Origin of the sequence: Pedobacter africanus (assembly GCF_040548825.1) — a bacterium.
Lineage (GTDB): Bacteria > Bacteroidota > Bacteroidia > Sphingobacteriales > Sphingobacteriaceae > Pedobacter > Pedobacter africanus_A.
This window is the reverse complement of sequence record NZ_JBEPSL010000001.1, coordinates 1,614,557-1,729,899: the sequence shown is the minus strand read 5'-3', so window position 1 is coordinate 1,729,899 and position 115,343 is coordinate 1,614,557. Positions and strand designations below refer to the sequence as shown.

Sequence of the window (115,343 nt, the reverse complement as noted above, 5' to 3'; positions counted from 1 at the left end):
TGCCAGCTATCAGGATAGATGGACTCCCGAAAACACCAACACTACCATGCACAGACCGGGTGGACAGTACGGATACAATTATTCAACAAGAATTGTGGAGGATGGGTCTTTCCTGAGGCTTAAAACTGCTGCTTTGGGCTATACTTTACCTAAAAGTGCTCTTAAGCAGCTTAAAATAAAGAGTTTAAGGCTCTATGCATCCGCGCAGAACCTGTATACCTGGACCAACTATACGGGAATAGATCCGGAGGTGAATGTAAAACGTACAGCGCTGACACCAGGTTTTGACTACTCGGCATATCCACGGGCCAGGACCATCACTTTTGGGGCCAACTTATCCTTTTAATTATAAGATTATTACAACTGATTAAACAACAGGACATGAAAAAAATAATTCTTTTAAGTTTTTTGGCAATCATTTGCTCATCAACAGGCTGTAAGAAATTTTTAGATAAAGTACCTTCAACGTTCGTATCTCCGGTAAACTATTTTAACACAGAAAAAGAAGTAAATACTGCATTGAATGGCGTATACGACGTTTTAGGAAAAGAGCAGGTTTATGGCGGTCAGCTGCCCATTCGGCATGCGCCCAGCACAGATGAATCTTTCTTTTCTTATGCTTCATTTCCAACCGGACCATTTTATTATAATTTTGGCGCAGACGACGCCACCATCAGGGTTTTATGGCAATACATGTACGACGGTATAGAACGGGCCAATGTGTTGCTGGCTAACCTGGACAAAGCGACTATGGATGATGGAAAACGATCTGTAGTAAAAGGTGAAGCCCTGTTTCTACGCGCTTTCTATTATTTCATCCTGGTGCAAAACTGGGGCGGGGTACCGTTAAAACTTAATCCTACCACGTCGATAAATGAAGTGAACACCCCGAGAAATACCATTAAGGAGGTTTACGACCAGATTTTAAAAGACATGACAGAGGCTGAAGGAAGAGTGCTTAAAATCTCTCAGATCGGTTTCGGTGGCAGGGTGTCTAAATCGGCTGTTCGTGGTATCCTGGCCCGGGTGTGTTTAACGATGGCCGGTTATCCGCTGAAAGACGCCTCCAAATTTAAAGATGCGGCAGAATGGGCTGCCAAGGTTAATGAATTTGGAGAACATTCGCTAAATCCCGACTACAGCCAGGTTTTCATCAACCTTTGTAAAGACCAGTATGACATTAAGGAAAGTATTTTTGAAGCCGAGGAGTTTGGAACGAACAACGACGCCGTGAGAGAAGGCGGCAGGATAGGCAATGAAAATGGCGTACGGTGTGCGGCTACCGATGCAGCCGTAATTGCTTCTGTAGGTTATGCCTATGGCTTTGTCAGTACGACAAGAAAGCTGTACACTTCTTACGAATTTAGTGCCGTTGATGTATCTAAAAGAGATTTGAGAAGGGATTGGGCCATCTCTACCTATACTTTAAATGCCTCTGGTGTGAAAGCAAACATTGGCGCTACAAACATCTACGCCAGGAATTGCGCAAAATGGCGCAGGGAATACGAACTGCTTTCTCCAAAAAACAAAAATTATACACCAACCAATTTTCAGATACTGCGATATGCCGATGTTTTACTGATGCAGGCAGAAGCTGAAAACGAGCTGAACAATGGACCTAATGCTATTGCCGTAAATGCGTTGAATGAAGTAAGGAGACGTGGTTATGGAAAATTACTGCCAGGCGCAACGAACCCGGCAAATGCTGATTATCCCGGAGCAATCTCCTTAGGTAAAGCTGCTTTTTTAAAGGTTATCCAGGATGAGAGGGCCCGAGAGCTTTGTTTTGAAGGGCTCCGCAAATACGACCTGATCAGATGGGGAATTTTTGTGAATACCATGCAGGAAGTGGCTACGGAGTTTACAACCTATGCCTCAATGACGACAACCATTTACAAAAATGCCAGAGATGCGGCACAAAGGGTGACGGCAACGCACTTGTTGTACCCGATACCTATTCTTGAAATGTCGCTCAATAAGGCCATGGTACAAAACGATGGTTATTAGAATTACTATTACATAAACAGTTAGCAATGAATAAAATATTTATATTACCCGTATTGTTACTTATATTAATGGGGTGTAACAAAAAGGAAGTAGTGGCACCAGATTTTAAGGTGAGCACGGAAAACGATAAAACCGCATTTAAAGTCGACGAGCAGATCAATTTCAATTTCTCCGGCAACCCCAATTACATTACTTTTTATTCAGGAGAAGACGGCCGTATGTATGAGTTCAGGGAGCGTATAACCGCAGGGGCAAGAACAGACATTGGGGTACCGCTGCAGAACATGACCACTCAGTTGCTTACCTACTCGTACAGTTATGCCAAGGCAGGTACTTTTAAGGCAACTTTTGTGGTAAGCAATACAAACGTATACGGTTCAATTAGTGATGTTAAAGAAATAGTTCTCACAATAGTACCCTAGTGGCCTGAAGATAGCGCTGAAAAGCGCTATCTTGGCTTTATTAAAAACCTTATAAATTTCTGATGAAAAAAGTGTTGCTACCCTTTTTTGTATGCATAAGTATGGCTGTTTCGGCACAGCAATCCTGTCCTGTAATTCCACTGCCGGCCGATTTTAAGGCTATTGCGGGGAACTTTGAACTTTCGGAACGCAGCACCATAGTATTTGATCAACCCAGTCTGGGGCCGCTTGCTCATCATTTGCAAAAGGAGTTGCTTAAACATAAGAACCTGAGCCTCAGCATCGGACAAAAAAAGAGCGCTTCGACAATTTTATTGAAAATCAGTACAAAAAAAACAGCCGGAATTGAAGCTTATGCATTGGATATGAAACCAGAAGCCATTACCATAAGTGCTTATGATCACAATGGCTTGTTCAATGGCATCAGTACTTTTTTGCAGCTGGCAAGGCAATCGGCAACTTTATCGCTATCCTGCTGGAAAATAACGGATTCTCCCAAATATGCATGGAGAGGTATGATGCTGGATGAGTCGAGATATTTCTTTGGAAAGGAAAAAGTGAAGCAACTGCTCGATTGGATGGCTTTTTATAAGTTAAATAGGTTTCATTGGCACCTGACAGATCAACCCGGCTGGCGCATCGATATCAAAAAATATCCTAAACTGGCTTTGATAGGTGGCATAGGCAATTATTTTAATCCATTTGCACCTGCAAAGTATTACAGTCAGGACGAGATCAACGAAATTGTACAGTATGCTGCAGAGCGGTACATTCAGGTAATTCCGGAAATTGATATGCCTGGCCACGCTACAGCCGCAAACATGGCTTATCCGGAGTATAGTGGTGGTGGATCGGAAAAACACCCTGATTTTACCTTCAACCCGGGAAAAGAAGCAACTTATCAATACCTCACTAACATCCTTAAAGAAACGGATGTACTCTTTCCTTCCCAAATGATTCATATTGGTGGTGATGAAGTCGCATTTGGAAACAAAAAATGGAATACTGATCCTGATGTACAACATTTGATGAAAATCCACGGGCTAAAGGACCTGAAAGCGGTTGAGCATTATTTTATCAAAAGAATGGCAGACTCCATCGCCAAAATGAACAATCAAATGCTGGCATGGGATGAAGTAGCAGAAGCTGAACTTCAACCAAAGAACACCATTGTTTTCTGGTGGAGGCATGATCGGCCCAACACGCTTAAAACAGCGTTGAACAATGGCTATGGGGTTGTGTTGTGCCCAAGGATTCCTTTGTACTTTGATTTTGTACAAGATGCAGGTGATGTTTCGGGCAGGAGGTGGTCCGCTGGTGAATACAGTCCGATTGAAAAGGTCTATGCTTTTTCTCATAGGCAAATGGCTGAAACGGCTGAACATGAACAACAGATTATGGGTATCCAGGCTAATTTGTGGACAGAAACGGTGAACAGCAATCAGCGATTGGATTATCTGCTGTTCCCAAGAATAAGCGCCCTTGCAGAAGCCGCCTGGACACCAGATGGTAAAAAGGACTTCAGCGATTTTCAGTTAAGATTAAAAAATCACCTTGAGCAGTTTAAAGCCGCAGGCATTTATTATTATAACAATAAAAAGACTAATCCAGAGCCAATTCCGAAAAAGGTATCCGTTTCTTACCTGGATTAATCTATAATGCTTCATCATATTGCCGTCTAAACCTTATCTTTAGCGCTGATTATTCACCGCTATTAAAGAAGAAGATGAGCAATAGCCAGTTGGCTTTACGATCTGTTAACGTAACAAGATATGTAACCCCCTTAAGAGAGGGAGGGTCTATGCCTGCCATCGCAGAGGCAGATGATGGCTTCTTATATGTATTGAAGTTTAGAGGGGCCGGTCAGGGCCTCAAAGCTCTTATTGCAGAAATTATTGGCGGAGAAATTGCCAGGAAACTGGGATTTAAGGTGCCTGAAATTGTTTTTGCAACACTTGACGAAGCCTTTGGCAGAACTGAACCTGACGAAGAGATCCAAGACCTGCTGAGGGCAAGCGAAGGATTAAACCTTGCTTTGCACTATCTTTCGGGTGCCATTACATTTGATGCAGTAGTTACCACTGTTGATGCCAGAACAGCTTCCCAGATTGTATGGCTGGATTGTTTGCTGATGAATATGGATCGCACCGCCAGAAATACAAATATGCTGATTTGGCATAAAGAGCTCTGGTTAATTGATCATGGGGCATCACTCTATTTCCATCATTCCTGGCAAAACTGGGAAGAACAGGCCCTGCGTCCGTTCGTACTGATAAAAGACCATGTAATGTTGTCCCGCGCTGAAGAGCTTGAAGCAGTTGACCGGGAGTTTCGAACGCTCCTTAGTCCGGAACTTATCCGGTCCATTGTAGCGCTGATTCCGGAGGAGTGGCTGAAGGACGATGCGTTTGAAACAACACAGGCCCACCGGAAAGCATACGAGCAGTTTTTAATAACGAGGACAGCCCATTCAGAAATTTTTGTAAAGGAAGCACAAAATGCAAGAAAAGTACTTATTTGAGTATGCCGTCATTCGCGTTGTGCCAAGGGTTGAACGTGAAGAGTTTATAAATGTAGGCGTGGTGGTTTTTTGCTCGAAGCAGAAGTTTCTGAATGTGATGTTTAAGCTGGATGGGCCACGTTTAAACGCATTTTGTCCTGAACTGGACATTTCAGCATTGAAAGAAAATCTGGAGTCATTTGAAAGAATTTGCAGAGGGGGAAATGGTTCAGGAGCAATTGGCAGCCTGGACTTGCCGTCCAGGTTCAGATGGTTAACCGCTGTAAGAAGTACTGTTCTGCAAACCTCCAGACCACATCCGGGCTTTTGTGATGATCCGGCCGAAACATTAAAAAAATTATACCATCAATTGGTTTGCTAGATAAAATGACAGAAAAGGTAATATTGGTTGACGAAAATGATCTTGAAATCGGAACGATGGAAAAGATGGAAGCACACCTCACAGGTAGCCTGCATAGGGCATTCTCTGTATTTATTTTTAACAGCAAAGGTCAGCTGCTGCTCCAGCAGCGTGCAGCGAATAAATACCATTCTGGCAGCAAATGGACAAATACCTGCTGCAGTCACCCCAGAAAAGGCGAGGAGACCATGGTTGCTGCCAAACGAAGATTGCAGGAGGAAATGGGGCTGACATGTGAACTCAGCTATGGCTTTAATTTTATTTATAAGGCTGAATTATTAAATGGCATTTCAGAACATGAATATGATCATGTATTTTTTGGGATCAGCGACCAGCATCCCGTACCTGACCCGGCTGAAGTGGCCTCTTTTAAATATATTGATACTGAATCCCTTAAATTGGATTTAAAAGAAAATGCGGAGATTTATACAGAATGGTTAAAAATCTGCTTTGAACAGGTACTGGAAACTTATCCTAAAATTATTGGAAATATATAAAAACAATGGCTATTTTGTTTTTATGTTTATCCATTCTTATATTAATTTCTAACCCTAAGAAAACTCTTTATGATTATCGAACCTAGAATGCGTGGGTTTATATGCCTTACAGCACATCCAAAAGGATGTGAACAAAATGTAATCAACCAGATCGAATATGTGAAATCCGAAGGTGCTATTGAAGGACCTAAAAAAGTGTTGGTTATTGGTGCCTCTACGGGATTTGGTCTTGCCTCCAGGATCACAAGTGCATTTGGATCGGGTGCTGCCACCATTGGTGTTTTTTTTGAAAAACCACCTGCACCAGGAAAGACCGCTTCACCAGGCTGGTACAATACTGCTGCTTTTGAAAAGCAGGCCATTAACGCCGGATTGTATGCCAAAAGTATAAATGGCGATGCCTTTTCGGATGAGATTAAACAAAAAACACTTGAACTCATAAAAAAAGACCTTGGGCAGGTTGACCTGGTGATTTATAGTCTGGCCTCGCCAAAAAGGACCCACCCTAAAACAGGAGTGGTGTATAGTTCTGTATTGAAACCTATCGGTGATTCTATTTTCAGTAACAAAACAGTCGATTTTCATACCGGCATCGTCTCAGAAGTATCTATAGTTCCGGCCAACGAAGAAGAAATCGAAAATACAGTGGCTGTAATGGGGGGAGAAGACTGGGAGATGTGGATCAATGAACTGAAAGGAGCAGGTTTACTGGCTGAAGGTGCAGAAACAGTCGCCTATTCTTACATTGGTCCTGCGGTAACAGAGCCTGTATACAGGAAAGGAACCATTGGCCGTGCAAAAGATCACCTGGAAGCTACAGCCTTCAGCATCACCAACAGCTTAAAAGACATTGGCGGAAAAGCTTTTGTTTCTGTAAATAAAGCACTGGTTACCCAGGCCAGTTCAGCTATTCCAGTAATTCCATTATATATATCATTGCTGTATAAGGTCATGAAGCAAAAAGGTATTCATGAAGGCTGTATAGAACAAATGCAACGTTTATTTGCAGAAAGACTGTATAGTGGGATTGAAATACCTGTTGATCAGGAAGGACGTATTCGCATCGACGATTGGGAAATGCGCGATGACGTTCAGACAGAAGTAGCCAGGCTTTGGGCCGAAGCTACAGATGAAAGCTTACCTTTAATTGGTGATTTGCCGGGTTATAAACACGATTTCCTGAATTTGTTTGGTTTTGATGTTGCAGGTGTTGACTACGGAAAAGAAACCGATGAAATGGTAGAGATACGAGGACTGGTATAAGGTAACTGAAGTATTATGGGCTTAAGGAAACTCTGGAAGAAACTGAAGAAAGGGAAAGCACAAAAATACGGTTGGTCCGGTAATTATCAGTCTTGGTCTGATGTATTGAAAAATGCCAATGGTTATGATGCTGGTGTTATTCTTGAAATAACCAAAAATGCATTATTGAAAGTAAAAAGCGGTGAGGCAGTCTACGAAAGGGATTCTGTACTTTTTGATAAAAAGGAATATCCCTTTCCATTGTTGTCTTTTCTTCTCCACAGTGCTCTTTATAAACGAAGACCACTTCATATACTGGATTTTGGAGGTTCACTTGGTAGCACTTATTATCAGGTCCGGGAATTTCTGACACCTGAAGTATGTTCAACCTGGAGTGTAGTAGAGCAGGAACATTATGTAGCTGCCGGCAACACTCATTTTCAGGACCAGCAATTAAAGTTTTACAGCTCGATTGAAGCCTGTATGCAGGATCAGCAAATTGATTTTGTTTTACTTTCCAGTTCAGTTCAGTACCTCGAACAGCCACATGCCTTTCTTGATAAACTGACGGCTTATAATTTTGAATTTATTCTTTTTGACAGGACCGCTTTTCACCATGGAGGTAATGACCGGCTGACTTTACAAGTCGTGCCTCCTGAAATTTATCCTGCATCTTATCCTTCCTGGTTCTTTAACCAGGAAGGATTTCTTAATCACTTCTCTGATCAATACCAGCTTATAGCCGATTTCTCATCCTATGTAGCAGGCGAGCCCATTCTTTATATCGACAACCAGCCGGTAGCATACAGCAAGGGCTTTTATTTGAAACTTAAAAAATAGGCCAGAATTTATACCCTATAGCAAGGTTTTTCTTCTTTTTGGCACTTTCTTCGTGTATCTTTTACACTTTAAATCCTTGATAATAAATGTATTTCGATGGTGATGGATTCAAAGTAATGTAATAATTTAGCGACACTTAAGACAAGAACCAAATGAACATTAAGAAAGTACTTATTGCCAATCGGGGCGAAATTGCCATCCGTATTGAGCGCGCCTGTAGTGAGCTGAACATTCAGACAGTCGCGGTTTACACCTATGAGGACCGTTATTCTCTGCATCGTTATAAAGCCGATGAGGCCTATCAGATTGGAGAAGACCATGAACCCCTGAAGCCCTATCTGGATATGAGCGCCATCATTGAAATGGCCAAATATAGCGGAGCTGATGCCATTCATCCTGGCTATGGATTTTTATCTGAAAATGAAGAATTTGCAAAAAGGTGTGCGCAAAATGGCATTGTATTTATTGGTCCCAGACCAGATGTAATGCGTGCCCTTGGTGATAAGGTAACTGCTAAAACGGTGGCGAAAGCTGCAGGTTTACCTATTATTGAAAGTAATGAACTGGAACTGAAGACAATTGAAACGGCTTTGAATGAAGCACATCGGATCGGTTATCCCCTGATGATCAAAGCCGCCTCTGGTGGAGGTGGAAGAGGGATGCGCATTGTAAGAAACGATGAACAACTGGAAAAAGGTTTTTCAGAAGCCAGGAGTGAAGCAAAAAACGCCTTTGGAGATGACACCATATTTCTTGAAAAGTTTATCGACCGTCCGCGCCATATTGAAGTCCAGATCGTAGCCGACAGTTACGGTGAAGTTGTCCATCTGTACGAACGCGATTGTTCGGTGCAACGTCGTTTTCAAAAGGTCGTAGAGGTAGCTCCATCGTTAAATCTAAATCAGCAAACCAGAGATCAGCTTTATCACTATGCTACTTCCATTGCAAAGGCAGTACAGTACAATAATGTTGGAACGGTCGAATTTCTTATAGACCAGGAAGAGCACATTTATTTTATAGAGGTAAACCCAAGGATACAGGTTGAACATACCGTTACAGAGATGATTACTGGTATCGACCTGATCAAAACCCAATTATTTATTGCTGATGGTCATCGCCTTTCAGATCCTGAAATTGGCCTGCCCAATCAGCAGGGCATCATGTGCAACGGTTTTGCCATGCAATGCAGGATTACAACTGAAGATCCTGCAAATGACTTCAAACCTGATTATGGAACACTCATCACTTACAGGAACGCCACAGGCTTTGGCATCAGATTAGATGAGGGTAGTACTTATCCAGGTATGAAAATCAGCCCTTTCTTCGACTCTATGCTTGTTAAAGTAAGTACAAGCGGGGCTACCCTGGAAGATGCCGCCAGAAAAATGAATCGGGCGCTAAGGGAGTTCAGGATCAGGGGAGTTAAAAACAATGTACAGTTTCTGGAGAACCTGATCAACCACCCCACCTTTGTGCAGGGAAAGGCTACCGTCAATTTCATACAGGAACACCCTGAACTTTTTGAATCTAAAAAACGGCTTGACAGAGGTACACGGATTCTGACCTACTTAGGTGAGGTCTCTGTAAATGGAAATCCGGATGTACGGTTTGTGGACGAAAATAAAAGGCTGGAAAAACCGGAGGTACCTGCTTTCGATCATTATAGTGCTTATCCAAAAGGCACAAAGGACCTTTTAACCGAACTCGGGCCGGATGGTTTTTCCAAATGGCTTAAAGCGGAAAAGAAAATACAATATACCGATACCACATTAAGGGATGCACATCAATCCCTTTTGGCGACGCGCATGCGCACCTATGATATGCTTAAGGTGGCAGAAGGTTTTGCCAAACACCACCCTCAAACCTTTAGTATGGAGGCCTGGGGCGGAGCTACATTTGATGTTTGTCTGCGGTTTTTACTTGAAGATCCATGGAGGCGCCTGGAGAAATTAAGGGCTGCCATGCCGAATATATTGATTCAGATGCTAATCAGAGGGTGTAACGGTGTAGGCTATGCGGCATATCCCGACAATCTGATTGAATCTTTCGTTGAAAAAAGCTGGGAAAAGGGAGTAGATATTTTCAGGATATTCGATTCCCTGAACTGGATGGAGAATATTGCCCCATGTATTGAAATGGTGCGCAAGAAGACGCAGGGGCTTGCAGAAGGCGCATTGTGTTATACAGGTGATATCCTCGACCCTAAACGCAGCAAATATAGCCTGGATTACTATTTAAGGCTTGCAAAAGATCTGGAAAATGCGGGAAGCCACATACTTGGTGTTAAAGACATGTCTGGTCTGCTCAAGCCTTATGCAGCCAAACTATTGATAGAAGCCTTAAAAGATACCGTAAAAATCCCTATCCATTTACATACACACGATACATCTTCTTTGCAGCCAGCAACTTACCTGATGGCAATTGAGGCGGGAGTTGATGTAGTCGATTGTGCTTTAGGAGCCTTATCAGGTACTACTTCCCAACCTAACTTCAACGCAATTGTAGAGATGATGCGTTTTCACGAGCGGGAAAACCCATATGATCAAAAATCGTTAAATGCGTATTCCAATTATTGGGAGGCCGTAAGGGAGTACTATTATCCTTTCGAATCTGGTTTAAAGGCAAGCTCTGCAGAAGTTTTTGAGCATGAAATCCCTGGGGGGCAATACTCCAATCTAAAGCCGCAGGCAATAGCGCTTGGTTTAGGAGATCAGTTTGAACTGATTAAGCAAAGGTATGCCGATGTAAATCAGCTTTTCGGAGATATTGTTAAAGTTACCCCCAGTTCTAAAGTGGTGGGCGACCTGGCGCAGTTTATGGTGGCAAACCAGATCACCCCCGAAGATATTTTCACCAGGGGAGAGCAGCTTTCCTTTCCCGAGTCTGTAGTTTCCTTTTTTATGGGGGAAATCGGTCAGCCTGAAGGAGGCTTCCCGAAAGAATTACAGCGAATTTTATTGAAAGGTAAAACTCCATTTACCGACAGGCCAAACAAACATTTACAACCGCTAGACCTGGATCAGGAGTTTGACGACTTTAAAAAGGAGTTTGGCGACGATCTGAGTTATACCATGTACCTGGCCTATAAATTCTATCCCAAAGTTACGGCTGATGCCATCAAGACATTTAGACTATATGGTGATGTATCCGTTATACCAACCCGTTATTTCTTTTATGGAATGAAGCCAGGTGAAGAAACGACTATAGAAATTGCAAAGGGAAAAACATTGTTGATTCGTTTACTTTCTATAGGACCGGCAGATGACAATGGCATGCGAACGGTATTCTTTAAACTGAATGGGCAGACCCGGAACATTGAAATCCAGGATAAATCGATAAAAGTAGTAAAACCCGAAAACCGTAAAATAGAAAAAGATAACAACAGTCATATTGGCTCGCCGCTACAGGGCTTGTTGTCTAAAGTATTTGTCAAAGCAGGGGACCAGGTGAAAAAGAATCAACCCTTGTTTATGATAGAGGCGATGAAAATGGAATCAAATATTTCTGCCATAACCGATGGGGTTGTTAAATCCATTATACTCACAGCCGGAACTATGGTGAATACTGACGATTTGGTTTTAGAATTGGCTGAGTAAGCAGGAGTCTTGGAAATGGCTGTTAAGGAATCTGCTTTTTCAGCCATTTCACAAGCTCAACAGCCCCATTATAATTTTCGTATTCTGCCGGAATCCTTGTACCATCTATGTACTCGTTATACAACCATGGATCTCCAACTGCAAACACAGTACCTTTGCCATACCGGCAGGTGGCCATGATGATATCTTCTCCTTCCTTGATAAGGGGCATAGCTGGTTTTTCTGTTTGTAGTACAGATAATTCTTTCAGGTAAAATTTCCTGGAGCCAGTAAACACTTCATTTCCGGAAGGAACGTTTACAGCTCCTATTTCAATCTTTCCGTCTCTCACCATATTCCTGCTTTTATTGGTAAAAGTAATGCCGAATTTCTTGGACAAATCATTCAGCTGTACCAGGGTATTGTTACTGCTGTCATTGGCAAAAATTACCAGAACACCGCCTTTTTTCACCCAATTTACTATAGCATTGATATCATTGGTCGCTATAAGATTTGGAGCCGGACTTTCCTTTTGATTGTCGGGATCAACAATGATGTAGATCGAAGCTTCCTTAAGATTTTCAGCTCTGGGAGTCATATCCAGGCTTTTTATCGCCAATCCTTCTTTGGTAAAAATGTCCCCCAACATTGAAAAGCCATTTAACGTTTTGTCTTCCCAGGTGTAATGAAACCTGATTTCTTTACCAGATTTGTCTTTCTTTAGCTCATGATTAAAATAATTATCGAGCAGCACTGTTTTTTGCTGGGCACATACAGCCGACAAGTTAAAAAGGCAGCACAAAACAAACAACGTAGTGTTTTTTATAGATTTATCCATAGCTAAATCTATAAAACAAAAGCCAAAAAATGATAAGTATCAGCATTAATGACAAAATAGTTTATAAAATCGCTAAAAAACATAAATAAAACCATTTATAACGATAACGATTGCGTAAATATTTTCGAAACAAGGCTGTTTTTACTAGTATTTATTATGTACAATTGTTCATACGAGCCAGGTAAAGAATTTTTGATATGCATAGGTATTGGAAGGATTTATATATATTCAGAACCTGAAGGCTATTGTTAGATAGATTAACAAAATTTTATTAAAATATATTTTAGACAAAACCAAGTATAATGAAAGAGACCAAAATGGGGAACTACAGGTGGACCATCTGTGCACTATTGTTTTTTGCAACAACTGTTAATTATCTTGATCGGCAGGTTCTGAGCTTATTAAAGCCGCATTTAGAAGAGATTTTCGGCTGGACCAATAGTGACTACGCAGATATTGCCGCCGTTTTCCAGTTTACTTATGCAATATCTATGCTCTTTGCCGGAAGAATAATAGACAAACTGGGAACGAAAAAAGGATACGCCTGGGCAATTGTAATTTGGTCTATCGGTGCAATTATTCATGCCTTGGCTATTCCTTTGGGCGAGGGAATTGCTACTGTACTGGGTTTTGTGGGTATAGGTGCAATATCTGTTTCTATGGCGGGATTCATGTTCTCGAGAGCAGTATTGGGCTTTGGTGAGTCTGGTAACTTTCCAGCGGCAATTAAAGCTACAGCAGAGTACTTCCCAAAAAAAGAAAGATCGTTTGCTACCGGTATATTCAATTCAGGCTCAAACGTGGGTGCCATCCTGGCACCCTTAACCGTACCGTTTATTGCTAAGCACTGGGGTTGGGAAGCTGCTTTCCTACTAATCGGTGCAGTTGGTTTCTTATGGCTGATCTTCTGGCTTAAACTGTATGAAAGACCGGAAAAACAGAACCGTCTTTCGGCTGAAGAGCTTGCTTATATCAATAGTGATGAAGCGGAAAATGAAGCTCCATTAAAGGAAGGTGTTGCTGCTGAAGCAAAAGTAGCCTGGTTTAAATTATTGGCCTATAAACAAACCTGGGCATTTACCATCGGTAAATTTATGACTGATGGTGTCTGGTGGTTTTTCCTTTTCTGGCTACCAGCATACCTGAAAGACCAGTATGGTATGATAGATACACAGGTGATGATTCCTTTGGCTGTTTTGTATAGCATGACCATGTTTGGTAGTATAGGCGGCGGATGGTTTCCAATGTATTTCATCAAGAGAGGATATGAGGCCTATGACGGGCGTATGCGGGCAATGCTCCTTATTGCCTTGTTTCCACTTGTTGTGCTTGCGGCACAGCCGCTTGGGCACATTACTTTCTGGATTCCCGTAATTTTAATAGGTATAGGAGCTTCGGCCCATCAGGCCTGGTCGGCCAATATTTTCACAACGGTTTCTGATATGTTCCCTAAAAAAGCAGTAGGATCAGTTGTCGGCATTGGAGGAATGGCAGGAGGTATCGGAGGTGTATTGATTACAAAGCTGGGAGGCTATTTATTTGATAAATATAAAGCACTGGGGCACATAGAAACAGGGTATACCATTATGTTTACCATCTGTGCTGTTGCTTATCTGGTAGCCTGGGCAATTATGAGAACATTGGTACCTAAATACAAACCAATTTCAGATTTATAACCTATAACCAAAAATTAATATTTAGCTAATGTTTCCAGAAAATCAGCTCGATTCAATCTTCGTAGAAGAAGACCAGATCCCTGAAGAATTTAAACTATCAGAAGAAGTACACCAGCGCGAGTACCTTAGCAATGGCGAAATGCACACCTGGGATGGTGAAGTACATGAGGTACTGTCTCCGGTTTGTATCAGAACCGAAAATGGCCTGCAAAGAAAATTAATAGGTACTTATCCTTTATGCAGTGAAAAAGAGGCCGATGCAGCGCTGCAGGCTGCTGTTAAAGCCTACGATAACGGACGCGGGGAATGGCCTACAATGAGCGTCGCGGACCGAATTTATTGTGTCGAGCAGTTTACCCATAAAATTATTGAAAAAAAGGCGGTAGTTGTGAAACTCCTGATGTGGGAAATAGGTAAATCCTATGCCGATTCAGTGAAAGAGTTTGACCGTACTGTGGAGTATATTTATGCTACTATTGATGCATTAAAAGATCTGGACAGGCAGTCTTCCAAGTTCAGTATCGAACAAGGCATAGTGGCGCAGATCAGGCGCTCGCCCTTAGGTGTAGTCTTGTGTATGGGGCCATTCAACTACCCATTGAATGAAACCTTTACTACCTTAATCCCAGCGTTGATCATGGGAAACACCTTATTGTTTAAACCGCCTAAACATGGTACTTTACTTCACTATCCTTTATTGGAAGCCTTTAGAGATTGTTTTCCAAAAGGTGTGGTAAATACCATTTATGGACGGGGCAATAAAATTATACCAGACCTTATGAAATCCGGTCAGGTTAATGTATTGACATTGATCGGTTCCAGCAAAGTTGCAAACGAACTTAAAAAGCTTCATCCAAAGGTAAACCGGTTACGGGCTATTCTTGGTTTGGACGCCAAAAATGCAGCAATAATTACTTCAAAAGCTGATGTAAAACTAGCCGTACAGGAAACAGTGCTTGGGGCTTTGTCTTTCAACGGACAAAGATGTACAGCGCTAAAGATCATTTTTATTCATCGCAGCCTGGCAGATGGGTTCTTACAAGAGCTATCAGCGGAAGTCGCTAAACTCAAAATTGGCATGCCATGGGAGCAAGGTGTGGCTTTAACCCCCTTACCAGAACCTCATAAACCAGCTTATCTTAAAGAATGTATAGCTGATGCTTTGGCTAACGGGGCCAGGGTGGTGAATGAGCATGGCGGAGAAAGTTGCGCATCATTTGTTTACCCGGCCATAGTTTATCCGGTAAACAAAAGTATGAAGCTCTATACTGAGGAGCAATTTGGACCAGTGATCCCTGTCGTTCCTTTTGATGATCTGGAAGAGCCTATACAATACCTGATAGACTCTACCCACGGACAACAGGTAAGTATTTTCAGCAATGATAATGAAGAAGTTGCTGCCCTTATTGACCCACTGGTTAATCAGGTAAGCAGGGTTAATATAAATTGCCAGTGCCAGCGTGGCCCAGATGTTTTCCCCTTTACAGGAAGAAAAGACAGTGCTGAGGGTACACTTTCGGTAGTCGACGCCCTAAGGTCTTTCTCTATCAGATCCCTGGTTGCAACAAAACTGAACGACAGCAATAAACATTTAATTAATGAAATAGTAGATAGCAACAGTTCAAATTTCCTGAGTACGAAGTACTTGTTCTAAACAACTGTTCAAAATTTCAGACGCTATTAAACATCTTATGTTGTTTAATAGCGTTTTTTACTCCTCACCGTCCTCCAGATAGTCTTCCTCATTTCTGACAGGCGGTTGTTCAGCTTTGAAAAATGCGTAAACAATTGAGATCAGAAAAACTGCATTGATAAAGATGTGAGGGAGGCTGCTAAAACCTGAGCTGGTTTCCAGCAATTTATCCAGCAATACACCTACAGATATTACGATTAAGAAAGCAAACACTAAAGCCGCTGCTTTTCTATGAGGGGAATACCTTATCAGCATATGAATTACATAAATGGTAAGTATAATACCGAAAATGAACATGATATACCAGAATATATCGCTGGCAGTAAGTTCGGTCCACAGGCTTTGTTTGGTGTATTGAAACCGGTTAAACTGGGATGTGGCAAATTTGGCCAGAATCAGATAGCTTAATGCCCAAAAGACATAAAAACCAATAACGATACCTAACCAATGAAGAAGAAGCTTAAATTTAGATGTGTACATATGTCTGTAAATTAAACATTTGTACTCAAATTTAACTACAAATATTAAATATTCAAAGCCTTTTTAGTTAGAATTAATACCTGCAGGATATTTTAGAAAAATAGTGTTGCCAAATAAAACTTGATAAGATTTTGTCAGCAGATTTTCTTAACATTGCTATCACCTAATCTAACCAAATGGAAAATAAGCTTATACATCACTTACTATGGGAACGCTTACGTGGAGGTGATCATGATGCTTTTTTTGATCTGTACCGGGAACTCTACTACGACCTTGTAAATTTCGGTATAAGAGTTTGTGGTGACGCTGAAACATCGGGAGAGGCTACTGATCAGGTATTCATTACAATTTGGGAGAAGCATGCACAGCTAAACAGGGTAGAACATGTTGGTGCATATTTGCGTACTTTTTTGAAACGAAAGATATTGCGCCTGCTGGAACGTAAGAAAAAGATAGATGATGCCCTGGCGAATGCTGGGGCTGAGGGCGAGTGGATGGAAATGTCTTATGAAGAGTTTATCGTCAAAGTGCAGACAGATGAGCTTGTCAGGTTCAAACTTAAAAGTGCCTTACAGAAACTAACTTACAGGCAGAAACAATTAATTCATCTGAAGTTCTTTGACGGTTTGAGCTATGAGCAGATCGCAAATCAAACCCAGCAAAGCGTTAAAACTGCCTACAATACCGTCTATGATGCTTTAAAAGTCCTTAGAAAGGAGCTTAAAGCATAAATCTATTTTACAGGCTCTACACCATTTAATTGGCCATTTAAAGACAGGTCAAAAAAAAATATAAAATTTCTTTAGGAAAAAGATCATTTTTTTGGCACTGGTATTATAAAAGCCAAATATTATGATAGATCGTAGTCTTTTCAATATTGAAGACTTCCTTGTTGACAATACATTTCAGTTATATTGTGCCGGTAAAGACAAGCTTTGCATTGCCTATTGGGAAGATTACATTAAAGCTCATCCGGAACAGGAGGCCACCATTAATGAGGCTAAACGCTTATATATCATTTTAAGTGGTCAAAAGAAGCCTTTAAATCAGCAGCTGGACTTACTAAAAAACGATGTTAAGCCCGAAGTTGAGGAAAATACAGTTCCGCTAAGAAGAACTTATACCTGGTTAAAAATTGCTGCTGTGTTGTTGTTTGTTTCTGGTCTGGTGCTGGTGTATAGGGCAAACCTAGTCCAGGAAAAGTTTATACCCAATCTGGTAACCAATTATCATACTAATGGTGCAGAACGTAAAAAAATAACCTTGCCGGACGGGACTGTTATTCTGTTAAATGCCAAAAGTTCGATCAGATTAAATAAGAAATTCAATATTGATAACCGTGAGGTTACGCTTGTGGGGGAAGCTTATTTTGATGTTACCCATGATAAGAACAGACCTTTCAAAGTGCTTACGTCAGACTTCAATATCAACGTGTTGGGGACTATATTTAACGTAAAAGCCTATCCCGACGAACCGACATCGGAAGCGGTTTTAATTAAAGGGGTTATTGTAATGGAAGGGGCCGGCAGCAATGGAAATTCAATCACCTTAAAGCCTAGTCAAAAAGTTACATTTTACAAAAACCTGCCGGAACCCCCTGCAATCAAGCCAATGAAGGCCCAGGTAAAACATCCTGAAATCACGATAAACAGCTATACGAAAAAAAGCGACAGTACGGTTGTAGAAATGGCCTGGACACAAAACCGCCTGGAGATTCAGGACCAGAGTTTTATGGAACTTAAAAAAACGCTGGAAAGGTGGTATAATGTAGAAATAACATTCAAAAATAAAGAAATAGAAAAATATCAATTTACAGCAACATTCCAGGACGAGAGTTTAACAGAAGTATTGTATGCACTTCAATGTGCAGAATTTTTTAAATATGAAATAAAAGGAAACCAGGTGATCATATCAAAATAAAAAAGAGGGGTGATGTTGACGCACCACCCCTTTAATTTTTTGATATAAAGCAATGGCAGATTTATGCGCAAACAGATTCCTGCCAAATACTAAAGCAACCAAAAAAACAAAAATATGATTAATTCTTACTTAGTGCAAGAGTACCTTAATTATAAGGTGCTCCTAAAATTCATTGTCATAATGAAATTAACGTGTGTCTTCATTTTTTTTACCTGCCTCAATGTATCGGCTTCGGTCTTTTCACAGCAAAAGGTCTCCTTGGATGTGAAGCGGACCAAGCTAAGTAAAGTGTTAAAAATTATCGAAGAGCAAAGCGGTTACCACTTTGTATACAGTTCGGCAAATGTACCGGTAAACAAAGATTATACGCTATCTGTAAAAGATACACCCGTTGCAGATATTCTTTCCACTATATTTTACAACACAAACCTGAAGTACTCCATTTCTGAGGGAGGGCTGATCGTAATCAGCCGAAAAAAAGATGTAAAAATTAGTGGTACGGTAAAGGACAATACAGGCGCTCCTTTACCCGGCGCTTCCATACGTGTGAAAGGCTCAGCTTCAGGAACCTCCACGGATATCAATGGAAGGTTTGCTATTTCGGTTCCGGAAAATGCGGTTCTTGTCATTTCCTTTGCAGGATTTCAAAGTAAGGAGGTCAATACCGAAAATAAAACCAACATAGAGGTTGTGCTTCTGGAGGATACTAAATTGCTCAGTGAAGTGGTGGTGACGGCCCTTGGCATAAAAAAGGAACGGAGGGCTTTAGGATACTCTGTTTCACAAATACAGGGCGAGACACTCACCCAGGCGAGGGAAAATAACGTAGCCAATTCACTGGTAGGCAAGGTTGCGGGTTTAGATGTAAGTGCTACAGCTGGTGGTGTTGGGGCAGCAACAAGCATAACAATCCGGGGTGTATCCAGTCTGAGTCAAACGAATCAGCCGCTATATGTCATTAATGGTATGCCGATGGAAAACAAACCTGTTGGTTTAAACAATAGCAATCCAAATGGAAATAAAGGCAGTCAGTGGGACAATGCACCCGATCTCGGTGATGCTATCGGAAATTTAAATCCGGACGATATAGAAAGCGTATCTGTGTTGAAAGGAGCAGCCGCCTCCGCCTTATATGGTTCAAGGGCCAAAGCCGGAGTAATACTCATTACTACAAAAAGTGGAAAAGGAACAAGTATAGACTTTAACAGCAATTATGTTGTTGAACAGGTAATGGATAGAACCAACTGGCAATATGTTTACGGACAAGGTGCCAACGGTGTTAAACCAACCAGTGCAAGTTCCGCCTCCGATGTTGGCGGCTCCAGCTGGGGCGGTAAATTGGATGGTAGCAATGTGGTTCAATTTGATGGGGTTTCCAGGCCATATATTGCGCAAAAGGACAACATTAAAAACTTTTATAGAGACGGAAGTACCTGGTCCAATACCCTGGCGCTAAATAAGAGTTTTGATGGCGGTTCTTTGAGGTTCTCTGCCAACGACGTAAATAACAATTCTATTGTCCCTAATTCAGGCCTGAACAGGCAGTCCTTCAACCTGGTGGGAACATTTGAACCAATTAAACGCTTAACCATAGATGCACGTGCCAATTACATTCTTGAACAAGCCAAAAACAGGCCTATGGTTTCAGATGGTGCCGGAAACGCCAATTACAATGTGATCTTTTTACCAACCAGCGTCAATGTAAATGATCTTAAACCATGGAAGGATGCGGATGGTAATGAGATTGTATACAACAAAGGGAATGTATACGCTACCAACCCCTGGTTTGCTGCAAATGAGTTTGTAAATAACACCAAAAGAAACCGGCTAATCAGTTCATTTAATGCAAAATATACATTTGACAATGGTTTTTTCATGCAGGGACGGGCAGGAATGGATTCCTATACAGATGGCTACAAAAATGTGGTTCCCTCCGGAACTGCCTATTATGTAGCAGGAAAAATAGCTGAACAAAAAACCAAGTTTACGGATTTGAATGCAGATATACTTATAGGTAAGTCATTTAAAATTCAGGATGATTTTACCGTTACTCCTAATATAGGGGCAAGCTATAGAAACACAAAAATTGATCAGACAACAAATAACGGTACCGATTTTGCGGTGTTTGGTGTTTATAATATTCTTAATGCTGCTAATAAATCTGTAGGTGTTATAGAAACTGAGTCTGAAACTCAGTCGACATACGGAACACTGGAAATTGCCTACCGGGATATTCTTTATTTAACAGGTAGTGGACGGTCCGACTGGTTTTCAACACTGGCTACGCCAGGAAAAGACAATAAACCATACGTATTTTATCCTTCCGTAAGCGGATCATTTGTATTTTCAGAGCTACTGCAATCAAGACTGCTAAGCTTTGGTAAATTGCGAGCCGGCTATGCTGTAGTAGGTCAGGCTACCGATCCATACCAAACAGCGCTTACTTATGCGTTCAGAAGCGAAACATTAAACGGAAAACCGCTTGGAATAATTAGTAATCTTGATATTCCTAATTCAGCACTTAAAGGCTCAAAGGCATCTGAATTTGAAATCGGTACCGAACTAAGATTTTTTAATGACCGCTTAAACCTGGATCTAACCTGGTATAAAAAGCACTCGAAAGACGAAATATCTGTAGTTACAACTTCCAGTACTACAGGCTATAATGGAGCGGTGCTAAACTCTGGCGAAATTGAAAATAAAGGTTTTGAAGCTTTAATTTCAGGCGTGGTAATTAAAAACAACAATTTTAGCTGGACATCATCCCTGAATGGCAGCTACAATGACAATACTGTGCTAAAATTGGCCGAAGGCGTGTCATCCCAATTAATAGCCACATCACGGACGGGTAACGGTTTTCTTCACAATATCCCCGGTAAATCAGCAGGACAGGTAATGGCTTACGACTATAAATATGATGCAAATGGCCAGGTTGAAAAAGAAGCAAATGGAGCCCCTAAAAAAGGTGACTTAAAAGCACACGGCTCGGCCTATAACAAATGGTTTGCAGGTTGGAATAATGAATTCAGTTATAAAGGAATAAATCTCTCTTTTTTAATTGATGGGAAATGGGGAGGTAAACTCTTCTCAGCAACAGACTACTATGGCTACCGTTTTGGGCTGCACCAAGGAACAGTTGCCGATAGGGAATCACTAGGCGCAACGGCGGCCGATTATTACCTGAGCTTTGTTGATAATGTTTCAACAACCTTTGTACAGGATGCCAGTTTCATCAAGTTCAGACAACTAACCCTTGGTTATAACTTTCCTGCAAAAATGTTCAACAATAAGATTAAAAGCTTAAATCTTAGTCTTGTTGGCAGAAACTTGTTTATCCTGATGAAAAAAACAGACAATATAGATCCTGAGTCAAGTTATAATGCAACCTTTCCTGGGCTCGAGCTGGGTGGGGTACCACCTGCCAGAACATTTGGCCTTAACCTTAGTGTCAAGTTTTAATTATTTAAAAATAGAGAAAGATGAAAACCAGCATATTAAAAAAATACAACCTTATCTTACTTATTAGCATTTTAGCTACGGTGAGTTGTACAAAAGATTTCAAAGAAATTAATACCAATCCTGTTGCCTACGGACCAACGAATTTTAATCCGAATTATACTTTAACATCCGCACAATTGAATTATACAGGTAGTATAGACTTTGCCTATGATACCTGGCGGGCAAACCTGATTTATTCAGCAACGATGATGCAGGGACTTTCCAGTGTAATCAGCTATTGGGCAGGCGATAAATACAAACTGGATGCAAACTATACTGCTGCTTACTGGGGCAACAATGCCGTTGGTGCTTACATAGAACAGGTAAGATTGATTGTTGATGTAGTGGAATCTACAAAAGGAAAATCAAAATACAACAATGTGCATCAGGTTGCCCGCTTATGGAAGGCCCTAATTTTTGCACGCCTGACAGATTTGTATGGCGATGTTCCTTATTCGGAAGCAGGAGTGGGGTACTACTCAGGAGTTTTAACACCCAAATATGACAAACAGCAAGCCATTTATACGGATCTTTTAAAGGAAGTAGAAGAAGCTACAAATGCATTGGATGCAAGTGGTGATAAAGTGACCGGAGATGTCATTTACAATGGCAGTATCGACAAATGGAAACGCTTTGGTGGCACCTTACTATTGCGGTTAGCTATGCGTCTGGTAAAGATTGACGAGAATACCGCCAAATCATACGCACAAAAAGCGGTAGGAAAAACAATGATCAATAATGAAGACAATGCATTTGTTACACACGATATATCGGGCGGTAGAGTAACCCAAAACAGGAACAGCCAGGTACTAAACGGTGACGGAGGTTCTGAACACTATCATGTAAAATGGTCTAAAACATTTATAGATATGTTAAAAGCAACTAACGATCCACGTCTGGGAAAAGTTGCGGTTACACAACTGTTTCTCACAGAATCTCCTAAAACGCAAAATTCCGCCTTTGTCACAACTCCAGCAAGTCAGAAAGGAATGCCTAATGGCAAAGACCTTAGTGGAATCGCCGGCAGGGACATCAGACAAGATCCTTCTTATACTTCTTTCCCTGACTATTCTTCTCCACATCCTGCCATGATCAAAAAAAATGGGGTCACTTTCATACTGACATATGCAGAAAGTGAATTCCTTTTGGCCGAAGCTGCCCAAAGATGGGGGATAGCGGGATCTGCAGCCAGTCATTACAGTGAGGGATTGAAGAAGGCGATAACCTTCCTCGGACAATACGATGCTGCATTGGCCATTACAGAGGGTACCGCAGAAATTTATGCAAATTCAAATCCATACAATGCAGCAAATGGTTTGCAAATGATCAACAATCAATACTGGTTGCACACCTGTACAATGCTGGATTTCTATGAAACGTGGAGCAACTGGCGCAGAACAGGTTTCCCTAACCTGGTTCCGGTTGTATACCCTGGTAATGCAACCAATGGCACCATTCCGCGTCGTTTCCCTTACCCTTCAGATGAAGCAGCAAAAAATGGCGTCAATTATAAAGAAGCCGCTGCCGCAGTACCAGGCGGAGATAATTTAACGGGTAGGGTCTGGTGGGATAAACCCTAAGCTACAGTATATTAATAAACGCACAAGAATGCTAATAAGGTCTTTCGGTTAAACGGAAGGCCTTTTGTTTTATACCAATGTATCGCTCATAAGTTCCTGTTCAAGTTTCAGGTATTGTTTTAGTAAGGTAATCTGGTTCAGTGCCCTGTTAAAATTATGCAGTTCATATTTCGCCCCGTAGTAAATGTCATTTTGCAGATAGTCTGTCAAAAACCGGATCGCCTGCATATATATAATAAATTTACCTGAATAGGCAAAACATTGACGTTCGTCATCCGTTAAAACACTTTTCATTTCTTCCATATAACCATTATAAATGGCTGTAAAGAAGTCTTTTCTGATCAAAATTTTATTAAAGTCGGTTTCCTCTTCACTGGCTGCACTCAAATAAGTCCGCATCATGTCACCTACATCACTGATAAAATAACCAGGCATAACGGTATCTAAATCAATCACACATAGTCCTTTATAATCCTGATCAAACAGTATGTTACTAATTTTGGTATCGTGATGTATTACCCTTAATGGAATGTTTTTATTATTCAGGATACGTCTGAAAGTATCTACAATGTACTGATGTTCAATGATAAAAGAAATACAATCTGCTGCTTTCTCCAATCTTTCACCACTTGCGTGTTTACAGGCTTCAAGGAATTGATCATATCGCAGTATCAGGTTGTGAAAATTTGGAATAGTAATGTTCAGTTGTGCTGCATCAAAATCATTGAGTAGTTTTGAAAATTTTCCGAATTGCCGCGCGGCTTCGTATGCTTCTTCTTTTGCAGAAAGGGTATTTACTGAGTTCGACCCTTCAACAAATGGGAAAAGTCTGAAATAGCCATTATCATTAATGATCAATGATTCACCATTTTCAGCCTTAACGGGAGATACGAATAAATATTCAGGCTGGGTCTCATTTAAATATGCTTTAAGCAGATTCAGGTTCTCATCAATATCAGCCGGTTTTTTAAACACATCGCTGTTTACTTTTTGCAGAATATATTTTTTATTATAGGAGTTTACCATCCAGGTATGATTGATCAATCCATCTCCAAATGGTTGAACAGTTGTAGTTATCGGATCCAGACCGTAGCGGCTTAAAATATTCTCGAACATGGTTTAGTATATTGATTGATGTACCAAACATAGATATTTAACCAGCCAAAAAGACGTGCAAACGTTTGCGCAAAATTACTTGCGATGGCTTAATATCAATTCCGATTCCACAACAATATTAAAATATGCCTGTTCAGTCCCGGTTTCATTTCTTGGTTTGTTAATAAGGTCAATTAATATGTCAGCGGCTTTTTTGCCTTGCTTATATGGGAATTGCTCAACCGAAGCTATAGGGGTATGGTCAACATAGTTGATAATCGGAAGATTTGCATAGCTCACAAAGTCAATATCCTGAAGCAGAAGTGATTTAGCATAACGCATTGCGAATAGTGCTACATAGTCGTTAAACGTAACAATTGCAGTAGGCTTTCGCCTGTGGTTTAATAAGATATCCATTACCTCAATCGTTCCCTCTTCTGATAAATCACAGCTAACAACTAAAGAAGGATCAAATTTGAGGCGATTGGCTATCATCGCCCTGATATAACCTTCTTTTCTTTCATGACTGGCAACCAGTGTATTCGGGCCGTTGATCATTCCAATACTTCGATGTCCTTTTTTTAATAGAAAGTTCAGGGCCTCGAAAGTGCCGGTTTCAAGGTTAGATGAAACATAATGTATATCTTTAATGGGGGGTATGCGGTCAAAAAATACTACCGGTATATTCAATTTCCTGAAAATGTCAAAATGTTCGTAGGTGCTGGTTGTTTTTGAAACCGACACTAGTAAGCCATCAACACGTTGGCTCTTCATTTTTTCGACGAGCAACTTTTCTCTAGCAGCATCATCATGCGATTGCGCCAGTAATACTGTGTAGTTTCTTTTGTATGCGATGTCTTCAATTCCGCTTATAGCAGCAGAAAAAAAAGATTCAGACAATTCAGGTAAAATAACACCTATCACAAAAGATTTGCCATGCAGAAATTGAATGGCTTTTTGATTAGGTTCATAATTAAGCTCTTCCGCAAGTTTCTTGACACGCATCTTTGTTGTCAAACCAATGCTTGAATGATCATTTAGGGCCCTTGACACTGTTGAAACTGAAACCTTGAGTATCTTTGCTATTTCCTTAATGGTTGTTGGTTTGTCAGACATCATATCCAAATATTGGAATAAAAATAACAATTTCATCATAAAAACTGCATCTGATAAAATTGGCTACTATGTTAAAGCAAAATTCACGCAAACGATTGCCAGCTAAACCAGATTAATTATGCAGATTTCAAACAGGTTTGCTGCCCGGATAAATTACCACAATAATTGACCTTTAGGCTATACATTACCCGATAAACCATGAAGATCAAAATATCAAACGTTTGCGTTCTTTTTTAAATTATTTCTTTGTGCACTTAGCTGTACAGTTGTATAACTTGGATAAAATATTCTTAAAATTGACAAAATAGTACTGACGCACCCAGCGCAAAACTTTTTAAATGAACTAAAACAACTATGAACAGAAGAGAATTTGTTAAAAACAGTAGCATTACAGCAGCAGCGGCAACCGTGTTACCAAGCAGTTCCTTGTTTGCTGCTGCAGCAGCAGATAAAGTCAAAGTAGCCATGATAGGGGTAGGCTTACGTGGACAAAACCATTTGAGCCTTTTACTAAAAAGAGCTGATGTAGAACTTGTTGCGATATGCGATATTGATGAACGTATGCTCAACTCTGCCAAAACGATAATTAATAAAAGCGGTAAACCGATGCCCAAGATATTTACCGGATACGATTACGCCTGGAAAAAACTTCTGGAAACTAAAGGGTTGCAGACAGTGGTAATAGCTACACCCTGGGAGTGGCATAAGGAGATGATCATAAAATCTTTGGAGGCCGGACTTAAATATGTGGCTACAGAAGTCATGCTCGGGATTACTTTACAGGATCATTGGGATGTTGTACAAGCTGCCGAAAAACACAACGCACATGTAATGATGCTTGAAAATGTTTGCTACCGTCGCGATGTACTTGCAGCACTGAATATGGTAAGGGAAGGCGTGTTTGGAGAAATCGTTCATTTGCAGGGTGGCTATCAGCATGACCTGAGAGAAGTTAAATTTAACGATGGTGTTAAAGCTTATGGCGGTGGAGTTGAATTTAATGAAAAGGGATTTTCAGAAGCACGCTGGAGAACTAACCATTCGGTGCATAGAAACGGCGACCTCTATCCAACCCACGGAATTGGCCCTGTAGCCAACTGCATTAATATCAATCGTGGAAACAAATTCTTAAAACTCAACTCTTTTGCAACGAAGTCAAGGGGTCTGCACAACTATATAGTTGCAAACGGGGGTGAAAACCATCCAAATTCAAAAGTAAATTTTCGTTTAGGTGATATCGTGACCACAACAATTGATTGTGCCAATGGTGAGACCATCATTTTACAACACGATACAAACCTGCCAAGACCTTATTCGTTAGGCTTCAGGGTCCAGGGAACCAAGGGCCTGTGGATGGATCTGAATAAAAGTATATACGTGGAAGGCGTCAGCAAACCACACCAATGGGATAATCAAAACAGCTGGATGGAAAAATACGATCACCCGCTGTGGAAAAAATATGGTGATGACGCACAAGGCGCCGGACACGGTGGTATGGATTTCTTTGTGATACATGCCTTCATTGAATCTGTAAAACGCAATGTGCCAACTCCACTGGATGTTTATGACGCAGCAGCATGGAGTGCCATTACCCCTTTAAGCGAGCAGTCTATTGAGCTGGGTAACGAAACGATCGATTTTCCTGACTTTACAAGCGGCAAATGGATGTCAAGGAAGCCTGTATTCGCGCTGAACGACGATTATTAAGTTTTAATATAGGATATAAAAGCCTTGTAATTCTTGATTGCAAGGCTTTTTGCGTTAAAATCGAAATCAACAGAACTGTTAACATTAACTTAACATTGAATATGCATATTTGCATATGTTTATAAATATTCTGGCTATAGCCTTCGTCTTATTTGCCCTATATGCTGCTTTTAAAATGGATACTGTTTTACAAGGTGTCCTGTTTATCCTTGCCATATGTGTTGTTTGCGGGATATTATACCTGTTTATTTCGTTTCCGGGGCTCTCCGGACTATCAGTTGCCATTATAATGGCCGCATTCATTTTCAGACAGAATAAAAAATAGCCACCTGAATCTGTCCTTATTCCTGCCCAATTACTGAACGATTACCACCAAGGCTGGTTAGTTGAATTATTGGTTTTTCTTTCCAAATATCGAAAGACAAGATAAATTTTTAATTACCAATAAATCATTTCAATAATTTGTTTCATAATATTATAAATATATTACAATATTTTATTAAATAATTCTTAAATTTATTATACAGGAATATTCACAGATATACATTGTAGGCTATGAAAACTTTAGGTGAAAAATTTAGAATTTTGCGTCAGAAAAAAGGGGTTAACCAAAAAGCTATGGCAGATTTATTGGAGATATCTATCCCGGCGTATTCAAAACTTGAAACTGGCATTACAGATCCAAACTTCAGCAGGATAAATCAGATCGCTGAAGTTCATAACTTATCTTTAAGACAATTTTTAGATATAGGTGAGGAGGGGGTGAGCGAGCAGGAGCAGGTGATCACACAATTAAAAGAGAAAATAAGTCAATTGGAAAATTCTGTAATCAAGCTGCAAAGTAAACTTATTGAGCTTTACGACAGAGACGATCAAAAGAAGTGAGAAAAACAACCAATCTTACGCTCTGGCTGAAATCTCACTTCTTATAAATATTATTTTCGGTTAACCATCCGGATCAGTAACTGACAACGTTCGGTTAACCAGTTGTAATCCCTTGCCTGCTCAGGTTGCAGAAATAACTTGGAACCAAAACCTAAAGCAGTTACACCTGCATTCAACCAGCTGTCAATATTTTCTTTGTTCACGTCCACACCACCGGTGGGCATAAATTTAAGATTAGGGAACAATGGTTTAATTGCCTTTAAAAAACCCACGCCTAAAGTATCACCTGGAAAAAGTTTCACCAAAGGAGCACCAAGTTCTTCAGCAAAGTTAATTTCAGTAGGCGTCATACATCCGGGTATCCACAGCACATTGTGTGCAGCCGTAACCGATGCCAGATCTGCTTTAACAATTGGGCTCACAATAAAATCTGCTCCAAGATTAATGTACGTTTCTGCCTGTGCTACAGTTTTTATTGTACCTATTCCAAGTTTCATATCTTTAAGGTGTTCATTTCTGTAAGACAGCAGCGCCTTAAAGTTCTCTGGTGCATTTTGCCCCCTGTTTGTAAACTCAAAAACACGGATGCCGCCGGCATAACTTGCTTTTAATACTTCAATACAGGTCTGTGCATCTTCATTATAATAAACCGGTATGACCGGATAAGCCTGGATCACGCTTAAAGGATTTGTTTCTGTGTTCATCAGTACGTATTATTTTTTTGATAAAATTCATTGTTTTAAAATGGACTATATAGTGCCATCGCCAAAATCTCCCTTAACAAAGAGCTTTTTATAACCGGATGAGGTGGCTTTGTCTATGATCTCCTGTCCGTTTGTGCTGCTGCTTAGGCCATAAATTAAACCAGCCATAAATGCGTCGCCGCTTCCAATCCTGTCTACCACTTCATTGGTCTCCAATACGGCCGATCTGTAATTGCCTTCTGCGCTGTGATAGGTACCATAAAAGAGGTTATGCTTAGGGTTATCCATGAACCTGAAAGTATAAGCAATGTGCTTACATTGAGGAAAAGCAGCAAATACAGCTTTGGCCGAAGCATTGGCATGTACAGTATAAGTATCTACAGTGGTTTGACGGTTTAGATCTTCGTCGACAGGGATACCCAGCATTTTATTAACCGCCCAGATATTTCCCATAATAACATCGCAGTATTGTACCAGCTCAGGCATTACCGCTATCGGCTGTTTGCCATAATCCCAAAGCCTGCTCCTGTAGTTCAGGTCCACAGATATTTTTAGGCCCTTTTTTCTTGCAGCTTGCAAAGCCTCTTTACAAACAGCCGCCATATTTTCATTCAAAGCAGGGGTAAGTGCTGTCCAGTGAAACCAGGTATGACCTTCCAACACCTCGTCCCAGTTGATTACCCCGGGCAACAATGTACTAAATGAAGAATATTTTCTGTCATAAACCACTTCTCCGCTTGTCAGTCCATTTGCAGAAAGCAAAAAATACAAGCCCATACGGCTGCCCTGTAATACAGTTTTATTTGTATTAACCCCCAAATCGGCGAGCGATTGAAGGGCATTTGCAGCAAGCGCATTCTCTGGCACACAACTCACGTAAGCACATGGAATGCCCCATTGACCCAATGAAGCAGAAACGTTTGCCTCCGATCCGCCGGGAAATAAAGAAACAGTGTGGTTCTTAGAAATAAATTGGTCCTCAGTGGAACTAAACCTTAACAGTAATTCCCCAAATACCAATATGTTTTCTTGATTTAGCATAAATTAAAAGATTTGAGATTGCAATAATACAGGTTCTCATTATGAAATAGAAGTAAACTATTTTATTTAATAAATTTCAAACGATTTCGTAAATATTTAATGGTCATTCTGATTGCCGGAGCTTAAAATTCATTAACATTGGTAGAATAATTTAACCGTTTAAATCAAGAATATGAAGAGCAGAGATCTGTTTTCATTAGAAAATAAGGTAATTGTGGTTACAGGCGCCACGGGAGTGCTGGGCGAATCATTTGCACTGGCCATTGCCGAAGCAGGGGCAAAGGTGGCCATCTTAGGCCGGAATGAAGAAAAAGCAAATCAAAGGGTAAAGGCAATTACAGAAAGTGGAGGAGAGGCAATAGCCGTGATTACGGACGTACTGGACGAAACCGCACTCATCGCCGCAAAGAATCAAATACTGAGTACATGGGGTACCATCGATGGATTGGTGAATGCTGCAGGAGGGAATATCCCAGGCGCTACCATTGCTCCGGACCAGAACATCTTTGACATTAAGGTAAGCGACACCCAGAAAGCAGTGGAACTTAACCTTTTCGGAACCGTATATCCCACACATGTATTCGGTCGTGTCATTGCCGAAAAAGGAAAAGGTTCCATTGTAAATATTTCTTCTCTGGCAGCACAACGCCCTTTAACCCGCGTACTGGGGTATACCATGGGAAAAAATGCCATTGAAGGCTATACAAAATGGATGGCTGTAGAACTTGCCCAAAGATATGGAGACAAAGTCAGGGTAAACGCCCTTGCACCAGGTGTGTTTTTAACCGAACAGAACAGATCGCTCTTAACCAACGCCGATGGCAGCTTTACCGATCGTGCGCAGCGTTTTGTCAATCATACACCTTTTGGCCGTCTGGGAAATCCCCAGGAGTTAAATGGCACGCTAATCTACCTGTTAAGCGACGCATCAGCATTTGTAAACGGTGAGACTATATTGGTCGATGGCGGTTTCAATGCCTACAGTGGCGTATAATCTGATTATTAAAATAACCAAATAAGATGAATACAGTAAATCATAAATTATTACAAACCTGGCGCTGGTATGGACCGTCAGATCCCGTTAGCTTGCAGGATGTAAAACAGGCCGGGGCCACCGGGATTGTTACAGCCTTACATCACGTGCCCCATGGTGAAGTCTGGCCATTGGAAGATATCATAGAAAGAAAATCCATTATTGAAGCAGCCGGACTGCATTGGGCAGTGGTAGAAAGCGTACCTGTACACGAAGCCATCAAAACCCGCAGAAGCGATGCCGATCATTATATAGAAAATTACAGGACTACATTGAAGAACCTGGCCCAATGTGGCATTAAGACGGTTTGTTATAACTTTATGCCGGTACTCGACTGGACACGTACACAGCTCGACCTGGTAATGGAAGACGGCTCAAAAGCCCTGTATTTCAACTGGCTGGATCTTGCCGTTTTCGACCTGTTCATTCTGAAAAGGGAAGGTGCCGATGCCGATTATACGGAAAGCATCCGGAACAGGGCAAAAGATCGTTATGCTTCCATGAATACAGATCAGCTGAATGAATTGAAAGTGAATGTGCTGATGGGAATCCCTAACGAAAAAGAAATTGAATTGGAAGCCTTACGTGCCAGTATAGAAGAGTACAAGTCTATCGGAATAGAGGGGCTGAAAAAGAACCTTGCCTATTTTTTAAACGGGATAGCCGAGGTGTGTGAGGAAACAGGTGTAAATATGACCATTCACCCCGACGATCCTCCATATGCAATACTGGGGCTGCCGCGAATTGCAAGTACAAAAGAAGATCTGATCAGTATCCTTAAAAGCGTAGACAAACCATTTAATGGCATTTGTTATTGCACAGGTTCCTTAGGGGCAGGGGTATCAAATAACCTTAAAGAGATATTTGAAGCCGTAAAAGAACGGGTATATTTCCTTCACCTGCGTAACGTAACTAAAGATGAAGAAGGCAATTTCTACGAAGCCGATCACCTGGGCGGTGATGTAAATATGTATGAAATCATGAAGGCTATTGTTGCAGAAAATGCCCGGAGGGCAAAACCTATGCCTTTCAGGCCAGACCATGGTCACCAGATGCTGGATGATTTAAGTAAGGTTACCAATCCGGGATACTCCGCAATAGGAAGGTTGCGCGGACTCGCAGAGCTGCGCGGACTTGAGCTGGGGATTACAGGTAATTATTAAACTATCACTAAATTTTAGACTGTGATGAGGCCCTTACTTTAATATTTGTAGGCAACATCACAGTCTCAAAGCCTTCATCAAGCCTTTTTCCTTCAATCATAGCGATCAATTTTTCCGCGGCAAACTGGCCGATCTCAAAAGCCGGTTGATGTACCGTACTCAAAGGTGGGTTCATCGCATCGGCAAGCTCCGTATTTGTAAATCCTATTAAGGCAACATCTTCCGGGATTTTATAGCCCATTTTATTCAGGAGCATCAAACACCTCGTGCTGATCTGATCTGTTGCTGTAAAAATTGCATCCGGTCTGTCTTTTAGCCCCATATAATATTTAATGGCCTGTTCCAGATCTTCATTTAGTTTATTGGTGTCCGTATAATTACAGGAACGCAACAGCTCTGGCCGATACTTAATCCCGCTATCTGCCAGGGCCTGTTTATAGCCATTCAAACGATCTGTGGCAATGCTCAATATGGTATTCGTATTTAAATGGGCAATGTCTTTATAGCCATTATCAATCAGGTGCCTGGTTGCGTCGTATGCCCCCTTAAAATTATCCGCACCAACCTTATGTGTGTTGATCTGATCAACAAGCCTGTCAAAAAGTACAATCGGCAAACCGGCATCCTGCAAGGAAACCAGGTAACTGAAATTAATGGTTTCATAAGCAGGGGAGATCAGAATCCCATCTACTCCGCCAGCATACAGCAGCTCTATACATGCACTTTCCTGCTTTTCCGACTCCTTGCTCTGCATAATGATAATCTGGTAGGATTTTTCAGTACTGGCCTTATGGATGCCATCGAGCATCTGCGCAATGACATTGTTGTCAAGTGAACATACCACAACGCCTATCGACCTGCTTTTACCTTCCTTTAAACCTTTTGCCATTCTATTGGGAGAATAATGATGCTTTTTAGCATAATCCAAAACCTTTTGTTTGGTTTCTGCACCAATTTCATGGCTATCATTTAATGCTTTAGAGATTGTAGAAATAGATAAATTTAGCGCTTTGGCAATATCTCTTAATGTGACGCTGTTGTTCATACGCATTCCTAGTTAATAGAAATACAAATTTGCAATTATAAACCCATAAACTCCTACTGTTAATTTTTTTCTTGATCATAAAGATTTAAAATATTGAATATCTGCATGTTAAATAGATCATGGATAGAAGTTGACAAATGAATGATACGGACTTTGATAAGTGTTCATAAATTTGCTTAACGGTGTTAGATTATTTATACATCTTAATTAAATGTAATGGGAAGTAAAGAACGTATACAAAGGCTTAAAGAAGACACGAGGACAAATATCCTCGATGCTGCCTTAAAGATCGTTAAAGAAGAGGGCTGGCAGGCATTAAGCATGAGAAAAATTGCAGATAAGATTGAATATACTGCACCCATCATATACGAGTATTTTCATAATAAAGATGGAATACTCCTTGAACTTACAAGGCAGGGGTATGTTATTTTAGGTAAAAAAGTCAAAGCAGCAAAAAAAGCCCGGGAGCACACTGCAGACCAGCTTGAAGCCATGTGGATTGCCTATTGGAACTTTGCTTTTAAATACAAAGAATTTTATCAGCTCATGTATGGTGTAGATATGGTCTGTTGTGATCAAAAGAAATCAATGCCAGAAATTGAATTTTTAGACAATCTCTTTTTTGATACCATTAAAGATCTGATGAAAGGTGAAAGTCCTGAAGAAAACAGGGTGTGCAGAAAGTACTATACCTTCTGGTCAATTGTGCATGGGTTAATCTCCATAAACCTGGTCAACAAAGGAAGAGATGAAGCAATGAATCAGCATATATTAAAAGATGCTTTAAAAGGAATTATAAAATACATCAATGATTAAAAAGCAGATCAGGGGCTTTTAATACTAAAGCCTTTTTTTGTTAACATCTACTTAACACCGTTAAATTACTTATACACGTTATATCATAAACTTTTAAACTAAATGACATGAAATATAAATTCTCTTACCCTCAATCACTTAACACTGTTAAATTACCTAATATCGTTATGAAAACAACCGCTTTACTTTTAGCTACAATGCTTATATACGCCTGTTCAGGCAACAAGCCGCAGGCTACAGCACCTCCGGTACCAGGATTGCCTGTATCTACAGTCAGTCAAAGCTCCGAAACTACCTTTCTCGAATATCCTGCCGCCATTCAGGGGGCTGCTGATCTCGAAATAAGGCCTCAGGTTGCAGGTGCACTCGACAAGGTATTCATCAACGAAGGCCAATATGTAGCTGCCGGACAGCCTTTATTTAAAATCAATGAACTGCCGTTTCGTGAGGCATTAAATACAGCTAAGGCAAGCCTCAGTGCCGCAGAAGCCGCAATATTGAACGCACAACTGGAGGTCGACAAATTAATTCCGCTTGTTCAGAACAAAGTGGTTTCCGATGTGCAGCTGAAAACTGCAAAAGCGACGCTTCAGATTGCAAAAGCAAACGCTGCACAGGCCAAAGCAGGGGTTGCAGCAGCTCAAATCAACCTTGCCTATACAATCATCAAAGCGCCCGTTAGTGGCTATATCGGCTTATTGCCTAAAAAACAGGGAAGCTTAGTGTCTCCTTCAGATACTGCGCCTTTAACCCAACTGTCTGATGTTCACGAAGTACGTGTATATTTCTCCTTAGGCGAGGATGATTTTATCGACTTCAATACCAAATACAGCGGTAAAACACTCACAGAGCGGATTAAAAATGTACCTGGTGTCGCGCTTGTGCTAGCCGATCAATCCGTTTATCCTCAGGAAGGAAAAATTGACATGGTAGACGGGCAGTTTGATAAACAAACCGGGGCAATTACCTTGAGGGCAAGCTTTCCAAATGCTCAGGGACTGTTACGTTCTGGAAATACTGGTAAAATACGCATCAGTATGGAACACAAAAATGCCTTGATCGTACCGCAATCGGCCACCGTTGAAATGCAGGACAAAATATTTGTATTTACGGTAGCAGACAGCAATAAAGTGAAAAAAATGCCCATCTCAATTATGGGCAAAAGCGGTACAAATTACCTGGTTAAAGAGGGGGTAAAAAGCGGGGACCAGATTGTGTTGAGCGGACTTGACCGTCTGCAGGAAGGTCAGGAGATCCGTCCGGAAAAACCAGCAAATAAAGTTGCCAGATTAAATTAACCAATAAAACTCAATACAATGTTTAAAATATTCATACAGCGTCCCGTACTAGCCACAGTGATTTCCATTTTACTGGTTATCCTCGGCGTACTGGGCTTAACTAAACTGCCTCTGCAACAATTTCCGGATATCGCACCACCATCTGTGTTGGTAACAGCAGTATATCCGGGTGCCAATGCCGAAACTGTGCTGAGGTCGGTAGCCCCATCTCTTGAAGAATCCATCAATGGGGTCGAAAACATGAGCTACATGAGCTCAACAGCAAGTAACGATGGTTCGCTTGCCATAACGGTTTACTTTAAGCTGGGCACAGATCCCGATCAGGCAGCGGTAAACGTGCAGAACAGGGTAGCGCAGGCCACCAGTCAGCTCCCTGCCGAAGTCGTACAACAGGGTATCATTACAGCCAAACAACAAAACAGCTTTATTATGGCTATCGGTATGTATACAGAGGATGAAAGCAAATACGATCAGACATTTGTAGCCAACTATGCCCAGATCAACATCATACCGGAAATAAAAAGGATTCCTGGTGTGGGTGCCGCAAGTATATTTGGCGGTGTCAAAGACTACTCCATGCGCGTTTGGCTTAATCCTACCCAGATGTCGGCCTATAAGGTGACACCCAATGAAATCATGGCCGCCATTCAGGATAAAAGTCTCGAGGCTGCCCCAGGCAGATTTGGAGAAAAGAGCAAAGAAGTATTTGAATATGTAATCAAATACAAAGGTAAATTATCCAAACCAGAGGAATACGAAAATATAGCCATACGTGCCAACTCAGATGGCTCTATATTACGGCTTAAAGATGTGGCCAGAATCGAATTTGGTGCTTATTCTTATTCCAGTCTTACCCGCCTGAATGGAAAAAAGGGGATAGTAATAGGCGTTATTCAATTGGCGGGTACCAATGCCAATGAAATTCAGGTCTCCATCAATAAGCTTATGGAGAAGGCTGCGAAAGACTTCCCTGATGGTATCAAGCAAAACATCTTTTACAGTACCAAAGTAGCACTCGATCAATCCATAGAACAGGTGCAGCACACACTGATCGAAGCATTTATACTGGTTTTTATTGTTGTATTCATATTCCTGCAAGACTTCAGATCTACACTGATCCCAGCAATTGCGGTACCGGTAGCCATATTGGGCACCTTCTTCTTCATGCAGCTGTTCGGATTCTCTATTAACCTCTTAACACTCTTTGCATTGGTACTTGCCATTGGTATTGTGGTCGACGATGCCATCGTGGTGGTAGAAGCCGTTCATGCCAAAATGGAACACAAACGGCTCTCACCTAAAGCGGCTACCACAGAAGCCATGCATGAAATCACGGGGGCAATTGTATCCATTACGCTGGTAATGGCCGCTGTATTTCTTCCTGTTGGTTTTATGGAAGGTTCAACCGGCGTATTCTACAGACAGTTCGCGTTTACTATGGCTATTGCAATTGTGATTTCAGCTGTCAATGCCTTAACTTTAAGTCCCGCCCTGGCTGCACTTTTCTTAAAGGACACTCACGCAAATGAAGGCCCCATAATTGCAAAAACCGGATTTAAAGAAAGATTTTTTACCGGTTTTAACAGAAGTTTCAACTCGCTTACCAACAGATACCTGGGAGGGCTCAAATTCCTGATCAGGAATAAGTGGGTCAGTCTTGGTGGACTGGCAATCATTACACTGGGAACCATCTGGATGGTAAAAACAACACCATCAGGCTTCATCCCTACAGAAGATCAAGGCTTTATCGCAATTGCTGTTTCAACACCTTCCGGAACTTCGCTGGATGGGACTTCAAAAGTAATGGCACAGGCCGAAACGGAACTGAAAGCTTTGCAGTCCTCAGGTTTTGTGACCTCCCTTCCAGGTTTTAACCTGCTCACGAATTCAACGAGCCCTTCTGCTGCCGTGGTTTTCGTGTTGCTGAAACCAACCAAAGAAAGAGGCGATGTAAAAGACATCAATGCCATCATGGATGTGGTTCGGGGCAAGCTGGCCGGCATTACGGGAGGTAGTTTCTTTGTGTTTAGTTTCCCTACCGTTCCCGGCTTCAGTAATGTGGAAGCACTGGACCTGGTACTCCAGGATAAAACAGGAGGAAAACTCGACAGGTTCAGCGGTATTGCCAATAACTTTATCGGAGAATTAATGAAACGCAAAGAAATCGCCGTTGCTTTTACCAGCTTTAAAGCAGATTACCCGCAATTACAACTGGAGGTGAACGACGAAAAGGCCGATCAGCTTGGGGTAAGTGTTAAGGACATTCTCCAAACTATGCAAACCTATTTTGGTAGTGCCCAGGCTTCCGATTTTAACCGCTTTGGAAAATACTACAGGGTGGTAGTCCAGGCCGATGTGAACGACAGGGCAGACCCATCTTCAATTGATAAAGTATTTGTTAAGAACAGAGCAGGTGAAATGGTTCCTATCAAAACGCTAGTAAAATTAACACGTGTGTATGGTTCAGAAACAGCATCACGCTATAACCTGTTCAATTCCATACAGGTAAATGCAATCCCTAAACCTGGGTTCAGTTCAGGTGATGCAATCAAGGCGATAGAAGAGGTGGCAACCCAGCAGCTACCGGCCGGCTATGCCTATGAATTCTCTGGCCAGACAAGGGAAGAGATTTCATCTGGCGGACAATCTGTGGTTATCTTTATGTTATGTCTGCTGTTTATATATTTCCTGTTAGCTGCTCAATACGAGAGTTATATCCTTCCACTGGCTGTGATACTTTCTATTCCTACCGGTATATTCGGGGTATTTGTAGCCATAGGTTTAACCGGAATTGAAAACAACATTTATGTTCAGGTGGCTTTGATCATGCTCATCGGCCTACTTGCCAAAAATGCAATTCTTATTGTTGAATTTGCTGTACAGCGAAGAAGGGCAGGCCAGACACTGATTGCAGCCGCTCTGGAAGCTGCCAAATTGAGGTTAAGGCCAATTATTATGACTTCTCTGGCCTTCGTTGTTGGTTTATTTCCAATGAGTATAGCTACTGGTCCTTCAGCACAGGGTAACCATTCCATTAGTATCGGTGCTGCCGGAGGGATGCTTTCCGGTGTAGTATTGGGCTTGTTCATCATTCCTGTCTTGTTTGTCGTATTCCAGTACCTGCAGGAAAAAGTAAAGGGAAAACAAGACACAGCTGGTTCAGATCATCAGCCCGTAGCTGTAAAGGTAGAGTCAGATATTATTTATTCTTAAAACATATAAAACATGAAACCATATCTCAATGTATTGGCACCATTACTAGTCGTACTGCTGCTTAATGCATGTAAAGTATCAAAAGACGTCCAGTTACCTAAAACGGCTGTTCCTGAAAATTTCAGAGATGCAAAAGATGCTGACTCAGCAAGTATAGCAACACGCGCAATTCGTGATTTTTTTACAGAACCGGAATTACAACGTCTTGTTGATACCGCACTGGTTAAAAACTACGACCTTCAGCTTGCGCTGAAGAACATTGAATCCGCACAGCAGTTATTTAAACAAGCAAAGTCAGGCAATATACCACAGTTAAACCTTCAGGTTACAGCCAGTTCAAGCAGACCATCAGACAATAGTGTTAACGGACTTAGTACCAGTGAATTTCTAAAAACATCACATATCGAAGATTTCAATGCAAACCTTGGCTTAAGCTGGGAAGCAGATATCTGGGGTAAAATAAAAGGGCGGAAACAGGCGGCATTGGCCACCTATCTCCAGACTGAAGAAGCCAGAAAAGCGATTCAGACCAGGTTGGTGGCCAACGTTGCCCAGGGCTATTACAGATTGCTGATGATGGATGCGCAACTGGACATCGCTAAAAAGAACCTTGCATTAAACGACAGCACATTAAATATCATCACCATGCAGTTTAATGCCGGACAGGTGACTTCACTGGCCATACAGCAGGCAAAAGCACAGCAATTGGTTGCGGCACAGCTGATCCCCCGTTTACAGCAGGACATCACCATCCAGGAAAATGCCCTGAGTGTACTTACAGGTCGTTTACCAGCAAGTGTTGCCCGGCTCGCCAGCCTTGGAAAAGCCGCTTTGCCTGATCAGCTGTCGGCTGGTTTCCCTTCGGCAATGGTAAGCAGAAGACCCGACGTAAAAAGTGCCGAGCTGGCACTGGCACTTGCAAATGCCCGGGTTGGGGTCGCTAAAGCAAATATGTACCCTTCCTTAAATATTACAGCAAGTGGCGGGCTCAACTCATTTAAAGCCAGCAACTGGTTCAACATACCAGCTTCATTATTTGGAGTAATAGCAGGAGGGATTACACAGCCTTTACTTCAAAAACGGGAACTGAAAACTCAATATGAGCTGGCTAAAATAGAGCGCGAAAAAAGTGTGATCCAATTCCGCCAGTCGGTACTTTATGCTGTTTCTGAAGTTTCTGATGAACTGATCAAAATAGAAAAACTACAGCAGCAATACGACATTTCCAAAGCCCGGGTAGCCGCTTTGCAGCAGGCAGTTCAAAATGCGGGCTTGTTGTTCAAAAGCGGAATGGCCACTTATCTTGAAGTCATCAATGCTCAAAGCAATTCCCTGCAAAGCGAACTGGAACTGGCAGCCATCAAAACAGCACAGTTGAATGCAGCCGTAGAACTTTACCGGACACTTGGAGGGGGATTATAAGGGGGATTTATTGCGCATCACACAATTGTTACCGGCCCGAAACCAGTAACAATTGTGCTTCAAAACCAGGACCCTGAAACCAAAAAAATGCCAGTTAATAAAAAAATGAGCAGGTAGCTAAGGTTGACAGTCCTGGTTTTGCCTGTTAATCATAGTTCTTTCCGTATGCTCTATAGAAATCATCGGGATTTTGAATTATTGAAAAAATGATATGTTTGCAACAGATAACTAAACGGATCTTACAAAAAACAATGAAAAAACTAACAATAGCGGCTTTGATGCTTGCTCCAGTAATTGCATCGGCTCAGAGCCCCGCTTTCACTTTAAAAGGAAAAATCTCAGGGCTTAATGCCCCGGCCAAAGCATTTTTAACTTACAGAATGGATGGTAAAAATGTAATGGATTCTGTTCCGGTTAACAATGGTATTTTTCAATTTACAGGTAATGTTGCAAGTCCTGTTAGTGCCCGCCTGATTCTGGACCACAAAGGGGTAGGACTTGGTAAATTGGGAAGATCTGCAGATATGCTTTCCCTGTATGTAGACAATGGAACCATCTCCGTTGATGCGGCAGATTCAGTAAAAAAAGCGAAGATCAGTGGCTCAAAAATTAATCAGGAAGCCCTTGCTTACAATGCATTTATCGGTGGGCCCGACAAATTAATGAAGGCTATAGACACAGAATATGGTGCAGCATCGGAAGAAAAGAGAAATGATCCTGAATTTAAAAAATCCTTGCAGGAACGTTACGGAAAAGCTGCTGCCGAGAAAAAAGCATTGCAATCAAAATTCATAAAAGAAAACCCGTCCTCATATTTTAGCCTGGTTGCCTTAACAGAGACTGCAGGAAGCAGCATAGATGTGACTAAAGTGGAACCTGTTTTTAAAGGCTTGTCAGACGGCTTACGTAAAAGTGCGGCGGGACTGGCATTTGCCAAGCAAATCGAGGCCGCACGTGCAACTTCAGTTGGCGCAATGGCCCCTGAATTTACCCAGAATGATGTAAATGATAAGCCGGTGTCACTTGCTTCATTCAAAGGAAAATACGTATTGATCGATTTCTGGGCCTCATGGTGTGGTCCATGCCGCGCTGAAAACCCTAATGTGGTAAGTGCTTTCAACCAGTATAAAGGCAAAAATTTCACCGTACTGGGAATCTCATTAGATAATCCGGGTAAAAAAGACGCATGGCTTGCTGCCATTGAAAAAGACCAGTTGGCCTGGACACAATTGTCTGATTTAAACGGATGGAACAATGCGGTGGCCAAACAGTATGGCATCAGGTCAATCCCACAAAATCTGCTCATAGATCCTAACGGGAAAATTATTGCTAAAAATCTGAGAGGAGAGGAGTTACACAAAAGCCTGAAGGAAATTCTGGGTGCCCCTTCAAAATAATATGCACCTAAAAGCTCATCTGTTTAAACCAAAAGCGTAAATTATCGTCAATACTGTATCTTCCGTGTAATATTTTGAAGGGATATCATTTAAATTACAATTCAGACTAACCAGGGTATTACCGGAAATACATAAGTTTGCTAACACATAAAAAAACAATAAAAATGAAAAACCTAATCTTGTTGACCGTTGGATTGCTATTTAGCCTTACCGCAAGTAGTCAAATTTTGAAACCTGTGAAATGGAGTTATGCTGCAAAGAAAACTTCAAAAACTGAAGCTACACTGTTCCTGAAAGCTACAATCGATGAAGGATGGCACCTTTATTCGCAGTACATGGCTGATGGCGGACCTGTAAAAACAAGTTTTAAATTCGCATCATCCAAGGCTTATAGTCCTGTTGGTAAAACAACTGAGCCAAAACCGATTGTTAAATTTGAAAAATCATTTGACATGAACGTAAGCTATTTCGAAAAATCAGTTATTTTCCAGCAGAAAGTAAAGCTTACAGGAGCAAATGCTACTGTAAAAGGAACACTGGAGTATATGGTGTGTGACGATTCTCAATGTCTCCCTCCAGAAACTGTTGAATTCTCTATTCCTGTAAAATAAACAGAAATGATTTCAGGTAACTATTTGACAAGTGTGAAAGCACTTGTCATTGGTCTTTTTATATTCCTGGGTACGGGCAGCGCTGTATGGGCACAAGAAGCCGATACAACGATGTCTGACCTGGAATTTACAGAGATATCATCCGATGCAGCCCCTGCTGATACAGCAGCTGTGGCCCCTGCAAACACAACGAAAGACAGTGTAAGCAGTGATACTACCACCGTTAAGGCGGATACCAAAGCTGCAGCACCATCGGCTGAAAAATCAAAGACCCTCTGGGAAACTTTTATTGCCGGTCTTGTAGGTGGTTTTCTGGCCTTCCTGATGCCATGTATCTTCCCGATGGTACCACTTACCATCAGCTACTTTACCAAAAGGGCAGGCAGCAAAGGTAAAGGGATCGGTCAGGCACTGATCTACGGATTGTCCATCATTGTTATTTATGTGGCTTTCGGATTGCTGATCACCGTGATCTTTGGTTCGGCCGGATTGAATGCATTGAGTGCAAGCGGATTGTTCAATTTCCTGTTCTTTATTTTGCTGGTGGTATTTGCCATCTCATTTTTCGGGGCTTTCGAAATTACCCTGCCCAGCTCATTTGTCAATAAAATAGACAGCAAAGCCGATAACAGCAAAGGCTTGCTGGGGATCTTCTTTATGGCAGCCTCACTGGCATTGGTTTCTTTCTCCTGTACAGGACCTATTATCGGTACCTTACTGGTAGATGCCAGCTCAAAAGGAGAGCTGCTGGGCCCGGCCATTGGGATGTTTGGTTTCTCACTGGCTTTGGCGCTGCCATTTACCTTGTCGGCCATCTTCCCTGGCTTTTTGAGCAGCATGCCAAAATCGGGCGGCTGGTTAAACAGTGTAAAGGTATGCCTGGGTTTCCTGGAATTGGCTTTGGCCTTAAAATTCCTTTCCTCTGCCGATCTGGCCTGGCACTGGGAGTGGTTCGACCGTGAGATCTTCCTGGTACTGTGGATCGTGATCTTTGTGCTGATGGGTGTTTACCTACTGGGCAAGATCAAGTTTTCGCACGACAGTGATGTGCCTTATGTATCGGTACCACGTTTGTTCTTTGCCATTTTGTCTTTCTCCTTTGCCGTATACATGGTACCAGGTTTATGGGGTGCACCGGTAAGTGTGCTGAGCGGACTGGCGCCGCCAATGAATACCCAGGATTTTATCCTGACTGCAGGCGGTAGCGGCCCTTCGGTTGCAGGGACCAAAGGTTTCCCGGCAAAAGTGAAGTACAGTGAATCCTTAAAACCACCAGTAGGTTTCAAAGTATTCTTTGAACTGGAAGAAGGTCTGGCTTATGCCAAAGAAGTAGGCAAACCTGTGATGCTTGATTTTACCGGTCATACCTGCGTGAACTGCCGCAGAATGGAAGACTTGGTCTGGATAGACAAAGAGGTAGGCAGGTTGATCAAAGAAGAATACGTGTTGATCCAGTTGTATGCAGACGACCGCAACATCAAAATGGAGCCGGGCAAGATCCATTATTCTGAAATACTGAAACGCAAGACTGACGATCTGGGTTACTGGAACCTTGATTTTCAGGCTACAAAATACGGGTCAAACGCCCAGCCTTTATATGTGCTGGCCGGACATGACCTGGTTCCTCTGGTAAAACCACAGGGCGCCATATTCGATGCCAAAGAATATGCTGCTTACCTGCAAAGTGGTGTAGATGCCTATAAAGGAAAAAAATAATACAATTATCTATTAAGAAAGAACATTGTTCTTTCTTAATAGATTGAATGACACAACATACACACCAAACTATCTTTTTAAATCAATAATCTAAATGAAGAAATTAAGTTTGATTGCACTGGTACTGTTTTGTGCCGGCTATCAGGGCTTTGCTCAAAAAAGGAACCCTAAAACACCAACTCCGGTTGCTACACCTCCGGCGGCCAATCCAAATGCGATGAACCGCCCGGGAGGCTCTTCAACAGGACCAAAACCTTACAATCAGGTCATCACCGCTAAAGCAAAAACAGACAAGGGCCTGTTTAAAGTTCACTTTGTGGAAGACCGTTATTTCTTTGAAATTCCGGATTCCTTACTCGGACGGGAGATCCTGACTGTAAACAGGATCAGTAAAGCCGCTGCAGGAAACCGCGCTCAAATGATGGGCTATGGAGGTGATCACATCGGCGATAACGTAATCAGCTTCGAAAAAGGACCGAACAATAAAGTTTTCTTAAAAAGCATTTCTTATAGCGAGCGTGCTAAAGATACTACCGATCAGGGGATGTACAAATCGGTTATGAGCTCTAATATTCAGCCATTGGTTGCATCATTTGATGTCAAAGCATTTGCTAAAGATTCCATTTCAGGAGTTAAAGGAACAGTAATCGATGTTACAGATTACATGAACAGCGATAACGACATTTTCTTTTTTGACTCAGGTACAAAAAAAGGGTTGTCGTTAGGCGGACAAATGGCAGATCGCAGTTACATCAAAGAGATCAAAGCCTATCCTTTGAACATCGAGGTAAGGACACTGAAAACCTATATGAAAACCCCTCCACAAGCACCAGGAATGATGGGTGGCGGCGGTGGATCATCCACACCAGCAACCTACGAGCTGAACAGCTCTATGGTATTGCTTCCGGCAAAACCAATGAAACCAAGGTTCTTTGATGCGCGTGTTGGTTATTTTGCAACTGGGTATGTTGATTTTGATGCCAATCCTCAGGGTGTAAAAAACCAGTCGCTGATTACCCGCTGGCGCCTGGAACCTAAACCGGAAGATGTAGAAAAATACAAAAGAGGCGAACTGGTTGAACCTAAGAAACAGATCGTTTACTATATTGATCCGGCTACACCGAAAAAATGGGTACCTTACCTGGTACAAGGTGTGAACGACTGGCAGGCTGCCTTTGAAAAAGCAGGTTTTAAAAATGCAATTGTTGCCAAAGAAGCACCAAAAGATCCAAACTGGAGCATCGATGATGCAAGGCACAATGCCATTGTTTATAAACCCTCTGATATTCCTAATGCAAGCGGGCCGCATGTACACGACCCACGCACCGGCGAGATTCTGGAAACACATGTCAACTGGTACCATAACGTAATGCAGTTGTTAAGGAACTGGTATTTCATCCAGGCCTCTGCCATCGATCCAAAAGCCAGAAAAATGAAATTTGATGATGAATTAATGGGACAGCTGATCCGTTTTGTTTCTTCGCATGAAATAGGACATACTTTAGGCTTGCGCCACAACTTTGGATCATCAGCAACCGTTCCGGTAGAAAAGCTGAGGGACAAACAATGGGTAGAAAAAAATGGTCATACCCCGTCTATTATGGATTACGCCCGTTTCAACTATGTGGCGCAGCCGGAAGATAATATCACTTCCAAAGGCATATTCCCAAGAATAGGAGATTATGATCTGTGGGCAATCGAATGGGGATACAAATGGCTGCCTGAGTTCAATACCCCTGAAGAGGAAGCTGCCTATTCAAACCAAACCATTATCAAAAGGATCAGTGCAAACAAACGCCTTACTTTTGGTACTGAGAGCGATCCTAACGATCCGCGCAACCAGAATGAAGACCTGGGCGATAATGCTATGCTTGCCTCGTCCTACGGCATCAAAAACCTGAAAAGGATCTTACCAAACATTCTTACCTGGAGCAAAGAACCTAACGAAAGCTATCAGAATGCAAAAACCCTTTATGGCGAAGTAGTAGGTCAATACGGCCGTTATATGGGCCACGTTGCGAAAAATGTAGGTGGTATCTATACCAGCCCTAAAACAGTTGAAGAAAAAGGTGGGATGTTCCAGCCGGTTCCTTTTGCTACGCAGAAAGAGGCAATGACCTTCCTTAATACACAATTGTTTGCTACCCCAACATGGTTAATCAACAAAGAATTAATCGAGCGCACCGGCATCAATCCGGTTGATATCTTTCAAGGCACACAAAAAAGTACTTTGGCAAGATTGCAGAATGCAAATACAATTGGCAAACTGATCAATGATGAAGCACTGAACGGAAACAAGGCCTACACAGCCTTCAACCTGTTCAGCGACCTTAAATCTGGGATCTGGTCAGAATTGAGCTCGCACAAAAACATAGATGTTTACAGAAGAAACCTTCAGAAAGCCTATGTAGACAACATGATCAAACTGATCTCTGCTCCGGCTCCGGCTGCTGGTGGGGCTTCTTTCCCTGGTATGAGGGTTGCCGATCCAACCAGTTCTGATGTTTCAAGTGTTGGTCGTGCCCACCTGAGCATCCTTGCAAAAGACATCCGCGCTGCGATACCAGCTGCAACGGGTATGAGCAAATTCCATTTACAGGATCTATTGGTACGCATCAATACCGCACTGAATCCAAAATCTTAAGGATTTTCCATATCAATAAACAAAGAAAAAGCCTTCTCCAATATAGAGAAGGCTTTTTTTATTTAAACCATTATGATCCAACAATACCTTAATTCAAGTCAATACTCAGCATTACATTAAAATAATTATTTTTTCCTTTACTGGTTTTCAAAAAAGCTTTCTGACCATACACAATTTGCAACCTCTTTTTTATATTATCCAGACCGATGTGATGACTGGTAGGGTTTGCATTTATATTGATCAGATTCTGGGTTTCGATGATCAGCACCTGCTGGGTTAAATTAATGCTGATAATAGCAGGCAGATGTTCAAGCACGAGATCACCATGCTTAAACATATTTTCTACCAGGGTAACCAGCACCAGCGGTATGATCTGGATTTCTGTGAGTTCTTTAGGGTTGTACTTGAACAGGATATTGAATTTATGCTCAGCTTTGATCTGATGCAGTTTAATGAGGTTCTCTACCTGCTCAATTTCAAGCATAATGCTGGTAAAATCGCTTTCATCGTCGGCCTGAATGGCATACCGCATAATCTCCGATAAGGTCATTATTGCTTCTGCTGCTTCAGGAGCAGTTTTTCGGGCGTGCGCGTAAATAAAGCTCAACGTATTAAAAAGAAAATGAGGATTGATCTGCGCTTTTAAATGCGCGTGCTGCGATTTTATGAGCTCTTCCTTCGCATTGTAGTTTTCAATGATAACCAGCAAGCGTTGTTTTTCAGATTCCTGAGCAATTTTCCTTTCTTTGAGGTAGTTCATCAGGTAATAATAACCGGTAGAAAAAAGAATAAAATAAATCGTTCTCCAAACGCCGTTTCCTATGGCTATATTATTAAAAGCTGCAAGTGAAACCCTGCCGCCATTCTGAAAAAAATCTGCAAGGAAAATGGTAAGCGATACATAAAACGCCACCTCTATAACAATCAGCATAGGAAGAAGCCAGAGGCTGCGTTTGGTATTGGGCCTCGAAGCCGGCATAATTACATGTGCATGAAAATAAAACAAGCCTACATTCAGGACGTAAAACAGAAAATAATTGCCAAAGCTGGCAAATGAGCCTCTGATGAAACCACTGATTACAATCTCATAAAATATGAAAAAGAACCAGGCAATAAAGTGAATACGATAGTTCTTAAAAAAATATATATATTCTTTTACCTGGTTTTTCATTTGATGTTATAAAGTCGTCTCTGCATGTAATTCCTCTTATTGCGTTCAAATCAGCAATAATTTCAGTAAAAAAAATGAAATTAAGAAATCATTCAGGAACACCTCTGGTGGATCTCAGTGTTTTCTTCTCCATAAAAGTGAAAAACTGCTTTTTATAAGTGGTCCCAAGCGGCACCTCCAATTTATGGTTCAACGTAATTGTAGCACCTTCAACCTTATTGATATGGTCTGTCGAAATGATAAATGACCTTTGCACGCGTATGAAAGTACTGTTTCCCTCCAGTTTTAGTTCCAATTCTTTCATTGTCAAATAAACCACATAAATATCGGCTACCGTATGAATTTTAACATAATTATTCAATCCCTCTACGGCAACCAGATCTTTAAAGTTAACTTTTACGTATTTCTGGATCTGATCGGTCTTGATAAAGAAGAAGTCTTCAGATTTATCTTCCTTTTTCAATTGAAGCTCTGATTTCAGCAGCCGATTGATCATCAAGGCAAACTTAGGCATGGAAATGGGTTTTAACAGGTATTCATTTGCCTGTACCCCAAAGGCGTCAATTGCGTATTTGGAATGGGCAGTGGTAAAAACAAGGTATTTCGTTTTATACCGGATGGCCAGCGATAGATCCAGTCCCGTCATTCCAGGCATATCTACATCCATAAAAAGGATATCGATATTGTCTTCAATAGTGATATCCATCAGCGCCTTAAGCGGATCGGTGAAATATTTAACCAAATTCAAACTGGGCATGGCATCGATGTAGTCGGCCAAAAGGTCAACGGCATGCTTCTCATCATCAATAATAACGCAGTTTAATTTGCCCTCCATAAAATCTTGCTTGTTAGCAAAGTTAATTTAATTAGAAGTAAAAGCATAATTTATAAACCTAACCATCAGGTATTCATTTTCATTCACCACGTAATTACTATCATTCACCAAGGAAAACTGCATGTTGGTGTAATATAATTGGACTTAATTTCATTCTTTTATACTTTTAGTCAAAATCCCTATGAAAACATAAAATTCCTGATGCAGAAACTGTATCAGGAATTTTAAAAAAGTAATAGAAAAAGATATTGATGCGTTCTCTTATATATTTAGTGCTAAAGGGAGCAAAAACTCCCTTTAGTTGCTAAATAAAAAATATTTGTAGCTCTCATTTTATACCACCGAATGCCGCAAAGCATAGGTTTTTGTGTAATAACTCGGACTCGCGAAAACCTACTTTGCGCATTAGGTTCAATTGGAAATCAACAGATCTCGGGGTATCCTCATAATCAATGTAGTCAAAGACTTTATCCCTATATTCCACACCTCCCAATGTTTCAAGGTAATCACCATATTTCCTTCGAAACAGATCGTCCAGGTGTGGGGCGTCATGTTTAACCAAGTCTGATATCCAAAAGCTGCCACCTGGCTTCAGCAAGTTGTACACTTTTTGAAATACCCGCTCCCAATCTTCCTCATCCCTTAGGTGATGAAGTGTAGCAGCTGCCAGTACAATATCATAATAATTATCGGGCAGGACAAGTTCACGCATATCCAACTGCATAATCTTAACCGTTCCTTTGGTTTGAGGTAACACCCGTGCTCTTGCTTTTTCAAGCATCGGTAAACTAAGATCGTTAAGCGTACAATTAAGATCAGGAATCTTACTGAGCATTTTCAGCGTATAGTTCCCGGCGCCGCAACCGATATCCAGCAATTCTTTAGCATCAGCATTTACGTATAATGCAGCATCTGTACACAAATCCATTGTTAACGCAGCATCGAGGGTGGTGAGCTGCCCGGTATCCATATTTGAAAACCGTTCTACATCCCGATCAAACCGTTGTCTGATCTCTTCATTGTTAGCCTTTCCAGCATAGTTCACTTTCATCTTTGTTCTGTTTAGAGAATCCAAAATAGTTATTCCAATTATTTTTTTCTATCACGTAGGGGTAAAAACAAATCAGGTTGTCACACTAACAAATCACAAAAAACAAATGATCAATTATTCAAAGAGAAAAAGTATGAAAACAAACAGGTTTTATTTAATGATCGCTGTTATGGTTATGACAGCTGGCGCAGTTAAAGCACAGGACACAGGCTTAACATTTGGCCTTAAAGCGGGCTTAAACTATGCTACGCTACCAACCAGCTTTAAAGAAGTAACAGACAAAAAAGGAAAGGTTGGTTATAATCTGGGTGCATTTGCCAGGGTAGGTAAAACACTGTACTTTCAGCCCGAATTAAATTATGTCACATTTAAGAGTGCTTATAATTATGCCTCAAATACGTATAAGCCAAAATTCAATCAGCTGAATCTACCGCTAATGGTTGGTTATAAACTGATAAACACAGCAGCGCTTAACCTTCGGGTTTCAGCAGGCCCTGATCTGAGCTATACCCTTAACAAAGCGCAGGGACCAAGCGGTTTCGATTACAAAAAATTCAACGCAGGAGGAGTGATCAATGCAGGAGTTGATATAGGAAGCCTGACCATCGATGCAAGATACAGCCGGGGCTTAACCAAAATCAATAAAGATCTGAATGAAAAAACCGGGATATTTAATTTATCTGTTGGATTTAAAGTATTCTAAGAGACACATTGCATAAAAAAAGGAGATCAGAAATGGTCTCCTTTTTTTATGTCTGATTTATAGCTTAGCAACAGATTTTCCCAAATACCAACAACACCAGGTAAAAAGAGGCGCTGCCACAATATCTGCAGTATAATGAACATGTTGTATCAATAACAAAACAGCAATTACTCCCGTAGCGATAAAAGCAATCAGCTTATCACGCTTTGCTTCCAGACAAAGCGCACTTAAAAAAACAGTCGCTGTATGCCCGGAAAAGAAAAGGTCCTTTGTGATGACATTAGACCGGTAAAAGAAAATTGAACAGGGATCAGCAAGATTAATGATCCCTGCAGGAGGATTAAGGGGTATCAACGTAATGCTGATCATACGTGCGCTGCAGAGAAAAACAAAGGCCCACAGCGCTGTAAGACACATTACCTTGTTCTTAGACATCCTGTACAGCATCAGGCCAACTATTGCATAAATAACAACAAATATATAAGTAGAAACATCAAGGGCCGGGATAACAGCCAGTACCCAATCGTTCAATACCTTTCCTTCCCTTGCTTCAATACGCAAAAAGAAATGAGGGATGAAGATCAGGATAGCAACAAGCAATAGCATTCCTAAAATGAATTTGATACGGAACGCCTGATAATCCCAGGCTATCTGCCAGGTAAATGGTTTAAACTGCATTAAATAGGTTAGTCGTTTTGTGTGCGTGTAAAAATATACAAATAAAATGTACTGTTGCAAAAAATCCATAAATTACATCAACCAATTACCAAAACACAAGAATGAAAGAATTTCAAATTAAAAAATCAACAGTTAAATATGATGCCGTTATTGTAGGCTCGGGTGCAGGAGGAGGAATGGCGGGGTATGTATTGGCCAATGCAGGTCAGAAAGTACTAATGCTCGAAGCAGGCGCTTATTTTGACCCCAGAACCGATGCCCAGCAATTAAAATGGCCCTGGGAATCGCCGCGAAGAGGAGCCGGGACAACCAGGCCTTTTGGCGATTTTGACGCCTCCTACGGAGGATGGGAATTAGATGGAGAGCCCTATACGCAGAAAGATAAAACCGAATTTGCATGGTTCCGCTCCAGGATGCTGGGTGGGCGTACCAATCACTGGGGGCGCATATCCTTGCGTATGGGACCAGACGATTTTAAGTGTAAAGACGGCCTAACAGACGATTGGCCGATCACCTATGCCGATGTAAAACCGTTCTACGATAAAGTAGACCGGCTGATCGGTGTGTATGGCACTGTAGAAGGCATTGAAAGCGAGCCTGACGGGATATTCCTCCCGCCACCTAAACCAAGGCTTAACGAGCTGTTCATAACGAAGGCTGCCCGAAAAACAGGGGTTAAAGTGATTCCCGGAAGGGGCTCTGTTTTAACGGAGGCCTTACCAGGCAATAAAGACCGCGCCCCTTGCTTTTATTGCGGACAGTGCGGCAGGAGTTGTAAAGTTTACGGCGATTTCTCCGCTTCCTCCTGCCTGGTTATCCCGGCAGTAAAAACGGGAAACTTAACCGTTATTACCAATGCCATGGTAAGGGAGGTACTTACAGATGAACGCGGACTGGCAACAGGGGTTTCTTACGTAAATACGCTCGACATGCAGGAATACCAGGTTAATGCTAAGGTGGTGATTCTGGGTGCAAGCGCCTGCGAATCGGCCAGGTTGTTGTTAAACTCGAAATCTACCGCTCACCCAAATGGCCTGGCAAACAGTAGCGGGGTTATCGGAAAATACCTTCATGACTCCACAGGAGCCAGTCTGAGTGGCTTCCTGCCTCAGCTCATGGACCGAAAACGTTACAATGAAGACGGTGTGGGCAGTGTTCACATTTATTCGCCATGGTGGCTCGACAATAAGAAACTGGATTTCCCGCGCGGTTACCACATCGAATACTGGGGAGGTATGGGTATGCCTAGCTATGGTTTTGGTGGTGGAGCCCCTAAACTAAACGGAATGGTTCCCGACAGAAATGGAAAAATGAAAGAAGCCGGTGGATATGGTGCCAGCCTGAAAGATGATTACCGCCGTTTCTACGGAACCGGTGTGGGCATGGCCGGAAGAGGAACTGCACTTGCCAAAGCGAGTAACTACTGCGAAATTGATCCAAAAGTGGTCGATAAATATGGTATCCCGGTCTTAAGATTTCATTACAAATGGGCCGATGAAGAAATCAAACAGGCTAAACACATGCAGGAAACCTTCCAGGCGATGATGCATGCTATGGGTGCGATCATCACCTCGGATATACCAGGACCAGAAACCAATTACGGACTGGAAGCACCGGGTAAAATCATCCATGAGGTAGGTACAGTAAGAATGGGAGATGACCCTAAAACTTCCGCGCTCAACAAATGGTGCCAGGCACACGAATGCAAAAACCTTTTTGTGGTAGATGCAGCCCCTTTTGTGCAGCAGGGAGATAAAAATGCAACCTGGACAATCCTGGCTTTGTCTATGCGGACTGCCGAGTATATTTTAGATCAGAAAAAAAAGCAAAACATTTAAACATGAACAGACGCGAATCACTCAAAATATTAGGCCTGACGACATTAAGCACAGCGGTATTGCTGGATGCCTGCAAACCAGGCACCGATCAATCGGGCGCAACTACAGAAACAGTAGCAGAACCTGGGCGGCAGGAATTTGAAATTGCCAGAGATAAAAAGCTAAAAGCGGAAAAATTCTTCAGCGCACATGAAATGGCCACTATTACCGTACTGGCAGATATCATTATTCCAAAAGACGACAAATCCGGCAGTGCATCCGAGGCAAAAGTCCCGGAGTTTATAGAATTTATTGTAAAAGACATGCCGGAACACCAACTGCCCATGCGGGGTGGCTTAAAATGGCTGGACCTGCAATGCCTGAACCGTTTTCAGAAGCCATTTAAAGATGCAAGTGCAGCACAACAGATAGAAATGGTAGACCTCATTGCGTATCCTAAAAAAGCAAAACGGGGAATGGAGCAGGGGGTGGCCTTTTTTACACTAATGCGCAGTCTGACGGCCTCAGGCTTCTTTACCAGTGAAATGGGCGTGAAAGACCTGGGTTATGCAGGCAATACACCGAATAAGTGGACAGGCGTGCCTGCTGATGTGTTAAAACAATACGAATCAGAACTGGGTAGAATAGTATAAGTCTCTATACATTTCGGACAGCGCCTTGTTTGTTCCCGAGATTCTTGCGCATTTAATTAACAGTTAATCCGCTTTGAGTCCGCCTTTTTAATTGAAAAAGGCGGACTCAAAGCGGACTCATGGCGCAGTCAAGCAGAAATATTACCATAAACGAAATAAATAAACTGATAGGAGAATTTGTCTTTGTGCGGTAATCAGAATAATATCAAAAAAGAAACGGGGATAGGCCCTAAAGCTTACCCCGTTAAATTAACGCTCTCGGGTACAAATGTACAGATTAATTTGAATTGTGCAAATAAATCTTAAATTTTATTGCACAATCTTTCCGTCTTTATCTATTTTAATAGAACCTGTTTCGGCTTCTTTTTTAACGTTGATCAGGTAATACGACGTTTTGTCGGCATTGGTTACCAGAAATGCTGCTGTAGGTGTCCATGCTTTTACCGGATCAGATTGTAGTGTTTTTTGAACCGCCTCCGGAAGATCTTTCAATTCAACCGGGGTTTTGGTAGTACTGTCCTGGTAAGCTACCATCTGAACGGGTTGTTTTACTTCACTTGCTTTCACTGCGGTTAATCCTGCTACTGCTAAAAAGGCTGCTGATAAAATGATCTTCTTCATAATCTTAATTTCAATTGATAATTCTAGTTAATTGTGTTTGGTATAGGTTTCATAACGATGCCAAAATCAAAGAAAAACCATTAACAGCTATAAATCAGTGATTTATGCTTAAATTAAGAAATATGAAAATGTAGAGAAACTCTACATTATGCCCAAATCGGCCCTAATAAAGGGGAGCACCAGCAGGCTTAAGGTGAATATACTGAATTAAAGCGAATGCCGTTTAATCACTTTTGTAGGATTTCTTTTGATGATGGTCTTTTCTTCCAGAATAGCCTGGGCTACTGTTTTTCCCATGGCTTCAAAATCTGTAGAAATCACAGTAATGCCATCTTCCAGTACTTCTTTCACCAGGGTATCATTATAGGAAATGAGGCCTACATCTTTCCCTAACTTAAGTTTCTTTTTACGGGCCAGCTTAATCAGCATCACGTCATCGGTATCATACCTGCTGAAGGTTACATAGGCATTGCCTTTCTGAAAAGTCTTTTCGTCAATTTCAGACTGGATGAGATAAGGGTGTTCAATTTCCGTACAATAATGCAGGAAGCCTTCTATTACGAGCCTGGCATGTACAGCTTCGGGATGCGCTACCAATATCAGACGGTCGTATTTTTTAAGTTCGTCTTTTAGCTTATGCAGACTATGGTATATATCATATCCATAATCCTGATATATACTGCTGTAATTACCGGAAAGACCCTGCTCGTTTAAATCAATAATGATTCTTTTTTTATCAGGGATCAGGTTCAGCAGGGGAGCTACGTTTTCTTTTAAGAAAGTTGCCACAACATAATGGGTATAGGCGCCCAGGTTTTCCTTGATCAGTTTTTCGAATACCTGGTAGTTATGGTGGTGGAAATAGATATCGATATCAGCCCGGTTTTCGAGCTGATTAAAAAGGGTACGGTAAAACTGCTCACGCAGGATGTTCATTTTGTCAAGCAAAAGGAAGACACGAAAAGAATGGTGGATGGCCTTTTTGCGTACATAATAACCTTTTCTGTACACAGATTCTACAATACCTCTTTCCACAAGCTCATTCAGGCCTTTGAGTAAAGTCTCCTTGCTCATTTTTAACTGCTGCTGCAGTTGCTTTAAAGATGGCAGCTGGTCGCCGATATGGAGCTGGTCAATTTCAATCAGCGACATGATGTGATCGGCAAGCTGCTGGTATTTCATCTTGCCCTGAATGCCTTTTTGCAGTGTATTTTCGGAGCTCATTAGTTGTGGTGTTTAGGCAAATGTAATTATTAGACCATACAAACCAAACCAGCCTACTAAATATTTTTCGAGTAGCGGCCCTATTACAGTGTTATGGCCTTTTTATCATTTTTTATTTTTTTATTAGAAATAAATTGTTTTATATTTGTTAAGCAAACCAGTACAGACCAGACTAAAAACAAAAAAACGTTCAATTATTGCGGGAGCAGCAGGTAGTTTAATACACCAGCTCCGGTTTACAGGGAGAACACGTTAAATTCTGGGCAGGGTTTGAGCGGTGGGAATAACACTCGAAACAATACAACCAAATATAAACAAATATGAAACCAAACTTACTCTTAACGATGTTATTGGTACTGCTTGTCCCGCTGGCCGGTCTGGCTCAGGCGATAAAAACCATTACCGGAACTGTTACTGAAGAAAACGGAAAGCCGCTACCAGGTGTAGTAGTGAGCGTCCGGGGGAAAACGACCTCCGGGGTAACAGATGGACAAGGGCGTTTTAGCCTTTCCAATGTAAAGGAAAGTGACCTGCTGGTATTCTCTATGATCGGCTATACCAGCAAAACGTTAGTGATCAGCAGTCAGAATCAGTATAAAATACAGCTGGAACCAAGCAACCAGACCTTAAACGATGTGGTTATCATTGGTTATGGTGAAGTAAAGCGTAAAGACCTTACCGGTTCAGTGGGTTCAGCAAATATAAAGGATATGGAAAGGGCACCAGTAGTCTCTTTTGAAGATGCGTTGGCGGGAAGGGTAGCAGGGGTGCAGGTGGCTTCAAACGACGGCCAACCTGGCAGTATCAGCAACATCACCATACGGGGTGGAAATTCCATTACCCAGTCAAACTCACCACTATATGTAATTGATGGTTTTCCTTTAGAAAGTCCTGACAACAATACCATCAACCCCGAGGACATTGAGTCTATAGATATATTGAAAGATGCATCCTCTACCGCGATTTATGGGGCAAGAGGAGCCAATGGAGTCATCATGATCAAAACGAAGGAAGGCAAAGCGGGTCCGCCCGTGGTTAGTTATAACAACTGGCTGGGGTACCAGTACCCAGCCAGGCAGATACCTGTGATGAGCCCCTATGAATTTGTAAAGTACCAGTTGGAGCTGAACAGGAATTCGGCAACGGCTCTGTACCTTAAAGACGGCAAAACCCTGGATGCTTACCGGGACGAGCAAGGTATAGACTGGCAGGACCATGTGTTGCAAAATGCTTTTATGCAAAACCATAATTTCTCCATGCGGGGAGGAACGGCAGCCACAAAATATTCATTAAGCAGTTCCTATTTAGATCAGACCGGAATTGTGATCAATGGTGGGTATAAACGGTATCAAGGCCGGTTCCAGGTAGACCAACGTGTCGGAAAGAATTTCAGGATCGGACTTAACACCAATTATACTTACGGAATCAAAAAAGGCCAGATTGCCAATTTAACCAGTGATAACCTGAACAGCAGCTCGGCCGGAAACGCCAGTTCGTACCTGATGTACAGTACCTGGGGGTACAGACCCGTTACAGGCAATACAGATGATGATAGTTTTATAGATCAGCCTTTTGATGACGATGTGGCCGGCAATACAGATTTAAGGATCAATCCGGTGGTGAATTCCAACAATATGTATATGTATGCTTTTAATAAATCGCTTACTACCAATGCTTTTGTGGAGTATTCCTTCCTGAAATATTTTAAGTTCCGAGTAAATGGCGGAATGACAGATACACGCCTGACTTTCGAGCGTTTTAACAACTCCAATACAGCGGCCGGAAATCCACGTACGGTATATGGGGCCAGCTATGGCATTAACGGTTCACTGGAAAATCAGAATATCCGTAGTTTGCTGAACGAGAACCTGCTTACATTTAACCGAACATTTAACAAGAAACACCGTCTGGACGCAGTAGGTGGCTTTACCATGCAGCGAAATAGTTTGGAGGGGGATGGGTTTGTATCTATTTTATTACCAAATGAGGTGCTGGGCGTCCGGGGACTAGACCAGGGAACCATCCTTTCAAAAACGACCACTGGTACTTACTCAACACTGGTATCGTTCCTTGGCCGGGCAAATTATACTTTTAACTCCCGCTATCTGTTTACCGCATCTTTACGCGCAGATGGTTCTTCAAAGTTTGCCAAAGGAAACAGATGGGCATACTTTCCTTCAGGGGCCTTTGCATGGAATATTGGGGAAGAGAAATTTTTAAGAGACATTAAAGCTGTTTCGGCTGCGAAACTGAGGTTATCGTACGGGGTAACCGGAAACAACAGGGTTTCGGATTTTGCTTACCTGCCCGTCTTAGAGCAGGAAGTGGGTGCCAATACTGGCAATACCAGAAGCGGTTATTACTTTAACGGGCAATACATTAAAGGAACGGTTCCTACAGGAGTAGGAAATGAGGAGCTCAAATGGGAACCGACCGGAAGCTTCGACGCGGGGCTGGACTTGAGTTTGTTTAATCAGCGTCTGAGTATTACTGCTGATTTCTATCATAAAAGAACCCCTGATTTACTACTGAATGCTTCTTTACCTACATCTACAGGATACCTGACTGCTTTCAAAAATATAGGCGTTGTGGTGAACAGGGGATTTGAATTTACACTGAATACGGTAAACCTGAATTCAAAGCGGTTTAACTGGACTTCCAGTTTCAACATTGCCTTCAACAAGAACAAGATTGAGGAACTGAATGGCGACCAGCCCAGCCTGATCACGCGTGTGACGAACTGGAACTCTAATTTTAACAATTCCTTGCCTTATATTGCTTTGCCCGGCCGCCAGGTGGCCTTGTTTTACGGGTATGTTTTTGACGGACTTTACCAATTGAATGATTTTAATGTACTATCGAACGGCAGTTACGAGCTGAAGGCCGATATACCTAACAATGGCAGCGCTCGTTCGCTGATTAAACCGGGTTTCGTTAAATACAAAGACATCAATGGAGATGGGGTTGTTGATGCAAATGACCAGACCATCATTGGCAATCCAAATCCATCACATATTGGTGGATTGACCAATAATTTCAGATACGGACAATTTGACCTTAATGTTTTTTTACAGTGGTCTTACGGTAATGATATTTTAAATGCAAACCGGATTGTATTTGAAGGTGCAGAAGCCAGACAAAGTCTGAATATGTTTAAAACCTATGAAAACAGATGGTCACTGGAAAATCAAAACACAGATTTGCCGGTTGCAGGTGGATATGGTCCAAATGTATTCTCTAACAGAAATATCGAAGACGGTTCATTCCTTCGCTTGAAGACAGTTTCTTTTGGCTATAATCTTTCTTCAACGCTGATCAAAAGACTGAAGATACAATCGGCCCGCGTCCATGTATCCGCGCAAAACCTCTATACCTGGACCAATTATTCGGGGCTGGACCCGGAAGTTTCAGTTCGGCATTCAGCGCTTACACCAGGTTTCGACTGGAGCGCTTACCCACGGGCAAGAACTGTCACTTTTGGTATGAACCTAACTTTTTAACAATAAATGTTTTTACAAATGAAAACAACTTTATTTTATATCGCTATGATGCTCACGCTGGTTGTCAGCTCATGTTCAAAGATCCTGGACACAACCCCACAGGACTTCGTATCGCCAGTAAACTATTACAATACAGAAAGTGAATTGCAGTCGGCATTGGCCGGGGTATATGACCGTTTGGGCGACAATAGGGTGTATGCCCAGGGTATGGCCTGCTATATGGTTTTCAGTGATGAGTTTTTTATGAAAAACCAGACATCGGGGATAAACGCCAATATTGTTGATGCCTCTACACTTGAAGTGAACAGGCACTGGGAAGCACTTTACACCGGTATAGAACGCGCCAATATGCTCCTGGACAACATAGATAAGGCTGTTAAGGTAGCTGAAGATAAACGCAATGAAATAAAGGGTCAGGCGCTTTTTTTACGGGCATATTATTACTTTCTGCTTACTGATGAGTTTGGGGCAGTGCCTTTAAAACTGCAATCGACCAAAACACCTGAAGAGCCGCCGCTGCCGGCTACCCCTGTAAAAGATATTTATGAGCGTATTGTAGTCGATATGAAACAGGCGGAGGGCCTGGTAAAGTCAGTTTCTGACTATGGTTATAACACACGTATCACAAAAACTACCGTGCAGGGCATACTGGCGAGAGTTTACCTGACCATGGCGGGCTTTCCGCTAAATGATGTCGCTAAATATGCTGATGCCAGAAGCTATGCAGATAAAGTAATACAGTCCGGATTGCACGGTCTGAACCCCGATTTCAAACAGATCTATATCAACCATGTGCAGGAAATATTTGATACAAGGGAGAACCTGTGGGAGGTAGAGTTTAAAGGCAACAATCAGGGTGAAATTCAGGAAGGTGGCTCAATTGGCAGTTACAATGGCATTACCTGCGGTATTATTGATATTGGTTACGGCTACGATTATGTGCACGCTACAGCAAAGCTTTACAATGCTTATGCTGCCAGCGACCAAAGAAGGGACTGGACGGTTGCACCTTTCAGGTATGTGACTACCGGTCAAACGGCGGTAAAGACCAATTGGGCGGCAGACCAGATCTATGACCGGAGCAATGGGAAATGGAGACGCGAGTATGAGTTGCTTTTACCAAGAAATCAAAACATCACCGGTACCAACTGGCCACTTTTAAGATATGCTGATGTATTGCTGATGTTTGCAGAGGCTGACAATCAGGTAAATGGGGGGCCGACAACAGACGCCTATAAAGCCATCAACATGGTTAGGCGCAGGGGCTATGGCAAAGATGTACAGATACCTGACGCACAAGCCGATGTTGCGACGGGTTTATCTCAGCAGGACTTTCTGGACTTGATCAGGAGCGAGCGGCTGCGTGAGCTGGCCTTTGAAGGGCTCAGGAAACATGACCTGGTAAGGTGGGGAATTTATCCTACTGTAATGCAGGCACAGGCAAGGGAATACCAGGTCAATATGCCTTCCACTTTAAAAGACCCTGCAATTGCACAGGCACAGCGCGTAACAGACCGGGCCGTGCTATTTCCGATACCTAACAGTGAACTGGCCGTTAACCCCAACATCAAACAAAACACAGGATGGTAACCATAAAATTGTATCAGATGAATAAGTTATTGATTGCATCTATTGTATGTATTTTTCTGTCCTCCTGCCAGAAAACCTATGAACTGGCAGCTCCGGATGATTTTTCCGTAGAACTGGAAAAATCAAGTTATAAGGTTGGTGAATCTGTAAGGTTTATCATCAAAGGAAAACCAGAAAATCTCGTATTCTGGTCGGGCGAAGTGGGCCGTAAATATGAATTCAGGACAAGAACTGTAGTGGAAGGAAATGCCATTTCCCTCAATTTTAAGACCTTTGCACAGTTTGGGTTAACACCTATCGATCAATCTGTAATTAAATTATACATATCGACCGATTTTAATGGAAAATATGATGCAACAAATGTAAAGGCTGCTACTTGGGAGGACATTACCAGTAAAGCCGTGCTTTCTTCGGGATTGGACCAGACCCCATCAGGGCTCATTGACCTGAGCAGTTTTGCTGCCCGCAATAAAAACATGGCATTGGCTTTGGTTTATAAAACCACAGTGATCAAGCCCGAAGCACAGCAAAACCGCTGGGTCATCCGTTCGTTTGACCTGAAGAGCACCAACCAGCAAGGCGAAGAAACAGTACTGGCCAATATGGCCAATGCTGGCTGGACTGCCTTTAACTTTAGCGGCCCCGCTACCAATTGGAGTATTAGTTCTGCACAGCTGCTTACCGTAAGAAACAACACTGAACTGGATGACGACTGGGTAGTAACCAAACAATTCAACCCGAACAGCGCCACGCCGGATGTGGGTGAACCGATCAAGAACATTTCCCAGAAACTGACAGATTATACCAGGGTATATAACAAAGCAGGCGTTTACAAAATCACGTTTGTGGCTACCAACGCCAATTTAGAACGATCGGCAACTGTTGTAAAAGAAATAGAATTAAACATTACCCAATGAGATTGAACTGTATAATAGTGATACTGCTTGCTTTTGCAGGTAAAGGGTATGCCCAAAAGGCGGTACTGGCCAATCAGGCACTACGCCTGAACTGGGAAGATACGGGTAAGGGCTATCAAATAAAGCAGCTATCGGTAAAAGGGCAGAAGGGATGGCAGATTTTGCCTGCTGTACTGGGGCAGTACACCTTACTTTATAGTGCCACGCAGCCTAAAATGGATTCGGAGCTGAAGGATAAAGACGGTAAAGCGCTGAACTTCCCCGAAACAGAGTATCGCTACATTATCCCCACCTGGAAAGCCAATACTTCTGCGGTTTCCATGAACAAAGAGGGACAGGCCATTTCATTTTATCCTCGGGGATATAAAAAGGCCGGCAAGGCCCTGGTTTTTCAGCAAAAAACAGATGCAGCTGCAATAGAAGCCACCTGGCAACTGGATCCGGTATACAAAAATGACCTCCGGGTTTCCATCAGGCTAACGGCCCTTAAGGATGGCTATTATTCACTGGCCAGTCCGGCACTAAACACAAACGACAAAAACCGCTTTGAATGGGGCTGTATTCCCGGAGTATTTCAGGGCAGCAGCATCAATAGCAATTTTACAGATGCCTATGCCTACGGCCATGGCATTCCGGATCAGCCTGTGGTGGTTAGAGAGCGAACTGCGGCAGCACTTACAGCCATGCTGACCAATAAAGAAGGCATTACCCTGGCAGTAACGGCAGACCCAGGAACGGCAAGAGACCCCTGGGAATATGATAAATCTACGCAATCGAACTGGTTGCTAGGCCTGTCGCTCATCAACAGGCAAAACCAGCTGAGCCCTACCTTATACCATCCGGTACTGGGGCAGCAAAAATCTTACCTGAAAAAGGGGGAAAGCATCTCTTTTGCTTTCAGGTACACCATCAATAATTCAGACTGGTACCCTGTGTACCAGCATGTGGTAAATGATATATATCGATTTGATGAGCTGCTGCACTTAAAACAGACCAGCCAGTCTTTATCCGCGCGCCTGGAGCAGCTTTTAGATTATGTGAAAAAGGACAGTACCTCACGCTGGCGGACTTTCGATTACAAGGGCCGCACCATTGGGGCACAGGAGTACCTGGGCGGGGTTTATGAATCGGAAAAGGATGCAGTAAAAAATGCAGATTATGGAGCCATGTGGATGCTGGCCAACATGACACAGGACCCAGTCCTTGTACAGAAAAGGCTTAAGGACGCGCTGAACTTTAAACTGGCCCAACAGCATACAAGCGGCGGGTTCTTTAACGGCGCCGCTGCAGGGCAATATTACCTTTATCGCTCCAAACGCTTTACCGAAGAGTGGGGACCTTATACAGAGCCTATAGCAACCACTTATTATATGCTGCTCGATATGGGCAATGTGCGCCTGTTTGAGCCGGATAATAAGGAACTGAAATCGGGCATCCGTTTGGCGGCCGATTGGCTGCTGGACAAAATGAAGCCGGAAGGCTATTGGGAAGTGGCCTATAACAACAATACGCAGCAGCCCATGTTTGCCGACCTGAAAGATTACAGGCCTACATTTTACGGATTGCTGGTGGCCTACCGGAGCATTGGAGATAAAAAATACCTGAATGGAGCTGTAAAAGCGGCCGACTGGTTTATCAAAAATGCGGTAGAAAAGGGCTACTTTCTAGGGGTTTGCGGAGATGCCAGGTTTGCGCCCGATTTTGCAACCGGACAAAGTGCTCAGGCTATGCTGGACCTCTATGAGCTTACAAAAGAAGAAAGGTTTAAACAGGCTGCTGTTAAAACTGCACAATTCTATACAACCTCTGTTTATTCCCACCCAATCCCTAGCCTGAAAGAGAAAAAAAGCGGAACCAGAGTGCTTAAAGACTGGCAGCTGAGCCAGGTGGGCTTAAGTTTTGAACATGGCGGAACTTTAGGTTCTGCCAATCCGAGCGGGCCTATCTTACTGGCCAGTCACGCCGGCATGTTTGTGAGGTTATTTCAGCTGACAAAAGACTCCCTATACCTCAAGATGGCCAGAACTGCGGCTTTGAGCAAGGATGCTTTTGTAGACCCGGCCACTGGGGTAGCGTCTTATTACTGGAGTGCCATGAACAAGGGTGCAGGCCCCTTTCCTCATCATGCATGGTGGCAGATCGGCTGGATTACCGATTACCTGATGGCAGAGATTTCCCTGCGTTCAGAGGGGCGGATTGATTTTCCTTCAGGATTTCTTGCACCGAAGGTTGGTCCGCACAAAACATTCGGCTTTCAGAAAGGAAAAATATTTGACCAGCAGGGCAATCTGGTCTTAATGGAAAAACTGGTTTCCTTAAGCAATCCCAATATGGACTTTCTATGTGCGCTGAATAAAGAGACGAAGGTATTTTACCTGTTTGTATTGAACAATGATGACGAGTTGCAGGAAGCTGACCTTCAGTTAGCCTCTTCGCGTTTCATCCCTGGACATAGCCTGGATCCGAAAACTGTGGAATGCCTTTCTGCTTCGGGACTGAAAGTTCCTTTTTCTGCGGGCGGGAAAATCAAGATAAAGCCTTACGGCCTGCAGGTTTACACATTTAAATACAAATAAGCTTTGAAGACCATGTACCAGAAAACCAGCTTTTGTTTATTGTTAACATTGTTCCTGCTTTTATTAGCCGGAACCGCCGATGCCCAACAGGAAAAATACCTGCTGCTTGGGACAGACTTCCAGTTTAAGGGTAAATGGTTAACTGAAACAAATAAAGATGCCACCTCGGGCAGCATTTTAAGGTTTCTGGAAGGAGAGCTGGACAGCACTTCGGATGCGCTGACAGTAATCCATATCAAAAAACAGGGCCGTTATACCATTTGGGCAAGGACGCCTGATTTTGAGACACAGCCGCGCAGCAGGTTTTTCCAGCTGTCGGTAGGCACTACCAGGTTAAAGAAAGCAGGCGGGCATGGTACGCCCGGCTATGTATGGGAGCAGTTGGGGGCTACAGACCTGAAGGAAGGCGGTGTACTACTGCGGCTTCATAACCTCAACTATGGCAGGTGCGATGCCCTATTGTTAGCGCAGGATGGGAACTTCAACCCAAATAATACAGATAAGAAAACACTGCTGTCCTGGAAAGTACTTCCGCTCGAACAGGAAATCGTTGCAGAAGGCAAAAAGAACATCACACCCTTATTGCAACTCGGTAAAACAGACAAGCTGATAGCTGGAATTGACAACGGGGCTATCCGTATAGAATTTGTATGGACCGGAGCAGACCACAAGGCCATAGCCTGTAAAACCAGTATAAAAAAAGAGGGCAGCTGGCAGCAGTTTGGTACGGGCAATATGGAAGACCACAGGGTTTATCTGGTGAACACCACAGCTACTGCCATCCGGTTTAACAAATACTATCCAACCTGGGATGCGCAGGAGCCTACAGCCTATTTTTTGCTCAACGGACAGAAATATGCGGTGCAAAAACCGGGCGATGACCTCAATCCTTTTGTTGCAGGAAACCTGAGCGAAGCCATTCCCATTGCAGCAGAGGCTATAGATAAACAAACCATAAAAGTGCAATACATAACCCGCAATGGTTCAGGCATTACCGGGTTCTGGTCGTTACGCCCCGGACAGCAGCATATAGACCTGCGCCTGGTCTGCAAAGTGGCCCAGAAAGGTTATTACAGCATGGGTGTTGCCGCTTTCCAGCCTGTTGAAGAACAAAACCTGGAGAATGTAATGATGGCCCCCATGTTTCAGTACAAACGACTTTCTGAAGGGCCGCAAATGATGATCACTTCCATGATGCAGCAACCCCTGGCCATTGTTTCGTTCAAGGCCCCGCAGGGCATTGTTTCCAGTTATGTTGCAGCCAGTCCGGAGCTATTCAGGAAAGACTGGGGCTCGGTAGATTATGCGCCTGCAGGTTTTACACTTAGAAATGACAACAATCAAATACAGCCGGTGATGTTTGCGCCCGTACTCGGCATGAGCGATTCCAGGTACAATAGCGGAGAGCTGATCGACAGGCATTTTACGATTGGAATAAATGAGGGCAACTGGGACAAGGCTTTAGAGGAAGTATCTAAAGAAATATTTGAAGTAAGGGACTATCGTAAACAGGAGCAATCATCGCTTACCGATGCTGTTTTTAACATGATAGATCTCGTTAAAAATGACGAGGCAGCCGGATGGGCCCCGGCCTTAAAGGGTTTTTACGACATCGAGGGTGATCCTAAAACAGCACCTACGGTAGTAAATGCCACCCCACTGGCCAATATTGCACTCTCCATATTACAAAATGATGAGGATTTTTACCTGAGCAGGTCGCTGCCCACGATAGAATTTACCCTTTCCAGGAGCGGGTACCGCTGGGCTACCGATATCGTTCCTACGGCCTATAACGCCACAAGAAAAACACTGGAATTTAATCCCTTTACTTCCCAGTTTACCACCTCTTATTATGTAGGTTTGGACCGTTTACTGGGCGGACTAAACCCATGGCTTAAAAATATAGCCCTGCCGGGCGATAGCCTGAGGGCTGCAAAAGGCTATTCGACCGACTTCCACTCCTGGAACCAGGCGCTTTGGGCATACCAGCTTACCGGGCAAGCAAAATGGCTGCAGCAAGCCAAAAGAGAAGCCGATATTTTTATCCAGCACAAAATATACGCCAACAGCAATAAGCTGCTTAGCCATATCCCTTTTTATAATGCCAGCTTTTACGCACCCTGGTGGGACCTGCTGGACCTCTATGAGGCTACAAAAGATAAGAAATACCTGGACGCCGCTGCCTATGGTTCCTACTTTACCATTGCCGGGATTCGCAGTTATCCTAAAGTGCAGGACAGCCTGCAAACCATTCATCCGGGCAACCGTTACGATGGCATTACACACATCTGGTGGAAAGGCAATGCGCCTTACCGTCTTGGCTTTCCACGAAAAAACGGTGATGTACAGGAAAAGAAAGTCCCGGAATGGCTGGTATCGCCGGTGGGCCTTGGACTGGAACAGCCCAGTACTTATTTTACCCGGGTAAAAGGGCAGACTGTGCATCCTGTTTTTATGAGCAGCTGGGCACCTCACTTATTGCGGCTGTTCCAATACTCAAACAAGCCTATTTTCGAAACTTATGCCCGCAATGCGGTAATAGGGCGTTACGCCAATTATCCGGGTTATTATGCCGCCGGTTTTACAGATGTGCCCATGTCGGCCACTTTTCCTTACAAGGGTCCGGATGTGAGTTCTGTCTACTACCACCATATTCCGCCACACATGGCCTTTAGTCTTGATTACCTGATCACTGAAACGATACAGCGCTCCAAAGGAAATGTAATGTTCCCTTATAGCAAACAAGAGGGCTTTGTATGGTTCAACAACCGGGTATACGGCGGCGGAAAAGGGAAGATATTCGGCGATCAGGAGGTTAGCCTGCGCATGCATAAAGGCCTGATAACGATCCAGAATCCGGCCATCAATTATGTTACCGCCGTTTCCGATAAACATTTCTGGATCTTGCTGTCCTCGGAAGCGGGTACAGAACAAAAACTGACGGTACAATGGAGCGACGCAACGGCCGCATTGAAAGCGGGGAAAGCGATTTGTTATACACCAGATGCGGCGTCGGTAACACTGGACTTTAAAGGCGCTAAAATTGATGTTGTGATCCCTGAAAAGGGCTTTAGGGCAATTGCTGTTCCTTTAGCAGCGACACCTGCCAGCAAAAAATATCAGCCGCTAAAAGAGGGGATGAAAGTTATTGATATGGGGGCGCCATGGGGGCGGGTATTTCTGTTCCGCATCCGTTCTCCTTTTGGCTGGGATACCTGCTATGGTTTCGCCGAAACCGCTCCGTTAAAGGGCAGTTCAGTAAGTGTCAGCTGTAATGGCAAGCTCCAGGAAATAAAGCAATACCCCTACGAATGGAGTTTCCATAAACTGCCAATGGGGGAGAACGCTGCGCTGGAACTCATTTTCAAAGCGGGGGATGGAAAAACAAAATCAAAAAAAATTGTACTCAATGGTAACGAATAAAACTCCCCTAAGCAGGTTAAAAACTGCATTGCTGGGTTGGCTGCTGCTACCAGCTATTGTATTTGCCCAGAATGCTGATGAGCGCACAAAAATTGCGGCTTTGCAGGCCGGTGCTTCGCCCATATTTTTTGATACTGCTGTTTCCGGAATTCCTTCAGTTGAGCCGGGGAATTTCAACAATAACCTTGAATGTGAGGTAAGAGATGGCTTTCCGGCATTCTTTGAAAAACTAAACAAAGGCAAGGAGGTCCTGGTGGCTTTCATTGGTGGCAGCATCACCCAGTCAAATTTTGGTTACCGTCTGCAAACCGCCCGCTACCTGGAGCAGGCTTATCCTCAGGCCGGCTTTCAATGGATCAATGCCGGGGTGTCGGGCACAGGAACAGATTTAGGGGCTTTCCGGATAAAGCAACAGGTACTCAGACATCAGCCGGACTTAATTTTCATAGAATTTGCGGTCAACGGGGCTTATGCGCCCGGCATGGAAGGGATGATCCGTCAGACAATCAAAGCAAACCCCAACACGGCGATTTGTTTGCTCTATACCATTTTAAATGGGCAGACGGCCTTTTACCAGAAAAACGAGCTGCCTCCAAATATCAAGGGACTTGAAAAGGTTGCTGCACATTACGGCATTCCTTCTATAAATCTGGGTATGGAGGCGGCGGACCTGGAAGCTGCCGGAAAGCTGATCTGGAAGGGAAACCAGGCCGATCAGGATAAAATCCTGTTTTCCGAGGACGGTATACACCCTGCAACAGCGGGAGGAAAACTGTATGCGGCGGCCATTGCCCGGGCATTCAAAAAAATAGAAGCGGTACAGCAGCCGAAAAAGAAAGAATTACCTGCCCCATTGATTACCACCAGCTGGGATGAGGCAGGCATGATAGATCCATCGGTTTTTGCTGCTGAGAACCGGGGCTGGCAGCTGGTTTCAACGGCAGAAAATCCAAACCTTAAGAAGTTCAGTTCCTGGTTTTCACAAGTACTTAGTGCAAATAAACCTGGAGCCCGGTTCAGTTTTCGTTTTAATGGCGATATGCTGGGTGTTTTTGATATTGGCGGACCTGAAGCCGGACAGCTGGAATGGATTATAGATGGGAAACCGGTAAAGCTGATGAACAGGTTTAATGGCTTTTGCAATAACCGCTACAGGGGGCAGTTCGAAGTAATTGAAGTACCCAGGGGTAACCATTTGGTAGAGGTGGTATTGTCGGGACAGAAAGCCGATAAACTCATGATATTGCCGGAAGACAAACAGGCGGACATCATTGCGCATCCGGAAAAATACGATCAGACAGTCGCCTATATAGGACGAATTTTATTAAGGGGAACATTACTAAAATGAAACAACTGATCAGGAAAACAGGGAGTTATATTTTAACGGTATTGAGTTTAATGACTTGCAGGGCTGGTTTGAGCCAGGCCGCTGAAAAACCTTTGGTACTTAAAAGTCCCTCTTCTGCTTTAACCGTTCGTATTTACAAGGATGGGGGCAAGGGCTTCTATTATACACTCTCTTCAAAAAATCAGGTATTGGTACATCCCTCTCAATTGGGCTTAACCATTGCCGGCAAACCTTTATTAAACCCAGCAGCTGAGCCGAGACTGATGAGCGGCAGTACCGTAAAAGTCTCTTTTTCCCTGCTCCGGCATAACCATCAGGCCAGGAATACGGTATACAAAAAATACAGTATCGGAATTGGTAAAAGTCTGATCGAACTTGCTGTATTTGATGAGGGTTGTGCCATCCGCTATCAATTACCCGCCGGGCAAATACATATCAATACTGAACAAACGAGTTTTGCATTGAATGGAAATAATCCGGTATGGTTCTTTGAGCGGACAAATAACTGGAAGCTCAAATCCTACGCTGGTTTATGGACGCAAACCCGGGTTGACAGTCTGGACAAGATCAGTCCGACCGGCCCGGTTCAAGGTAAGCCGCTGGTAGCCAGACTGGCAGACCAAAGCTACCTCTTTATTACCGAAGCAGCATTGCAAGGCTATAGTGGAATGCGGTTAAAAGCAAACAAGAATAAGCTTACGGTAGACTTTACCGAAGGCGATAAAGGATTTGATGTATCAGCAGATCAGCTTTCTTTTACACCCTGGCGCATCATTGGCTGGGCAAAAGACCTGAACACGCTGGTCAATCAAACCATTGTTGAGGCCTTAAATCCAAACGCCGACAGCCTGCTATTTAAAAATACAGATTATATCCAACCGGGTAAGAGTGCCTGGAGCTGGATCAGCAGGGATGAAAATTACCTGGAACCTGCAGCAGAAAAGAAAATTATCGATGCGGCCGCACAGCTCAATTATACCTATACACTGATTGACGACGGCTGGGAGACTAAATGGAAACAAAAATGGGAGGTACTGAAAGACCTGGTGGCTTATGGCCGTAAACAGAAGATAGGGGTATGGGTTTGGAAAGATTCGAAGTTTTTGCGGGATGAGACCTACAGGGATGCCTTTCTGGATACATTAAGCCGCTTGGGTGTTGCAGGAATTAAAATAGATTTCATGAACAGCGAGGCAAAGGAGCTCATTGATTTTGAGATTGCCTTTCTAAAAGCTGCAGCAAAGAAGAAGCTGATGGTCAACTTTCATGGCTGCCAGACGTCCACCGGAGAGTACCGTACCTATCCGAATGAAATGACCAGAGAGGGGATCAGGGGTATCGAACTGAACATCATGAACGAGCCCATACCGGCAGGACACAATGCGGCATTGCCTTTTACCAGGTTCATTATGGGACATGCCGATTATACACCAGCGCTATTCTCCAAAAGGGCGTCCACCACACTTACACATCAGCTGGCCTTGCTTTATCTGTTCGATTCGCCTTTTCAGTGCATTGCCGAAAATCCGGTAAGGCTTCTGGAAGACAGCCTGTACCGCCCCATCCTCCCGCTGTTGCGGGATTTACCCACCACATGGGACAAAACACTGGTTCTGAATGGAAGCGACATCGGCCGTTGTGCCATTCTGGCCAAAAAGAAGGGGGCCGATTGGTATATAGCCGCAATTAACGGATTGGATAAAGCGCAGGACATTGGGCTGGATTTATCCTTTATCAAAGATCTTTCGGCCTATACCGCAACGGTTATCAGCGATACAGGAACGGCGTTTTCTTCTGCTGTGGCCATTCCTGCCCTGCTCAATAAAAAGAAGATTAGCATCCCTGCCGGAGGAGGCCTTGTGGTTCATTTGACAGCCCGAAAAAAATAATGTGATATGAAAACAGCGATGTATATTAAATTCCTTTGCCTATCCGTTAGCTGCTGTTTGTGTATGCAGGTGAGCGGACAAAAGGTCTCGGACATTAAGGGTTTTAAAGTGACTTCTAAGGGTAAAACTTATTTGTTTAAACCCAATTTCGTAGTGGTTTATAATGAAAAAGATCCCGAACTGGCCTTAAAACCATCAGGGCTAAAAAAAGTCCCTTACAATATCCCTACATGGAAAACTACGGATCCGGGACTGGCTGATTATCACCAGCAAACAGTGAGTGCCAGTGTTGCCGGAGATGGATTTGACGACAAAATATTAAGAAGTGCTACACAAAACCGCACAGCCAATATTTATCACGCTGGAACAAGCTTTTTTTTGAATGCCATTAAAACGGTCAGCAGCGGAGATTCCACGTATTTTATCTTTCCGGAACATGCCTTGTTTACGCTAAAGACATGGATTGTTAAAAGCAGTAAACCCTATCCTAAAATAGAATTTTCATTCGTACCCAAAAAAGCCGGCTTTTTTAGTGTAGGGTACATTGGGGCTCCCTCTTTTAAAAACGAGGAAGCAAAGGAGCTATGGCAGCCGCTGATCTGGACGGAAAAGCGGGCCCCTCTGCAGCCCTATCTAACACCCGCCTTTATGGCCACAACGCCAACCACACTGGTAAACGACGGCTACAATTCCATAGGTGTGCTGGCGGGTCCAAGGTATCTGCCTTTCCAGCCTTTGCCATTGTTGAACAACAGCCAGTTTGGTATTGCCCTGTTAAACCGTAAATCCGAACTACAGCCCCAGGTATTTGCACCTATGCCAGGCGGTATCCATTCGCAGATGAAAGCAGGTCAGGTCTTCGATTTTTCGATGAACCTGGTTGTGGAGCCATTGAACATTACCAAAACTTATGAACGGATAGCAACCAGTGTATTTGGCTTTAAAGATTACCGGAGTAATGCCACCGTTTCTATGAATACGACGCTGGACAATCTGATTGAATATTCTAAAACACAGTACGCCTGGTTTGTAGACAGTCTGAAAGGCTTTGCCTACTCAACAGACGTACCGGGGGCCGTAAAAAATGTTTCGAGCCTGAACCCGCTGGAACTGTCTATTGTAAGGGACGACCAGGAGATGTTCGACAAGCGGGCATACCCTTTAATGGAATTTATGCTGTCGCGAGAGAAATTCCTGTTTGCGATTGACAGCAACCAGAAAATTCAATCTCCATCCAGAAAACTGAGAGGGCCAATTGCCCCGCTGTCAGAGCTCCAGGTTTTATCGGGCGTTTTTGGTAACAACAATTCCTTCTATGCCGCAATGGCAAAAAAGGAATTCGGGACCGCGCGCATCAGGAACCTGGATGAGGAGCAAAAAGGACGGAACTGGGTAAATGCCATGTTTATGTTTAAACTGACCTCTGATTCATCTTATTTGAGATTAAGTCGTTCGCTGGCCGACCAATACCTCAAAGAAAGGGTGGACACCAGGATCAGCCAGTTTGGCGATCCGCTGTTCAGTTCCAACTTTTTCTGGCCAACATTTACCAATAACTGGTCGGCCTTACTGGAACTATACGAACTCACAGGCGAGCGCCGCTACCTTAATGCCGCACAGGATGGGGCCCGGCATTACACCTTGTTTACCTGGATGGCCCCGCAAATACCGGATGACCTGGTTACCGTAAATAAGGGTGGAAAAGCACCAATGTATTGGTACCTCAAATCAAAAGGGCACCAGCAGATGTATTATCCGGAAGAGAAAGTTCCAGCCTGGAGGCTTTCGGAAATGGGGCTTACACCCGAATCTTCCGGCACTTCAACCGGGCACAGGGGGATTTTTATGTCGACCTACGCACCCTGGCTGCTAAGAATAGGCTACCATACCAACGACCTTTTTCTGATGAATGTGGCCAAAGCATCTATTGTTGGGCGCTCCGAAAGTTTCCCGGGTTACCATATGAATACCGAGCGGACTACCGCTTACGAAAAGGCTGATTTTCCGCTTCATGAACACAAAGAACAGAGCGTAAACTCTTTTCATTACAACCATATCCTGCCCATGGCTTCTATGTTTGTGGACTACCTTGTTTCTGATGCCTATGTAAAAAGCAAGGGCAGGATAGATTTCCCCAGCGACTATATAGAAGGCTATGCCTACCTGCAGAATAAGTTTTATGGGGCAAAAAAAGGGAAGTTCTTTCCGTTTGAAAATGTACAGTTATGGATGCCATCCCGCTTGCTTCAGATGGACAATATTGCATTAAACTATATCAGTGCAAAAAAAGGGGATACCTTGTTACTCGCCTTTATGAACCAATCGCAAAAGGCAGTAAGCACACGGGTTGCTGTAGATGCCTTGAGGGTAGGCATTTCTACCGGCAGCGCGATCCGTATCCTTTCTTCAGCTGAAAAACCCTCGGCTTTAAAAGAGAACTCCTTTCAGGTCAATGTTCCTGCAGGCGGAATGACAGCCCTGGCCATCACCGGTGTAAAAATCGGCAGCAGCTTTCAGGACCAGATCCTGAATATACGAAAGGATGAAAGGAGCGACTATGCACATATCCCGGAAGGGGATGCCAAAGCCTTGCTGTTTAAGCTGGGCAGCTATGCACAAAAACTATATGTATTTCTTCAGGAAGATGATACCAAATGGAAGAAATCCAGACTGATATACAAGTTAAATGGAAAAACTGAAGTTGCAGTAGACAAAAATGAATACCCTTTTGAATTTACCGTCCCGGTTGATCAAGACAAACCGGTTCGTTTTTACCTGGAGCTATGGGATAAGAACGGAAAACTGGTAAAATCCAGAGAAACAGAAATAGGCAGATAACTAAAAAAATAAAGTAATGATACGAATAGACGCAGAAGAGAGCGAGAACGGAAACGGAAGCCGTAGTTTAAAGATTGAAACACTTCATACAGATTTTGCCGTAATTGGTGGCGGTATGTCGGGCGTATGTGCTGCGATTACAGCAGCCAGGCAAGGATTAAAAGTAACGCTGGTACAAGACAGACCTGTACTGGGCGGCAACGCCTCCAGTGAGGTAAGGCTGTGGATACTGGGTGCTACCTCGCATATGGGCAACAACAACCGCTGGAGCAGGGAAGGCGGCCTAATAGATGAACTGCTGGTCGAGAATACCTATCGGAACCCTGAAGGGAACCCCGTAATACTGGACATGATCCTGCTGGATAAGGTGAAACAGGAACCTAACATTACTTTGCTGCTCAATACAGCCGTCTATGAAGTCATTAAAAGTAAGCCCGAACAGATAGACGGTGTTAAAGCCTTCTGCAGCCAGAACTCTACTGAGTATGTAATTAATGCTCCTTTATTCTGCGATGCATCTGGTGATGGCATTGTGGGCTTTCTTTCTGGTGCGGCATTCAGAATGGGTGCAGAACCGGCAGAAGAATTTAATGAGCCTATGGCACCCGATGCCAGCTATGGTGAACTGCTGGGACATTCGCTCTACTTTTATACCAAAGATACCGGAAAACCTGTACGCTTTACTGCCCCTGCATTTGCCATGGATGTACAGAAGGAAATACCGCGCTACAGGAATTTTAATGCAAAAGAGCATGGCTGTAAGTTATGGTGGGTAGAACATGGAGGGCGCATGGATACGGTGCACGATACGGAGCAGATCAAATGGGAGTTATGGAAAGTGATTTATGGGGTATGGGATTACATTAAAAACTCGGGTAAATTTCCTGAGGCCGAAAATTATACTTTAGAATGGGTAGGCATGGTCCCCGGCAAACGGGAGAGCCGCCGGTTTGAGGGGGATTATATCCTTTCGCAATCGGATCTGATTGAGCAGAAAATCCATGAAGACGGAGTGGCCTACGGAGGCTGGTCTATAGACCTCCATCCGGCCGACGGTGTGTTCAGTGATCGCTCACCCTGTAACCAGTGGCATAGCAAAGGTATCTTCCAGATTCCTTACCGCTCACTTTACAGCAGGAACATCAGAAACCTGTTCCTGGCCGGGCGCATTATAAGTGTCAGCCACGTGGCTTTTGGGGCTACCCGGGTTATGGCTACAGCTGCTTATGTGGCACAGGCAGCGGCCGTAGGTGCAGCGCTATGCCTGAAATACAAAAAACTGCCTGCCGAATTGTACGATGAAAATTACATCCCTGTTTTGCAGAAAGAGCTGCTAAAAACCGGACAATACATACCGGATGTAAATTTTGAAGATAAAGATGACCTTGTAGGGGAAGCCCGTATACAGTCGAGTTCAAACCTGAGTTTTAAAGGCTTCAGCAGGGACAATTACCTGTTAAAACGGCTGTCCATTGCAGCGGCCCAGATGCTGCCGGTTCAGCCCGGCCGTTTCCCTTCCTTTAAGGCTTTGCTCAAGGCCGATGCGGTTACAACGGTAAATGTAGAGTTGCGGGCCAGCAGCAAATACGGTGGCTTTACACCTGATACCGTGCTGGCTGCAAAAGAGGTTGAACTGCAGCCCCGAGAACAGGAGGTAAGTATTGATTTTGATGTTGTTATTGACAAACAGCAGTATGTTTTCGTTTGCTTTCTGATCAACGAGAAAGTACAGCTGGCCTATTCCAATGAAAGGGTTACCGGCATACTTTCTGTCTTTAACGGGGTAAACAAGGCTGTTTCCAATAATGGAAAACAGGTGGCGCCTGAAGGATCTGGGGTAGAGAGTTTTGAGTTCTGGTGCCCGCAAAGAAGGCCTGAAGGACAGAACATTGCTTTACAGTTTCAGGAAGTAGTACATGCCTTCACTGCAGATCAGCTCAGGAACGGGGCAGACCGCCCAACCCTGCAACCCAATGCCTGGGTAGCAGAGCCGGCTGATCCGGCACCTACAGTCGAAGTATCCTGGGAAGAGGCCAGGTCTATCGACAGAATTGACCTGGTATTCGATACCGATACAGATCATCCGATGGAATCGGTACTAATGACACACCCCGAAACCGTAATGCCATTTTGTGTAAGAAACTACCATATTGAGGACGAACAGGGGCGGGTAATTTACCAGAAAAAGGACAATTACCACACACGCAATGAAATTCTGTTCGAATCTCCTGTAGAAACTAAAAAACTAAAAGTTATATTGGAACATCCATCAGGCGATGTGCCGGCCTCCTTGTTTTCATTGAGGTGTTATTCATTAAACCACACTAAATCATGATAGATACCGCAGTAGTAGTCATTTTTTCTGTTTTCATTATGCTGGTGGGCATCAGCTTCTCCAAGACGGGAAGAAACCTGAAATCGTTTTTTGCTGGTGGTGAATCTGTTCCGTGGTTCATTGGTGGCCTGTCGTTGTTCATGAGTTTTTTCTCTGCCGGGACTTTTGTGGTCTGGGGTGCTATAGCCTATCAGCACGGATGGGTAGCCATTACCATTCAATGGACCATGTGCATTGGTGCCATCATTACAGGGCTATACCTGGCCCCCCGATGGAAAGCTACGGGTAACCTTACCGCGGCAGAGTTTATAAAAGCAAGACTGGGCGGTAAAGTTCAAAAAAGCTATATCTATATTTTTACACTGGTGTCCCTGTTCATCAAGGGCTCGGTGTTATACTCTGTAGCCATACTGGTTTCAGCTTCATTGGGTTATCCACTGGTACCTGTTACCGTTGTTTTGGGGATCTTAATGATTTCCTATACAGCTGTGGGCGGTTTATGGGCGGTGATGGTTACCGATATCTTACAATTTGTGGTGCTCACAGCAGCCGTGCTTATTATACTGCCCCTGGTATTTAGTGAGGTAGGTGGGGTTCAGGCTTTTATAGACAAGGCCCCTGAGGATTTTTTTAACCTGGTTCATGGTGAATATACCTGGGGCTTCATCTTTGCCTTTGCCATTTATCATATCTTTTATATCGGCGGGAACTGGACATTTGTACAGCGATATACCAGTGTGGACGCACCTAAAAGCGCTTCAAAAGTAGCCTATCTTTTTGCCGGACTGTACATCTTAAGCCCTGTGTTGTGGATGCTGCCGCCTATGGCCTACAGGATGATGAATCCATCTTTGGCCGGACTGGATGCAGAGAACGCCTACATTATGGTTTGTAAACAGGTGCTGCCGGCCGGACTCCTGGGTCTGATGCTCACGGGGATGTACTTTTCCACTTCAGCATCGGCCAATACAGCACTCAACGTAGTATCGGCAGTTTTTACCAACGACATCTACAAAGAATCTGTGAATCCTGGTGCCGATGATAAAAAACTCATGTTTGTGGCGCGCGCCTCATCCTGGTTCTTTGGCTTGCTGATGATCCTGATTGCACTGGGCGTTCCTTACATCGGGGGGATTGTTGAATTTACATTGAGCGTAGGTGCGATAACGGGTGGACCTTTGTTGTTGCCGCCAATATGGTCCTTGTTCTCCAAACGCCTGTCGGGAAAAGCTACTATTTATATCACTTTGATATCGCTTTCAGTAAACCTGTTATTTAAGATCATTTTACCTTTAACAGGTGAGGATAAGTTATCGAGGGCCAATGAAATGCTATTGGGTGTGCTGCTTCCCTTTTTTATGCTATTGATCTATGAGTTTATTATTAAAAAAAGGATCAGTGTTAGCACCGACTATGAGGAATACCTCGTTTACAAAGCCGAAAAGAAACAGGCGGCCACAAATATTGATGCGGAGGAGCAGGAGGCGATCAAAAGGCAGAATGTATTTGGTTTGAAAATGATCAGTTTCTCCCTGTTGTTTATGTCAGTGCTTTTGTTACTGCTGGCATTCATTACTTCGAAAGCAACTACATTGGTGGTTGTGATTGCCATTACCATCATGCTTGGTTCCATAATTCCATGGCAGGCTTCGAAACGTAAAGCGCTGAACGGGTAAATTAAAACGCCCCCAATTTAGAATCTGGGGGCGTTTTAATTCAGGCTTTTGGCCTGTAAGTCATCTGGTATCAGTTCATGTCTTTTTGAACTTTCCTCGCTGTACTTTTTCCTGGAAGATAGATCTGAAAGCCAACACCCAGGCCCAGGTTGTGCGCGTAGGCACTAGATCCAAAACCTACCACACCATTGTATTTCAGCAATGCTTCAAGACCGATAGAAGGAGTTACAAAATAAGTAAAACCGGGTCCAAAGCTAAATCCAAGTCCGTTTGTGCTACCACCTCCAGATGGATTGTAACCTTGTATGCCTACTGTAGCCTCTCCAAAAAATCTGGAACTTTTAACGATTTCGTTCGCACCGGTTTCGCCATAATACCTGCCCAATGCACTTACACCGTAACTAATGTCCGTTCCAGATCCCTTTTGGGTAGCGAGGCCCAAATTGACCTCTCCACCGAGAGCCAGTCCATCCTGAACAAACCAGGCAGCTTTTGGGCTAATGTTAAAGGTAAATGCATTGGGTTTATCCAAACCAAATTTGATGTTGGATAAATTTGCCCCAATCATGACATTTCCTTTTTGTATCTGTGCATTTGTTGCAAATGTCAGGGTACTTCCTAAAATAATAGTAAAAATTAGCTTTTTCATAATTTGTAGATTTGTTTTAAGGGTTTCAGCTAATTAATTAACAAATTTCGTTCCTTTTTTGTTTATAAGATTTTATTTCGAGACATTTACGATAGAATTTTACTTTGTAATCCAATGATTTAACTAAACATTGGCAGGGGGTTTGATATATATCATCAAATTGATACACTAGAATATTAAAACTGAAAGCGGATAGCTAGAATGGAAATATCATTAAATGGCAGGATGAATGGAAAACCTAACTACTTCATGGAAAAAGTACGGAACATGTTGGGAACCGACAGGTCCGCAGAACTAAAATGGGGAATTATTGGTTGTGGTGACGTTACTGAAGTTAAAAGTGGTCCGGCCTTTAATAAAATACCCGGTTCCTCCCTGGTTGCGGTTATGCGCAGGAGCGGAGCCAAGGCGCAGGATTATGCCTACAGGCACAATGTCCCAAAATGGTACGACAATGCGGTGCGGTTGATCAACGATCCGGAAATAAATGCCATTTACATCGCCACACCGCCCTTACAACATGAGGAATATGCCCTGATGGCTTTGGCTGCCGGCAAACCGGTATATGTAGAAAAACCCATGACGCTGAATGCAGCGTCGGCCTTAAGGATGAAAGAAGCTGCAGAAAAATACAATGTGAAACTAACGGTAGCGCACTACAGAAGACAGCAGCCCATGTTCCTGAAAGTTAAAGAACTTATTGATCAGAAAGCGATAGGGGACATCAGTCTGGTGCAATTGCAGATGCACCAGCCGCACAATTCTGACCTGATCGCCAATCCGGAGAGCGCGAGTGAGCGCGGGCTCAACTGGCGCCTTGATCCGGCAATTTCGGGTGGCGGGTTATTTCACGATCTTTCCCCGCATCAGCTGGATCTGATGATCTATTTTTTTGGCCACCCTTTGAAATCCATGGGACTGTCCTTAAACCAGTCAGGTTTGTATCCTGCAGATGACATCGTAAGCGGACAGGTACTCTTTAAAAATGGTGTGCTCTTTAACGGGTCCTGGTGTTTTAATGCCTCGGAAAAAACGGATAGCTGTGAGATTATCGGAACAGAAGGTAAAATAACCTTTCCGATGTTTGGACATAAAGTTACCTTGCGTAAGAATGGTGTAGATCAGGATTTTATATTTGACCCGCTACAGCATGTACAGCAGCCCATGATAGAACAGGTGGTGAACTATTTCTCGGGCAGGGGTGAAAACCCCTGTTCGGCACAGGACGCCATGCTGTGTATGCAGCTGATGGACAGTTTTACCTGCAGGGATGTTTAGCTTACTCAAACCTTATAAAGGTCTGATCGCTGTATTGCTGCTTTTTACATTGGCAGGCAATGGCATCAATCTGTTACTGCCAAAGATTGTTGCCAATGGGATAGATGCATATACCTCCGGTAATTTTAATCTGCATGGCATACTGGTTAATTTTTCAATAGCGATCCTGTTTGTCTTTCTCTTTACATTTCTGCAGGGCATTGTACAGACCTATGCTTCAGAAAAGGTTGCTAAAGACTTAAGAACAAAACTCGCAGACAAGATTTCAAGACAAAGCAATGCTTATATTGAAAAAGCAAATCCATCCAAACTGCTGACCAACCTTACGGCCGATGTAGATTCCATTAAGACATTCATCGCACAGGCTATCGTATCCATAACTTCATCTGTTTTTATCATCATAGGCGCTACCATTTTACTGCTTACCATAAACTGGAAACTCGCACTGGCCATCCTGGCCATCATTCCGCTTATAGGAATTACGTTTTTCGTGGTGATCAAAAAAGTGACTGTACTTTTCAGGCAGGCCAGAGAGGTGATAGACTGGCTGAATAAAGTGATCAACGAAAGCATTCTGGGAGCTGCATTGATCAGGGTTGTCAACTCACAGCAATTGGAATATGTAAAGTTTTTATCGGCCAGTACAAGGGCAAGGGATTTGGGAATCGGCATTTTAAATCTTTTCGCCGGCCTGATCCCGGTTATTACTTTTGTAGCCAACCTGGCCAGTCTTACTATCCTGGTGCTGGGCGGACATTATGTGATCAGCGGCAGCATGACATTAGGCGATTTTGCCGCCTTCAAAAGCTACCTGGCCATTCTTATTTTTCCAATCATTGTAATCGGGTTTATGAGCAATGTAATTGCGCAGGCCAAAGCATCGTACGGCCGCATTGCCCAGGTGCTGAACCAGGATAACGCTGCACCGTCCGGCAACCTTACCGATGCTTTAAAAGGACACTTGGAAATGAAAGGGGTAAATGTTCTCTACGGACAAAAACCAGTGCTGAAAGCCATTTCGTTTGATTTACAACCTGGTTCAAAGACGGCCATCATTGGTCCTACAGCGGCCGGAAAAACACAGTTGCTGTACCTGCTTACGGGTTTGATTAAAGCAGATGAGGGGGAGATCCTCTTCGATGGAAAGCCGATTGATGCTTATCAGCCAGAATCCTTTCACAACCAGATCGGCTTTGTTTTTCAGGACAGCATCCTGTTCAATATGAGCATCCGCGAAAATATTGCGTTTAGTGATTTGGTTACAGATGAATCATTAGAAAAAGCAATTGAAACAGCAGAATTAAAGGATTTTATTGAGGGGCTTCCGGAAAAACTGAATACCATAGTTTCGGAAAGGGGATCTGATTTGTCGGGCGGACAAAAACAAAGGATCATGCTGGCCAGGGCCCTGGCTTTAAACCCTAAGGTTTTGTTGCTGGATGACTTTACGGCACGTGTGGATACCAATACAGAACAGCGCATACTGGCCAATGTACAGCAAAACTACCCCGGACTCACATTGTTGTCTGTCACACAAAAAATTGCCGCTGTTCAGCATTACGACAAGGTGGTCCTGCTGATGCAGGGCGAAATCATTGCACAGGGCAGGCACCAGGAGCTCATGAAAAGCAGTCCTGAGTATGTCCAGATTTATAATTCACAGCAAAGTACCAGCAATTATGAACTACAATCTTAACCAGATCAGCGGTAAGGACGAAAAGAAGTCGACATTTGCAGTACTTAAAAAATTGTTGCAGCTGATTGCCCATGAACAGCGGAGGCTCCTGTTTGCATTTGTTGCGATGCTGATCAATTCGGCTTTACTGCTTGTGTCGCCCCTAATTATAGGTCATACCATAGATAACTATATTACCACCAAACAATTTGATGGCGTATTGCTGTATTCGGGCATTTTACTGGTCATGTTCCTGATCACGCTGTTTACCGGATACCTGCAAACCAAACTTATGGGCGGGGTTGGACAGCGGATGCTCTATACTCTTAGAAATGCCATTTTCAGTAAACTACAGGAACTGCCGGTTTCATTTTTCAGTCAGAATAAAGCGGGCGACCTGATCTCGAGGGTAAACAACGATACAGACAAAGTAAACCAGTTCTTTTCGCAGTCGCTGATGCAGTTTCTGAGTAGTTTGTTCACCATGCTGGGCTCCGGGGTATTTCTGTTGCTCATCAATTTCAAACTGGGTACCGCTACATTGGGCCCGGCCGTACTTATACTGCTGTTTACGGTATTGGCATCTGCATGGGTAAAAAGAAAAAATGCAGTTAACCTTAAAAGTGTGGGCAGTCTGAGTGCGGGGATCCAGGAAAGCCTGAACAATTTTAAGGTGATCATTGCTTTTAACCGTCGTGATTATTTCAGAAAACGGTTCGAGGAAACCAATCGGCAAAATTACAATACCGCCATTGCTGCAGGGATAGCCAATAACATCTTTGTTCCTGTTTTTGGTTTATTTTCTAGCGCCGCACAGCTGGTGGTATTGTTATACGGTATTCAGCTGATTGCTGCCGGAGAATTCACCATGGGATTGCTGATCAGCTACCTGTCGTATGCGGTAACTTTCTACAACCCCTTAAGACAACTCGCTGCACTATGGAGCAGCCTCCAGGTAGCCTTGGCTGCATGGGACAGGATTTCGCAGATCCTGTCACTCGAAAATGATCTTGTTATAGTGAAGGATGATAACAGTCCTCATTCTGATGCACTGCTTAGTTTTAGAAATGTACATTTTGCTTATGCTGGCGGACAGGAAATCCTGCACAACATCAGCTTTGACCTGCAGAAGGGTAAAACCTATGCGCTGATTGGGCCAACCGGGGGCGGTAAAACTACTACTGCATCGCTGATGGCCCGCTTACATGATACGACGAGCGGGACAGTTTTATTGGACGGTAAAGATATCCGTTCTTTTACTGCCGAGGAGCGGAGCAGCAGGATCGGGTTTATACTGCAGGAACCGTTTTTGTTTAGCGGCACGGTAAAAGACAATATTTTATACAGCAATTCGGCTTATAAGGACTATACGAACGCGCAACTGGAGGCCGTAATTAAAGCTGCCCATCTTGAGGATTTACTGGTATTGTTCGACAAGGGCCTGGAAACTGAAGTTTCGTCGGGTGCCGACAACATTAGTCTGGGCCAAAAACAGCTCATCGCCTTTATGAGGGCAGTGCTGCGCAATCCTAAACTGCTTATCCTTGATGAGGCCACCGCAAACATTGATACAGTTACAGAACAGCTGCTCAGTGACATCCTGAATAAATTACCTCAGGAAACCACATTGGTCATTATTGCACACCGCTTAAACACTATAGAGAATGCAGATGAGATCTACTTTGTGAACTCAGGTGAAGTAATTAAAGCAGGTACAATGGATCATGCCATGAACATGCTGATCAAGGGCAAGAGAAGCAGCTGATCAGGGATTAATGGCTTTTATCAGCTGTATCTCTCTTTTTTCCAAATGTTAAATAAAGTGCAGAAATGATAATGATCACTGATAAGGTAACTAAGCTGATTAATGCTGACATATGCCTGGTTTTTAAGATAATTAATGCAGCAAATATAACTTTAGAATTTGATAAAGCCTTGTCAAATGTCAGGAATTGTGAATTTGTTAATAAAATTTATAAAAATGCAAACCGGTAATTTCTTAACTTGTTATAAGTAATAATTGAGCAAATATACCGACAAAAAAGTCCTGTGAGTGGGTGATCCGCGTAGGGCAGGCACAGCATAAAAACAGGTAAAAGCCGCTTGTAAAACAAGGGGCTTTTTAGTTCGTAACCCATTGATTTCTTTTTAAATAAGATGACCAGACCAAACGCTTTAAAATTTTACTTCGGTACTTTAGTATGCTTTCTCTTTATTTCATTACAAGGTTTTAGTCAGCCCAATCCGGACAGTGTTGCTGTCAACTTGCAGCGCATCATGAAAAAATTCGATGCGGTGGGGCTTTCGGTAGCCGTAGTAAAGGGGAACAAAATGGTATATACCCAGTCCTTTGGTTTCAAAAATATAGAAAACAATACTGAGCTTAAAGATCAGGATATCTTCAGGATCGCCTCTATTTCGAAATCCTTTTCTGCAACAGCCATGATGCAGCTGGTGGAAGCCGGTAAAGCATCCCTGAATGATGATTTCAGTAACCTGGTTGGTTTTAAGGTAAGAAACCCAAAATTCCCTGAAACCGTAATCACCTTAAAAATGGTGTTGTCGCATACCTCCAGCATTAACGACAGTGAGGGCTATTTCAATCTCGATGTCATCAATCCGGACAGGAATAAAAACTGGGAAAAATGTTACAACAATTATGAGCCCGGAAAAGGGTACAGGTACTGCAACCTCAACTTTAACATGGTGGGGGCTGTTATAGAAAAGCTGTCGGGAGAACGTTTTGACCAGTACATCAAACACCATATTCTGGACCAGCTTGGGCTGTATGGCGGTTATTGTGTAGACTCTTTGGACAAGAACCGCTTTGTAACTTTATATGAATACGATTCTGTTTCCAGAACATTCAGTCCCGCAGCTTCGGCCTATAACCCGCGCAGTGAGGAAATCAAGGTTTATGTACAGGGCTACAGTACCCCTCTGTTTTCACCAACCGGCGGAATGAAGATCTCGGCAGCAGATCTGGCCCGTTACATGACCATGCACATGAATTACGGGAAATACAGTGGGGGAAGGATCATCTCTAAAAAAAGCGCCAGGCTGATGCAGACCAAAGTATCCGATCCTGAAAATTATGGCCTCGCCTTGCTGCAAACAAATAAACTGATCCCTGGAAAAATTATGACCGGACATACCGGTTCAGCGTATGGGCTATACAGCGCCATGTTCTTCCAGCCCAAGGAGAAGTTTGGGATTGTACTGATCACCAATGGCTGCAGGCCGGAATACACCGCTGCTTTTAATGGCCTTTTGAAAGCAGGCATTAACCAGTTGTACCAGGATTTCATCAAATAAAACCGCTTTAAAATCCCTGTTTTAAGCCGAAAATTCCATTAATCGCCAACAATTCCTTACCAATCCTGTTGTTAATATAAAACAACGGAAGGAATCGTATGACGGAAAGACACACTTATCAAACAGGAATTATCGGCAATTGCGCTTATCTGGCCCATGTAAACAAGAATACAAATATAGACTGGCTCTGCTGGCCAAGATTTGACAGCAGTTTTGTGTTTGGCGGTTTGCTGGATAAAGAAAAAGGAGGGGAGTTTTCCATCTTACCTGCAGGTGAATACCTATCCAGACAATATTACCTCGACAATACCAATGTACTTTGCACCGAAATCAGCAATCCGGAAGGGAAATACCGGGTTTTTGATTTTGCACCTCGTTTTTATCAGTACGAACGTTATTATAAGCCTTTAATGCTGATCCGGAAAATTGAACCTTTAGAAGGTAATCCCAGGATCAAAGTAAGCTGCAAACCCGTATTTGAATACGGCAAAGCCAAACAAAAAAGCAGCAGGGGCAGTAACCACATCAGCTTTACCGGTGATGATGAAGACATGCAGCTGAGCACCAATATCTCATTGAGCTATATTGAAGATGGTAAATACTTTGCATTGAATGAATCCAAATACCTGATCCTGACCTATGGCCACGACCTCGACGCCCCAATCATCAGTACTGCCGAGCGCTTTTTAAGGGAAACCATTAAATACTGGCGTTTGTGGATCAAACATTCGACTATAGCTGGTTTTTACCAATCGTATGTCATCCGCTCGGCACTCACTTTAAAAATACATCAGTACGAAGATACCGGGGCCATTATTGCGGCAAGCACCACCAGTTTACCGGAATCTGATGGTTCTGGCAGGAACTGGGACTACCGGTATTGCTGGATGCGGGACACCTATTACGTCATCACTTCTTTGAACCATATCGGGCATTTTGAAGAAATGGAGCGCTATTTTAACTATATCACCGATATTTCTTTCAGGGATGACGAACGCTACCAGCCTTTGTTCGGCATAGCCGGAGAAAGGGTACTTACCGAACGTAAGCTCAGGCATCTGAAGGGGTACCTGGGAAACAAACCCATACGCATAGGAAACCAGGCTTTTGAGCACATTCAAAATGATATTTACGGACAGGTACTGGTCTCGATGTTGCCTTTGTATACCGATCACCGCTTTATTTACTCAGAAAGGAAGGATTCGGAGCAATGGCTGGATTATTTGCTCAAAAAGATCGAACGTACCATTGATGAAAAGGATGCGGGGATATGGGAATTCCGGAATATCGCAAACACCCATTGCTACACTAACCTTTTTCAATGGGCCGGTGCTAATGCGGCTTTGAAGATGGCTAAAACCATAGGTAACCAGTCTTACCAGGAACGCGCACAGATCTTAATCGACAAAGCTGCAAAGCACATAGAGAACTGCTATGATCCGGAAAGAAAGGTTTATAATCATGCCGTGGGCAGTAAACATCTGGATGCAAGTACCCTGCAGTTGATCTTAATGAATTATCTGGACCCGGCCTCGCAAAGGGCAAAAGACCACTTAATGGCATTAGAGCAGGAGTTAAAAGCAGAAAACGGCTTATTTTACAGGTACCTGCATAAAGATGATTTTGGCAAGCCGAAAACCACTTTTCTGATCTGTGCCTTCTGGTATGTGGAGGCATTGGCTTGTGTTGGAAGAATAGATGATGCGATAAAGGAATTCGAGTCTATCATTAAATATGCAAACCACCTGATGCTTTTTAGTGAAGATGTTGATGAGACAAATGGCAGTCAGTGGGGCAACTTTCCCCAGGCCTACAGTCATGTTGGCTTAATGAATGCTGCACACCGCATTGCGATAAAACTGGACAGGCCAGTCTTCCTTTAGGGCTTATTTAATCAGTTCTTTCAGCAATTCCCGCACTTCGTGATAATCTTTAAGATAGTACCGGGCGGCTGAAATGTTGCTGCCCACTTTAATGGTATAAGCTTCGGGTGATAAAGCCTTAAAGATATCTTCATCCGTATGATCATCCCCAAGGGCGAGTATAAAATCAGGATGGTTATCATACAGCCAGTTCTGTGCAGCTTTACCCTTGTTTACTTCTATATTTTTAAACTCTATAACCTTATTTCCAGGCATCATCTGCAGGCCTTTGTCGGCAATGATCATCCGCAGATGGTTAATGATCTCGTTGGCACGCAGTTCCCCCAAACCTTCTTCAGCTTTGCGGTAATGCCATACGAGCGAATAACTTTTTTCCTCAATAAAGGAACCCGGCGTACGGTCTGTATAGGTATCCAGTACGGTCCTGATCTCCTGCTTCCATTTATCGGTAAGCAGGGGCAGGGCTTTCCACTCTGCCTTTCTCTTCTTTTGCCAGGCCCCATGCTCGGCAATCATGTCCAGGTCAAGGTGTCCGAACCATTTTTCCAGGGTCTGGTACCGCCTTCCGCTAATGAGTATGACCTTGTTGGCAGGATCCAGGCTAAGCCCCTTTAAAATCGAGTACAATTCTTCATCAGGTGCCGCATCGTCAATATCGCCTTTAAACCCAACCAGGGTTCCATCGTAATCCAGAAAAATGTACCGGTCTTTGGCCCGGTCATAATCAGCCGCTATCTGCGCCCGAACTGCCGCAACAGCATGTTTGGTATGTAAAGATTTCTGCATGGTTTTTACTTCGTTTAGCTTGTCCATAAAGTTCTTTACCCAGAGGTGAATGTTAAACTTGCTGACTATTGCACGCATGCTGCGCATTCTCCTGTTTTGTTCCTCCAGGGGCATATTTATCGCCTTTACAATGGCTTCTTTAATATCACCAATGTTATTGGGGTTTACGATCAGGGCATCATTTAACTCTTTGGATGCACCTGCCATCTCACTCAGTATCAACACCCCGTCATCCGCTGTGCGTGATGCAACATATTCTTTGCTGACCAGGTTCATACCGTCACGCATGGGGGTAACCAGACAGATGTCTGCAGTGCTGTAGATGGCCGAAAGAAATTCTATGGAAAATGACCTGTAGAAATAATGTATGGGCACCCAGTTTATGGTCCGGAAACGTGCGTTGATGTTGCCCACAAGCTGATCTATCTGATCTTTCAGCTCTTTATATTTAGGAACGGTATCCCTTGATGGCACCACAACCATATATAAGGCCAGTTTGCCTGTGTATTCAGGATGTTGTTCCAGCAGCAACTCAAACGCCTGCAGCCGCTGCAATATTCCTTTGCTGTAATCCAGCCGGTCTATAGTCAGTATGGTTTTTACATTTTTTAAACTTGCTTTAAATGAGCTGGTGTATTTGGCTACTTTTTCATGGCGGGTTAAGCTGTCAAATTTATCTGCGTCAATTCCCATAGGAAAGGCCTCAACAACCACCTGCCTGTTTTTATAGATCAATACATTATCCAGCAGATTGCTGGAGGAAAGCCGGGAAGCGGCACTTAAAAAATGACGGGCATCATCAAAGGTATGAAAACCGAGCAGATCGGCCCCCAGCATTCCGGCAATCAGTTCTTCCCTCCAGGGAATGAGCCTGAAAATTTCAAACGAAGGGAAGGGGATGTGCTGGAAAAAGCCAATGGTAATTTCCGGTTGTACCGTCCTGATCAGACAAGGCAATAGCAGCAGCTGGTAATCGTGTATCCAGACCACATCGTCGGCCGACAGCTGTTTCAATACTTCTGCTTTAAACTTATCATTTACCACTTTATAATAGTCCCATGCCGCCTGTTCAAAATTGGCATAAGTAACCAGGTAATGGAACACAGGCCATAATACTTCGTTAGAAAAACCTTCATAATACAAGCTGATTTCTTCATTGCTCAGGAAAACAGGTACCAGGTTAAGTCCGGCCAGTTTTTCCCTTACCTCATCCTGCCTTTCCGGGGGGACTTCCAGTCCGGGCCAGCCGATCCAGATGTTATTGCCATTTTTATATATAGAGCCTAATCCGGTTGCAAGGCCACCCTCACTCGGACTAAGGACATATGCGCCATTTTCTTCTGTAATTTTTACGGGTAGCCGGTTGGAAACGATGATGGTTTTACTGTCTGTTATCATTATTACTTAAAACAACCGTTACTTGCGTTTTTTGTTTGAATTTATTGCCTTTTATCAATAAATTACTGAGGATAAGCCCGCTAAATATGTCTGGATTTCTAAGTAAAATATTTTTATATTGTAGTACATATTAACAAAAAATATCTCATTTTTGAAGGATTATTAAATTATGGCAATAAACGATTTAAGTAAAGACCTGCTGCCAATCGCTTCGAATACGATGGCAGATATTGTAGAGGTCAGGTTAAGGGAATACCTTAAAAAGAAATCATTCCGTCCGGGCGACGCCCTCCCTAAAGAACTGGAACTTGCTGAAGCACTTGGGGTAAGCAGAAACGTTTTGCGTGAAGCGCTGAGCAGGTTGCGCATGCTGGGCATGATAGAGACCAAGAAAAAGAGGGGTATGGTACTGGCCAGGCCAGATATACTGGGCACCTTTGAACGCGTATTGGATCCCCTGATCATAGACACAGAAACCCTGCAGGATATTTTTGAATTGCGCCTGGTGTTGGAAACAGGACTCGCAGACCTCATCTATATCAGAAAGACGGACAAGGATATTGCTGAACTGGAAAACATTGCAAAAAAAGAAGTAAACCACGACAATTCCTTCAGGATTAAAAATGAGATTGCATTTCATGGTAAACTTTATGAAATGTCGGGCAACGACACTTTAAAAAGGTTCCAGATCATGCTGCTGCCGATCTTCGATTATGTGGTTACACTGGAGAAAAAACCTACCAAAGGCAAGGTTAACCATATGGACCTGGTACAGATCTTAAAGACCGGAACCAAAGAAGATTTTAAAAAAGGAATGGAGGCACATTTAAAGCCCCACTTTGACCGGTTGAAATAATTATCTATTATTTTATTTTTAAAAAAGGCCTGCAGCTGATTCCTGCAGGCCTTTTGCTATTTCAAAAAGTGGTTATTTGAATTTTCGCCATCGAAATGCCTTGCTAAATAAAAACAAAAAATATTTTGTTATGTAGTACATAACTACTAATATTGCATTACTATTACCAGTTGTTCCAGTGATTTTTCAACCATAAAAGGGGAGCAGGTTGATCCTGAACAACAAAAACTAACCAAATTAAATTACTAGCGTATGTACGAGGGATCAATTACTTATTTTACAGTTCCGATTATCGTTCGCATAAGAACAACTATGTGGAGCTGTTTGCGATCAATAACAATCGCAATGCTTATGGCATTATCGTTGCCCGCAAGCGCAGCAACATTACTTCCTCCTGTTGTTGTTACCGGACGTGTAACAGACAACAAAGGTCAGGTACTGGTAGGGGTAAGCATTAAACTTAAAAATGGCACTTCGGCTGCCAGCACTGATGCAAACGGCAATTTCAGGATCAGTGTACCAGATGCCAAAGGCACGCTGGTTTTTGCTTATGTGGGTTTTAAAACCGTTGAAGAGCCGATCAGGGAACGGACATCAATTTCTGTTTCACTTGTTCCAGACGTAACCAGCCTGGACGAGCTGGTGATTGTAGGCTATGGAAGCACTACAAAAAAAGACCTTACAGGTTCGGTATCACAGGTAAACGTGGGAGACCTGCAAAAAGCTCCAGTGCTGTCTTTCGATCAGGCACTTGCCGGAAGGGTTGCAGGTGTTCGGGTATCGTCTAATGACGGACAGCCTGGGGCCGAAGGGATCAATATCGTTATCAGGGGTGCAAACTCATTGTCGCAAAGCAATTCCCCGCTTTATGTAGTTGATGGTTTTCCTATGGAAGACCCGGAAAACATGGCTATAAACCCTGAGGATATACAAACCATCAACATTTTGAAAGATGCATCGGCCACCGCAATTTATGGAGCAAGAGGGGCAAACGGGGTCGTAGTTATTGAAACCAAACGCGGGCAGGTAGGTGCGCCAAACATTACAGCCAGTACTTCTATTGGCTTTCAGCATGTAACCAAACGTATGGAAATGATGAACCCGTACGATTTTGTGCGTTATCAACTGGAAAGGGATGCTCAAACCGCAACAGATACTTACCTGGCAGATGGGCTTACACTGGAAGACTACAAGCGCACTTCTGGTATAAACTGGCAGGACCAGTTGCTAAGGCAGGCTACCACACAGATCTATAATCTGGCTATTCGTGGCGGCAGCGACAAAACGAAATATGCCGTTTCGGGTTCCATTTCTGACCAGGGGGGCGTATTGATCAATTCCGGTCAGAACCGGTATCAGGGGCGTTTTGTACTAGACCAGACCGTTAGTAAAAAAATTAAGGCGGGGCTTAACGTAAACTACAGCCGCTTTGGCAACAACGGCCAGATTGCCTCGGATGCAAACGCAGGAACAGGAGCAAGCAGTTACTTGCTGTATTCGGTTTGGGGTTCGCGTCCGGTATCTGTAAGAAGTTTAAATGCAGCCACAGAAGACCTTGATGACGAACTGATTGACGAGGATATTGACCAGACCATGGATTACAGGGTTAACCCCATTATATCTACTAAAAACGAAGTCAGAAATTCTGTATCAAATAACCTGGTTGCCAATGCTTTTATTACTTATGACATTATCCCGGGTTTAAAGCTCCGGATTAGCGGGGGAATTGAAAGTTTTATCCGCAAAAGCACCAGTTTTTACAATTCGAATACATCGCGCGGAACGCCCTTGTTTCCGAATAACACCCGGGGCCAGTTTGGCAGTGTAAATTATAGCGAACGGAACAACTGGCTGAACGAGAATACACTGACCTGGGTAAAAAAGATTAATCGCGACAACCGCATTGAGGTTTTGGGAGGTTTTACCCTGCAGGGAAGAAATACCTCCGGTTATGGTTTTTTATCGCAAAATGTGCCTAACGAGTCGCTTGGCATTCCTGGTCTGGAACAAGGTATTCCGGGCTCTACTTCCTCGTCGGCATCAGCAAATAAACTCAGTTCGTTTTTGGGCCGGGTTAACTACAGCTACCGTTCCAAATATCTTTTTACAGCCAGCTTTCGTGCCGATGGTTCTTCAAAATTTTCTCCTGAGAACCGATGGGCTTATTTCCCATCAGCCGCTTTTGCATGGCGTATAAAGGAAGAAAGTTTTATGAAGTCGTTAAAATTTATTTCTGAAGCGAAGCTGCGCACAAGTTACGGTGTTACCGGAAACAACCGGGTAGGCGATTTTGCTACCTTGCCGGCATTAACCAGTCCGCTTGGAGCCTCTTATTCATTTAATAACGGAAGCCCTTCAACCGGCGTTATCCAGTCGTCATTAGGTAATCCGAAACTAAAATGGGAAAGTACAGCCCAGGTAGATATAGGTCTGGACCTTGGCTTTTTGGACAACAGAATCCAGTTCAATGCCGACATTTACCGTAAAACCACTTCCGACCTGCTGCTCAATGCCAGTTTGCCAACCACAACCGGCTTTACCAGTGTATTCAAAAACATAGGGGAAGTGCGGAACGATGGGCTGGAATTTACGCTGAGCACGGTAAATGTGAAAACCAGAGCGTTTTCCTGGAGCAGCGATTTCAACATCAGCTTTAACAGAAACAAGGTATTGGGACTATCTGAAAACCAGGATAACTTGCTGAGTATAGTAGGATGGGAAAGCAGCTTTAATACCGTACCGCTATATATAGCTGCGCTAAATGGGCCGGCAGCCATGTATTTTGGTTACCTGAACGATGGCCTGTACCAGGTAGATGATTTTGACAAGTCTGCAAGCGGTGTATATACTCTAAAACTATCTGAACCTACAAACGGAATGGCCAGATATCGCGTTCAGCCCGGTGATATCCGGTATAAAGACATCAATCTGGACGGTGTTGTGGATGAAAGTGACCGTGTTGTTATCGGGCGGGTGCTGCCTAAACATTCGGGCGGTTTTAACAACAATTTCAGTTACAAACGCTTTGATTTGAACGTATTTTTTCAATGGTCTTATGGCAACCAGATCTATAACGCCAACCGGATGATGTTTGAAGGCAATGCCAGTAACAAGGCCAACCTGAACCAGTTTGCTTCCTACAATGACCGCTGGACGATAGACAACCAGGACAGCAAAATGTTTCGTGTGGGGGGCTTTGGCCAGCAAGGTTATTATTCCGATTACTATCTGGAGGATGGCTCCTTCCTTCGTCTCAAAACGGTTGCTTTGAGCTACTCACTTCCGGCCAAAATTCTGAAACCTACTTTCTTAAAAAGTTTAACAATCTCTGTTTCAGCTCAGAATATCTATACCTGGACCAACTATTCGGGGATGGACCCTGAGGTTTCGGTGCGGAACTCTGCACTCACACCAGGATTCGATTATTCTGCTTACCCCAGGGCACGCACATTGGTTTTCGGTATTAAGGCAGTTTTTTAACCTCAAAAAAATAAAAATATGAAATCTTTATATATAGTTCTTCTGGCATCTGCGCTGCTCACACTGGGTTCCTGCAAAAAGTTTCTGGATACGGAACCCAGTGATTTTCTGGCTCCGGAAACCTATTATAATACTGAAAAGGAACTCAACTATGCACTTACAGGTGTATACGATATATTGGGCAATTCTGATCTTTACGGAGACAATATCTTTTACCAGTTTGACATTACCGATGAGGGGGTGTATGGCCATGCAGGGGTTACAAATGGGGTGCAGGTATACAACTTTTCCAGTTCCAACGCCACGGTAGCGGCTACCTGGAAAACATTGTACAGCGGCATTGGACGGGCCAACCTGCTGCTCGAGAACATTAACCGGCCAACGATGGATGAAACAAAACGGTCTGCAATAAAAGGAGAAGCACTTTTTCTTCGTGCCTATTATTACTTTCTGCTTGCACAGATGTGGGGCGATGTACCCTTGATTCTGGAAACCACCAAATCGCCAGAGGATACGCAGCGCGCACGCACACCATTAAGAGAAGTTTACAACCAGATCGTGACAGATCTTAAAGAAGCAGAAACATTGGTGTTGCCCATCAAAACGGTAGGTTTTGGCGGTAGGGTAAACAAATCAGCCGTTCGCGGAATTCTGGCCAGGGTTTACCTTTATATGGCTGGTTATCCTTTAAACGACAAATCTAAATATACGGATGCCAGGGAATGGGCAAAAAAGGTGATGGATGATACGGAGGCAGGGCATGCCCTTAACAATTCCTATAACCAGGTGTTCATCAACCTTGCGGCCGATAAATATGAGATTAAGGAAAGCATCTTCGAAGTGGAATTTTGGGGAAACCGTTCAGATGCTTACACCGAGAGTGGCCGCCTTGGCACCAGGAACGGGATCCGTTGCCTGAATGTAGATACTGGCTACAGCCTGGGCCGTATCAATGCCACGCCAAGATTTTACAACAGGTACCAGGCGCTTGACGACCGTCGGGACTGGAATATTGCACCCTATATTTACGGTGGAACCAACAATGCCGAAAGACAGTACTGGGCGGAAAGCAACACCTGGCAGCGCAGCTGTGGCAAGTACCGCAGAATGTATGAGGTGGTTTTACCGAAAAGCACCAGCTTTAGCCCAATCAATTATCCGATTCTGCGTTATGCCGATATTCTGCTGATGTTTGCGGAAGCCGATAATGAACTTACAGGAAGCCCTTCTGTTGAAGCAGTAAACGCAGTGAACCTGGTAAGAAGGAGAGGCTTTGGTAAAACGGTGCATGGTGAAAATTTGGGTACTGTAACCATTACCAATGGCGGAAGCGGCTATTCTGCAACCAACCTGCCAACCATCACCATTACCGGTGGGGGCGGTAGTGGCGCAACTGCACGCGCTACGGTAACCAGTGGTAGGATCACCGCAATTACCATAACAAACCGGGGTGCCTTTTATACATCGGCGCCAACGATCAGCATCAGCGGGCCCGGAAGCGGTGCCATTGCAACAGCCGCAATTACTACTCCCGGCTCTGCAGATGTACCCGCCGGCGACTATAGCACCAAAGAAAACTTTCGTGCCTTTTTGCATGATGAACGCAGCCGGGAGCTCTGCTTTGAAAACCTGCGCAAGGGCGATCTGATCCGCTGGCAGGAATTTATCGAAGAGATGCGCGCAGCAGGAACAGAAATCAATCAGATTGCCGCTTCGGCCTATAAATTTGAATCGAGGGCCGGACTTAATGTTGCAGAAAAAAACTATTTATTTCCCATCCCAACCAACGAGATGTCGCTGAACCGCGCCCTCGTTCAAAACCCGGGATGGTAATTCACTTATAAATACGAATTAAGATGAAACTTAAATATATCACACTCGTTTTATGCCTGGGCATCTTTGTTTCCTGCAAAAAAGAAGCAGCCATCAGCGAACCGGATTTTAACGTTACCGGCTATAAACTTATAATAACACTCGACACCCTGGGCAATGAGGTCAAACAGGTCACTTTCGACTTCTCCGGCGACGCCGCCGTTGTTTCTTTTTACCCGGGAATTCTTGGTAACGATTATGCTTACCGGGAAGGCCGCATTCTTGATGTAAAAGCCCTGCTTTCGTCATTTTCTACCACGCTCAACAACGGCACCCAGGATAACCAGCTTACCGTAATGGCTTCCTCGGATTTTAACGGAACTTACGACATTAACAGCATTCATGCTGCAAGCTGGACCGATATCACCAGCCGCTACATCCTGAATGTAAGAGATGCTTCTGCATCACTGCCTTCGGGAACGGTAAATATTGCAGACCTGCTTGCAGACGGGAAACCTCTTTACTTTGCTTTTAGATACATTTGTAAACCGCAAAGCACAAATGGGGTCAACTCTACCTGGCGTATCCGGGCCTTTTCCATGCAGTCGCAAACAGACCTGGGCACTGCCACCCTGGCAACATTGACCACGGCCGACTGGAAACTCGTCAATTACGGAACCATTGTTGACGCGAACAGGGGAGCAGTCATTGAAAGCTCTGGTGCCATCCGTTTCAATGGAAACCACATGAATACCAACATTCAAACGGAATCATGGGCTGTAAGTAAAGCATTCCAGATCGACAAAACAGATATGGGGCCAGACCGGCCTATCGCCATCAAAAGCACCATAAATCCCCGCCTGGGCAGTTATTCATTTAATTATTCAAATCCCGGAACCTATAAGGTTGCCTTTGTTGCATCTAATGCCAATTATGAGGGCCAGACCAGTGTAGTTCGCGAAATCGAAGTCACAGTTCCCTGAGGGTGCAATGTCGCACCCTTCTAACCACATATTTTATGAAAAAGAATTTGAATTTAACACGGCTGGCGATGACCACCCTTGGGTTTGTTTTAACCCTCACTTCGATATTCTCATGCCGTCAGGCAACGGATATGCCGGAAAGTCTCGATATTGACGAACAGAAAACGGAAAATGCAAGTTTGATGGGGACGGGTGCTGCCGTGCATACCAGCATTAAGCTATTTGACGGGGGAACCGGAGGCTACCATGCTTACCGCATTCCCTCTATCGTGCGGACAACCAATGGTACGCTTATTGCCTTTTGCGAAGGAAGAGCAGATACTGACAATGATTTTGGAAACATCAATGTAGTCTGTAGAAGATCCACGGACAACGGCGCAACATGGCTGGCACTCCAAACCATAGCTGGATCTACCCTTGGTACATGGGGACACCCCACATCAGTTGTAGATTGGGATACTGGTCGGATATGGCTTTTCATGACCTGGAACGATGCCAGTCTTAGCGAAAACGGCACGGGCGATACCGATCCAATCGACACCTGGGGCCAAAGGCGCGTGAGGGTGACATGGAGTGATAATAATGGCGCCACGTGGGCAACTCCTGTCGATAAAACAAGCACACTATTGCCTCCTACCATGTCCTATGATGCAATAGGGCCTGGTGTGGGCATACAAACTACCGGAGGGCCCAATCCAGGGCGACTGATTATCCCCGCCCGAAGACGAAATATTTACAGTGATGACCACGGATTAACATGGCAGTACCAGATCATCCCTGCAGGAACGGACGAAGGTACAATTGTGGAACGTGCAGATGGTACACTTATGCGTAACGACCGGCCAGGCGGGACCCCATGGGAAGAAGCTAAAAGAAGGCATATTTCGACAGGAACAATTGAAAACGGGTTTTCTGCTTTTACTCCGGCTTCCGCACTGCCTGATCCCCGCTGTGAAGGTTCAATACTACGATATGCAGGCGACCGCTCACGCATCATTTTCTTAAATTCGGCAAGTGAGCTTACCCGTTATCACATGATGGCCCGGATTAGTTATAATGAAGGGCAAACCTGGTATGCAAACCGGAGGCTGCACAATACAATAACCCCGGAAGAAGCGGCAGCACAAGGAAAAGGTGGGTATTCTAGCATGACCAAGACGGCCGACTATGCGGTTGGTGCCCTGGTAGAGCAAAAAGAAACACCTACCGGCACATTCAATAGCCATTGGTCCATCGAATTTCAGAAATTCAATTTGACATGGCTGCTGAATGGTCAACCTGAACCTTAGCAGATATCAATACTTACTTACAATCTTACATACATCACCACTATTAAAATACACAATGAATTTACTTAGCACCATTCGCATAAATCTGCCCTTAATATTAATCACACTCATACTTGCCTCATTTTCTAAACCAGAACAACCAGATCCCAACTTTCAGCTTTACCTGCTGGTTGGGCAATCGAATATGGCGGGCCGCGGAGAAATTACAACCGAATACCGTAACCTTTCCAGGCCTGGTGTGATGATGTTGAACAAGGATGGCAATTGGGTGGAAGCTTCGCATCCGCTCCATTTTGATAAACCGAAAAGGGCCGGGGTTGGCCCTGGGCTTAGCTTTGGTATTGAAATGGCTAAAGCCAACCCCAAAGTACGCATTGGATTGATTCCATGTGCTGTTGGTGGTACCGCTATCGAATCATGGGAACCCGGTGCTATTGATCCGGTTACAAAGAAACACCCTTACGACGATGCAATTGCACGACTGCAACTGGCCATGAAAAGCGGTGTAATAAAAGGCATCATCTGGCACCAGGGAGAGGCCAATAGTAAACCCGAAAGATCAGCAGGCTATCTGGAAAAACTCGAAGCCCTTATAGGCCGTTTGCGCAAAAGTGCCGGAGATAATAACCTGCCCTTTGTTGCAGGCGAGCTTGGGCGGTACCGCGAAAGCTATCAAACCATAAATGCGCAATTGAAGCAACTGCCACAGAAAGTAAAAAATACTGCTGTTGCCAGTTCAGAGGGCCTGATTCATAAAGGCGATAACACGCATTTCGATGCGGCATCTGCCAGCGAACTGGGCAAACGTTTTGCAGCACAGATGATCATTTTACAGCAAAAAAAATAGGCAGGCATGTATTTCTTACCTAAAAATCCCCTACAAATAATAACCTTACTCTGCTTTTTAATGGCCGCTAATATGCCCATAAGCAAAGCACAACAGATCAGCCAGACGATTAACTCAAACTGGCTGTTTTTTAAAGGCGATACCGCGGCAAATGAAAAAGTAAAATGGGAGAAAATTTCGCTGCCGCATAGTTTCAATACCCATGATGTAATGGATGATGACCCTGGCTATTACCGCGGAAAAACATGGTACAAAAAAACAATTTACATTCCCGGCTCCTGGTCGCAAAAGGTCATCTACCTGCATTTTGAAGGAGCAAACCAGGTTGCAACGATATTTCTTAACGGTAAGAAAGTTACGCAGCATACAGGTGGTTACAATGGTTTCAACGTACGGCTGAACGACCTTTTGCAGTTCAATCCTGCCGGGATCACAGTAGCACTTGCGGTGCAGGTTGACAACAGCTTTGATCCTGACATCCCGACACTAACGGCCGACTTTACGTTTTTCGGAGGCATTTACCGCGACGTGAGGCTGAATGTCTATGAAAAAATACATTTCCGGGCAGATGACCGGGCTGCAAGATCTTTATACATTGCAACACCTGCTGTTACGGCCAATTCAGCCAGCGTCCTGATCCACGGTGATATAGCCGGAATTAATGCAGGAAGCACCCCGGTTAGCATAACTCATGTTCTTCTTGACCGGGATGGAAAACAAATTGCAAAAAATGAACAGTTATTAAAGCTGAAAACCGGCATTACGCCTATAACGGCTGAGTTCCCGCAGATTGCCAATCCAAAGCTATGGACACCAGAAAACCCTTATCTGTATCGCGTGGTCTCTACAATCCGCGATGGCAAAACAAAAAAGGTACTTGATGAACTGGTCAATCCGCTGGGTTTCCGCTGGTATCAGTTCACTGCCGACAAAGGGTTCTTTCTTAACGGCAAACCTTATAAGATCTGGGGCACCAGCCGGCACCAGGACAATATGCTGATGGGCAATGCCCTTCCGGATGCGCTGCATGTAAAAGACCTGAGGCTGTTGAAGGAAATGGGCGCAAACTTCCTGAGAGTGGCCCATTACCCCCAGGATCCGGCAATTCTGGAGGCTTGCGACCGCCTGGGACTGCTGGCCTGTGTAGAGGTGCCCATAGTAAATACCATTACCGAGTCGGATGCTTTTTACCGCAACAGTAAAGAAATGCAGGTAGAAATGGTACGGCAAAATTACAACCACCCCTCGGTGATCATGTGGACTTATATGAATGAAGTTTTGTTAAAGGCTCCATTTAAAGGCCAGCCAAAACGACAGGAAGTTTATTATCAAAACGTTGTAAAGCTTGCCCGCTCTATTGACAGCCTGCTGCAGAAGGAAGATCCATACCGTTATACCATGCTGGTGTTCAGCAGCAATTATGAGCTTTTTAAACGCATAGGCCTGCTCCAGGTGCCGCAGGTGGTAGGCTGGAACCTGTATAATGGCTGGTATACCGCGGGCATAGAAAAATTTGGTGAGCATATAGACCGGCATCACCGTGAATTCCCGCAAACACCGATACTGATTACAGAGTACGGTGCTGACGGCGACCCGCGTATCCGAAGTTTATCGCCTGTACGTTTCGACAAATCGCAGGAATATGAAACTTATTTTCACAAAGAATACATCAAGGCCATCGCATCAAGGGCCTATGTAAGCGGGGGCATTGCCTGGAATCTTGCTGATTTTAATTCCGAAACCCGGGAGGAAGCCATGCCGCACATCAACAACAAGGGCCTGCTCGATATTTACCGTAAGCCCAAAGATGTTTACTTTTTTTATCAGTCGTATTTGCTAAAGCAGCCATTTATACGGATTGGCTCTCGAAACTGGAAGTTACGAAGCGGTACTGCTGAAAGTGATCAGGAATTGAGCTGCCGGCAGCAGGTTGAAGTATATACAAATCAGCAATCAGAAGTGACCCTGAGCCGGAATGGCAGGGTAATTGGCACAGTAAGTCCGACGAACGGCATCGCAGCTTTTGATGTACCGTTTGCGAACGGACTGAACCTTCTGGAGGCCGCTGTGCAGTCATCGGGCAGTACTATAAAAGATGCTGCAGAGATCGATTTTCTGCTTCTGCCAATGAGTTTGAAATCGAAAACACTTCCCTTTTCCGAACTCAATGTGAGCCTGGGCGACAACCGTTACTTTATAGATGAAAATGCGCATCAGGTATGGCTTCCTGAAAAGGAATACCAGACAGGGTCCTGGGGTTATATTGGAGGCGAGGTTTACCGTATACCAAACAGCTCACGGCATCCTTACGGTTCAGACAAAAACATTCTGGGAACCGATTACGACCCTGTTTATGAAACACAGCGTACAGGAATAAAAGAATTCCGTTTTGATGTACCCGATGGGCGTTATGAGCTTAGCCTGCATTTTGCGGAACTGATTTCAGACCAGAAGCGGGAAGCCCTGGTTTACAATCTGGACAATAAAGAGGCCAGGGCCGAGAAGCAGGCAGAACGGATGTTCGATGTATCGGTCAATGGAATTAAAATGATAGACCAGCTGGGCAGCGGCAATTACCTGGTACCTGAAACTGCTTACAGCACCCGGCTTTTTTTAGATGTTAAGGACGGTAAAGGTATTATAGTGCTGTTTACTCCCATTAAAGGGGAAACGATTCTGAATGGGATACAACTTCGAAAAATATATTAAATACTAAAGATAAAGTAATGAAATGCATAAAAACCTATATTGTTGTTCTGATGGTGCTCATACCCATGCTTACCCATGCGAAAATGATTCTTCCGCCTGTTATAGCCGACAACATGGTATTGCAGCAAAAAAGCAATACAGCACTTTGGGGCAAGGCCACACCGGGCACTAAAATTACCATTGAAACGTCCTGGAACAAAAAAGCCTATTCGGTAATTGCGCAAGGCGACAGCAGCTGGCGTATAAAAATAAGTACCCCGGCCGCAGGAGGTCCCTACACCATTAGTTTTCATGATGGAGAGGTATTGGTACTGAAGAACATACTGATCGGAGAGGTATGGGTGTGCTCTGGTCAGTCCAATATGTCAATGCCTGTTAAGGGGTTTAAAAACCAGCCTGTAGCTGGCTCCGAAATGCTTTTGCAACAGGCTGAAAACCCGGAGATCCGTTTGATGCAAATCCAGAGGCAATATGCGGTCAGCCCGGAGTTTAGCTGTGAGGTTAGCCCCTGGACGGCAGCAACCCCGGAAAGTGTTGCCGAGTTCAGTGCAGTCGGGTATATCTATGCAAAACTATTGCAGGAAAAACTTAAAGTTCCAGTCGGCATCATCATGACAGCATGGGGAGGAACCAGGATTGAAGCCTGGACCGATCCGGAAAGCATAGCACGGCCAACAACCAAAATAACACACAACAGCCCAACAGTTTTGTACAATGCTATGATCAATCCTATAGCTGGTTATGGCATTAAAGGAGTGATCTGGTATCAGGGCGAAGCAAACCGCTCAAACGCTCCGGAGTATGCGCAGCTGATGCAGCAGATGGTAAAAGGCTGGCGCAAAGCCTGGAATATTGGCGAATGGCCGTTTTACTATGTTCAGATTGCCCCGTTCAAATACGACGGCGCCAACAACTCAGCCTTTTTAAGGGAAGCACAATTCAAAGCATCAACCTCAATTCCCAACTGCGGAATGGTGGTTAGCCTGGATGTCGGAAAGGAAAATTTCATTCATGCGCCCGACAAAACAACGATAGCACAGCGGCTGGCTTCATGGGCCCTGGCCAATAACTATGGCATGCACAAACTGGCCTATGCCAGTCCCGCATACCAATCGCATACAATTACCGGAGATGCGGTACAGATCTCTTTTTCCCATGCAGAACATGGCCTCAGTTCCTCCGGAAAAAAACTGCAGGCTTTCGAAATTGCAGGGGAAGACAAGGTCTTTCACCCGGCAACAGCAGCAATTAAAGGCGCAACAGTTGTACTGAAAAGTGAAAACGTAAAAACACCGGTTGCGGTGCGCTATGCTTTCAAAGATTGGGTCACAGGAGATTTATTTAATGTTGAAGGACTACCTGCGGCTCCCTTCAGGACAGACAATTGGTAATGCAAGTAGTTATAAAAAAGGAATCAGGCAACTAAGACATGAAGATATCCAGAAGAAATTTCGTCAGAATCGGGGCATTAACACCATTGGTTTATGGCTTTCCTTTCTCTACCGCAAAGGGGAATGCAACTGAAGCACATACTGAATCCGCAGCAGATCTATTTGAACATTTTCAAAATCCATCTGCCGCAGCAAGGCCCTTTATACGCTGGTGGTGGAACGGAGGGAGAGTGGTAGAAAAAGAGCTTATCCGTGAACTTGACCTGATCAAAGAAAAGGGGATCTCAGGCATAGAGATCAATGCTGTAGCATTTCCCAAAGGGGCCGAGCCTTTGAATTACAAAGCCCTGAGCTGGCTGAGCAAAGAATGGCTAAGTGTTCTGAAGGCTACATTAAATGCAGCCAGGGAACGTGGTTTGACCTGTGATATTATTGTAGGTTCGGGCTGGCCCTTTGGTGGTGAATTCCTCAAAAAGGACGAACAGATACAATTAATGGCGCTCGGTGCAAAACGCCTGAAAGGCGGGCAGCAGATTCGCTTAAAAAGACAGGAGCTGCTTGCTGAAACAGATTTCCTGTTAAAACGGAAAAGCGGTTCAATGGAACTTTTTGGGCTAAGGCTTTCGGCAGACCGGCTCAATACCTTCAACCCGGGAATAGATCTCAATTCGCAAATAAAGAATGAGGAAATCGTTATAAACGTGCCTCAGGGCGATCATGTACTTTACATTATGGTGAAGCTAACCGGTTATGCAGCGGTAACCCTTGGAGTGCCGGGAGCTTCTGGCCCCGTTCTAAACCATTACAATAAAGCTGCAGTTAGCCATTACCTGGAGCGAATGTCTGATGCCATTACAGCTGAAATTGGAAATATGGGCGATCATTTCCGGTCCTTATTTATAGACAGTATGGAACTTCGCGGCTCGAACTGGTGCGAGGATATGCCCGATCAGTTTAAACAGCGAAGAGGGTATGCGCTTGAACCTTACCTGCCTTTTGTCTTATCCAGATTAAGCCGGAAACTGGGCCATACCGGTTCACAGGTAACCGAAAATATCATAGCACTTTCAGCAGCTGCACAGGATGAAATTAACCGGGTAAGGTACGACTTCGAAACTACCAGGCTTGAGCTCTTTAATGAAAGGTTTTTACAGACCTTTATAGATTGGTGCCGGAAAAACAATGTTAGATCAAGAGTTCAGGCATACGGCAGGGAATATTACACTTTAGAATCGGCCATGCTGCCGGATATTCCCGAATGTGAAACCTGGATACGTAGTGACATAGGCACTGCCCTGCCGGAAAATACCTTTAGAACCGGCAGGGCATACCGGCCGGTTAATAAATTTGTCTCCTCGGCAGCAAGGCTTACCGGAAAACATGTGATCAGTTGTGAAGAAATCACCAATACAGATATGGTTTTTAATGAAAGCCTGGAAAGGATAAAGATTGCCGGCGATCAGAGCAACCTTTCGGGAGTTACCCATTCCGTCCTGCATGGTTTCAATTACAGTCCGCCTGAAGCTTCTTTTCCGGGATGGGTACGCTACGGCACCTTTTTCAGCGAAAAAAATACCTGGTGGCCCTATCTGAAGACATGGATCGACTACAAAGCCAGGCTATCGGCAGTTTTCCAGCAGTCCGAAATGCAGTCCGATATCGCAATCATGTTCCCTATGGCCGATATGTGGTCGGAGGCAGGGCTTCAGTACCAGCAGGTTCCGCAAATCGTTTATCCTGCTTATGCCAACAACATCTGGGAGGCTGTACATCAGAATGGTGGTGGATGTGACTATATTAACGAAAACATCCTTCAAAAATGCAGTTTCTCCAAAGGCAGGCTGCATTACCATACACGCAGCTACAAAGTATTATTTATGGTTGAAATGGAATCCATTGCCACCGGTACTGCGGAACTGCTAAGAAAATTTGCAGCTGCAGGCGGACAGGTCATCTTTATCGGCAAAGAGCCGGTCAGGTCTTTTGGAAAACAAAAAGCCAGGGAGCGGGACCAAATGGTACATACCGGAATTCAGCTCCTGAAAAAGGCTTTCCCCAGCAATATCAGTTTCTTTCCCGCCCCTGAAGAAAAAATCATAGATTGGTATACGCAGTTACAATCAAAATACAACATTACACCTTTTGTACAGTTTGATAAACCTATATCACACGTAAGCCAGGTGCACTACAAAAGCAAGGCTGCAGATATTTTCTTCATTTGTAACTACCACCTGGAAAAGGAACATCAATTTACGGCCACTTTTAATACGGAGAAGAAAACGGCATGGCTGTGGGACCCGGAAACCGGAAAGAGGTATCTGTACCCTGACCAGGGTGCCAAGAACAAGCTCAAAATTAATCTTGAACCGGCTCAATCCATGTTGATTGTTTTTACGGACGATAATAAAGGCGACTTATACCGGCTTCCGAAAACTACAGCTAAAACACCTTATACGGTAACAGGTCCGTGGGAGGTAAAACTGGAAAAAGTACAGGATAAGCCAGTTAAAACAACTTTTAAAAAACTGATCGATTTTAAAGACGACGCGGAACTGCAATCCTTCGGTGGGGTTATTTTTTATGAGAAAAAAATCAGTGTTGAAAACCCTGAAAATTACAGTTTGTTTGATCTTGGAACGGTACATGGCCTCTCAGAACTGGAAGTAAATGGCCATTTGCTGGGTTTCAAATGGTATGGAAAACACCGTTATAATTTAAACGGAACTTTAAAAAAAGGTGAAAACACCATAAAAATAAAAATTACTACTGTACTTGGAAACTATCTGAAGTCACTAAAAGATAATCCTGTAGCCCGGGAGTGGACCCATATAAAACCACAGCCATTGTATGGTGTTGGACTTATAGGCCCTGTGAAACTGATGTAGTTCAAATAATTCATTATAAAACAAATATGAAAGATCAGAGATATATTTTAGCCATTGCTGTTGCGCTGCTGACAATTGCCAGTTCAGGTGTAAGCCGGGGGCAGGGCAGCAAACAGCAAAAACCCAATGTTCTTTTTATTGCGGTAGACGATTTGCGTCCGGAGCTGGGATGCTACGGGAACAAAATCGTGAAAAGCCCAAATATAGATAAACTGGCAAAATCAGGTGTTTTATTTAACCAGGCCTATTGCCAACAGGCCGTATGTTCGCCTTCCCGGACTTCTATAATGACCGGAAGAAGGCCAGATGCTACCAAGGTATGGGACCTGAAAACACAATTCCGCAATACCATTCCGGATGTCATTACCTTACCCCAGTATTTTAAAAACAACGGATACCATACCCAGAGCATTGGCAAGATTTACCATGACCCGGCAGCTGCGCAGGATGCACTTTCCTGGTCTGTACCGGAGATACTTGCGGTAACCAAAAAGGAAGGTAAATATGTGCTGCCTGAAAATCTCCGTACAAAATCGGCTAAAGCTGCATCTACAGAAAAAGCAGATGTACCTGACAATGCCTATGTTGACGGACAGGTAGCCGAGCAGGCCACAGAAGTGTTAAGGAACATTAAAGACAAACCCTTCTTTTTGGCCGTAGGATTCCGCAGGCCGCATTTGCCCTTCAGCGCCCCAAAGAAATACTGGAACATGTACAATCCAGAAGAAATTATCCCGCCCGCACAGAAAGGCCTTCCGAAAAATATACCTCCATATGCGGCCCATAAAAATGAGGAACTCAGGGGATATACCGACATTGGCACTGATCGTCCGATTACTGATCCTAAAACACGGGAATTGCTACATGCTTATTATGCGGCAATCAGTTATACGGATGCCCAGATTGGTAAAGTTCTGGCCGAACTGGATCGTTTAAACCTGACAAAAAATACCATTATTGTATTGTGGAGTGATCATGGTTTCCATCTCGGAGAAAAAGGCCTCTGGGCAAAATCAACCAATTATGAATGGGACACCAGGGTGCCTTTAATCATTTCAGTTCCGGGAAAGAAACACGGTGTAAGATCTGATGCTTTGGTTGAACTGGTGGATTTATACCCCACACTGACTGAACTTGGCGGTCTGGGAATCCCGGCTGGCCTGGAAGGGACTGCATTATCACCTTTATTGGATCAGCCCAATCAACCCTGGAAAACAGCAGCATTCAGTCAATTTCCAAGGCCATGGTTGTATAAAGGAATGCCAGAGCTGATGGGCTATACCATGAGAACAAAAAGATACCGCTATGTGGAATGGCACGATTTTAAAACGGGGGCAGTAAAGGCAAAGGAACTTTACGACCGCCAGCACGACCCCGATGAGTTCAAAAATATTGCTGATCTGCCATCCAATGCCGGCCTGGTAAAACAACTGGGAGAACAGCTCAATGAGGGCTGGCAGGCGGCACGCCCTGTTGCTGCTGTATCAGCGGTAACAAAAGATCAGGTACTGCAGAAAAAATATAAGATCCCGGTACTTAAGGGCAAGGAAAACAATCCTGTAATACGCCTGAAAGTTCAACTCAAGGATGCTGCCACACTGCAGCAAATTGAGCTCCTCACCACAGGCACACTTCCGCTTTCAGCCATTCAAAGCCTGAAAATTTTTGCATTGGGGCCGGATTCAGCATTGCTGAAAACAGAAAGGTCGGAAAGGGGAGTGCTTTTTGCCGAAGCAAAAGCCCCGATCAGGGAAAAAACCATTCTAAATGGGAACCTGCCGCTAAAAAAAGGAAGCAGCTACCTCTGGATAACGCTGACTTTAAATCCGGATGCCGATATGAGCACATTTTTGAATATCAATGCCAGTAGTGCAACGTTAAACAAGGGCAGTCTGAAAATAATCCCTGATAATTACGCAAGCCGTCTGGGTGTTGCGCTTAGGCAACACGGTCAGGACGGAGTGCACACCTACAGGATTCCCGGACTGGCTACCGCCAACGATGGTACTTTGCTGGGTGTTTATGATGCTCGCTACGACAGCGGAAGGGACCTGCAGGGAAACATAGACATAGGCTTGTCCAGAAGCACAGATAAAGGCAAAACCTGGCTGCCCATGCAAATTGTATTGGATATGGGTACCTGGGGCAATTTACCCGAAAAATTTAACGGCGTTTCTGATGCCAACATCCTGGTCGACAAAAAGACCGGTCATATATTTATCGCAGGCCTCTGGATGTATGGGGTAATCAACGATCAGGGCAAATGGATTGAAGGCCTGAATGAAGGCAGTAAAGACTGGAACCACCAGTGGAAAACCAAAGGTTCGCAACCAGGTTTTGACGTGAAACAAACCGCACAGTTCCTGGTGGTAAAAAGCACCGACAATGGTAAAACATGGGCCAAGCCGGTAAACCTGACCAAAATGTGCAAGCAGGAAGACTGGTGGTTATGGGCACCCGCTCCGGGTCAGGGCATTACGCTTAAAGACGGAACAATCGTATTTCCAACCCAGGGCAGAAACGCAAAAGGAGAAGCTTTTTCCAACATTACCTATAGTAAGGATGGCGGCAAGACCTGGAAAACAAGCAAAGCCGCAGTTGCTGAATCCACAACGGAAAATATGGCCGTAGAACTTACTGACGGCACATTGATGTTAAACATGCGTTCCAATAAAAACACTACCGACACCAGCAGCACCAACGGAAGGGCAGTGGCCATTACCCGGAACCTTGGAAAGGACTGGGATCTACATTCAAGCTCGCACAATGCCTTGCAGGAACCTACCTGTATGGCCAGCATCATCCGTCATGATTTTGAGTACAAAGGGAAGAAAAGATCGGTTCTGCTGTTTTCCAATCCTGATTCAAAAACGATACGCAAAAACCTCAGCATTAAAATCAGCTTTGATGACGGCAAAACCTGGTCCGATAAAAAGATACTGCTGGATGAAGAAAAAAGCAGGGGCTATTCCTGTTTAACGAGTATAGACAACAACACCATAGGTATATTATATGAAAGCAGTCAGGCCGACCTGGTATTTCAGGCCATCCAGCTGGATGAACTGCTTTAAAATGAAACAAAACAACTACTAAAAAACAATTGATATATGAATAAGATAACCGGGCTAATAGCAGCAACATTTGCTGCTTATCGTGAAGATGGAACTATAAATTTAGCGCTCATTCCATCCATTGTAGATAAAATGGTGAATGATGGCTTGTCGGGCGTATTTATTTGCGGCACCAACGGAGAAGGCCCAAATCTGACTATCGAAGAACGGATGGCCATTGCTGAGGCCTATGTGAAAGCTGCTGATAAAAGAATCCTTGTATTGGTGCACGTAGGGCACAGCTCTATTGCCGAATGCCGTAAACTTGCTGCCCATGCCGAGCAAATCGGTGCGGATGCCATCTCCTCGGTAGCTGCCTTTTATTTCAAGCCAAGCTCAGTGGCCAACCTGGTAAAAAGCATGGCCCAGATTGCCTCGGCGGCACCAAATACGCCCTTCTACTATTACAGCATTCCTGCCCTTACCGGTGTAGGCATGGATATGATCAGCTTTTTAAAAGAAGCTGAAGTGCTGATCCCCAATCTGGCCGGCATTAAGTATACCGCGGCTACCTTGCACGAGTACCAGGCTTGTTTAAATTACCGGAACGGAAAATTTGACATTCTTTTTGGCTACGATGAAATGTTGTTACCAGCACTGGCTGTAGGTGCTAAAGGAGCCATTGGCAGTACTTATACCTTTGCCGCCCCTTTGTACCTGAAGGTAATGAAGCTTTACGAAGAAGGATTAAATGCTGAGGCTGCCGCTACGCAGCTGCATGCAGTGAATATGGTGAGGGAGCTGGTAAAATATCCACCAATACCCGCACAGCGTGCCATTATGGAAATGGAAGGTTTTAATTTAGGCAAATGCCGTTTACCACTTGAACCACTGTCGGCTAAAGAATCGAGTGACTTCAAAAATGCACTGCAGGAACTCGATTTCTTTAATATCGTTAAGCAGGCTTACCAACTCATATGAGACCCATTTATTTACTTCTAATCTTAGCTATGACAACAGTTTTAACGGAGGGGCTTGCCCAATCCGGTACCAAACCGGTGCCGGGCTGGTCGGAGTTCAGTCCAATACCCGATCAAATTGGCTTTGCTGGTTCTTTTGCAGGCATTTCAAATGGCACATTACTGGTAGCAGGCGGTGCAAATTTTCCGGATGGCGGAGCACCCTGGACAGGTTCCAAAAAAGTATGGCAGGACCATATTTTTGCACTTGAAAAACCGAATGGTACCTGGAAACTGGCAGGAAAATTACCCCAACCATTGGGCTACGGAGCATCCATCAGCTGGAAAGGAACACTGATCATCATCGGTGGGAGCAACGAAAAAGGGCATTATGCGGATGTGTTTCAGCTAAAATACAATGGGGGTCGTATAGAAAAGACAGATTTACCTCCCTTACCAACTGCCATAGCCAATACTTCGGGAATACTGGCGGGGGATGTCATCTATATTGCAGGCGGAATTGAGCGTCCGGATGCCCGAAATGCCGGCCAGAATTTCTGGTCGCTTGACCTGCAGGCCAAAAAAAGGGAATGGAAAATATTGAAATCCTGGCCAGGTGCAGGCCGCATGTTTGCCGTTACCGGGGCAATGGGAAATGATTGCTACCTGTTTAGCGGCAGCGAACTGATCAATGGCAGCAGGAACTACCTTAAAGATGCCTATAGCTATAACCCGCAAACAGGGTGGAAAAAAATTGCCGATCTGCCGGTTTCTGTTGCCGCAGCACCAAGTCCGGCCTTTACGCTAAACCAAAACCTGCTGGTGTTTGGCGGTGATGATGGCAGACTTGCTGCCGATGCCGCGGTATTGAAAGAAAAACATCCCGGATTCTCCACACAGGTATTGAATTACAATACCTTTACAGATAGCTGGTCTGTAGTTACAAAAATACCTGCACCAGCCCCGGTTACCACGAGCCTGACCGTATGGAATGGGAATGTTGTAATTCCGGGAGGTGAAGTCAGGCCTGCGGTAAGAACACCAAAGGTTCTTACTTACAAACCATTAAAAAAATAAAAACCTTAATCCGATCAAAACCAGATACATGAAAAATTCTGTACAAAGCAGCACACTTTACGCCTGGATCATTGTGGCCATGCTATGGGTTGTTGCCTTTTTAAATTACCTGGACCGCATTTTAATTACTTCTATGCGCGACCCAATAGTGGCTGATTTCCATTTATCAGATGCGCAATTTGGCCTGCTCACTTCTGTATTCCTATGGTCGTACGGTATTTTGAGTCCTTTTGGCGGCTTCTTTGCCGATAGGTACAGCCGCAAAAAAGTGATTGTGTTCAGTGTAATGGTATGGTCGGCCGTAACGCTGTGGACCGGCTTTGCAGCCTCATTTCAGGAAATGCTGATCGCACGCTTTTTAATGGGGGTTAGTGAAGCCTGCTATATACCGGCAGCATTGGCATTAATTACCGATTACCATAAAGGCCGCACACGCTCGCTGGCCACCGGGCTGCACATGAGCGGTCTTTATGCCGGACTGGCCCTGGGCGGTATGGGCGGCTACATCGCCGAATTGTGGGGCTGGCGTTTTGGCTTTCACATTTTTGGTGCCGTAGGGATTTTTTATTCCTTGCTGCTTTTGTACGTCCTGAAAGACCATAAAGCCTCTGCTGAAACAGCTTTAGAGGCCTCTGTTAGCGAGGACAAAGAAAAGATCAGTTTAACAGGAGCATTAAAAGTACTGTTCAGTGAGACTTCTTTCTATATTCTGCTGATCTATTTTGCCGTTCTGGGCATCGTAAACTGGCTGGTGTACGGCTGGCTGCCCACATTCCTTAAAGATCATTTTCACCTTAACCTGGGCGAAGCCGGAATTTCTGCTACAGGTTATATCCAGATCGGCTCATTTGTTGGTGTAATAGCAGGAGGGATACTGGCCGACAGGTGGACACGTAAAAACAACAGAGGCCGCTTGTATATACTCATTATTGGATTTACACTGGGTGCGCCCTTCCTGTTCCTGATGGCCTCCACCAGCATCTTTAGTATCGCTATTATCGCCATGCTTATTTTTGGATTGGCCAGGGGCTTTAATGACGCGAATATGATGCCCATACTGCGACAGGTGGCAGACAGCAGGTACATTGCAACCGGATATGGCTTTCTTAACTTCCTGAGCACCATTGTGGGCGGACTAATGGTTTATGTGGGCGGTGCATTAAAAGATGCCCAGGTAGATCTTTCCATCGTCTATCAGGTTTCTGCAGTGGTTATGCTCCTGGCCACCTGGCTTTTATTTGCCGTGAAGCTAAAAAAGAACAATACCTGACATTTTAAATTACTATTTTGTTTACGTACACGAGTTTCTTATCTTGTACATTATTAAGCCATAAACCAAAACCAACAAATGAAAGCTTTGAAATTATTACCTGTAGCAGCAGCATTGCTCTTTTCCTTCAATTCCTATTCAAAAGTTACTTTGCCCGCCATCATCTCCAATGGGATGGTATTGCAGCAACAAAGTAATGCTGCCTTATGGGGCAAGGCAAAAAGCGGTGCAAAGCTTACAATCATTACTTCCTGGAACCAAAAAACATATACTGCCAATGCAGCTAAAGACGGCAGCTGGAGGCTGTCTGTACAGACGCCCAAAGCTGGTGGCCCTTTTAAAATCACGTTCAACGATGGCGAAAAACTGGTGCTCGACGATATCCTGATTGGTGAGGTATGGTTATGCTCGGGTCAATCGAATATGGAAATGCAGGTTAAAGGCTACAGCAACCAGCCGATATTGCACAGCAACGATATACTGACAGAAGCAGAAGAACCGGGGGTAAGGCTCTTCAGGGTAGAAAGAAACATGTCGAGAACTCCTTTAACAGAACTGAATGCCAAATGGGAGCATACCAATTCTGAGACCGTTGGCCAGTTCAGTGCAGTAGGGTACCAGTTTGCCCGCATGCTGCAGCAACGCCTTAAAGTACCTGTAGGTATTATCCAATCGGCCTTTGGAGGTACCGTGATAGAAGCATGGATGAACAAAAAAGCCTTTGAAGGCGTTACCGATTTTAAGATCCCGGCTGATACGGCTAAGATCATTAAAAACGAACCCTTTGTACTTTTTAATGCGATGATCAATCCGATAGCTGGTTTTAACATCAAGGGTGCACTATGGTACCAGGGCGAAAACAACAGGTTCAATGCCGGTACCTATGATAAAAAAATGGAAGCTATGGTAAAAGAGTGGCGCAGCATATGGGGCTGTGGCGAATTTCCTTTTTATTATGTACAGCTGGCCCCAAATGTTTACAAAGATGGCAAAGACCAGGTACCAGTGATCTACGAATCCCAGGCCAGGGCGATGAGTCTGATCCCGAATTCAGGAATGGTGGTAAGCGTGGATGCCGGCAGCCAGACTACGATACACCCGCCAGATAAAACCATCATTGCCAAAAGGTTATTGTACTGGGCGCTGGCCAGAACCTATGGTAAAAAAGGTGTTTCCTATATGGGGCCGGTTTATAAAGCTTTAAAGGTTGAAGGGGCCAAAGCCATTGTTAGTTTTGATGAAATTCCTGCAGGATTGACGGCATACGATAAACCGCTGATCTCTTTTGAGGTAGCAGGGGCAGATAAAGTATTTTATCCGGCAACAGCTGTCATCAGCGGCAAAACAGTGGTTGTACAAAGCAATGATGTTAAAACCCCGGTAGCAGTAAGGTATGCTTTTAAAGACAGATCGGAAGGCAATCTTTACAATGTTGAAGGGCTACCCGCAGCACCATTCAGGACAGATAACTGGTAAACTTATCCATAAAAAAATAATAACTTGCGCATAAATTAACCGATCCGTCGTTAATGTAATCAAAGCAACGTATATCTATTTTATGGTCAAAAACTATAAGTTCCTGCCGCTCATTGCCCTTATCTTTCTAAGTTCCTGCTCTTCTATGTATATGCCCAATGTTCCGAACACCCCTATGCTGAGCCAGAAGGGAGAGTTTAGCGGAGGGGTACACCTTTCGCCCCGGTTTAACACCAGCATCAACGGCGCCTATGCAGTTTCCGATCACATAGGCGTATTGTTTAGCGGCTCTTATATGAACAGGGAAAGAGAAAGTAAAGATTACCGGCATAAGCTGGTAGAAGTTGGCGGGGGCTGGTTTGATACTTTCGGGCCGGATAATAACCGCATTATCGAGATCTATGTAGGCTATGGCGGCGGCAGAACCGACCGGACTTTCAGAACTTTTGACGACAATAACATGCTAACTGCTACAGATATAGAGGAAGTAACCTACAGCAAAACCTTTTTACAGGTAAACTACAGTTCAAAAAAGAACAACAACCTGCGTTTGTTTGGCAAAGATTTCCCTTTGAACTATGGCACGGCCCTGCGCATCAGCGATGTGAACATGAAAACCTTCATGCGCAATTCAATGGGGCAGCAACGGGAAGGAAATGTGTTTTTTGAACCGGTTTTCTTTACCAGGATGCGCCTGAGCGAATTGGTTCAGCTGCAATATACCACCAGCGGAACTTTTGGCATCAACAGCAGAAAATTCATGAATGCCGGCAATTCCATATTTACACTTGGCGCCGTATTTAACCTGAACGGAAAAAAAGCAAAATAGCCAGACTGAGGTTATTTTGCTTTTAAAGACATAATCCAGCTGGCAATCTGTTTTACTTCAGCTTCTTTCATGGCCGGATGGGCAGGCATAGGAACCTCGCCCCATACACCAGTACTGCCTTTCGCTATTTTACCACTGAGATAAGCAACTGCATTCTTATTTTGTTTGTATTTGGCAGCGACCCTTATAAAGGACGGCCCTATAGAGGTTCCATTTTCTTTATGACAGGTACTGCAATCTGACCTGAGCATTAATGATTTTCCTGTAGCTGCCTGAGTTGTCCTCTGGTGCCCCATTGGTACAGCCACAGTGCCTGGCTTTTTGGTATTTGAGACATACTGAGGAAGTTTAGTAGTTTTCAGATAGTCAATCCTTGCAATTCCTGCATCCGGATTTTTAGAGAACCAGCCTTTGCCATATTCCAGGATATACAATTTACCATCGGGGCCAAGTTCCATGTCAATAGGTGCCGCCAATGATATATTTGTAAGAAAAGGCTCCATACTCAGGTAATTTCCTTCCGGGGACATGGTTACGGCCTTCACCCAGCCTCGCATCCATTCATAAATGATCAGTTTGCCGTTATAATAAGCCGGATAGGGTGCAATACCAGGTTTTGTATGGTAAACAGGTCCGGCCATAGCTGTCCGCCCGCCTGAACCTACATCAGGAAATTCTTTTGAAACCCCATAAGGATACCAGATATAGGCAGGTTCTGCTGCTGGCAGCGTAGTTAAGCCTGTGTTATTTGGCGAATTGTTAATCGGCTCAGCAGGATTAAAGGCTGGTCCGTTTTGCCCGTTGGTATAGTCATAAGCTTTGTAAGCATAGTTGTTGCCAATAAATAATGGCCAGCCAAAATTCCCGGCTTTACGGGCCTGGTTAATTTCATCATAACCCCGAGGCCCTCTAAGTTCGTTATCATCATTTGCATCAGGGCCAACTTCACCCCAATATAAAAAACCTGTCTGCTGATCTACTGATATCCGGTAGGGGTTCCTGTTGCCCATAACATAGATCTCAGGCTTGCTTTTCGGATCATTTTCAGGGAATAAGTTACCATCAGGAATACTGTAAGTACCATCTGGTTTCATTTTGATTCTTAATATCTTACCTCTAAGATCGTTGGTGTTACCTGAGGATCTTCTGGCATCGTACTGATGCAGCCCAGGTCTGTTGTCTAAAGGGGCATAACCCTTATTTACATATTCATTTTTAGGCACATCAAAAGGAGTAGAGTTGTCACCGGTAGATACGTATAGTAACTTATCCGGCCCAAAAGCAATAGAACCTCCTGTATGGCAGCAAATCTCCCTTTGAGAATAAAACTCAAGGACTACTTTTTCAGATGCCGGGCTGATTTTATCGTTGACCAGCCTAAAGCGGGACAAGCGGTTTACGGAAGTTTTTAACGGACTGTAAAATATAAACACATATTGGTTTGTTGCAAAATCAGGATCCGGGGCAATACCCAGCAATCCTTCTTCGGCATTTACATTGGGCACACTGGTTTTAAAGTAAACATCCAGTTTGAGTGCCTCTTTCAATGTTTTAGTCTTGTTCTTGTAAAGCATTACCTCGCCTCTACGCTGCGTTACAAGGATATCCAGATTTGGAAGAACAGCCATTTCTGTAGGTTCTGTAAACTGTCCCTTCACCAGGCTTGTTTTCACAAACCGACGCTGGTCTGGGGTATCAGCTTGTGAATTGTACTTTTTCTCCGTTCCAGGATTGCTAAAAAAGGACAGTAGGAAATAGCCAATGCCGGAGAGCATTAAAGTAGGTAATATTTTCATGGTTAGTTTGTGTGTGTTTTATACACTAATCTATTACTAAATAATCAGGACCACAAGTAATAAATTAAAAAACAGGAGATTACCTACACCAGAAGCGCCTTTAAGCGACGTGTCTTTATCTTTAAGGCAGATCCTTTCCTCAGGAACTCTGTATAGCCTTTGTGTAATTTAATGGCTTTTATAGCATCATACCCGGTGCTTGAGCTTCTTATTTTATTGAGCAGAAAGGTGTCATCTTTAAAAAGATCTGTTTCCTTTAAAAAACCTGTTTTTAAAAAGTCACGGATGATCAAAGCCAGCTGATGATTGGCATATACGTATAAAGGTGCGTTGAATACTTCCTGGTTTAGCTGTTTAAATACGTCATTGATCCAGTCGGCCTGTTTTTCATCGGTAACTACCATTTGTCCGTTTTGCAGACGTATGTGCTTTAAAAATAGCCTGGCATTATTCCAGCTGATCAAACGTGCGTGAAGCGAATCGCGCAGGGTATAATCCAGCCGGTCGGCACAAAGGTCGGGCAGGGGCCGTTCCAGTATATTAAAATCTCCATTCAGTACCTGGTCTGCACTGTAGCCATGTTTCACCAAAACATCCGGTATTTCTGAATCCATCAATACATCAGTAAATACCTGTTCATGGTAGTTTTCTTCGCCATTTTCGAATACATAATCGCCAACATGGGAAAAGGCGGTGTGCGACACATCGTG

Annotated in this window: 78 protein-coding genes (2 of these 78 running past the window's edge); 61 read left to right on the top strand and 17 right to left on the bottom strand. The window is 43.7% G+C overall.

Going from position 1 to position 115,343, the window contains the following annotated elements; genetic code table 11:
* The 10 genes from ABIE26_RS07005 to ABIE26_RS06960 all read left to right on the top strand — a co-directional run.
* On the top strand, positions 1–346 hold the 3' end of the coding sequence (locus ABIE26_RS07005) for a TonB-dependent receptor (RefSeq protein WP_310138544.1). The gene continues 3,053 nt to the left of window position 1, outside the view; the window shows 346 of its 3,399 coding nt (coding positions 3,054–3,399); the start codon falls outside the window, past its left edge; its stop codon occupies positions 344–346.
* A gap of 35 nt (positions 347–381) precedes the next feature.
* Positions 382–2,007, top strand: coding sequence for a RagB/SusD family nutrient uptake outer membrane protein (locus ABIE26_RS07000; RefSeq protein ID WP_310138545.1), 1,626 nt, complete (start codon positions 382–384; stop codon positions 2,005–2,007).
* Between the two features lie 26 nt (positions 2,008–2,033).
* Positions 2,034–2,429 carry a DUF5017 domain-containing protein gene (locus ABIE26_RS06995; RefSeq protein ID WP_310138547.1) on the top strand — a complete coding sequence of 132 codons (396 nt, stop codon included), beginning with the start codon at positions 2,034–2,036 and terminating at the stop codon, positions 2,427–2,429.
* Between the two features lie 62 nt (positions 2,430–2,491).
* Positions 2,492–4,081, top strand: coding sequence for a beta-N-acetylhexosaminidase (locus tag ABIE26_RS06990; RefSeq protein ID WP_310138550.1), 1,590 nt, complete (start codon positions 2,492–2,494; stop codon positions 4,079–4,081).
* A 74-nt stretch (positions 4,082–4,155) separates the two neighbouring features.
* A complete protein-coding gene (locus tag ABIE26_RS06985) occupies positions 4,156–4,950 on the top strand; it encodes a HipA family kinase (protein WP_310138552.1) in 795 nt (264 codons plus the stop codon).
* Complete coding sequence (locus ABIE26_RS06980) at positions 4,928–5,311, top strand: DUF3037 domain-containing protein (RefSeq protein WP_310138554.1); 384 nt, start codon at positions 4,928–4,930, stop codon at positions 5,309–5,311. The genes ABIE26_RS06985 and ABIE26_RS06980 overlap by 23 nt, the downstream gene beginning before the upstream one ends.
* A gap of 5 nt (positions 5,312–5,316) precedes the next feature.
* Positions 5,317–5,847, top strand: a complete 531-nt coding sequence (gene idi, locus ABIE26_RS06975) for an isopentenyl-diphosphate Delta-isomerase (RefSeq protein WP_310138556.1) — start codon at positions 5,317–5,319, stop codon at positions 5,845–5,847.
* Between the two features lie 69 nt (positions 5,848–5,916).
* Positions 5,917–7,110, top strand: coding sequence for an enoyl-ACP reductase FabV (fabV, locus tag ABIE26_RS06970; RefSeq protein WP_310138558.1), 1,194 nt, complete (start codon positions 5,917–5,919; stop codon positions 7,108–7,110).
* 15 nt (positions 7,111–7,125) lie between these two features.
* A complete protein-coding gene (locus ABIE26_RS06965; RefSeq protein ID WP_310138560.1) occupies positions 7,126–7,929 on the top strand; it encodes a TIGR04325 family methyltransferase in 804 nt (267 codons plus the stop codon).
* 152 nt (positions 7,930–8,081) lie between these two features.
* Positions 8,082–11,525: a pyruvate carboxylase gene (locus ABIE26_RS06960; RefSeq protein WP_310138562.1), complete on the top strand. Its 3,444-nt coding sequence runs from the start codon at positions 8,082–8,084 to the stop codon at positions 11,523–11,525.
* A 22-nt stretch (positions 11,526–11,547) separates the two neighbouring features.
* Here the strand turns inward: ABIE26_RS06960 and ABIE26_RS06955 are convergent, their stop codons facing one another.
* The gene (locus tag ABIE26_RS06955) at positions 11,548–12,342 is read right to left on the bottom strand and encodes a DUF4350 domain-containing protein (protein WP_310138564.1); all 795 of its coding nucleotides are present in this window, start codon (positions 12,340–12,342) and stop codon (positions 11,548–11,550) included.
* 302 nt (positions 12,343–12,644) lie between these two features.
* Here ABIE26_RS06955 and ABIE26_RS06950 point away from each other — a divergent pair, with 302 nt between their 5' ends.
* Positions 12,645–14,018: an MFS transporter gene (locus ABIE26_RS06950; protein ID WP_310138566.1), complete on the top strand. Its 1,374-nt coding sequence runs from the start codon at positions 12,645–12,647 to the stop codon at positions 14,016–14,018.
* 28 nt (positions 14,019–14,046) lie between these two features.
* Positions 14,047–15,672 (top strand): NADP-dependent glyceraldehyde-3-phosphate dehydrogenase, encoded by a 1,626-nt coding sequence (locus ABIE26_RS06945; RefSeq protein WP_310138568.1) that lies wholly within the window; start codon positions 14,047–14,049, stop codon positions 15,670–15,672.
* 57 nt (positions 15,673–15,729) lie between these two features.
* On the opposite strand, the gene ABIE26_RS06940 is transcribed toward ABIE26_RS06945, so the two are convergent.
* Positions 15,730–16,191 carry a hypothetical protein gene (locus tag ABIE26_RS06940; protein ID WP_310138570.1) on the bottom strand — a complete coding sequence of 154 codons (462 nt, stop codon included), beginning with the start codon at positions 16,189–16,191 and terminating at the stop codon, positions 15,730–15,732.
* A gap of 176 nt (positions 16,192–16,367) precedes the next feature.
* Between ABIE26_RS06940 and ABIE26_RS06935 the strand changes: the two genes are divergently transcribed.
* From ABIE26_RS06935 to ABIE26_RS06920, 4 genes are all read left to right on the top strand, one after another.
* A complete protein-coding gene (locus ABIE26_RS06935; RefSeq protein ID WP_310138572.1) occupies positions 16,368–16,922 on the top strand; it encodes an RNA polymerase sigma factor in 555 nt (184 codons plus the stop codon).
* 121 nt (positions 16,923–17,043) lie between these two features.
* Positions 17,044–18,111: a FecR family protein gene (locus ABIE26_RS06930; RefSeq protein ID WP_310138574.1), complete on the top strand. Its 1,068-nt coding sequence runs from the start codon at positions 17,044–17,046 to the stop codon at positions 18,109–18,111.
* Positions 18,112–18,291: 180 nt separating this feature from the next.
* On the top strand, positions 18,292–21,570 hold the full coding sequence (locus ABIE26_RS06925; protein ID WP_310138577.1) for a SusC/RagA family TonB-linked outer membrane protein: 3,279 nt from the start codon (positions 18,292–18,294) through the stop codon (positions 21,568–21,570).
* A 20-nt stretch (positions 21,571–21,590) separates the two neighbouring features.
* On the top strand, positions 21,591–23,189 hold the full coding sequence (locus ABIE26_RS06920) for a SusD/RagB family nutrient-binding outer membrane lipoprotein (RefSeq protein ID WP_310138580.1): 1,599 nt from the start codon (positions 21,591–21,593) through the stop codon (positions 23,187–23,189).
* Between the two features lie 69 nt (positions 23,190–23,258).
* Here ABIE26_RS06920 and ABIE26_RS06915 read toward each other — a convergent pair whose 3' ends face one another.
* Together ABIE26_RS06915 and ABIE26_RS06910 are read right to left on the bottom strand one after the other, a co-directional pair.
* Entirely contained in the window at positions 23,259–24,305 is a 1,047-nt protein-coding gene (locus ABIE26_RS06915) for a phosphotransferase enzyme family protein (protein ID WP_310138582.1), read from the bottom strand.
* A 75-nt stretch (positions 24,306–24,380) separates the two neighbouring features.
* A complete protein-coding gene (locus tag ABIE26_RS06910; protein WP_310138584.1) occupies positions 24,381–25,439 on the bottom strand; it encodes a LacI family DNA-binding transcriptional regulator in 1,059 nt (352 codons plus the stop codon).
* A gap of 315 nt (positions 25,440–25,754) precedes the next feature.
* Here ABIE26_RS06910 and ABIE26_RS06905 point away from each other — a divergent pair, with 315 nt between their 5' ends.
* Positions 25,755–27,107, top strand: a complete 1,353-nt coding sequence (locus ABIE26_RS06905; protein ID WP_310138587.1) for a Gfo/Idh/MocA family protein — start codon at positions 25,755–25,757, stop codon at positions 27,105–27,107.
* A 555-nt stretch (positions 27,108–27,662) separates the two neighbouring features.
* Positions 27,663–27,992, top strand: coding sequence for a helix-turn-helix domain-containing protein (locus tag ABIE26_RS06900; protein WP_310138590.1), 330 nt, complete (start codon positions 27,663–27,665; stop codon positions 27,990–27,992).
* 50 nt (positions 27,993–28,042) lie between these two features.
* On the opposite strand, the gene ABIE26_RS06895 is transcribed toward ABIE26_RS06900, so the two are convergent.
* The gene (locus ABIE26_RS06895) at positions 28,043–28,696 is read right to left on the bottom strand and encodes a bifunctional 4-hydroxy-2-oxoglutarate aldolase/2-dehydro-3-deoxy-phosphogluconate aldolase (RefSeq protein WP_310138592.1); all 654 of its coding nucleotides are present in this window, start codon (positions 28,694–28,696) and stop codon (positions 28,043–28,045) included.
* Positions 28,697–28,741: 45 nt separating this feature from the next.
* Complete coding sequence (locus ABIE26_RS06890; RefSeq protein ID WP_310138595.1) at positions 28,742–29,737, bottom strand: sugar kinase; 996 nt, start codon at positions 29,735–29,737, stop codon at positions 28,742–28,744.
* Between the two features lie 172 nt (positions 29,738–29,909).
* Between ABIE26_RS06890 and ABIE26_RS06885 the strand changes: the two genes are divergently transcribed.
* Together ABIE26_RS06885 and uxuA are read left to right on the top strand one after the other, a co-directional pair.
* Positions 29,910–30,731, top strand: coding sequence for an SDR family oxidoreductase (locus ABIE26_RS06885; protein ID WP_310138598.1), 822 nt, complete (start codon positions 29,910–29,912; stop codon positions 30,729–30,731).
* Positions 30,732–30,757: 26 nt separating this feature from the next.
* Positions 30,758–31,933 (top strand): mannonate dehydratase, encoded by a 1,176-nt coding sequence (gene uxuA, locus ABIE26_RS06880; RefSeq protein WP_310138599.1) that lies wholly within the window; start codon positions 30,758–30,760, stop codon positions 31,931–31,933.
* Between the two features lie 7 nt (positions 31,934–31,940).
* Here uxuA and ABIE26_RS06875 read toward each other — a convergent pair whose 3' ends face one another.
* Complete coding sequence (locus tag ABIE26_RS06875) at positions 31,941–32,978, bottom strand: LacI family DNA-binding transcriptional regulator (RefSeq protein WP_310138601.1); 1,038 nt, start codon at positions 32,976–32,978, stop codon at positions 31,941–31,943.
* 216 nt (positions 32,979–33,194) lie between these two features.
* Here ABIE26_RS06875 and ABIE26_RS06870 point away from each other — a divergent pair, with 216 nt between their 5' ends.
* From ABIE26_RS06870 to ABIE26_RS06835, 8 genes are all read left to right on the top strand, one after another.
* On the top strand, positions 33,195–33,794 hold the full coding sequence (locus tag ABIE26_RS06870; RefSeq protein WP_310138604.1) for a TetR/AcrR family transcriptional regulator: 600 nt from the start codon (positions 33,195–33,197) through the stop codon (positions 33,792–33,794).
* 167 nt (positions 33,795–33,961) lie between these two features.
* On the top strand, positions 33,962–35,092 hold the full coding sequence (locus ABIE26_RS06865; RefSeq protein ID WP_310138606.1) for an efflux RND transporter periplasmic adaptor subunit: 1,131 nt from the start codon (positions 33,962–33,964) through the stop codon (positions 35,090–35,092).
* Between the two features lie 18 nt (positions 35,093–35,110).
* A complete protein-coding gene (locus tag ABIE26_RS06860) occupies positions 35,111–38,305 on the top strand; it encodes an efflux RND transporter permease subunit (protein WP_310138608.1) in 3,195 nt (1,064 codons plus the stop codon).
* 12 nt (positions 38,306–38,317) lie between these two features.
* A complete protein-coding gene (locus ABIE26_RS06855) occupies positions 38,318–39,727 on the top strand; it encodes an efflux transporter outer membrane subunit (protein WP_310138610.1) in 1,410 nt (469 codons plus the stop codon).
* Positions 39,728–39,978: 251 nt separating this feature from the next.
* Entirely contained in the window at positions 39,979–41,124 is a 1,146-nt protein-coding gene (locus ABIE26_RS06850) for a redoxin domain-containing protein (protein ID WP_310138612.1), read from the top strand.
* A gap of 164 nt (positions 41,125–41,288) precedes the next feature.
* The gene (locus ABIE26_RS06845; protein WP_310138614.1) at positions 41,289–41,735 is read left to right on the top strand and encodes a protein-disulfide reductase DsbD N-terminal domain-containing protein; all 447 of its coding nucleotides are present in this window, start codon (positions 41,289–41,291) and stop codon (positions 41,733–41,735) included.
* Between the two features lie 6 nt (positions 41,736–41,741).
* Entirely contained in the window at positions 41,742–43,451 is a 1,710-nt protein-coding gene (locus tag ABIE26_RS06840) for a protein-disulfide reductase DsbD family protein (protein WP_310138617.1), read from the top strand.
* Positions 43,452–43,545: 94 nt separating this feature from the next.
* Positions 43,546–46,095, top strand: coding sequence for a zinc-dependent metalloprotease (locus ABIE26_RS06835; RefSeq protein WP_310138619.1), 2,550 nt, complete (start codon positions 43,546–43,548; stop codon positions 46,093–46,095).
* 88 nt (positions 46,096–46,183) lie between these two features.
* On the opposite strand, the gene ABIE26_RS06830 is transcribed toward ABIE26_RS06835, so the two are convergent.
* From ABIE26_RS06830 to ABIE26_RS06820, 3 genes are all read right to left on the bottom strand, one after another.
* Positions 46,184–47,266 carry a sensor histidine kinase gene (locus ABIE26_RS06830; RefSeq protein ID WP_310138621.1) on the bottom strand — a complete coding sequence of 361 codons (1,083 nt, stop codon included), beginning with the start codon at positions 47,264–47,266 and terminating at the stop codon, positions 46,184–46,186.
* Between the two features lie 88 nt (positions 47,267–47,354).
* Positions 47,355–48,101 (bottom strand): LytR/AlgR family response regulator transcription factor, encoded by a 747-nt coding sequence (locus tag ABIE26_RS06825; RefSeq protein ID WP_310138623.1) that lies wholly within the window; start codon positions 48,099–48,101, stop codon positions 47,355–47,357.
* A 328-nt stretch (positions 48,102–48,429) separates the two neighbouring features.
* Positions 48,430–49,152, bottom strand: a complete 723-nt coding sequence (locus ABIE26_RS06820; RefSeq protein ID WP_310138624.1) for a class I SAM-dependent methyltransferase — start codon at positions 49,150–49,152, stop codon at positions 48,430–48,432.
* Between the two features lie 133 nt (positions 49,153–49,285).
* Between ABIE26_RS06820 and ABIE26_RS06815 the strand changes: the two genes are divergently transcribed.
* Positions 49,286–49,855: a porin family protein gene (locus ABIE26_RS06815; RefSeq protein ID WP_310138626.1), complete on the top strand. Its 570-nt coding sequence runs from the start codon at positions 49,286–49,288 to the stop codon at positions 49,853–49,855.
* Between the two features lie 57 nt (positions 49,856–49,912).
* Here ABIE26_RS06815 and ABIE26_RS06810 read toward each other — a convergent pair whose 3' ends face one another.
* Positions 49,913–50,533, bottom strand: a complete 621-nt coding sequence (locus ABIE26_RS06810) for a phosphatase PAP2-related protein (protein WP_310138628.1) — start codon at positions 50,531–50,533, stop codon at positions 49,913–49,915.
* Between the two features lie 101 nt (positions 50,534–50,634).
* Here ABIE26_RS06810 and ABIE26_RS06805 point away from each other — a divergent pair, with 101 nt between their 5' ends.
* Together ABIE26_RS06805 and ABIE26_RS06800 are read left to right on the top strand one after the other, a co-directional pair.
* Complete coding sequence (locus tag ABIE26_RS06805; protein ID WP_310138630.1) at positions 50,635–52,371, top strand: GMC family oxidoreductase; 1,737 nt, start codon at positions 50,635–50,637, stop codon at positions 52,369–52,371.
* Positions 52,372–52,373: 2 nt separating this feature from the next.
* Positions 52,374–53,003, top strand: a complete 630-nt coding sequence (locus tag ABIE26_RS06800; RefSeq protein ID WP_310138632.1) for a gluconate 2-dehydrogenase subunit 3 family protein — start codon at positions 52,374–52,376, stop codon at positions 53,001–53,003.
* Positions 53,004–53,312: 309 nt separating this feature from the next.
* On the opposite strand, the gene ABIE26_RS06795 is transcribed toward ABIE26_RS06800, so the two are convergent.
* Positions 53,313–53,624 carry a hypothetical protein gene (locus ABIE26_RS06795; protein ID WP_310138635.1) on the bottom strand — a complete coding sequence of 104 codons (312 nt, stop codon included), beginning with the start codon at positions 53,622–53,624 and terminating at the stop codon, positions 53,313–53,315.
* 207 nt (positions 53,625–53,831) lie between these two features.
* Positions 53,832–54,848, bottom strand: coding sequence for a GntR family transcriptional regulator (locus ABIE26_RS06790; protein WP_310138638.1), 1,017 nt, complete (start codon positions 54,846–54,848; stop codon positions 53,832–53,834).
* Positions 54,849–55,168: 320 nt separating this feature from the next.
* Here ABIE26_RS06790 and ABIE26_RS06785 point away from each other — a divergent pair, with 320 nt between their 5' ends.
* From ABIE26_RS06785 to ABIE26_RS06740, 10 genes are read left to right on the top strand one after another with little or no spacing between them, the layout of a single operon-like run.
* A complete protein-coding gene (locus ABIE26_RS06785) occupies positions 55,169–58,348 on the top strand; it encodes a SusC/RagA family TonB-linked outer membrane protein (RefSeq protein WP_310138640.1) in 3,180 nt (1,059 codons plus the stop codon).
* A gap of 18 nt (positions 58,349–58,366) precedes the next feature.
* The gene (locus tag ABIE26_RS06780) at positions 58,367–59,938 is read left to right on the top strand and encodes a RagB/SusD family nutrient uptake outer membrane protein (RefSeq protein WP_310138642.1); all 1,572 of its coding nucleotides are present in this window, start codon (positions 58,367–58,369) and stop codon (positions 59,936–59,938) included.
* A 17-nt stretch (positions 59,939–59,955) separates the two neighbouring features.
* Positions 59,956–60,855 (top strand): DUF5017 domain-containing protein, encoded by a 900-nt coding sequence (locus ABIE26_RS06775; RefSeq protein ID WP_310138643.1) that lies wholly within the window; start codon positions 59,956–59,958, stop codon positions 60,853–60,855.
* Positions 60,852–63,431 carry a glycerophosphoryl diester phosphodiesterase gene (locus ABIE26_RS06770; protein WP_310138645.1) on the top strand — a complete coding sequence of 860 codons (2,580 nt, stop codon included), beginning with the start codon at positions 60,852–60,854 and terminating at the stop codon, positions 63,429–63,431. Before ABIE26_RS06775 ends, ABIE26_RS06770 begins: the two co-directional genes overlap by 4 nt.
* A 12-nt stretch (positions 63,432–63,443) precedes the next feature.
* Positions 63,444–66,854 carry a hypothetical protein gene (locus ABIE26_RS06765; RefSeq protein ID WP_310138646.1) on the top strand — a complete coding sequence of 1,137 codons (3,411 nt, stop codon included), beginning with the start codon at positions 63,444–63,446 and terminating at the stop codon, positions 66,852–66,854.
* Entirely contained in the window at positions 66,841–68,202 is a 1,362-nt protein-coding gene (locus ABIE26_RS06760; protein WP_310138648.1) for an SGNH/GDSL hydrolase family protein, read from the top strand. The genes ABIE26_RS06765 and ABIE26_RS06760 overlap by 14 nt, the downstream gene beginning before the upstream one ends.
* Positions 68,199–70,091, top strand: coding sequence for a glycoside hydrolase family 97 protein (locus tag ABIE26_RS06755; protein WP_310138651.1), 1,893 nt, complete (start codon positions 68,199–68,201; stop codon positions 70,089–70,091). The genes ABIE26_RS06760 and ABIE26_RS06755 overlap by 4 nt, the downstream gene beginning before the upstream one ends.
* Positions 70,092–70,097: 6 nt before the next feature.
* Positions 70,098–72,929 carry a hypothetical protein gene (locus ABIE26_RS06750; protein ID WP_310138652.1) on the top strand — a complete coding sequence of 944 codons (2,832 nt, stop codon included), beginning with the start codon at positions 70,098–70,100 and terminating at the stop codon, positions 72,927–72,929.
* A 16-nt stretch (positions 72,930–72,945) separates the two neighbouring features.
* Entirely contained in the window at positions 72,946–75,264 is a 2,319-nt protein-coding gene (locus ABIE26_RS06745) for an FAD-dependent oxidoreductase (RefSeq protein ID WP_310138654.1), read from the top strand.
* Complete coding sequence (locus ABIE26_RS06740; protein WP_310138656.1) at positions 75,261–76,940, top strand: sodium:solute symporter family protein; 1,680 nt, start codon at positions 75,261–75,263, stop codon at positions 76,938–76,940. The genes ABIE26_RS06745 and ABIE26_RS06740 overlap by 4 nt, the downstream gene beginning before the upstream one ends.
* 70 nt (positions 76,941–77,010) lie before the next feature.
* Here ABIE26_RS06740 and ABIE26_RS06735 read toward each other — a convergent pair whose 3' ends face one another.
* Complete coding sequence (locus tag ABIE26_RS06735; RefSeq protein WP_310138658.1) at positions 77,011–77,589, bottom strand: hypothetical protein; 579 nt, start codon at positions 77,587–77,589, stop codon at positions 77,011–77,013.
* Between the two features lie 201 nt (positions 77,590–77,790).
* Between ABIE26_RS06735 and ABIE26_RS06730 the strand changes: the two genes are divergently transcribed.
* The 5 genes from ABIE26_RS06730 (at position 77,791) to ABIE26_RS06710 (ending at position 85,740) form a co-directional block, all read left to right on the top strand.
* Positions 77,791–78,867: a Gfo/Idh/MocA family protein gene (locus ABIE26_RS06730; protein ID WP_310138660.1), complete on the top strand. Its 1,077-nt coding sequence runs from the start codon at positions 77,791–77,793 to the stop codon at positions 78,865–78,867.
* Positions 78,860–80,563 (top strand): ABC transporter ATP-binding protein, encoded by a 1,704-nt coding sequence (locus ABIE26_RS06725; protein ID WP_310138662.1) that lies wholly within the window; start codon positions 78,860–78,862, stop codon positions 80,561–80,563. Before ABIE26_RS06730 ends, ABIE26_RS06725 begins: the two co-directional genes overlap by 8 nt.
* On the top strand, positions 80,547–82,307 hold the full coding sequence (locus tag ABIE26_RS06720; protein ID WP_310138664.1) for an ABC transporter ATP-binding protein: 1,761 nt from the start codon (positions 80,547–80,549) through the stop codon (positions 82,305–82,307). Before ABIE26_RS06725 ends, ABIE26_RS06720 begins: the two co-directional genes overlap by 17 nt.
* A 512-nt stretch (positions 82,308–82,819) precedes the next feature.
* Positions 82,820–83,857, top strand: coding sequence for a serine hydrolase domain-containing protein (locus ABIE26_RS06715; protein WP_354375259.1), 1,038 nt, complete (start codon positions 82,820–82,822; stop codon positions 83,855–83,857).
* 98 nt (positions 83,858–83,955) lie between these two features.
* The gene (locus ABIE26_RS06710) at positions 83,956–85,740 is read left to right on the top strand and encodes a glycoside hydrolase family 15 protein (protein ID WP_310138668.1); all 1,785 of its coding nucleotides are present in this window, start codon (positions 83,956–83,958) and stop codon (positions 85,738–85,740) included.
* 3 nt (positions 85,741–85,743) lie between these two features.
* On the opposite strand, the gene ABIE26_RS06705 is transcribed toward ABIE26_RS06710, so the two are convergent.
* A complete protein-coding gene (locus ABIE26_RS06705; protein ID WP_310138670.1) occupies positions 85,744–87,924 on the bottom strand; it encodes a bifunctional alpha,alpha-trehalose-phosphate synthase (UDP-forming)/trehalose-phosphatase in 2,181 nt (726 codons plus the stop codon).
* Positions 87,925–88,093: 169 nt separating this feature from the next.
* On the opposite strand from ABIE26_RS06705, the gene ABIE26_RS06700 reads away from it, so the two are divergent.
* The 15 genes from ABIE26_RS06700 to ABIE26_RS06630 all read left to right on the top strand — a co-directional run bounded on the left by ABIE26_RS06700 (position 88,094) and on the right by ABIE26_RS06630 (position 112,837).
* Complete coding sequence (locus ABIE26_RS06700) at positions 88,094–88,780, top strand: FadR/GntR family transcriptional regulator (RefSeq protein ID WP_310138672.1); 687 nt, start codon at positions 88,094–88,096, stop codon at positions 88,778–88,780.
* 351 nt (positions 88,781–89,131) lie between these two features.
* Positions 89,132–92,260, top strand: coding sequence for a SusC/RagA family TonB-linked outer membrane protein (locus tag ABIE26_RS06695; protein ID WP_310138674.1), 3,129 nt, complete (start codon positions 89,132–89,134; stop codon positions 92,258–92,260).
* A gap of 18 nt (positions 92,261–92,278) precedes the next feature.
* On the top strand, positions 92,279–94,093 hold the full coding sequence (locus ABIE26_RS06690) for a RagB/SusD family nutrient uptake outer membrane protein (protein WP_310138677.1): 1,815 nt from the start codon (positions 92,279–92,281) through the stop codon (positions 94,091–94,093).
* Positions 94,094–94,116: 23 nt separating this feature from the next.
* Positions 94,117–95,055 (top strand): DUF5017 domain-containing protein, encoded by a 939-nt coding sequence (locus ABIE26_RS06685; protein WP_310138679.1) that lies wholly within the window; start codon positions 94,117–94,119, stop codon positions 95,053–95,055.
* A 35-nt stretch (positions 95,056–95,090) separates the two neighbouring features.
* Positions 95,091–96,344: a sialidase family protein gene (locus ABIE26_RS06680; RefSeq protein WP_310138681.1), complete on the top strand. Its 1,254-nt coding sequence runs from the start codon at positions 95,091–95,093 to the stop codon at positions 96,342–96,344.
* 55 nt (positions 96,345–96,399) lie between these two features.
* Complete coding sequence (locus ABIE26_RS06675; RefSeq protein ID WP_310138683.1) at positions 96,400–97,191, top strand: sialate O-acetylesterase; 792 nt, start codon at positions 96,400–96,402, stop codon at positions 97,189–97,191.
* 72 nt (positions 97,192–97,263) lie between these two features.
* Positions 97,264–99,900, top strand: a complete 2,637-nt coding sequence (locus tag ABIE26_RS06670) for a glycoside hydrolase family 2 TIM barrel-domain containing protein (protein ID WP_310138685.1) — start codon at positions 97,264–97,266, stop codon at positions 99,898–99,900.
* A gap of 17 nt (positions 99,901–99,917) precedes the next feature.
* The gene (locus ABIE26_RS06665) at positions 99,918–101,291 is read left to right on the top strand and encodes a sialate O-acetylesterase (RefSeq protein WP_310138688.1); all 1,374 of its coding nucleotides are present in this window, start codon (positions 99,918–99,920) and stop codon (positions 101,289–101,291) included.
* 38 nt (positions 101,292–101,329) lie between these two features.
* Positions 101,330–104,176, top strand: coding sequence for a glycosyl hydrolase (locus ABIE26_RS06660; RefSeq protein ID WP_310138689.1), 2,847 nt, complete (start codon positions 101,330–101,332; stop codon positions 104,174–104,176).
* 26 nt (positions 104,177–104,202) lie between these two features.
* A complete protein-coding gene (locus ABIE26_RS06655) occupies positions 104,203–107,247 on the top strand; it encodes a sulfatase-like hydrolase/transferase (RefSeq protein WP_310138691.1) in 3,045 nt (1,014 codons plus the stop codon).
* 36 nt (positions 107,248–107,283) lie between these two features.
* Positions 107,284–108,207, top strand: coding sequence for a dihydrodipicolinate synthase family protein (locus tag ABIE26_RS06650; protein WP_310138692.1), 924 nt, complete (start codon positions 107,284–107,286; stop codon positions 108,205–108,207).
* Positions 108,208–108,236: 29 nt separating this feature from the next.
* On the top strand, positions 108,237–109,262 hold the full coding sequence (locus ABIE26_RS06645; protein WP_310138694.1) for a galactose oxidase: 1,026 nt from the start codon (positions 108,237–108,239) through the stop codon (positions 109,260–109,262).
* Positions 109,263–109,290: 28 nt separating this feature from the next.
* Positions 109,291–110,532, top strand: coding sequence for an MFS transporter (locus tag ABIE26_RS06640; protein ID WP_310138696.1), 1,242 nt, complete (start codon positions 109,291–109,293; stop codon positions 110,530–110,532).
* 78 nt (positions 110,533–110,610) lie between these two features.
* Positions 110,611–112,008, top strand: a complete 1,398-nt coding sequence (locus tag ABIE26_RS06635) for a sialate O-acetylesterase (RefSeq protein WP_310138698.1) — start codon at positions 110,611–110,613, stop codon at positions 112,006–112,008.
* 82 nt (positions 112,009–112,090) lie between these two features.
* Complete coding sequence (locus ABIE26_RS06630; protein ID WP_310138699.1) at positions 112,091–112,837, top strand: hypothetical protein; 747 nt, start codon at positions 112,091–112,093, stop codon at positions 112,835–112,837.
* 11 nt (positions 112,838–112,848) lie between these two features.
* On the opposite strand, the gene ABIE26_RS06625 is transcribed toward ABIE26_RS06630, so the two are convergent.
* Both ABIE26_RS06625 and ABIE26_RS06620 read right to left on the bottom strand, forming a co-directional pair.
* Positions 112,849–114,633, bottom strand: a complete 1,785-nt coding sequence (locus tag ABIE26_RS06625; protein WP_310138702.1) for a PQQ-dependent sugar dehydrogenase — start codon at positions 114,631–114,633, stop codon at positions 112,849–112,851.
* Positions 114,634–114,716: 83 nt separating this feature from the next.
* Positions 114,717–115,343 carry the 3' portion of an HD domain-containing protein gene (locus ABIE26_RS06620; RefSeq protein WP_310138703.1) on the bottom strand. The gene runs 228 nt beyond the window's last position, so only the last 627 of its 855 coding nucleotides appear in the window; its start codon lies off the right edge, out of view; the stop codon is at positions 114,717–114,719.

Coding starts and splice junctions, on each gene's coding strand:
- ABIE26_RS06635 (WP_310138698.1), top strand. CDS start 110,611: ATGAAAGCTTTGAAATTATTACCTGTAGCAGCAGCATTGCTCTTTTCC.
- ABIE26_RS06980 (WP_310138554.1), top strand. CDS start 4,928: ATGCAAGAAAAGTACTTATTTGAGTATGCCGTCATTCGCGTTGTGCCA.
- ABIE26_RS07000 (WP_310138545.1), top strand. CDS start 382: ATGAAAAAAATAATTCTTTTAAGTTTTTTGGCAATCATTTGCTCATCA.
- uxuA (WP_310138599.1), top strand. CDS start 30,758: ATGAATACAGTAAATCATAAATTATTACAAACCTGGCGCTGGTATGGA.
- ABIE26_RS06640 (WP_310138696.1), top strand. CDS start 109,291: ATGAAAAATTCTGTACAAAGCAGCACACTTTACGCCTGGATCATTGTG.
- ABIE26_RS06645 (WP_310138694.1), top strand. CDS start 108,237: ATGACAACAGTTTTAACGGAGGGGCTTGCCCAATCCGGTACCAAACCG.
- ABIE26_RS06860 (WP_310138608.1), top strand. CDS start 35,111: ATGTTTAAAATATTCATACAGCGTCCCGTACTAGCCACAGTGATTTCC.
- ABIE26_RS06755 (WP_310138651.1), top strand. CDS start 68,199: ATGAAACAACTGATCAGGAAAACAGGGAGTTATATTTTAACGGTATTG.
- ABIE26_RS06695 (WP_310138674.1), top strand. CDS start 89,132: ATGGCATTATCGTTGCCCGCAAGCGCAGCAACATTACTTCCTCCTGTT.
- idi (WP_310138556.1), top strand. CDS start 5,317: ATGACAGAAAAGGTAATATTGGTTGACGAAAATGATCTTGAAATCGGA.
- ABIE26_RS06905 (WP_310138587.1), top strand. CDS start 25,755: ATGAACAGAAGAGAATTTGTTAAAAACAGTAGCATTACAGCAGCAGCG.
- ABIE26_RS06690 (WP_310138677.1), top strand. CDS start 92,279: ATGAAATCTTTATATATAGTTCTTCTGGCATCTGCGCTGCTCACACTG.
- fabV (WP_310138558.1), top strand. CDS start 5,917: ATGATTATCGAACCTAGAATGCGTGGGTTTATATGCCTTACAGCACAT.
- ABIE26_RS06740 (WP_310138656.1), top strand. CDS start 75,261: ATGATAGATACCGCAGTAGTAGTCATTTTTTCTGTTTTCATTATGCTG.
- ABIE26_RS06885 (WP_310138598.1), top strand. CDS start 29,910: ATGAAGAGCAGAGATCTGTTTTCATTAGAAAATAAGGTAATTGTGGTT.
- ABIE26_RS06875 (WP_310138601.1), bottom strand. CDS start 32,978: ATGAACAACAGCGTCACATTAAGAGATATTGCCAAAGCGCTAAATTTA.
- ABIE26_RS06920 (WP_310138580.1), top strand. CDS start 21,591: ATGAAAACCAGCATATTAAAAAAATACAACCTTATCTTACTTATTAGC.
- ABIE26_RS06795 (WP_310138635.1), bottom strand. CDS start 53,624: ATGAAGAAGATCATTTTATCAGCAGCCTTTTTAGCAGTAGCAGGATTA.
- ABIE26_RS06765 (WP_310138646.1), top strand. CDS start 63,444: ATGTACCAGAAAACCAGCTTTTGTTTATTGTTAACATTGTTCCTGCTT.
- ABIE26_RS06835 (WP_310138619.1), top strand. CDS start 43,546: ATGAAGAAATTAAGTTTGATTGCACTGGTACTGTTTTGTGCCGGCTAT.
- ABIE26_RS06780 (WP_310138642.1), top strand. CDS start 58,367: ATGAAAACAACTTTATTTTATATCGCTATGATGCTCACGCTGGTTGTC.
- ABIE26_RS06760 (WP_310138648.1), top strand. CDS start 66,841: ATGGTAACGAATAAAACTCCCCTAAGCAGGTTAAAAACTGCATTGCTG.
- ABIE26_RS06625 (WP_310138702.1), bottom strand. CDS start 114,633: ATGAAAATATTACCTACTTTAATGCTCTCCGGCATTGGCTATTTCCTA.
- ABIE26_RS06800 (WP_310138632.1), top strand. CDS start 52,374: ATGAACAGACGCGAATCACTCAAAATATTAGGCCTGACGACATTAAGC.
- ABIE26_RS06825 (WP_310138623.1), bottom strand. CDS start 48,101: ATGGAGGGCAAATTAAACTGCGTTATTATTGATGATGAGAAGCATGCC.
- ABIE26_RS06910 (WP_310138584.1), bottom strand. CDS start 25,439: ATGATGAAATTGTTATTTTTATTCCAATATTTGGATATGATGTCTGAC.
- ABIE26_RS06815 (WP_310138626.1), top strand. CDS start 49,286: ATGAAAACAAACAGGTTTTATTTAATGATCGCTGTTATGGTTATGACA.
- ABIE26_RS06725 (WP_310138662.1), top strand. CDS start 78,860: ATGTTTAGCTTACTCAAACCTTATAAAGGTCTGATCGCTGTATTGCTG.
- ABIE26_RS06810 (WP_310138628.1), bottom strand. CDS start 50,533: ATGCAGTTTAAACCATTTACCTGGCAGATAGCCTGGGATTATCAGGCG.
- ABIE26_RS06900 (WP_310138590.1), top strand. CDS start 27,663: ATGAAAACTTTAGGTGAAAAATTTAGAATTTTGCGTCAGAAAAAAGGG.
- ABIE26_RS06940 (WP_310138570.1), bottom strand. CDS start 16,191: ATGTACACATCTAAATTTAAGCTTCTTCTTCATTGGTTAGGTATCGTT.
- ABIE26_RS06745 (WP_310138654.1), top strand. CDS start 72,946: ATGATACGAATAGACGCAGAAGAGAGCGAGAACGGAAACGGAAGCCGT.
- ABIE26_RS06985 (WP_310138552.1), top strand. CDS start 4,156: ATGAGCAATAGCCAGTTGGCTTTACGATCTGTTAACGTAACAAGATAT.
- ABIE26_RS06965 (WP_310138560.1), top strand. CDS start 7,126: ATGGGCTTAAGGAAACTCTGGAAGAAACTGAAGAAAGGGAAAGCACAA.
- ABIE26_RS06670 (WP_310138685.1), top strand. CDS start 97,264: ATGCCCATAAGCAAAGCACAACAGATCAGCCAGACGATTAACTCAAAC.
- ABIE26_RS06890 (WP_310138595.1), bottom strand. CDS start 29,737: ATGCTAAATCAAGAAAACATATTGGTATTTGGGGAATTACTGTTAAGG.
- ABIE26_RS06720 (WP_310138664.1), top strand. CDS start 80,547: ATGAACTACAATCTTAACCAGATCAGCGGTAAGGACGAAAAGAAGTCG.
- ABIE26_RS06840 (WP_310138617.1), top strand. CDS start 41,742: ATGATTTCAGGTAACTATTTGACAAGTGTGAAAGCACTTGTCATTGGT.
- ABIE26_RS06665 (WP_310138688.1), top strand. CDS start 99,918: ATGAAATGCATAAAAACCTATATTGTTGTTCTGATGGTGCTCATACCC.
- ABIE26_RS06660 (WP_310138689.1), top strand. CDS start 101,330: ATGAAGATATCCAGAAGAAATTTCGTCAGAATCGGGGCATTAACACCA.
- ABIE26_RS06785 (WP_310138640.1), top strand. CDS start 55,169: ATGAAACCAAACTTACTCTTAACGATGTTATTGGTACTGCTTGTCCCG.
- ABIE26_RS06730 (WP_310138660.1), top strand. CDS start 77,791: ATGGAAATATCATTAAATGGCAGGATGAATGGAAAACCTAACTACTTC.
- ABIE26_RS06955 (WP_310138564.1), bottom strand. CDS start 12,342: ATGGATAAATCTATAAAAAACACTACGTTGTTTGTTTTGTGCTGCCTT.
- ABIE26_RS06870 (WP_310138604.1), top strand. CDS start 33,195: ATGGGAAGTAAAGAACGTATACAAAGGCTTAAAGAAGACACGAGGACA.
- ABIE26_RS06650 (WP_310138692.1), top strand. CDS start 107,284: ATGAATAAGATAACCGGGCTAATAGCAGCAACATTTGCTGCTTATCGT.
- ABIE26_RS06715 (WP_354375259.1), top strand. CDS start 82,820: ATGAAAAAATTCGATGCGGTGGGGCTTTCGGTAGCCGTAGTAAAGGGG.
- ABIE26_RS06945 (WP_310138568.1), top strand. CDS start 14,047: ATGTTTCCAGAAAATCAGCTCGATTCAATCTTCGTAGAAGAAGACCAG.
- ABIE26_RS06960 (WP_310138562.1), top strand. CDS start 8,082: ATGAACATTAAGAAAGTACTTATTGCCAATCGGGGCGAAATTGCCATC.
- ABIE26_RS06855 (WP_310138610.1), top strand. CDS start 38,318: ATGAAACCATATCTCAATGTATTGGCACCATTACTAGTCGTACTGCTG.
- ABIE26_RS06775 (WP_310138643.1), top strand. CDS start 59,956: ATGAATAAGTTATTGATTGCATCTATTGTATGTATTTTTCTGTCCTCC.
- ABIE26_RS06995 (WP_310138547.1), top strand. CDS start 2,034: ATGAATAAAATATTTATATTACCCGTATTGTTACTTATATTAATGGGG.
- ABIE26_RS06750 (WP_310138652.1), top strand. CDS start 70,098: ATGAAAACAGCGATGTATATTAAATTCCTTTGCCTATCCGTTAGCTGC.
- ABIE26_RS06845 (WP_310138614.1), top strand. CDS start 41,289: ATGAAAAACCTAATCTTGTTGACCGTTGGATTGCTATTTAGCCTTACC.
- ABIE26_RS06655 (WP_310138691.1), top strand. CDS start 104,203: ATGAAAGATCAGAGATATATTTTAGCCATTGCTGTTGCGCTGCTGACA.
- ABIE26_RS06630 (WP_310138699.1), top strand. CDS start 112,091: ATGGTCAAAAACTATAAGTTCCTGCCGCTCATTGCCCTTATCTTTCTA.
- ABIE26_RS06830 (WP_310138621.1), bottom strand. CDS start 47,266: ATGAAAAACCAGGTAAAAGAATATATATATTTTTTTAAGAACTATCGT.
- ABIE26_RS06865 (WP_310138606.1), top strand. CDS start 33,962: ATGAAAACAACCGCTTTACTTTTAGCTACAATGCTTATATACGCCTGT.
- ABIE26_RS06895 (WP_310138592.1), bottom strand. CDS start 28,696: ATGAACACAGAAACAAATCCTTTAAGCGTGATCCAGGCTTATCCGGTC.
- ABIE26_RS06705 (WP_310138670.1), bottom strand. CDS start 87,924: ATGATAACAGACAGTAAAACCATCATCGTTTCCAACCGGCTACCCGTA.
- ABIE26_RS06685 (WP_310138679.1), top strand. CDS start 94,117: ATGAAACTTAAATATATCACACTCGTTTTATGCCTGGGCATCTTTGTT.
- ABIE26_RS06915 (WP_310138582.1), bottom strand. CDS start 24,305: ATGTTCGAGAATATTTTAAGCCGCTACGGTCTGGATCCGATAACTACA.
- ABIE26_RS06700 (WP_310138672.1), top strand. CDS start 88,094: ATGGCAATAAACGATTTAAGTAAAGACCTGCTGCCAATCGCTTCGAAT.
- ABIE26_RS06680 (WP_310138681.1), top strand. CDS start 95,091: ATGAAAAAGAATTTGAATTTAACACGGCTGGCGATGACCACCCTTGGG.
- ABIE26_RS06850 (WP_310138612.1), top strand. CDS start 39,979: ATGAAAAAACTAACAATAGCGGCTTTGATGCTTGCTCCAGTAATTGCA.
- ABIE26_RS06735 (WP_310138658.1), bottom strand. CDS start 77,589: ATGAAAAAGCTAATTTTTACTATTATTTTAGGAAGTACCCTGACATTT.
- ABIE26_RS06790 (WP_310138638.1), bottom strand. CDS start 54,848: ATGAGCTCCGAAAATACACTGCAAAAAGGCATTCAGGGCAAGATGAAA.
- ABIE26_RS06935 (WP_310138572.1), top strand. CDS start 16,368: ATGGAAAATAAGCTTATACATCACTTACTATGGGAACGCTTACGTGGA.
- ABIE26_RS06805 (WP_310138630.1), top strand. CDS start 50,635: ATGAAAGAATTTCAAATTAAAAAATCAACAGTTAAATATGATGCCGTT.
- ABIE26_RS06925 (WP_310138577.1), top strand. CDS start 18,292: ATGAAATTAACGTGTGTCTTCATTTTTTTTACCTGCCTCAATGTATCG.
- ABIE26_RS06820 (WP_310138624.1), bottom strand. CDS start 49,152: ATGAAAGTGAACTATGCTGGAAAGGCTAACAATGAAGAGATCAGACAA.
- ABIE26_RS06990 (WP_310138550.1), top strand. CDS start 2,492: ATGAAAAAAGTGTTGCTACCCTTTTTTGTATGCATAAGTATGGCTGTT.
- ABIE26_RS06675 (WP_310138683.1), top strand. CDS start 96,400: ATGAATTTACTTAGCACCATTCGCATAAATCTGCCCTTAATATTAATC.
- ABIE26_RS06770 (WP_310138645.1), top strand. CDS start 60,852: ATGAGATTGAACTGTATAATAGTGATACTGCTTGCTTTTGCAGGTAAA.
- ABIE26_RS06950 (WP_310138566.1), top strand. CDS start 12,645: ATGAAAGAGACCAAAATGGGGAACTACAGGTGGACCATCTGTGCACTA.
- ABIE26_RS06930 (WP_310138574.1), top strand. CDS start 17,044: ATGATAGATCGTAGTCTTTTCAATATTGAAGACTTCCTTGTTGACAAT.
- ABIE26_RS06710 (WP_310138668.1), top strand. CDS start 83,956: ATGACGGAAAGACACACTTATCAAACAGGAATTATCGGCAATTGCGCT.